Annotated in this window: 52 protein-coding genes, 1 tRNA gene and 2 pseudogenes; 31 read left to right on the forward strand and 24 right to left on the reverse strand. The window is 71.7% G+C overall.

Annotated features, from left to right (window positions below; translation table 11 throughout):
* Positions 1-312: 312 nt before the first annotated feature.
* The gene (locus ABD987_RS41765) at positions 313-1,044 is read left to right on the forward strand and encodes a dienelactone hydrolase family protein (protein WP_345408040.1); all 732 of its coding nucleotides are present in this window, start codon (positions 313-315) and stop codon (positions 1,042-1,044) included.
* Between the two features lie 11 nt (positions 1,045-1,055).
* Here the strand turns inward: ABD987_RS41765 and ABD987_RS41770 are convergent, their stop codons facing one another.
* The 3 genes from ABD987_RS41770 to ABD987_RS41780 form a co-directional block, all read right to left on the reverse strand.
* A complete protein-coding gene (locus tag ABD987_RS41770; RefSeq protein ID WP_345408042.1) occupies positions 1,056-2,156 on the reverse strand; it encodes an NAD(P)/FAD-dependent oxidoreductase in 1,101 nt (366 codons plus the stop codon).
* 87 nt (positions 2,157-2,243) lie between these two features.
* On the reverse strand, positions 2,244-2,699 hold the full coding sequence (locus ABD987_RS41775) for a MarR family winged helix-turn-helix transcriptional regulator (RefSeq protein ID WP_378214256.1): 456 nt from the start codon (positions 2,697-2,699) through the stop codon (positions 2,244-2,246).
* A gap of 116 nt (positions 2,700-2,815) precedes the next feature.
* The gene (locus ABD987_RS41780; protein ID WP_345408046.1) at positions 2,816-3,703 is read right to left on the reverse strand and encodes a lysozyme; all 888 of its coding nucleotides are present in this window, start codon (positions 3,701-3,703) and stop codon (positions 2,816-2,818) included.
* A 201-nt stretch (positions 3,704-3,904) separates the two neighbouring features.
* Between ABD987_RS41780 and ABD987_RS41785 the strand changes: the two genes are divergently transcribed.
* The 3 genes from ABD987_RS41785 to ABD987_RS41795 all read left to right on the forward strand — a co-directional run bounded on the left by ABD987_RS41785 (position 3,905) and on the right by ABD987_RS41795 (position 7,648).
* Positions 3,905-4,564, forward strand: coding sequence for an SMI1/KNR4 family protein (locus ABD987_RS41785; protein ID WP_345408048.1), 660 nt, complete (start codon positions 3,905-3,907; stop codon positions 4,562-4,564).
* Positions 4,565-4,674: 110 nt separating this feature from the next.
* Positions 4,675-5,868 (forward strand): LppP/LprE family lipoprotein, encoded by a 1,194-nt coding sequence (locus tag ABD987_RS41790; RefSeq protein WP_345408050.1) that lies wholly within the window; start codon positions 4,675-4,677, stop codon positions 5,866-5,868.
* A gap of 49 nt (positions 5,869-5,917) precedes the next feature.
* Complete coding sequence (locus tag ABD987_RS41795) at positions 5,918-7,648, forward strand: serine/threonine-protein kinase (protein WP_345408052.1); 1,731 nt, start codon at positions 5,918-5,920, stop codon at positions 7,646-7,648.
* A gap of 12 nt (positions 7,649-7,660) precedes the next feature.
* Here the strand turns inward: ABD987_RS41795 and ABD987_RS41800 are convergent, their stop codons facing one another.
* Complete coding sequence (locus ABD987_RS41800; RefSeq protein ID WP_345408054.1) at positions 7,661-8,095, reverse strand: ATP-binding protein; 435 nt, start codon at positions 8,093-8,095, stop codon at positions 7,661-7,663.
* Between the two features lie 418 nt (positions 8,096-8,513).
* On the opposite strand from ABD987_RS41800, the gene ABD987_RS41805 reads away from it, so the two are divergent.
* Positions 8,514-8,927 carry a histone-like nucleoid-structuring protein Lsr2 gene (locus ABD987_RS41805; protein ID WP_345408056.1) on the forward strand — a complete coding sequence of 138 codons (414 nt, stop codon included), beginning with the start codon at positions 8,514-8,516 and terminating at the stop codon, positions 8,925-8,927.
* Positions 8,928-9,122: 195 nt separating this feature from the next.
* Here the strand turns inward: ABD987_RS41805 and ABD987_RS41810 are convergent, their stop codons facing one another.
* Positions 9,123-10,334 (reverse strand): alginate lyase family protein, encoded by a 1,212-nt coding sequence (locus tag ABD987_RS41810; RefSeq protein WP_345408058.1) that lies wholly within the window; start codon positions 10,332-10,334, stop codon positions 9,123-9,125.
* A 280-nt stretch (positions 10,335-10,614) separates the two neighbouring features.
* On the opposite strand from ABD987_RS41810, the gene ABD987_RS41815 reads away from it, so the two are divergent.
* Both ABD987_RS41815 and ABD987_RS41820 read left to right on the forward strand, forming a co-directional pair.
* A tRNA-Ile gene (locus tag ABD987_RS41815) sits at positions 10,615-10,688 on the forward strand.
* 300 nt (positions 10,689-10,988) lie between these two features.
* Positions 10,989-11,561 (forward strand): sigma-70 family RNA polymerase sigma factor, encoded by a 573-nt coding sequence (locus ABD987_RS41820; protein ID WP_345408060.1) that lies wholly within the window; start codon positions 10,989-10,991, stop codon positions 11,559-11,561.
* A gap of 9 nt (positions 11,562-11,570) precedes the next feature.
* Here ABD987_RS41820 and ABD987_RS41825 read toward each other — a convergent pair whose 3' ends face one another.
* Entirely contained in the window at positions 11,571-13,979 is a 2,409-nt protein-coding gene (locus ABD987_RS41825) for a helix-turn-helix domain-containing protein (RefSeq protein WP_345408062.1), read from the reverse strand.
* 175 nt (positions 13,980-14,154) lie between these two features.
* Positions 14,155-17,451: a right-handed parallel beta-helix repeat-containing protein gene (locus ABD987_RS41830; protein WP_345408064.1), complete on the reverse strand. Its 3,297-nt coding sequence runs from the start codon at positions 17,449-17,451 to the stop codon at positions 14,155-14,157.
* A gap of 145 nt (positions 17,452-17,596) precedes the next feature.
* On the opposite strand from ABD987_RS41830, the gene ABD987_RS41835 reads away from it, so the two are divergent.
* The gene (locus ABD987_RS41835; RefSeq protein ID WP_345408066.1) at positions 17,597-18,739 is read left to right on the forward strand and encodes a S8 family serine peptidase; all 1,143 of its coding nucleotides are present in this window, start codon (positions 17,597-17,599) and stop codon (positions 18,737-18,739) included.
* A gap of 530 nt (positions 18,740-19,269) precedes the next feature.
* On the opposite strand, the gene eccCa is transcribed toward ABD987_RS41835, so the two are convergent.
* Complete coding sequence (gene eccCa / locus ABD987_RS41840) at positions 19,270-23,262, reverse strand: type VII secretion protein EccCa (protein WP_345408068.1); 3,993 nt, start codon at positions 23,260-23,262, stop codon at positions 19,270-19,272.
* 120 nt (positions 23,263-23,382) lie between these two features.
* Here eccCa and eccD point away from each other — a divergent pair, with 120 nt between their 5' ends.
* The 13 genes from eccD to ABD987_RS41905 all read left to right on the forward strand — a co-directional run bounded on the left by eccD (position 23,383) and on the right by ABD987_RS41905 (position 71,826).
* Entirely contained in the window at positions 23,383-24,756 is a 1,374-nt protein-coding gene (gene eccD / locus ABD987_RS41845; protein ID WP_345408070.1) for a type VII secretion integral membrane protein EccD, read from the forward strand.
* A gap of 2 nt (positions 24,757-24,758) precedes the next feature.
* Entirely contained in the window at positions 24,759-26,168 is a 1,410-nt protein-coding gene (gene eccB / locus ABD987_RS41850; RefSeq protein ID WP_345408072.1) for a type VII secretion protein EccB, read from the forward strand.
* Between the two features lie 127 nt (positions 26,169-26,295).
* Complete coding sequence (locus tag ABD987_RS41855) at positions 26,296-26,640, forward strand: WXG100 family type VII secretion target (protein ID WP_345408074.1); 345 nt, start codon at positions 26,296-26,298, stop codon at positions 26,638-26,640.
* Between the two features lie 34 nt (positions 26,641-26,674).
* Positions 26,675-26,971 (forward strand): WXG100 family type VII secretion target, encoded by a 297-nt coding sequence (locus tag ABD987_RS41860; protein ID WP_345408076.1) that lies wholly within the window; start codon positions 26,675-26,677, stop codon positions 26,969-26,971.
* Positions 26,972-26,993: 22 nt separating this feature from the next.
* Positions 26,994-27,488 carry a hypothetical protein gene (locus ABD987_RS41865; RefSeq protein WP_345408078.1) on the forward strand — a complete coding sequence of 165 codons (495 nt, stop codon included), beginning with the start codon at positions 26,994-26,996 and terminating at the stop codon, positions 27,486-27,488.
* Positions 27,489-27,492: 4 nt separating this feature from the next.
* Positions 27,493-29,691, forward strand: coding sequence for a hypothetical protein (locus ABD987_RS41870; RefSeq protein ID WP_345408080.1), 2,199 nt, complete (start codon positions 27,493-27,495; stop codon positions 29,689-29,691).
* A complete protein-coding gene (locus tag ABD987_RS41875; protein WP_345408082.1) occupies positions 29,672-30,040 on the forward strand; it encodes a YbaB/EbfC family nucleoid-associated protein in 369 nt (122 codons plus the stop codon). The genes ABD987_RS41870 and ABD987_RS41875 overlap by 20 nt, the downstream gene beginning before the upstream one ends.
* Positions 30,041-30,045: 5 nt before the next feature.
* Positions 30,046-32,022 (forward strand): hypothetical protein, encoded by a 1,977-nt coding sequence (locus ABD987_RS41880; RefSeq protein ID WP_345408084.1) that lies wholly within the window; start codon positions 30,046-30,048, stop codon positions 32,020-32,022.
* 13 nt (positions 32,023-32,035) lie between these two features.
* Positions 32,036-32,365 carry a hypothetical protein gene (locus ABD987_RS41885; RefSeq protein ID WP_345408086.1) on the forward strand — a complete coding sequence of 110 codons (330 nt, stop codon included), beginning with the start codon at positions 32,036-32,038 and terminating at the stop codon, positions 32,363-32,365.
* A gap of 37 nt (positions 32,366-32,402) precedes the next feature.
* Positions 32,403-33,512, forward strand: coding sequence for a hypothetical protein (locus ABD987_RS41890; protein WP_345408088.1), 1,110 nt, complete (start codon positions 32,403-32,405; stop codon positions 33,510-33,512).
* Between the two features lie 94 nt (positions 33,513-33,606).
* The gene (locus ABD987_RS41895; protein ID WP_345408090.1) at positions 33,607-70,887 is read left to right on the forward strand and encodes a preprotein translocase subunit SecA; all 37,281 of its coding nucleotides are present in this window, start codon (positions 33,607-33,609) and stop codon (positions 70,885-70,887) included.
* A gap of 134 nt (positions 70,888-71,021) precedes the next feature.
* Positions 71,022-71,447 (forward strand): hypothetical protein, encoded by a 426-nt coding sequence (locus ABD987_RS41900; RefSeq protein WP_345408092.1) that lies wholly within the window; start codon positions 71,022-71,024, stop codon positions 71,445-71,447.
* A gap of 121 nt (positions 71,448-71,568) precedes the next feature.
* The gene (locus tag ABD987_RS41905) at positions 71,569-71,826 is read left to right on the forward strand and encodes a hypothetical protein (RefSeq protein WP_345408094.1); all 258 of its coding nucleotides are present in this window, start codon (positions 71,569-71,571) and stop codon (positions 71,824-71,826) included.
* A gap of 8 nt (positions 71,827-71,834) precedes the next feature.
* On the opposite strand, the gene ABD987_RS41910 is transcribed toward ABD987_RS41905, so the two are convergent.
* Together ABD987_RS41910 and ABD987_RS41915 are read right to left on the reverse strand one after the other, a co-directional pair.
* Positions 71,835-74,270: an ATP-binding protein gene (locus ABD987_RS41910; RefSeq protein WP_345408096.1), complete on the reverse strand. Its 2,436-nt coding sequence runs from the start codon at positions 74,268-74,270 to the stop codon at positions 71,835-71,837.
* A 70-nt stretch (positions 74,271-74,340) separates the two neighbouring features.
* A complete protein-coding gene (locus tag ABD987_RS41915) occupies positions 74,341-75,528 on the reverse strand; it encodes an MFS transporter (RefSeq protein WP_345408098.1) in 1,188 nt (395 codons plus the stop codon).
* A gap of 90 nt (positions 75,529-75,618) precedes the next feature.
* Between ABD987_RS41915 and ABD987_RS41920 the strand changes: the two genes are divergently transcribed.
* Positions 75,619-76,509 (forward strand): LysR family transcriptional regulator, encoded by an 891-nt coding sequence (locus ABD987_RS41920; protein ID WP_345408100.1) that lies wholly within the window; start codon positions 75,619-75,621, stop codon positions 76,507-76,509.
* A 24-nt stretch (positions 76,510-76,533) separates the two neighbouring features.
* Here the strand turns inward: ABD987_RS41920 and ABD987_RS41925 are convergent, their stop codons facing one another.
* Genes ABD987_RS41925 through ABD987_RS41940 form a run of 4 tightly spaced genes read right to left on the reverse strand, consistent with a single transcriptional unit; the run spans position 76,534 to position 80,443 of the window.
* Entirely contained in the window at positions 76,534-77,100 is a 567-nt protein-coding gene (locus tag ABD987_RS41925; RefSeq protein ID WP_345408102.1) for a hypothetical protein, read from the reverse strand.
* 16 nt (positions 77,101-77,116) lie between these two features.
* Positions 77,117-78,700, reverse strand: a complete 1,584-nt coding sequence (locus ABD987_RS41930; RefSeq protein ID WP_345408104.1) for a deaminase domain-containing protein — start codon at positions 78,698-78,700, stop codon at positions 77,117-77,119.
* 4 nt (positions 78,701-78,704) lie between these two features.
* The gene (locus tag ABD987_RS41935) at positions 78,705-79,406 is read right to left on the reverse strand and encodes a sensor domain-containing protein (protein ID WP_345408106.1); all 702 of its coding nucleotides are present in this window, start codon (positions 79,404-79,406) and stop codon (positions 78,705-78,707) included.
* Positions 79,407-79,462: 56 nt separating this feature from the next.
* Complete coding sequence (locus ABD987_RS41940; protein ID WP_345408108.1) at positions 79,463-80,443, reverse strand: alpha/beta hydrolase; 981 nt, start codon at positions 80,441-80,443, stop codon at positions 79,463-79,465.
* 149 nt (positions 80,444-80,592) lie between these two features.
* On the opposite strand from ABD987_RS41940, the gene ABD987_RS41945 reads away from it, so the two are divergent.
* The gene (locus ABD987_RS41945; protein ID WP_345408110.1) at positions 80,593-81,051 is read left to right on the forward strand and encodes a MarR family winged helix-turn-helix transcriptional regulator; all 459 of its coding nucleotides are present in this window, start codon (positions 80,593-80,595) and stop codon (positions 81,049-81,051) included.
* A 68-nt stretch (positions 81,052-81,119) separates the two neighbouring features.
* On the opposite strand, the gene ABD987_RS41950 is transcribed toward ABD987_RS41945, so the two are convergent.
* Complete coding sequence (locus ABD987_RS41950; RefSeq protein ID WP_345408112.1) at positions 81,120-82,154, reverse strand: bile acid:sodium symporter family protein; 1,035 nt, start codon at positions 82,152-82,154, stop codon at positions 81,120-81,122.
* 97 nt (positions 82,155-82,251) lie between these two features.
* On the opposite strand from ABD987_RS41950, the gene ABD987_RS41955 reads away from it, so the two are divergent.
* On the forward strand, positions 82,252-83,115 hold the full coding sequence (locus ABD987_RS41955; RefSeq protein ID WP_345408114.1) for a LysR substrate-binding domain-containing protein: 864 nt from the start codon (positions 82,252-82,254) through the stop codon (positions 83,113-83,115).
* A gap of 1 nt (position 83,116) precedes the next feature.
* Here the strand turns inward: ABD987_RS41955 and ABD987_RS41960 are convergent, their stop codons facing one another.
* Together ABD987_RS41960 and ABD987_RS41965 are read right to left on the reverse strand one after the other, a co-directional pair.
* On the reverse strand, positions 83,117-83,677 hold the full coding sequence (locus ABD987_RS41960) for a sigma-70 family RNA polymerase sigma factor (protein ID WP_345408142.1): 561 nt from the start codon (positions 83,675-83,677) through the stop codon (positions 83,117-83,119).
* A 196-nt stretch (positions 83,678-83,873) separates the two neighbouring features.
* Positions 83,874-84,365, reverse strand: a complete 492-nt coding sequence (locus ABD987_RS41965) for an RNA polymerase sigma factor (RefSeq protein ID WP_345408116.1) — start codon at positions 84,363-84,365, stop codon at positions 83,874-83,876.
* Positions 84,366-84,827: 462 nt separating this feature from the next.
* Here ABD987_RS41965 and ABD987_RS41970 point away from each other — a divergent pair, with 462 nt between their 5' ends.
* Positions 84,828-85,094 (forward strand): WhiB family transcriptional regulator, encoded by a 267-nt coding sequence (locus tag ABD987_RS41970; RefSeq protein WP_345408118.1) that lies wholly within the window; start codon positions 84,828-84,830, stop codon positions 85,092-85,094.
* Positions 85,095-85,205: 111 nt separating this feature from the next.
* Here ABD987_RS41970 and ABD987_RS41975 read toward each other — a convergent pair whose 3' ends face one another.
* Both ABD987_RS41975 and ABD987_RS41980 read right to left on the reverse strand, forming a co-directional pair.
* Positions 85,206-86,426, reverse strand: coding sequence for a glycoside hydrolase family 64 protein (locus ABD987_RS41975; protein WP_345408120.1), 1,221 nt, complete (start codon positions 86,424-86,426; stop codon positions 85,206-85,208).
* A 13-nt stretch (positions 86,427-86,439) separates the two neighbouring features.
* Positions 86,440-87,825, reverse strand: a complete 1,386-nt coding sequence (locus ABD987_RS41980) for a carbohydrate-binding protein (RefSeq protein ID WP_345408122.1) — start codon at positions 87,823-87,825, stop codon at positions 86,440-86,442.
* 255 nt (positions 87,826-88,080) lie between these two features.
* Here ABD987_RS41980 and dprE2 point away from each other — a divergent pair, with 255 nt between their 5' ends.
* The 4 genes and pseudogenes from dprE2 to ABD987_RS42000 form a co-directional block, all read left to right on the forward strand.
* The gene (gene dprE2 / locus ABD987_RS41985; protein ID WP_345408124.1) at positions 88,081-88,824 is read left to right on the forward strand and encodes a decaprenylphospho-beta-D-erythro-pentofuranosid-2-ulose 2-reductase; all 744 of its coding nucleotides are present in this window, start codon (positions 88,081-88,083) and stop codon (positions 88,822-88,824) included.
* 177 nt (positions 88,825-89,001) lie between these two features.
* Entirely contained in the window at positions 89,002-90,228 is a 1,227-nt protein-coding gene (locus ABD987_RS41990) for an LCP family protein (protein WP_345408126.1), read from the forward strand.
* A gap of 150 nt (positions 90,229-90,378) precedes the next feature.
* Positions 90,379-90,822 (forward strand): DUF6924 domain-containing protein, encoded by a 444-nt coding sequence (locus ABD987_RS41995; RefSeq protein ID WP_378214255.1) that lies wholly within the window; start codon positions 90,379-90,381, stop codon positions 90,820-90,822.
* A gap of 66 nt (positions 90,823-90,888) precedes the next feature.
* Positions 90,889-91,485: pseudogene (locus ABD987_RS42000) on the forward strand (class I SAM-dependent methyltransferase); the annotation flags it as partial.
* A 14-nt stretch (positions 91,486-91,499) separates the two neighbouring features.
* Here ABD987_RS42000 and ABD987_RS42005 read toward each other — a convergent pair.
* From ABD987_RS42005 to ABD987_RS42015, 3 genes are all read right to left on the reverse strand, one after another.
* The gene (locus tag ABD987_RS42005) at positions 91,500-92,927 is read right to left on the reverse strand and encodes an HNH endonuclease signature motif containing protein (RefSeq protein ID WP_378214249.1); all 1,428 of its coding nucleotides are present in this window, start codon (positions 92,925-92,927) and stop codon (positions 91,500-91,502) included.
* 278 nt (positions 92,928-93,205) lie between these two features.
* Positions 93,206-93,391, reverse strand: a complete 186-nt coding sequence (locus ABD987_RS42010; protein ID WP_345408132.1) for a hypothetical protein — start codon at positions 93,389-93,391, stop codon at positions 93,206-93,208.
* Positions 93,392-93,542: 151 nt separating this feature from the next.
* Complete coding sequence (locus ABD987_RS42015; RefSeq protein ID WP_345408134.1) at positions 93,543-94,142, reverse strand: TetR/AcrR family transcriptional regulator; 600 nt, start codon at positions 94,140-94,142, stop codon at positions 93,543-93,545.
* Between the two features lie 87 nt (positions 94,143-94,229).
* Here ABD987_RS42015 and ABD987_RS42020 point away from each other — a divergent pair, with 87 nt between their 5' ends.
* Complete coding sequence (locus tag ABD987_RS42020; RefSeq protein ID WP_345408136.1) at positions 94,230-95,645, forward strand: MFS transporter; 1,416 nt, start codon at positions 94,230-94,232, stop codon at positions 95,643-95,645.
* A 560-nt stretch (positions 95,646-96,205) separates the two neighbouring features.
* Here ABD987_RS42020 and ABD987_RS42025 read toward each other — a convergent pair.
* A complete protein-coding gene (locus ABD987_RS42025) occupies positions 96,206-96,781 on the reverse strand; it encodes a hypothetical protein (protein ID WP_345408138.1) in 576 nt (191 codons plus the stop codon).
* A 644-nt stretch (positions 96,782-97,425) separates the two neighbouring features.
* A complete protein-coding gene (locus tag ABD987_RS42030) occupies positions 97,426-97,905 on the reverse strand; it encodes an ArsI/CadI family heavy metal resistance metalloenzyme (protein ID WP_345408140.1) in 480 nt (159 codons plus the stop codon).
* Positions 97,906-97,987: 82 nt separating this feature from the next.
* On the opposite strand from ABD987_RS42030, the pseudogene ABD987_RS42035 reads away from it, so the two are divergent.
* Positions 97,988-98,073: pseudogene (locus ABD987_RS42035) on the forward strand (transcriptional regulator); the annotation flags it as partial.

Raw genomic sequence — 98,073 nt, forward strand, 5'->3', positions numbered from 1 at the left:
ATTGGGTGCTCCGCCCTTGCCCCCACCGCCACCCTCAACGGAGACGCTCCGCGTCCGGCCCCGATTCCACGCACCCAATGTGGCGTTCGGTGCGTTGGACGCACCGAACGCCACATTGGGGCGCATGACCCGGCCTCGCGAAACCCGTTTGGCCGAGCACGGCGGTCACTGCTACATTTCCGTCGGCCGTGCGAGAGACCGAGGAGGTGGTACCCGTGAACCTGACTACATGGGTGCTCCCCTCAGGGGTCACGGTCGGGCGATAGGTCGTCCGGGAGCGCCGTTTCACGAGCACTCCCGAAAGGCACGACCATGCACTTCACTTCCGAACAACGCCTCGACGACGGTGTCCTCGAGCGCGAATTCACCCTCGGTGAGGTCCCCGGCATCCTGTGGACGTCCGGATCCGCGTCCGAGCCGGCCCCGCTGCTTCTGCTCGGGCACCCCGGCGGCACGCGCCGGATGTATCCGAGGCTGGTGGCCAGGGCCCGACACGCGGTGGCGGAGGGCTTCGCCGCGGCCACCATCGAGCTCCCGTGGACCGGTGACCGGCCCCGGTCCGCCGCCGTCGAACAGGCCCGCGCCGACCTGCGCCGGGCGGTGGAGGCCGGTGTGCCGGTCGACGACGAGATCGTGCGCCGGCTCATCCTCCCGCTGGTCGAAAAGTCGGTCCCGGAATGGCAGGCGGTCCTGGACGCCCTCCTGCCACTGCCCGGGCTCGGCGGGCCGGTCGGGTACGCGGGCGGGGTGATCGCCGTCGGCATCCGGCTGGCGGTGGTCGAACCACGCGTCGCGGCCGCCCTGCTGTTCGCCGGGAGTTACGTGCCCCGCAGCATGTTCGAGGAGGCCCGGCAGGTCACCATTCCGCTGCACGTCCTGTTGCAGTGGGACGACGAGGGGAACGACCGGCAGCTGGCCCTCGACCTGTTCGACGCCTTCGGTGCCAAGGAGAAGACGTTGCACGCCAACATGGGCGGGCACACCGGTGTCCCGTCGTTCGAGGGGGAACCCGGGAGCCGGTTCTTCGCCCGGCACCTGAAGTGAGGCCGCCCGCCTCATCCGGAACGGACGGTGCCGAACTGCTCGGCGAAGCGGCCGGTGAACAGGTCGGCGCCCTTGTACTCGGCGACCGTCGCGGCCGGGACGGCCGCGGGGCCGTCCGGGGTGAGCATCTGGCCGACACCGCCCCGCGAGCCGATCGGGAGGAGGATCATGGGCTCGGCTGAGGGCCGGTAGGTGGCCGTCGGCCGTTCGCCCCGCAGCCGCGCGGCGATGTTCCCCGCGACGACCTCGGCGTGCCGCATCGCGTGCGCGGCCATCTTGGCCTCGGGCAGGGCGGTGAGGTCGCCGACCGCGTAGACGTGGTCGTGTCCCCGGACGTTCAGCGTTTCGGTGACGGGAACCTCGCCGCGCGGTGTGCGGGTGGTGAGGCGGCCGTCGGCGAGGTAGCCGCTGTCGATCCGCACACCGTGGGCGCGGAACCAGATGTCGGCGGTGATCTCCTCGCCGCCGGTGGTGGCGACGGTGAAACTCCCGGCCCGGCCGGGGTCCGTCGCCGGCGGCGCGGCCAGCCCGGTGCCCAGCCGCAGCCCGATGCGTGCCGCGTCGAGCTGGCGGTGCAGGTCCTGGCGTACCTCCGGCAGGAAACCGGGCAACAGCCGCGCCGCCGGGTCGACGACGGTCAGGTCCTTGCCGGGCCAGACCGCCCTGATCTCCCCGGCCAGTTCGAGCCCGACCGGTCCGGCGCCGGCGATCAGCACCCGCTCGGCGTCCGCCAGTTCCTTGTGGGTCCGGCGAAGATGCTCCAGCGCCGCCTCCGCGGTCTCGGCCTCGGGCTTGGCCGGATACGGGTACGCGGAGCCGGTGGCGAGAACGAGGAAGTCCGCGTCGACGCGTCCGCCCGAGGCCAGCGTGACGCCGCCGGGATCCACCGAACTCGCGCGGTCGCGGAGCACCCTGCCCCTGGCGAGCAGCCGGTCGTAGGGAAAGAACATGGCGGGTGCCCAGTCGGGCCGGGCCAGCGCCCGCAGCGACGCCGCCGCGTTGACGAACGCGTCGCGTGGCTCGACGAGGACGACGTCCGCGTCGGCGTCCAACGCCTTGGCGACCGCCGAACCCCCGTAACCGCCGCCGATGACGACGACCGTACGACTCATGACACAGCCTCCCAGAGAATTGAAGTTCGTGTAGCGAACCATAATAGTTCGCTACACGAACTGCAAGTACTCTCGAAAGGCGCGTGGTCAGTGGCTCCGGCCACTCGCTCCCGTGGCCGGTTCCAGGAAGACGACCGGAACCTCGTTGTCCAGCACGACGTGGCCGAGCAGCGCGGCGAGCGTTTCGCGGTCGGTCTCGCCGAGTCCCGCGGGCAGTTCGGCGACCCGGCGGCAGGTCTCGGCGTAGAACTCGGCAGCGAGCTGCCTGCCTTCGCCGGTAAGGGCGACCCGGACCGCGCGGGAGTCCGCCGGGTCCGGTTCGCGCCGGACCAGTCCGTTGCGCGTGGTCCGGTCCACCAGGCCGGTGAGGCTCGACTTGGCCAGTCCCAGGGTGGTGCCCAGCTCGCCCATGCCGTACGGCCGGGCCATCAACACGCACAGCAGCTGCCCCTGCTGGGGGGTGAGACCGTGTTCCCGGCTCGATTCGGCATACACGGCGTTCACCAGGAACGCGGACCGCACCAGCGCGGTCACCACTCCCATCCGGCCTTCGGTGTTTTCGCCCATGTGCGCAGCCTAACATTTTCGCGCCTTACAGTTCGCAGGACGAACTTCCGGGTTCGTTCCCGGTCCGCGGTCCGGGAACGAACCCGTGCCGCTCAGCCGAGGGCGAGCGCGACCAGCCGGTCGTAGGCGCCGTTGAACACGTCCTGGTCGATCGGGCTGTCGCTGTACTGCCAGAAGGTCCACACGTCCCAGTCGAAGGGCAGCGGGCCGGGATCGCCCGCGTACCGCGCCACCCAGAGCGGGTTGGTGGTCCTGAACCCGGCCAGGTCGCCGGTGCACTGTGACCACCACGAGGTGGCCGTGTAGATCACCGGCCAGACCCCGGTGCGGTTGTGGTACTGGTCGCTGAAGTCCTTGACCCAGCCGATCATGTCCCACTGCCCGTAGCCGTAGCACGCGGCGCCGTTGGGGTTCCATTCGATGTCGAGGGTGCCCGGGAGCGTCTTGCCGTCCCGCGACCAGCCGCCGCCGTGGTCGACGAAGTAGTCCGCCTGTGCCGCGCCACCGGACACGTCCGGCCGGGCGAAGTGGTAGGCGCCGCGGATCATGCCGACGTCGTAGGAGCCGTTGTACTGCTGCGCGAAGTACGGGCTCGTGTAGTCCGTGCCCTCGGTGGCCTTGACGTAGGCGAAGCGCTTTCCCTGCCCCCACTGGGAGTTCCAGTCCACATTGCCCTGCCAGCCGCTGACGTCGATACCGGACACGGTGTCCTGGACGCCGGGCACGGCCGCGGTGTCGCGCCGGGGTGTGGCGCCGGCGCGCTCGTGGGCGCGGATCTGGGAGCCCATCGGGTGATCGGCGCGCCGGATCAGTTCGGCGAGCGCGGGGGACACGCTCGGGTCCAGCGGTGTCCCGGTGGCGTGCGGTGCCTCGCCGGGCGGCGCCGCGTACGCCGTGGTCGCCGGTGCGGTCACGCCGACCGCCATCAGCGCGGCCGCGCCGAGCAGGGCCCGCCATCTCCGTGGGTGTGCGAATGTCATGATCGTCCCTTCGGTCCGCTCGCGGCGGCCTGGTCCCGGCCACCGGCGCATCCGTTGCCGAACGACGCATTGTGACTACGTCAGGTGATTTCATTACCGGCGTTTCGGCGGATTGCCCGTTTCCTGGCCGGAACCGGCCAGGAATACCGTCGAACGGCCTCACTCACCCGAGGGAGCTTCGGGTTCCAGCACAATGGCGAGGTGAAGATCGCGACCCTGGCGGCCAAGCTGGATCGGCTGCGTGTGCTCGAAGACGGCCGAGCCAAGGCTCTGGGGCAGGCGCGAGGACGGCGTGAAGCCTTCGCCGTCTTCGGCGCCGACGGGCACGGCTACCGCAGCCGCCCGTTGTCCGGGACCGAGATCGCCGCGGTGGAGGCGGCGCTCGGTGTCGCGCTGCCGCCCGGCTACCGCGACTTCCTGTGCCGGGTCGGCGCGGGCGCGGGTCCCTACTACGGGCTGCTTGGCATGGCCGACCTGGTGACCGAGCCCGAAGATCGTGACCCGGCCGGTGATTTCCCGTTCACCCGTGCCGACGCGGACCGTCTTCACCGGGAATGGCGGGACTGGCTGCGCGAGCCGGACTCCGGCGGCGGTCCGGCCGCGGCGGCGGCGATGGAGTCGCCCGGCTGTATCGCCATCGGCAGGCAGGGCTGCGCCGGGCAGTCGATGCTGGTCACCACGGGCGAACTGGCCGGAAGCGTGTGGGACAACTGGGAAGACACCTGGCGCCCGGCGAGGAATCCGACCGGGGTGTCCGGCCTTCCGCTCGCCCCGGTGTACCTGGGCCCGGTACCGGATTTCCTTGCCTGGTACGACGGCTGGCTCACCGGGGCGCTGGCGCAGCTCGGCGCCCGGTCCTGACTTCGTTCGGGCCCGAACGCCAGGTCGCGCGGCCCGCGCCGGGAGTCCTGGCCCGTAACACCCTCGCGGATTCGGGCGACTGCGTGGCGGACGACGAAGGGGAGGCCGCCATGATCGGTTCCCGGCAAGGGTTTTCGGGTGCGCTCCCGGTGTGCCCGTCGTGTGTGCGGGCGCTGCCGCCCGGCGCGGTCGCCTGTCCGTGGTGCGGCCACCCGCCGCCACCCGCCGCGGCGGAGGGCGGGGCGTTCCGCCGCGGCGCGACCGGCGCCGGGCTGCTCGCCGGGGGAGTGCTGGTGGCCTTGTCCCCGGTGCTGCCCTGGTTGCGGGGCACCTCGGCGGGCACCGTGCGCCTGGTCGGCCCGCCGCTGCCCGGCGCGGCGCTGCCGGTCGTCCTGGCGCCGGTCGCCGTCCTGGTGATCGGCGTGGTGGCCATGGTGTCGGGGCCGTTGCTGCCCAGGGGGACCGCCGCCCGCGTGACGGCGGGGCTGCTGGGTGGGAGCACGCTGCTCGTCGGCACGCTGGCGCTGGTGGCGATGTCCGAGGCGGTGCCGACCGGCTGGGTCGGCGCCGGCCCGTGGCTGGCGCTGGCGGGCGCGGCGGTGCTCACCGGCGCGGCGGTGCTGCCGGTGCCCGGCGCCGGTCCGCCCGCCGGGTCCGCGCTGCGCCGTCAGTCGGTCCCGCTGGTGGGCACGGCCGTGGTGGCGGTGTTCGCGGTGCTGGGACTCGTCGCGCTGTTCGGCGCCGCCGCGCGGGCGCGCGTCGAGCCGCCCTCGCCCGCCGCCGCGTCCGGTCCGCCCGCCGGTCGCGAGCCGGTGGTCCCGGTCCCGTCCACGGCGAGCCCGGTCCCGCCACCGACGTCGACGGTCACCGTCCCGCCCCCGCCGACGGTGACCACCACCGCGCCGGCGGAGCCGGTCAGCGCGTCCGACACGGCCGAGGAACTGGTGCGGGGCAAGGGATATCGGCCCGCACCGAACACGAGCTGGCAGCCGGTGCACGGCCTGCACGTGATCGTGGGGGTACGCGCGGACACCGCCGACGGCCAGGATCAGCGGGCGTTCTTCTTCCACGACGCGCGGGGCTACCTGGGTACCGACACCTCCGGCGCCAGCGCGGGGATCACCGAGATGTGGTCGACGGACGACACGGTCGCGTTGTCCTACGTCCTCTTTCACGTCGGCGATCCGCGGTGCTGCCCGACCGCGGGCGCGGCGACGGTCCGCTACCTCTGGGACGGGACCCGGCTGGTGCCGCTGGACCCGATCCCGTCCGACGACCCGCGCGCGGTGGTGAGCAGACGATGAACGGGCGCGTGTCATCGGGATGTCATCGGCCGCGGCCTACTGTCGGCGGGTGGTGAAGGCGGAGGAAACCGGGCCGGGCCGGGTGATCGGCGGCCGGTACCGGCTCGTCGGGACGCTGGACTTCGGCGGGATGGGACGGGTGTGGCGGGCGCACGACGAGACGCTGCGCCTCGACGTCGCGGTCAAGGAGGTCTGGCTCTCGCCCGCGATGCCCGCGCACGAACGGGAAGAACGGCTGGCCAGGGCGGAGCGGGAGGCCCGCAACGCCGCCGCGCTGCGGGATCATCCGCACGTGGTGGCCGTGCACGACGTCGTGGTCGAGGACGGGGTCCCGTGGATCGTGATGCGGCTGGTGACCGGGCAGTCGCTGGAAAAGCGGCTCGCCGACGGGCCGTTGCCCGCCGAGGACGCGGTCCGGGTCGCCGGGCAGCTGCTCGACGCGCTCGAAGCGGCGCACGGGGCCGGGATCGTGCACCGCGACGTCAAACCGGCGAACGTGCTGCTGGCCGAGGACGGGACCGCGCTGCTGGCCGACTTCGGCATCGCCGTCCACCACGCCGACACCACCATCACCGGCACCGGGACGCTCATCGGCTCGGTCGAGTACATGGCCCCGGAGCGGCTGAACGGCGAGGACGGACTCGCCGAAAGCGACCTCTACTCCCTCGGGGTGACGTTGTACCAGGCGGTGGAGGGACTTTCCCCGTTCCGCCGCGGCACCCCCACCGCCACCCTGACCGCGGTCCTGCTGGAGGACGCGCCGGCGCCGGAACACGCCGGGGCGCTCGCCACGCTGATCACCCGGCTGCTGGACAAGGATCCGGGCCGGCGCCCGGACCTCACCGAGGCGCGGGCGCTGCTGACGGCGTCGTCGACGAAGAAGCTGGACGACCCCGCCGAGCGGACCGGAAAGCTTGACCGGACGGCCAAGGAGACCAAGAAGTTCGAAGAGATCACCGAGCCGCCCAAGCCGCCCAAGCCGCCGGAGCGGCCGGGCGGACCGGCGAAGGGTGTTTCCGCCGGACGGACGGCGGGCGTGGTGGCCGTGCTCGTCGTCGTGGGCCTGGTGACCCTGCTCGTCACCCGTGGCGCCGTCGGCCACCTCGCGTCCCAGCTCTTCGACCGGTCCTCGGCCACCTCCTCGGCGACCGCCACCCCGTCCACCACCGAGCGGAGCACGCCGCGTACCACCCCCACGCGCACCACCCCGACCCGTACGCGGGCCACCACTCCCTCCGCCCGGCCCGCGGACCTCGACCGCGAGGCGGGCGACACCACCCCGTTGACGACCTCGGCGCTGCTCGCGGATTCGTTCACCGACGACAAGAACGTGCACTACACCCGGAAGAGCGCGGGCGTCCGCGACTGTGTCACCCAGTACCTGAGCCAGCGGGTCCGGGACCTGCTGCGCCGTTCGGGCTGTGACAAGGCCGTCGGCGCGACGTACGTGGACGACTCCGGCCGGATACTGGCGATGGTGTGGGTCGTGCCGATGAAGGACGAGCAGACCGCCAAAACCGCTTACGAGGCCTACGATTCCGGCTCCTGGGGCGTCATGTGCCCCGGTAAGGGACCCGGTGCCGAGATCTGTGACGAGGACAAGGACACCAGCCGCGCGACCCGCAGTGGCTACACCCGCCGGACCCACCGCTACCTGATCGAATCGAACGCGCTGTACATCAATCTGACGACTGCGAGCAGCGCCAAACCGGCGTTGACGGCCGCCGCGAGCGCCGCCGCCGATTCGGCGGGGCCGCTGAACCACCCCGGGAACCGGTGAGGGCGTGCCCGTTCAGGACCTCGGCGCGCAGCGGCCGTTCCCGTAGCAGGGCACGTGCGCCCACACGGTCTTGCCCGCCCGTCGCGGGTCCTGCCGCACGCCCCACGAGGCGGCGAGCCGGTCCACCAGCAGTAACCCGCGCCCGCGCGGGTCGGCGGCCGCGGACAGCGCCATCATCGGCTGCCGGAAGGTGAGGTCGGCGACCTCGATCCGCACGCCGCACGGCCGCACCGACCGCCACAGCTGGATGTGCCGGGGTCCGCCGCCGTGCTCGAAGGCGTTGGCCACCAGTTCGGTGGCGACCAGCAGGACGTCACCGCGGTGGACCGCGCCTAGGCCGGTCAGCTGCCGGGTGGCCCACGCGCGCATCTCGGCCAGTGTGCGTGCCGACGCGTCCCGCAGGTCCATCACCCAGGTGCCCGGAAGGACGTCTTCGGCCAGGGTCATGGCGGTACTCCTCTCCGGCGACGCGTGCCCTCGGCTGGAGAGGCACCATGGGGGATATACCCAGAACGGCGAAAATCAATCCGGCCCCGGCCGCGCGGCCCCCGCGCCGGGTGGGGTGACGGCCCCGCCGGCGCGTTCCCTTTCCGCGACGGCGAAGCGGTGGTGCGGCTCCCTCACCGGCGCGAAGGCCGCTCCGGAGCGATTCGACCATCTACAGTGGACAGAAGAATTCCGTGCTCGCGAAATCCGTTCTGGATCGGTTCGGTGCGCCCCGCGCAACCGCCGACCGTCCACACCGGACGCGCCGGACGCGCCGAACCGGCGGAGCCTGCGCCCTCCCGCCGGGGGAAGGACTAGGCTGCGCGGCGTGTCCCGGGTGGTACGTGCCCGGGCGGGTTCGAGCTCGAAGGAAGAAACAATGGCGCAGAAGGTCGTTGTCCAGATGACGGACGACATCGACGGTGGCGAAGCCAGCCAGACCGTTCCGTTCAGTTTGGACGGTGTGAACTACGAGATCGACCTGTCGGAGGACAACGCCGAAGGTCTGCGGGAGGGGCTGGCCCCGTTCCTCGCGGCCTCGCGGCGGGTGGGCGGCCGCAAGGTCCGCCTGGCCGTCGGCCAGTCGGCCGCGGGCCCGGCCCCGGTCTCGCAGGCCGACCGGGAGCGGTCCCGCGCGGTCCGGGCGTGGGCGTTGGACAACGGCTACGAGGTGTCCGAGCGCGGGCGGATCCCGCGTGAGGTCGTCGAGGCGTTCGAGCGGGCCGAGGCCCAGCCCGAGCCGGTGAAGGCGCCGCGCAAGCGGGCCTCCCGGAAGAAGGCCGCCTCGGCGTGAGGTGTGCGCGGAACGGGCCCCGGACCCTCGGTCCGGGGCCCGTTCCGCGCGCGCCCGAAGTCGATGGTGGTACCCCGGCCAGTCGGGGGGCTGCCTGGCCGGGGTACCACCACGGCAACAGAGAGGGGCCGGGCCACGCGCGCATGACGCGTGGGATGTCGATTCACCCGTTAGCGTGAATGGCCGCCGTCCGGCTCAGGCCCGCGGGTTGTCCCCGTGGGTCAGCGTTTCCCAGGCCAGGAAGTGATTGTCGGTACCGGCGGGCCGGGTGCGGGCCAGCAGCGCGGCCGTCTTCGGCATCGGGACGCCGAGCTGGTTGTGGTAGCGGTTGTAGGCGGTTTCGAGCACCGGCCCCACGCCCTTGTTCACCTTGCCGCCGCACAGCCAGGAGGGCACCGCGGCACCGAGGTCGTACTGGGCGTGGAACTCCAGCGCCGCCACCACGCGGTCGCGCATCTCGCCGAACAGATCGGGCCCGCCCTGCAGTTTCGCCGTCTCGGCGACGTGGCTCGCGGCCACCAGTCCCCAGCCGGTGTGCCCGAAGTCGCGGCAGGTCTCCTGGGCGAGGCCGTCGACGAACTTCGTCTGGCCGTACCAGTACTTGATCAGCTTGTCCCGGTCGTCGGGCATACCGGGGGCCGCCTTCGGGAGCGGGCCGTCCGAGCCGAGGTAGACGTAGGCGGGGACGCGGCCCCGCCAGGTCTTCACGGCGGTGTCGTAGGAGGCGCGGTCGTCGAGGAACACCGAGATCCCGGCGGCCGCGTCGGTCATGATCAGTTCCCAGTTCCCGTTGGCGTGCGAGCCTTTCAGCAGCGTGGGGAGATACACCTCGCGCAGCATGGTGGCGAACCGCGCCTGCTTCGCCGCGGGCCACGACTTCGAGGTGGCGCGGACGAGTTCGCCCGCGCGGGCCCAGGACACCCCGGCCCAGCCGGTCTGCAGGGGCGCGTTGCTCAGCGAGTGCTTCGTGATGGTGGTGGCCCAGGCGTCCATGATCCCGGCGGCCTTGACCGCGTAGGCGTCGTTGCCGGTGAGGTAGGCCATCAGCGCGTCCGAGTAGGCGGCGAGCGCGTCGGTCCGTTCGTCGGTGCAGCCGATGTCCGGCTTCGACCGGGATCCGCACTGGACGTCCGCCCTCGGTTTCGGCGTGCGGTCCAGCGAGGCCAGCGGGCTCGCCTTCAGCTGCGCGAAAGCGGACTTCCACGGCTCCGCGCCCGCGTCGATCCGCTGCCGGACGAAGTCGAGACTCTGCCTGGTGTCGGACACTCCGGGGTGCGTGAAGGCCGCGGCGCGCGCGATCGCCGCCGGACGTGTCGCGACGACGCAGCCGGTGACGATCAGCGCGAGCACCGCCGCCCACAGGAGGATGTGCCCGCGGTGGAACCGGTGCGGGCGTGGCTGCCCCATGGTTTCTCCCTTGTCGTGAGGTGGTGCGGCGCGGACCGCCAAAATACATCGGACTAATGGGGGAGATCTAGTGATCGGTGGCGTCTCACGTGCGAAAACGTCGATAATAGGTCAGATGTCTGGCCTGTCCTGCTGTGCGCGCCTTGTCCGGCTGCCGTGGCCCGCCGTCGGGCTCGGGCCTGTTTCGCCGGTCGCGCCGGGAGGGGTCCCGCGCTGTGATAACTTGGAACGAACTGGGGCATCTGTGCGAAAGCGAATGGCGCCGTGATGTCCCGTCGAGGGGCCGGTAGCTCAGTTGGTTAGAGCAGGGGACTCATAATCCCTTGGCCGTCGGTTCGAGCCCGACCCGGCCCACCCGATCGGCTCGATCCTGCTCGTCGCTGCGCGACTTCGCCGGGATCGGGTGGCGATTCCACCCGGGGGATAACCCCCGGACCCCCAGCACGCAACGCGGGTCGCCTGCGGTGGTTCTCACGTCTTCGTTCTGGTTGTCCCTAACGCTTGGCGGTTTCCGCGCTACGTGTGGCCGTGAATCGGGTGGGCGGACCGGAAGAACGTCTCGATGTCCACTTCTGCCGGTCCTTCCTCATGGCCGCGAGGCACTCCGGCCGCTGAAATTGAGGCCAAGGACGCCAACTAGGCAGGGAGGTCGGCGTGGCAGGCCATCGCGGCACTCAGGTGACTTCGCTGGCGGACAGGGCACCGTCAGCCGAGGGCAACGCCTTCTTGGCGACGTTGCACGCCGAGCACCGGGAACACCTGTTGCGGTTCACCCGCCGCCTGCTCCCCGCCGACCCGCACCGCGCCGAGGACGTCGTGCAGGAGTGCCTCTTCCGGGCATGGCGCAACAGTGAAACCCTTGCCGGTAAAGGAAAATCGGTGCGCCCGTGGCTGTTCACGGTCGCCCGCAACCTCATCGTCGACTGGGCCCGCCGGGACAACGCCCGGCCGGTGGTGTTCGGCGACGACGACTTCGACCTCCTGCCCGGCGGATCCGACTTCGCCGACGAGGTCGTCGAACGGTGCGTCGTCGAGGAGGGCCTGGCCCGGTTGACGCCGATGCAGCGCGAAGCCCTCGAACAGGTCTACCGGCTCGACAACACCCGGCAGCGCGCGGCCGTGGCCATCGGGGTGCCGGTGGGGACGGTCAAGTCCCGGGTGCACCACGCGAGGATCGCCATGGCCGAGGCACTGGCCTGCCACGGCGTCACCGCGGCGGGGTGGTGATCGGCGGGCTCAGGCCGATTCCGGGACCGCCACACCGAGTTCGGCGGCCAGCTCGTGGCCCATCTTCCTGGCGAGCGGCGTCTCGTACCGGGCGCATTCGGCGAGCGCGCGCACCCGGTGCTGCCTCGCGTCGTCGGGCCTGCCCGCGGCCTCGGTCAGCCGGGCCAGGTCGATCATGATCTCGATCTTGGTTTCGGACCAGCGCGCCTCGGCCAGCGCCGACAGCAGCTGTTCCTCGGCTTCGCCCAAGCGGTCCGCCTTGACCAGGATCCGGCCGCGCAGGTGCTGGGTCTTCGCCACCGCGAACGTCGCGCTGTGCTTGCGGAACAGTGACTCGGCCTCGTCCAGCAGGCGCAGCGCGGAGGGGGTATCCCCGCCCGCCGCGACGCCCTCGGCGAGCCGGGTCAGCACCATCGACAGCAGTTCGTCGTTGCCGGGCCCGCTGCCCCAGCCCCGGTAGTAGGCCTCGCTCCGCCGTTGCGCGGCCACGGCTTCGCCGAACTCGCCGAGGGTGTACAGCATGGAGCCCAGCAGGGACAGTGCCAGGTACTGGCCGTTCGGGTACCCCGCCCGCTCGAACAGGTCCACGGCACGCCTGCACTGGAGCGCGGCCTCGCGCGGGGAACCGAGCCGCCGGGTGATGGCCGCGCCGTAGTACCACGCCCAGGCCTCCGCCACCAGGTCGCCCGCCTCGGTCGCGGCCGCCACCGCGCGCGTGTGCGCCTCGAGCGCGGTGTGCGGATCCCCGCAGAGCGCGTAGTGCGCCCACGACACGTAGTTCAGCTGTTCCGCCGCCGACCGGACGTCGCCGAGCGCCTCGGCCGCCGCCGCGCCCGCGCCGAACACCTCGCACCAGAGCGGGCCGGTGCCGCGCAGATCCGAGTACCAGTGCATCGCCTTGGCCAGGTCGAGTACCTGTTCGTGCGCTCCGAGCGCCGCGGCCGAGCGCAGCGCCGCGCGCCAGTGGGACTGCTCCCGTGCCAGCCACTGTCCCGACGATTCCCGGTCATGCACCGGATCCGGCCCGTCGACCGTGATCGTCACCTCCGCCCGGTCGTGGTCGAAGAACTGGGCCGCCTTCGTCGCCACCGTGAGCAGCCAGTCGCGGACCCGGTCGCCCGCCGCCCGCACGTCCTCGGCTGGCTCGGCGGTCTCCAGTCGTTCCTTGGCGAACACGCGCAGCAGATCGGGCGTCGTGTACCGCCCCGGCGTCCCGCCGAAACCGAGGAGACTGGCCTCGGCCAGTTTTTCCAGTGCCGCTTCGACCTCGTCCACCGGACGGCCGGCGGCGACCGCGGCGAGTTCGGCGGAGACCTCCTGGCCGTGCACGAGCGCCAGCCGCCGGAACACCCCGGCGGTGCCGGGTGCCAGATGGTGGTAGGACAGCTCGAAGGCGGTGCGGATCTGGAGATCGCCCGCGGTGAGCACGGACAGCCGCCGCCGCTCGTTCTCCAGCTGGTCCGCCAGGTGCGCGATCGTCCACCGGAACCGGCTGGCCAGCCGGTTGCCCGCGATCAGCAGCGCGAGCGGGACACCGCCGCACAGCTTCGCGACCCGGCGCGCCGCGTCCGGTTCCGCGTGTACCCGTCGTTCCCCGGCGACGACGCCGAGCAGGTCCACCGCCGCGTCCTCGGAGAGCACCTCCAGTGCGAGCCGGTGCCGCGCGTTCAACCCGGCCAGAGTGTTCCTGCTGGTCACCAGCACCATGGAGCCGGGGCTCGTGGTGAGCAGCGGACGTACCTGCGCTTCGTTGGCGGCGTTGTCGAGGATCAGCAGCACTTCGCGGTCGTGCACCAGGGAGCGGTAGAGGGCGAGCCGGTCGTCGGGATCGGCGGGGAACTGGCGTTCGTCGAGCCCGAACCCGCGCAGCAGGCGGTGGACCGCCCGGTCCGGGGTGAGCGGCTCGGGATCCATGCCCCGCAGGTCGAGGAACAGGCAGCCGTGGGCGAAGCGGTGGGCGTGCCGGTGCCCGGCGTCCACGGCCAGCGCGGTCTTGCCGGCACCCGGCAGCCCGTGCAGCACCGCGACCTGCAGCCGGGACGACGAAGCCGCGGCCGCCACGACGTCGTCGAGAGCCTGGCGTTCGGCCTGCCGCCCGGTCAGTTCGGTGAGATGGGGTGGCAGGCCGGCGGGGACGACGGGACGAGGGGCCTCGGCGGGGGCGGGTTCCTCCGGTGTGCCCGCCGGGCGTCGTCCGGCGCGGGCGGCGCCGGTGAAGTCGGCGGCCTCCCTTCCGGTCAGGCCCAGTCCCTGGACCAGCAGCTCCGCGGTGCGTCGTTGCGGGGTGCGGACCCGGCCGCGCTCCATGTCGCTGATGCTGCGCACGCTGATCCCGGTCCGCTCGGCCAGTTCCTCCTGGGTGATCGGGATACGCAGCCGGTAGAAGCGGAGGAAGTCTCCGAACGCGGTCCTGTCCACGCTGTCAAGAGCTCCTCTCGGCGACGGCTGCGCGGCGACGGCCGTGCGGGCCCGGCGCCGGGCCAATCCTGCCATGCCGGTGCTGAACACCCGATGGCGGAATGTCACCGACTTGCTTGCGCGGCAATGAATCCCCTGCCCCGGGATGGGCGGAGCAGGGGATTCGCCGCCGGTGTCAGGGGAGATCGGCGGGCGAGAGCAGGCGCAGGTCCGCGACGGTGGGCGCGCCCGCCGTGCTCAGCCGTCCGGCCTGCCGCGTCATCATGATCTCCAGCACCTGGCGGGCGTAGCGGGCGTTGCCGAAGGCCGCGTCGCGCTCCACGGACCCGAAGTGCGCGCGCAGCGCGACGACCGTCTCCGGGGCGCATTCGTAGCCGTTCGAGGAGGCCATCCGGTGCACGATGGTGACCAGGTCGTCGGTGGTGTAGTTCTCGAACTCGATGTGCCGGGAGAACCGCGAGGCGAGACCGGCGTTCGAGGCGAGGAACGCCCGCATCTCGGCGGTGTAGCCGGCGACGATCACCACCGTGTCGTCGCGGTGGTCCTCCATCAGTTTCACCAGGGTGTCGACGGCTTCCTGGCCGAAGTCGGCACCGGTGGCGCCCGCCGGGGTCAGCGCGTACGCCTCGTCGATGAACAGCACGCCGCCGCGCGCGGATTCGAACGCCTCCCTGGTCAGGTGGGCGGTGTGCCCGACGTAGCGGCCGACCAGGTCGGCGCGCGCGACCTCGACCAGATGGCCCTTGCGCAGCACGCCCAGCGCGGCGAGCAGTTCCCCGTAGAGCCTCGCCACCGTCGTCTTGCCCGTACCGGGCGCGCCGGCGAAGACCAGGTGGTTGCTGATCGCCGGGACCGGCAGCCCGGCCCGCCGCCGCTGCCGGGCGGTGGCGATCAGGTTCACCAGGTCGTTGATCGCGTCCTTCACCCCGGTCAGGCCGATCATCGTGTCGAGTTTCGTCCGCAGCGCGGTCAGCGTGTCCTCGTCGCCCTCCGGGGTGCTCGCCGCCGCGTCGCCGGGGACGTCGGCGGGCAGCAGGAGCGACAGGCTCTGCTCGTCGGCGTCCGGTTCGTTCGCGAGGCGGAACGCCTGCCGGTCCACCATCTCCTCGAACACCTTGCGCGCGGTCCGCCCGTTGCCGAAGTCCTCGCCGCGCTCCATCTGTCCGAAGTGGACGGACAGGGTGTTCCTGGTGTCCTCGGGCACCTGGTACTGGTGGGCGGTGCACATCCGCTCGACGATCGTCACCAGCTCGTCGGTGTCGTAGTTCTCGAACTCGATGGTCCTGGTGAACCGGGACGCCAGCCCGGGATTGGACTGCAGGAACGAGGACATCTCCTGCGAATAGCCCGCGGCGACCACCACGAGTTCGTCCCGGTGGTCCTCCATCAGCTTGACCAGCGTGTCGATGGCCTCGCGGCCGAAGTCCGGCCCGCTGCCCTTGCCCTGCGCGCTCAGGGTGTACGCCTCGTCGATGAACAGCACGCCACCGAGGGCCTTGGTGAACGTCTCGGTGGTCTTGATCGCCGTGCCGCCGACGATCTGGGCGACCAGATCGGCGCGCGCGACCTCGACCAGGTGACCCTCGCGCAGCACGCCCAGTTCGGCGAGGATGCTGCCGTAGAGCCGGGCGACGGTCGTCTTGCCGGTGCCGGGCGGGCCGGCGAAGATCAGGTGCCTGCTGGTCGGCGGCGCGACCAGGCCGGCCTGTTCCCGCCTGCGGGCCATCTTGTTGAGGTTCACCAGCGTCTTCACCTGGTGCTTGACGCCGCTGAGGCCGACGAGTTCCTCCAGCCTGGCCAGTGGTCCGCCGTCCGCTTCGGCCTGCTGGGCCGCCTCGCCCGGTTCGGCGATCGCGGCGACCTCCTCGACGGCCGCGGTGGTGCCGTCGGTGTCCGGGGCGCCGTTGGCCCTGCTGGTCAGGTTCTCCACCGACAACCGGGCGCCGGGCACAGTGACCCGGAGCCCGCTCGCGGTGTTGTCGGAGGCGGCGCAGTCCACCACGCTCACCGCCTCGGCCGACTCGATCCGGACGCCGTCCCGGCGATTGCCGCTGACCTCGTCGGCGGTCAGCTTCGCCCGCGCGCCGGCCTCCACGAGCACGCCGTGCCCGCGGGAACGCCGGACGGTGGACCGGGACAGCATCAGCTCCCCACCGTCCCGCACGAGCACGCCGTCCTCCCCGGCTTCGGCGATTTCGCAGTCGCGCAGGGAACCGACGCCGCCGGGCCCGACGAGCACCCCGGACCGGCCCGCCTGGAAGACCCGAAGTGTGCTGACGTAAGGACTTCCGCCTTCGGAGACGCTGAGCCCGGCACTGCCGGCGTCGCGTACCTCGCAGTCTTCCACCCGGCCGCGGCCGTTCCCGGTGACCTCGATGCCGTTGCCCCGGCAGCCGTTGAGCGACGCCCGGCGCAGCAACGGATTGGCCGCGGCCCGCACCAGCACCCCATGGCCAGCCACGTCCCGGATCTCCAGCCGATCGAACTCGGCCGTCGCGCCGTCGGTCACCACCAGGCCCTCCGCCGCGCCGCCGCGCACGGTCGTCCGGTTGAAGGCCGGGCCGCTCGCCTCGTCCACGTGGATGCCGGTGCCGTTCGCGTCGGACACTTCGCAGTCCTCGAAGGTACCGCGAGAACGTCCGGTGACCCGGACGCCGACGCCGCCGGTCCGTGCCGTGCGGCAGCGGCGCAGCACCGGGTCGGCGCCGTCGGCCACGGTGATCCCGTCGCCGGTGGTGTTGGTGGTCCGGCACTCCTCCAGCACGGGGGAGGAGTGGGTGCTGATGAACACGCCGCTGGAGGTGTCGCGCACGGTGGTGTCGAGCACCTTCGTCGCGCTGTCCTCTTCCAGCGCGATGCCGGGCCGGTCGGTCGAGGAGATGTCGCAGTGCTGGACGGTGCCCTGTGCCTGGCCGTTCGCGCACACGCCGTTTCCCTTGGCGTGGCGCAGGGTGCAGTCCCGCACCATCGGGTTGCCGCGTTCGGCGATCACCACGGCCGAGGTGAGCACGTGCTCCACGACGCAGTCCTCGATCGTGCTCGGCGCGGGCGAGGTGACCACGATGCCCGCGCCACCGGGATTGCTCACCCGGCAGCCCCGCATCGCCAGCGAACCCGAGTGGTGGGCGAGCACCGCGGTCCATGAGGACCCGACGATCTCGCAGTCCTCGACCGCGGCCTGACCGCGTGCCACGTCCACCGCGGGCAGGTCCTCATGCTGGCCCCGCAACACCAGGCCGGTGAGCTTGACGGCTTCGGCGGCGAGCCGGACCGCGCTGCCCTCCCGCGCCACCACCTCCACGGTTCCGCGCGCTTCGCTGGCCGCGATGGTGACCACCTTGGTCACCACCAGCGATTCGTCGTAGCGTCCCGGCAGCACGGAGATCACCGTGCCGTTGCGCGCGTCCTGCAACGCGGCCGAAATGGTGCGATACCCCTGATCACGGTCCACCGTGAGCACGTGCCGTGACACGAGCGCTCCCCTCGTCGTTCGTGGGTGTGGAGCCCACGGCTCCACACCGGACAACGCGGCGCGTACCCGATACGGTTCACTCGGCGGCCGATCCTGCCGGTGGTTCTTCGTGGCCGGGCCCACCGCGGCGTGCTGGACTGGGACGATGAGGCGACAGCTGGCCGTGGCGTGCGCGGCGTTCACGCTCCTGCTTCCCGGCGGCGTGGCCGCCGCGCAGGAGACCGAGCTCCCGCGGATCCCGCAGGCGCTGCGGGCCGGGCAGCCGTGTACGCCCTCCTCGGGCCGGAAGGTCGCGCAGGTGCCGTGGCAGCTGCCGTATCTCGGCGCGGATCGGGTGTGGCCACTGGCCACCGGTGCCGGGGTCACCGTCGCGGTGGTGGACACCGGGGCGGACACCTCGGCGGTACCCGCCGGGGTCCTCGGCGACGCCGGGACGGACTGCGTCGGACACGGGACGGTCCTCGCCGGCCTGGTCGCCGCACCGGCCACAAAGGACGGTGGGCCCGCCGGTCTCGCGCCCGGTGCGCGGGTGCTCGCGGCCCGCGGCACGGACAGGTTCGGCGTCGCGACGGCGGCGAGCATCGCCGGGGGACTCGACGCGGCGGTGGCGGCGGGCGCGCGGATCATCTGCGTCGGTCCGGTGACGACGGACGCGGACCCGGTGCTGCGGCAGGCGGTCGACCGTGCCGTGGCGGCGGGCGCGCTCGTCGTGGCGGCGGCCGGTCCGGACGGCGCGCCGAGGCAGGACACCGCGCCGGGGCCGTACTATCCGGCCGCGTTCCCCGGCGTGCTGGCGGTGACCGCCGTCGGGCCGGACGGGAAACCGGACGCGAAGTCCTCGCCGAAGGCCGTCGCCGGATCGCTCGCGGCGCCGGGGAACCTGGTGGTGGGCACGGGACCCGGCGGGGGTCAGGTGGCCGGGGCCGGGCCGGCGTTCGCCGCCGCGCAGGTCGCGGCCGCGGCGGCGCTGATCCGCTCGTACCGGCCGGAGGTGACCTCCGCCGAGATTCTCCGGCGGTTGCGGGAAACCGCGTACCCGCAGTCCGGGGTCGCCGTGGTCGATCCGCTCGCCGCCGTGACGGGCGCCGGAGCGGCGGACGGTGCCGTGAGCGCGCGGCAGCCGGTGATGGTGCGGGCCGCCCCGGATCCCGCCCCGGCCCGCGAAGCGGCGGGAGCGGTCGTGTCGGCCGTGGTGCTCGCCGTCGGCCTGCTCGCCGCGGCGGCCGTCGTCGTGCCGCTGGGGCGCCGTCGTGGCTGGCGCGCCGGGCGGCAGGAACCTCGTGGATGACCGGCGGAAGCCGCGGCCCGGCGAGGTCTTCCCGGTAGGGGCACGGCGAGTGCCCGAGGGACGCCCCGGGTGCGTTGGACGCGCCAAGGGCGTCCCTCGCTGCGTTGGACGCACTTAAGGCGTCCCTCGGCACAACCGGGCACAGCCCCAGGGCACCGGAGCTCGCGGTCCCGGTTTTCCCCTGCCCGCACCGATTCGCCGCTGTGCCGGGTGAATGGATGACCGGCGCCTGGTTTCCCGGGGCAGGGGGACTCCGGGAAACCAGGCGCCGGTCGGCCCGCTCCCCGTCCCCGGTGAGCTCGGGGGGCGCTGCCGGGAGTGCGGGGGAACGGGCTGGCCTGTCGGGCGGAGCCGGGGCGGCCGGGGGTATCGGTCACCGCCTGCTCCTCGCCGCCAGGGGGGCGACAAGTCGAAAGTAGACAATCGGGCCGCCCGGGACCACGCAGTCTCACCGGCAGAAATGCCCGCCACCGTTCTGCCGGTGGGGCGCGGACTGTTTGCGTCCACAAAGGACTCGCGAACGGCACCGCTCATTTCGTGGTCAGCGCGGCTTCGTGGGCGGAGAGCGCGGTCTGGACGAGGGTCGTCGCGCGCCGGGTGACGTACTGCGCGCGGCCGGGGATCAGCGTGCGCGGCTTGACACCGCCGAACACCATGCCCTCCGACATCGGGCAGGACAACAGCAGCACGGGCGTGTTGACCTCCACCAGGCGGCGCAGCAGCGGATCGTTGGAGCCGCGCCCGATCCCGTTCGCCCCCCGCGTCACGATCACGTGCAGGCCGAGCGCGGTGCCCTGCGCCAGCGCGTCGAACAGCTGCTGGAACAGGTTGTTCGACGAGGACGCCACCATGTCGTAGTCGTCGATCACCACGAACACCCGCGGCCCGGACCACCAGTCGCGCCGCCGCAGCCGGTCCGGCGTGATGTCCGGGCCCGGCAGCCGGGTCTGCACGGCGCGCGCGACGCCGTCGATCAGCTCCTGCACGGAGTCCGCGGAGACCGCGTAGCCCAGCTGGTACTCCTTGGGCACCGCGTCGTAGAGACCGCGGCGGTAGTCCACGGTGATGACGCGGGCCTCCTGTGGGCTGTAACGGCCGGTGATGCCGTCGATCAGCAGCCGCAGCACGTTCGTCTTGCCGGTTTCCACGTCGCCGACCACCAGCAGGTGCGGGTTGTCCTCGAAGTCGTGCCACAACGGTTCCAGGCGCTGGTCGTCCAGCCCCAGCGGGAGCCGCACGTCCCCGTCGGGGGCGGGCAGCTCGGCCCGGTCCAGTACCGGCGGGAGCATGCGGACCGGGGGAGCGGACGGACCGGACCACGCCGAGGCGATCCGCTCGACCAGCGCCGCCACGTGTTCGGTGACCTCGCCCGCCGCGCCGTCGATCGAGGGAAGCGCGGTGAGGAAGTGCAGCTCCTTGTCGGTCAGGCCGCGGCCGGGGATCTTCGGCACGTTCGCCGCCGCGCGCATGTTGATCACCGAGTCGACCGGATCGCCCAGCCGGAGTTCGAGCTGGGTGCCCGCGAGGTCGCGCACGGCGTTGGTGATCTCGCTCCACCGGCCCGAGGCGATCATCAGGTGGATGCCGTAGTTGAGGCCGCGCGCGGCCAGCTCGGCGAAGGTCGGGAGCAGGTCCATGAAGTCCTGGCGGATGGTGGACCAGCCGTCCACCACCAGGAAGACGTCGCCGTGCCGTTCCCCGGCGAACTCGCCCGCCGCCCGTTTGCGGCGATAGGTGGCGATCGAGTCGACGCCGTGGTCGGTGAAGAACCGCTCCCGCCGGGCCAGCAGGGCGGTGACCTCGCCGATCGTGCGGTGGATGCGTTCGAGGTCGAGGCGTCCGGTGACCCCGCCCACATGGGGCAGGTCGCGCAGGCCGGTCAGCGTGCCACCACCGAAGTCGAGGCAGTAGAACTGGACCTCGGCCGGGCTGTGGGTGAGCGCCAGCGCGGCGATGAGGGTGCGGAGCGTGGTGCTCTTGCCGCTCTGCGGCCCGCCGACGACGGCGACGTGCCCGTCGCTGCCGGACAGGTCGACCACGAGCGGGTCCCTCGTCTGCTCGAACGGACGGTCCACCAGGCCGATCGGCACGGTCAGCCTGCCGCGGCCGGGCCACTCCCCGGCGGAGAGGCCGTGCTCGGGGGTGATCCGCAGCGGTGGCAGCAGTTCGTCGAGGGAACTCGGCGCGTCCAGCGGCGGCAGCCACACCTGGTGCGCGGCCGGACCGCTGCCGCGCAGCCGTTCGACGGCCAGCTCCAGCAGGCTCGGCACGGATCCCGCCGGCTCCGGCTCCGGCGTCTGCTCCGGGACGACCTCGGGTTCCGGGTCCTGGCGGACGGTGAACTTCGCGGTGAACGGCACGATCTGCCGGGCCACCACCGCCTGTTCGACGTTCCGCCGCGCGACCCGGTGCGGCCCGGAGACGTAAGCGGCCTTGAACCGGTCCAGCGCGCCGATGCCGCTCTTGAGGAACCCGTTCCCCGGATCGGAGGGCAGCTGGTAGGCGTCGGGCACGCCCAGCACGCCGCGGCTTTCCATCGCGGAGAACGTACGCAGGCCGATCCGGTACGACAGATGTGATTCCAGCTGGTGGATGCGGCCCTCGTCGAGCCGCTGCGAGGCCAGCAGCAGGTGCACGCCGAGGCTGCGGCCCAGCCTGCCGATCATGATGAACAGGTCCATGAAGTCGCGGTGGGCCGAGAGCAGTTCGCTGAACTCGTCCACCACCAGGAACAACGTCGGCAGCGGCGCGAGCGGCGCGCCGTTCGCGCGGGCCCGCTCGTAGTCGAGCGCCGAGCTGTAGTTGCCCGCCTTGCGCAGCAGTTCCTGCCTGCGCACCAGTTCGCCGTTGAGCGCCTCGCGCATGCGGCCGACGAGCGCGGCCTCGTCGGCGAGGTTGGTGATCACCGCCGAGGTGTGCGGCAGCCCGTCCAGCCCGAGGAAGGTGGCGCCACCCTTGAAGTCCACCAGGACGAAGTTCAGGATCTCCGAGGAATGCGTGAGTGCGAGCGACAGCACGAGGGTGCGCAGCAGCTCCGACTTGCCGGAACCGGTCGCGCCGATCAGCATGCCGTGCGGGCCCATCCCGGACTGCGCGGACTCCTTGATGTCGAGCTCGACCGGCGCGCCGGTGGGGCCGACGCCGAGCGGCACCCGGAGCCTGCCGCCGGGACGTTTCGCCGCCCAGCCCGCCGCCACGTCGTGGGTCTGGATGTCCTGGATGCCCAGCAACGCGGTCAGGTCGAAGTTGGCCGCCATCGGTTCGGCGGACCGTTGCCGGGCGCCCACCCGGTAGGGCGCGAGCCGCATCGCCAGCGCGGCCGCGGTGTTGACGCCGATTCCGTCCGGCCGCCCGAGATCGCCCAGCACCTCCTTGTTGTGCTGGTCGACCGTGATCAGCTTCAGCGTCCCGTCCTCGAAGCGCAGCCGCAGCGTCTGCGGATCGTCCTGTTCGGACAGTGCGGAGGACAGGTCGAGCACCGTCGTGTTGCGGTAGCCGTCGGTGGCCAGCCGCGAGGTGGGCGGCACGGTGACCCCGTCCACGAACAGCATCACGCACGGTTCGTGGCTGTCGGGCATGGCGTCGGGGTCGAACGAGGGCCTGCTCGCGAACTCCTCGCCCAGCGCCCGTTCCAGCTCCGTCATCGACTCGAGCACCAGCCGGGCCTCGCCCGCGCCGTCGGTCTCGTTCGGGTGCAGGGTGTGGGGCAGCCACTTCACCCACTCCCACGCCGTCCGCCGCTCGGGTGAGGCGAGCACGACGATCCGCAGTTCCGCGGGCGAGTGGAAGGTCGCCAGGTGGGCGATGACCGACCGGGCCAGCGCGCGGACGCGTGCCCCGTCGCGCGCGGAGTCCCGCGACGCGGCGGTCCGCACCAGTATTCGCGCGAACGAGGGCAGGAACACCGCCACCGGCTGGTCGGGCACGGTGCCGTAGGCGTGGATGAACCGGCGCAGCGCGTGCGCGGAAAGCGGTTCCAGATCGTCCACCGGCTTGGTGGACAGCGGATTCAGCCGCCAGGCGAGCCGCTGCGGGCCCAGCGCGATCCGCACCTCGCCGAAGTCGTCGTCCTGCGCCTCCCGCTCCCACATCCGCGACGTGCCCGGCAGCGACCACAGCGACGCCGGATCCGGATGCCGCCAGGCCAGCGCCTCGCGCTGGTGCTCGATCACCTCGCGGACCTTGCGGCGGGACTGGGCAAGATAACGGAGGTAGTCGCGGCGGGCGTCGTTGAGCTTCTGCCTGCGTTCCCCCGCGCTGCGGCCGAGCTGGCCGATCAGCATGGCCATCGAGGACACCGTCATCAGCCCGGCGGCCAGATAGCTGAAGGCGCCGCTTTCGCCGGGACGCACGAACAGCATGACCGTCGCCGTCGAGGACAGCGCCATCGGCAGGTACATCATGATCGCGCCGGCACTGCGCTGGAGTTCCGGCAGTGTGGGCGGTTCCTGGATGCTCAGCTCGCCCTCGGGCATCTCCGGTCCGGTCCGGCGCGCCCCCTTGCGGAACAGTATTACACTCAACCCCGGATTCCTTCCCTTTCGGACGCGCTGTGGTGGCAGCTCCGTAAGAGGTGACGAAATCCGACCACGCAACGGTTCACTGCGGTGCCGTGCGTCGGTCGCCGACCGAAGGCGTGTGCCATGGCGACCACTTCCGGACTGTGCAAGCTCGCGGTCCGTGCCCCTTCCACCCGGTTCGAACTGGCCGTACCGGCCGACATCCCCCTGATCGACTTGATGCCGACGATCCTCGGCTACGCGGGCCAGGACCTGGCCGAGGCGGGCGTCGACCACGACGGCTGGATCCTGCAGCGGCTCGGGGAACCCCCGCTGGACCAGGAATCCAGCGTCGACTCGCTGAACCTGCGCGACGGCGAGACCCTGCACCTGCGGCCCCGCCGCGAGCAACTGCCGACCGTCCACTTCGACGACATCATCGACGGCCTGTCCACCGAGGCGCGGGCCCGCCCGGACTCCTGGAACCAGGAGGCGACCCGCCGGGTGCTGCTCGGTGGTGTCCTCGCCGTCGTCGCGCTGGGTTTCGGGCTGCTGGTGGGTGCGCCCCCGACCTGGCCGACCCTGCTCGCCGCCGCGCTCGCGGCACTCTTCCTGCTGGTGTGCTCGGCGACCGCGGCCCGCGCGCTCGGTGATCCCGCCGCGGCGCTCGCGCTGGCGCTGGCCGCGATCCCGTTCGTCGGGCTGGCCGGGTTCCTCGTCCCGCACGGACCGCCGGGCGAGGTGCTGACCGGCGCGCGGACACTGGCGGCGTGCGTGGCGGGCGCGGGAGCCGCCGCGCTCGGCCTCGCCGCGGTGGCGGGGGCCGCCCCGGTCTTCGTGTCGGTCGCGACCTTCGGGCTGCTGTGCGCCTCCGGCGGGGCGGTGATGATGATCGGCGGCGCGAGCGCCGCCGGCTCCGCGACGATCGTCGCGGTGCTCGCCGTGCTGATCGGCGCCTTCGTGCCGCGGATCGCCTTCCGGCTGGCCGGCCTGCGGCTGCCCGCGCTGCCCACCAACGCCCAGGAACTGCAGGAGGATCTGGAGCCGCACGCGGGCGACGAGGTCGTCGGCAAGGGCCGGATCGCCGACGCGTACGTGACGGCGCTGTTCACCGCGATCGGGGCCGCCTGCGCGGTGGTGCTCGAGTTCGTGGTGCGCGACCCGTCCTGGCAGGCCACCACGTTCGGCGCGGTGCTCAGCGCGTTGCTGCTGGTGCACGGCCGGGCGCTGGGCAGCGTCTGGCAACGGCTGTCGGTCCTCGTGCCGGGCGGGTACGGCGTCCTGCGGCTGCTGCTGGCCGCGGAACGGGACACGGCGCGGCCGCTGGTGTTCGGCGCCGGTCTGTTCGTGCTCGCCGTGGTGCTGATCGTGGCGCGCTGGACACTGCCCGGCCGCAGGCTGCTGCCGCAGTGGGGCAGGCTCGCCGACATCCTGGAGAGCCTGGCGACGCTGTCGCTGCTGCCGCTGGCGCTGTGGCTGCTCGGAGCGTTCGCCTTCCTGCGCGGTATCGGGGGCTGAACGTGAACTCCAAGACCGATCAGGTCCAGGCGCACCGGTTCATGATGGGCCGGCTGTCCTCGGCGTTGCTGCGCGTCGACCCGGACGCGCCGGAAAGCCCGCTGCACCGGACCTACCGGGGCAGCACCATCGGCGGGCTGATCGCCACCCTCGCCGCAGTCGGCCTGCTGGTGTTCGGCCTGATCTCCCCGGGCGGCAACACCGCGTGGAAGCGCGAGGGCGCGCTGGTCGTCGGCGACGGGTCCGGGGCGAGATTCCTGTACGCGGGCGGAAAACTGCTGCCGGTGCTGAACTTCGCCTCGGCGAAGCTGGTGGCGGGCACCCAGCTCGCGGTGAAGCACGTCGCGGAGGCGTCGCTGGCGGACGTCCCCCGCGGCGACCCGCTGGGCATCATCGGCGCGCCCGACGCCCTGCCCGCGCTCGCCGCCGACCCGTGGGAGGTGTGTTCCGCCGCGGGCCGCGACCAGGCCGGGCTGACCACGCTGCGCGTTGGTGCCACCAGCGCCACCCGGCCGCTGACCGCGGACGAGGCGGTGGTGGTCGGCACCCCGGACGGGGTGACTTCCCTGCTGTGGCAAGGCAGGCGGCATCGGGTGGCGACCGACCGGGGCGCGCTCGACGCACTGGACGGCGTGCTCCAGCCGGTGAAGGCGCCGACGGCGTTGCTGGACGCGCTGCCGCCCGGCCCGGATTTCGGTCCGCCGCCGATCGCCGGGCTCGGTACCCCGGGGCCCGCGCTCGGCGCGGCGGACTCGCGGATCGGCCGCCTGTACACGGTTTCCGGCGAGCCCGCCCAGCGGTACGTGCTCACCGGCGCCGGGCTCACCCCGGTCTCCGAACTGGACGCGCGGCTGCTGACCGCGGACCCGGAGATCCGCCGCGCCGCGTACGGCGGCGGCGAGGTCACCGTCGCCCCGCTGCCGGGGCGGGTGGTCAGCGAGCACCTGTCGAAGGCCGAACCGCCGCCGCCGGCGAAGCCGCCCAAGGCGGTGACGCTCCACAACGGACAGGGACTGTGCGCGGTGGTGACGCCGGCCGGTGCCACGCCGCGCACCCACCTCGTGGTGGCCGACCGGCTGACCGAGGACGGTACCCAGCCCGCCCGCCAGCCCGGTATCGCCGCGCCGTGCACGCGGGTCGACCGGATCGCGGTGCGGCCGGGCTCGGGCGCGCTGGTCACCCCGGCCACCGCGGCGGGCCGCGTCGGCGACGCCCGGTACCTGGTGACCGACACCGGGGTGAAGTATCCCGTGCCGCCCGAGGGGGTCAAGGCACTCGGCTACGGATCCGCCGTCCCGGTCGGACTGCCGACGACGCTGCTGGCGTTGCTGCCGACCGGTGCCCCGCTGGATCCGTCGTCACTGCGTGACGGGGGCGCGGTGCTGCCGCCCTCGGCCGCGTGCGGTGGCTGACCGGAGGAACCGTGGGCCAGTTCTGCCGGTGGTTCCGCATGGTTCCCGTGGCCGGGAGTTGGTGTGATGGACGCCGCACCAGTCCGACGGCGGCGTTTTCCCCGCCGGTCACCGGGAAGGACGATCGATGAACGCACCGAAGTTCCAGAAGACCGACTCCGGGATGAAAGGTGGCTATCAGGCCATCCAGGAGTGTCTCGACACCTGCAAGGGAATCGGGGTCAACGTCGAGGGGATCGCCGGCGAACTGCACGGTGAGTGGCAGGGCGTCGCCGCGCAGACGTTCCTGACCAACCTGCGGGAATGGATGAGCGACTACCACCGCATCGTCAACTCGCTCGACGAGATCGGCGAGCTGGTCGGCATCAGCGACCAGCAGATGAACTCCGTCGAGCACGACATCGAACTGCTTTCGAAAAACGCTTTCACCGGCGGTGAAAGCGACCGGGTCTTCAACGCGATCGTTTCCTGACCAGCGCACCATTCACACCAGCGGAGGACGAATCATGACATTCGAGGGTTTCTCGGTCGGCGCCGCCATCCCGCACATGGCCGACCAGATGGCCAAGCAGACCAGCGCGATCGTGGAGGCGCTGAACGACCTGCGCGTCCAGATCAAGCCGATGGCCGACACCTGGACCGGTGCCGGTGCCGACGCCTGGCAGCAGGTGCAGGACGTCTGGGACAAGGCGATCCAGGACATGGAGGGACGTTTCGGCAAGGCCCACAAGACGTTGAACCTCTCCTACGACAACTACCGGGGCACGGACCTCAACATCAAGGCCAAGTTCGGCGGCGTGTGATCCGGGAAGAGGGAGGAAGAACGTGCCGGACAAGCCGGACGGCGGTGACATCAGGATCACCGTCAGTTTCCTGAGGGACTTTCGCGTGCAGGTCGTGCAGCCGATGCTCACCGAGCTGACGAGCAACACGAGCATCCTCGAACTCTCCTACACCAAGGGCGGTACCGCCAAGGGCGCCCGCAGGCTGCTCGCCGGTTCCGAAGCCTTCGAGCCCGCCCTGCGCCTCATCCAGAACTACGAGTCCGCCACCGGTACGGCCCCCACGCTCTACGCGCAGCTCGACACGATGAGGACCACTCTCGACCGGCTGAACTCGGCGATCGACCAGGTGGTGAAGATCGCGGAGAACGGCGAGGACGAGAACATCAAGCTGTCCACGGAGCTCTCGACGAGCCAGCTCGGCGTGATCTTCGGCAGCGGTTCCCCGCCGGGCAGCGGCAACACGGGTGGGAACCCGGGCGGTAACACGGGCGGCAACGGGAACACCGGTGGCAATCCCGGCGGCGGGGGAGGCTGAGCCGATGACGGATCCGGTGTCCATCGAACTATCCGGATACGCGAACTGGAAGTGGGAAGAGGCGCTCTCCGTATTCGCCGACGACGGCTACTACGAGAAAACGCCTTCCCGTACCACGGTCACGGGCGTGAGCTGGATCAAGTGGGACGTCTGGACCGACGCGGTCGGCCGCGGCAACGGCCGTGCCTCCGGCCACGGGTGGAACTGGTACTACGAGGACATCTGGGCGCGGTACTGGGCGGTCGCGGACGCCAACGAGGAAGCGCTCAAGGAGCCGATGACGAAGTTCTACCAGCCCATGAAGCGCATCATGAACGCGATCGCGAACGCGTTGGGCGGCGGCGAGTTCTCGGTGGACGGAGAGTCGAACAAGGCGGTCCAGCCGTGGACGTTCGACCGGGCGTCCACCGCGCTGAGCGGTGCGGAGACCTTCCTGACCGGCCACCGGAAGACGCTGGGCGACTGGAAGAAGAACGTCGGCCACAAGGGTGACGACTTCCAGGGGAGCGGCGCCGCGGCCTTCGGCTCCGTCCTGGACGGGCTGATCTTCCGCTGTGACGACGTACTGGGACAGCTGAAGACCGGGTCGGTCTCCCCCTCGGCGGCGCTGACCGACGATCCGGCGACCGGCGGGACCATGGAGGGCAAGGCGGGCCTCACCCAGGCCATGCGTGATCTGCTCGCCGCGTACCGCAGCTGGATGTTCTCCGAGGGAGAGGTCACCTACGACACCGGCCTCTTCGGCAGGATCAGCGCGCCGGCGAGCCGGCTGGCGTGGCCCGCCGGCGCGCTGCAGGCGACCTGGTACAGCACGGCGTTCTGCGACGATCTGAAGAACTGCAAACCGGGATATCTTTCCAATGCGGGACAGCACTTCCCCAAGAGCGGCCTGCTGGGCGCGGACGCCAGGTCCGGTCAGTTCTGGGACGGGCTGCAGCGGATCGCGCAGAACCTGTGGCTCGATCACCTGAAGGCGACGCTGGACACGGTGTCGGGCACGGCCATCAGCACGCTCGCGAAGAACTATGTCGCGACGGCGAAGTACCTGCACAACATCACCCCGCACCAGAAGCTCGACTTCCACCCCGGCGGGAACGGCCCGAAGCCGCCACCGGGGCCCGGCGACGGCGGGGACCACAACGGCAAGGACGGGAACGGCAAAGACGGGAACGGGAAGGACGGCACTGGAAAGGACGGCCCGAAACCGCCGCCCTTTTCCCACGACGGCACGTCGAAGAACGACTCGAACAAGAAAGGTCCGGGTGGCCCCGGCGGGCCGGACGGACCCAAGGGGCCGAAGGCACCGGACAAACTGCCAGACAAGAACGGTAGCTCGAATCCCGGCGGCCCGAATCCGAACGGTGCGGACCCGAACGCGCTGCTGAAGGTGCCGACCGGGTCGACCGTGGGCAACGACGGCGTAGTGCGGGACGCGAACGGCAAGCCGGTGCTCGACAGGCTCGGCAGGCAGATCATCGTGCCACCCGGTTCCCGGGTGAACCACGACGGCGAGATCGTCGGCAAGGACGGCAAGAAACTCGCCGAAAAGGACCGGGTCTCCCGGTCGGGCCAGGACAAGCGCGACACCGGCGACGAGTCCGAACTGGACAGGTACCTGAAGTCGTTGCGGGGCGAAAGTGGCGGCCTGGCACCGCCGCCGTTGCTGCTCCCGAACACGAACTCGTCGCTGCCTGGCCTGTCGTACGGCGGTGCCACGGTGCCTTCGCTCGACGGGCTTCCCGCGCTCCACAGTGGACAGACGGACGGGAAACCGTCCTTCGCCACCACGGGCGGCGGCCCGCAGTTCCCGACGGCGGGTGGCGGGCCGGAAACGCCGGTGCCGCCGAAGACCGTGTCCGGCGACAGCGGCCCCTCGCTGATCAAGAACGAGCCGGGGAACGGCATCCCGGGCAACGGCAACGGCGGGGTGCCGTTCTACCCGCCCAGCGCGGGCGCCGGGGCAGCGGGCGCGGGGGACAAGAAGGGCGAGCGCGACCGGACGACCTGGCTCGCCGAGGACGAGGAGACCTGGGGCACCGACCCCAAGCTCGCGCCCGCCGTGCTGGGTGCGCGCAGGCGGCGCGCGCGTCCCGCCCAGCGTGGCGGCAGCGGGGTACGCGATCACGGACAGGGAGGAAGCGATGGCCGATTTGCTGGAGGAACGACTGCACCAGGCTATGGTCATGCTGAGGGAACAGCGTGAGCGCATCGAGTCGGCGAAGGCCGAACTCGCCGCGCGCACCGCGTCGGTGACCTCGCCCGATCATCTGGTCACGGTGACGATGGACTCCCGGAACGCCGTGGTGGACCTGAAGTTCCACACCGCCAAGTACCGCACCATGCCACCGGAACAGCTGGCCAGGACACTGCTCGACGTGCTCGGCAAGGCCAGGGAGCAGATGGCGGAGGAAGTGGTCGAGACCTTCGGCCCGCTCCTGGACCAGCGTGAGCACCTGCGCGCGGCCATGGCGGGCCACACCGAGGTGGACTCCGCGTTCGCGGCGATCTGGGGCGAACGTCCCTCGGAAGCCCTCCGGACCCGGAGGGACTGACCGGAATGGCGAACGACCCGGCGGCCGACGCGCCCGTGGGCGGGAACGATACGAGGAACTGGTGGTGGCACCAGACACTCAACATCTTCAGCGCCGCCCCCGGGGTGCCGTCGCGGACCACGGTCACCGCCCCGGCGTGGCTGAAATCGGACTGCTTCCGGCACGCGCGCGGGCCGGGCAACCACGTTCCCGGCAACCTGGTGCACGTCGAGACCATGACGTTGTACACGTCGTACTACGGCGTCGCCGACCTCACTTCGGAAGCGTCGGCGGCGCTGACGGCGTTCGAGAGCGGCAGCACGACCGTCCTGAAGTCCCTGGCCGCGGACACCAACGCACTGGCACAGCAGGCCACGTTCGAGAAGGCCGCGCTGGCGCTGAACGGAACCGCGTCGTGGCTGACCGCACAGGTGAAGCCGCTGCACACCTGGCGCGACAAGGCCGGGCATCGCGGTGACGACTTCCAGGGCAACGGCGCGGGCGCGTTCTGGGACCTGCTGAACGGCCTCGCCTTCAAGTGCGAGGACCTGGTGGCGCAGATCAGCAAGGTGCGGACCTCGTGGGACGCGCTCCGCGACGCCAAGGGGTTCCTGCACGACGCCGGCGTCTCGCTCGACGAGGGCTACCAGCGGTGGCGGGGCGGGGAAAGCTTCACCTACGACACCGGGCTGGGTTTTTCGGTCACCGGCACCGGATCGGCGCTGGCCTCGCCGGGCGGAGCGGTCACCGCGGTCTGGACCGCGCCCCCGCTCGTCGCGGACTTCGCCGCGCACGGCCCGAAGGACTACTACCGGGACGAGGAGAGCTACCCGACCAGCACGATACTGGGTGGCAAGGTGACCGACAGCGCCATGTGGCAGAAGCTGGAAGAGGCGGCGAAGCGCGTCTGGGTCGAGCATCAGTCCATCTTGGACAGTTACGCGGCCAGCATGGCCGGGATGCTGAGCGCGGCCTACCTGGTGGCCGCCGGTCACCTGCCCACCGTGACCACCCCGGTCCCGCTCGTGTTTCCCGGCTCCGGCCCCGGTCCCGGCGACGGGCCCGGTCCGGGCAGCGGCGACGGCGGGTCCGGCACCACGGGCGGGAACGGCGACCAGGACGGGAACTACGGCACCACCGACGTCCACGGCCCGCCCCCGCCGGTACCGCCGCCGGGGGTGTCCCGTTCGGGCAGTACGCACGGACCGGGCGGACCGGCGGGCTGGACCGGCGGCGGCGACACCGCGCTGAAGGTCCCCACCGGGTCGCATGTGGACACCGACGGCCACGTGGTGGGGCCCGACGGCAAGTACGTGCTGGGCTCCGACGGCAGGCCGGTCATCGTTCCCCCGGGCTCCTGGGTGAACGCGAACGGCGAGATCGTCGGGCGGAACGGCGGCAGGCTCGACCAGAAGGACCGGCTCCGCAAGGTCTACGAGTCCACCAGCGGCTGGACCCGGGGCAACGGCGGCGAATCGGCGGTGGAGCGCTACCTCAAGTCGCTGGGACGGTCCTCGCCGCCGGTGCCGCCGCCGCGGCTGTCGGGCGGCACGCTGCCGCTGACGATGTCCAGATCCGACCCGCTCAGCGGATTCCACAGTGGACCCGGTGCGATGGGCGGGGGCCGGGTCGGCGCGTCGGCCCCTGGCCCCGTGCTGCCGGGCGGCGGCAAGCCACCGGTGCCGACCGCGGGCGGTCCGGTGTCCGCCGAGGGGCCCCCTGGCGCGATCGGCAGGGGGAACGGTGGAGTGCCGTTCTATCCGCCGACGGCGGGCGGTCCCGGCGGTGCGGGCGGGGGCAAGGGCGAACGGGACCGGGCGACGTGGCTGGCCGAGGACGAGCGGACCTGGGGCACCGACGCCGTGGTGGCGCCGGGCGTACTGGGCCGTCGCCGTCGCGGGCGCCGCCGCGCGCCGGAGCCGCGAACGGCTTCGAAACCGGGGCAGGACTACACGATGGGGCTCGGCGACCACAACACCGAGCACGGCATCTCGACGGGATGAGGGACGGAAGGTCATGGGCCAGAACAACGGCGGGATGAGCGCCGATCCGGAGATGATCGCGTACGTCGGTCAGCAGTTCAAACCGATCGCGCGCTACCTGTACGAAATCGGCCAGGGTGGGTCGGAGCGGCTGGAACTGCTGCTGGCCGCGTGCGGCGACGACGCTATGGGCAAGCAGATCGAGGGGCAGCTGCGGCCGACGATGAAGATCATCGAGGACGCCGTCGGATCGGTCGGCGCGGCGGTCGAGAACACCAGCCACGTGATGGCGGCGCTGGCCGTGAAGCTGCACACGATGGAGCACAACAACGTCGCGAACGTCCAGCACGGGTTCAAGCGCTGACCGTTTCGCCCGGCACAGCAGAGAAAGCGGGAGCACCATGTCGACAGATACCCAGCAGGCGACCGGCGTCGCGGTCCTCGCCGCCGAGGAACCGCCCGACACCGCCGCGGCGGCACCGAAGGCCGCCGAAACCGAGCAGGCGGCCGACACGGCCGGCGCGGCCGGCACGGTCGCCGCGGCCGGCGCCGTGCCCCCGGTCGTGGACGCCGCCACCGCGACCGGTACCCCCACGCCCGGTCGCCTGCCGAAGCCGATGATCGCCGCGGCGGCGATCGCGGGCGTCGTGCTGGTCGCCGTCCCGGTGGCGCTCAGCGGAGTGCTGGACGGCGGCGGGCCCGGCGAACGGCCGGGTACGCCCGGGTACGCCCAGAACCTCCCGCCGGGGGCCGGTTTCGTGCCGGGCATGGCCGCGCAGCAGGCCGGCCAGGTCCCCGGCGAACCGGCCGCGGTGCCACCGGGCGGTCAGGCCCCGCTGCCGCCGGGCGCCGAGGTGCCCGCGGAGCAGGCGGGTGTCCCGGCGGTCCCCGGTGCCCCGGTCGGAGCCGGCGCGGCTCCGGCTGGGGCACCGGGCCCGGCCGGACCGGCGCCCCAGGGGCAGCAGCCGCCGCAGGCGCAGAAGCAGGTGATGGCGGCCAACGTGGCGACCTACGAGGGCATGGCCGGGCCGGGTTGTGGTGGCGGCACGGGCTTCGCGGGTGTCGGGTCCTATCGCGACGGCAAGGCGGGCTGGACGGACAACGGCGGTGGCTGTGGCAACGCGTACGTCTCCATCCCGATGTCCGGTGACGCGGGCAAGGACGACTCCAGCGCCTATGGGCTGTGGACGTTCAACACCGGCGCGGTGACCGCGGGTTCGTGCGCGGTCTCGGTGTTCGTCCCCGACGGCAACCTGACCCAGGTCGGCGGGAACCCCACCTACTACCGCGTCTTCGACCGGTTCGACGTGAGCAAGGCGGCGCCGACCGGCACGTTCTCGGTCCGGCAGGTCGCCGAGCGCGGGCACTGGGTGCAGGTCGGCACCTTCCGGGTGAACGGGGCCAAGATCGCCGTCCAGCTGCTCACCAGGGGCCAGGACTGGAACGGCTCGACCAAGACCTACGCGCACCACGCCGCGGCCGCGATGAAGGCCAGCTGCCGTCAGGGGTGACGCAGGCGACTCCGGGTGGCCGGACGGGCGGTGAACCGTCCGGCCACCGCGGTGCGTTGCCTGTGGTGACAGCGAAGAAGGCGAGGGAGGTGCGGTGCCGGACGGTGATTCCGGGGATTTCGGCGATCTCCCCGAGTGGGCTCGCGTACTCCTCGCCATCCTGGGCATGTCGTGGCCCGCGGCCAACCAGCACCGGTTCCGCCGGCTGTCGCACGACTACGACGACGTCTCGAAGCGGCTGACCGAGCTGCCGTCGGAGATCGCCAAGGTCGAGCGGAAGATCCGCGAGAACTTCTCGATGAGCGCGGCGGACCAGTTCCGCGCCAGCATGAAGCCGCTCACCGACGGCTCGCCGAACATGCTGGACGACCTGTCCGGCGGGGCGAGGGAGATCGCCAAGGGCTGCGACGAGATCGCGCTGAACATCGAGTACTCGAAGTACTCCGCGATCGGGCAGCTGTTCGTGCTGGCCTGGCAGATCGCGATCGACTACGCGCTGGCGTCGGTCACCGGCGGGGCGTCGCTGGCGAACCTCACCTGGGAGTACGCGGCGACCCGCGAGTTCCTGGTCGCCCTGTTCTCCCAGCTGGCGCGATCGATCACGCTGCAGATCGGCATCGGCGTGACCGGCGGGCTGATCGTGGACGCCGTGGTGCAGCGGCTGCAGCGGGAACGCACCGAGTGGAACACCGAAGCCACGATGGAGGTGCTGCTCTCCGGTGTCATCGGCGGTGCGATCGGGGGTACCTTCAGCCAGCTCGGTCACTACCTCGGCAGCAAGCTCGGCGGCAAGCTGGGCAAGGACTTCACCAAGTTCACCACCGACGACCTGCTGAAGTCGGTCAAGGACCTCAAACTGCCGGTGGCCGGCGATCTGGCCGACAGCTGGCTCCGCGATCTCGGGACCACCCTGTCCGGCCGGGCGGGCAAGGAACTCGGCAACCCGGCGACGGCCTTCACGAAGCAGGCGGTACACGGGTTCGCCGACGAGATGTCCGAGCACTTCGCCACCGCGTTCGGCAAGACCATGGGCGAGGACGCCGCGCGCGTGCTCGGCCGCGACTACGCGCGTGCCTTCGTGGACAACTGGGTCAAGCACGGGACGGACGGGACCACCGCGTTCAAGGAGAGCCTGCGCTCGGTGCTGTCCCCGCACGGCGCCGCGCTCGGCAAGGACGCCACCCGCCTGCTCGCCGAGATCGCGCCGGACGTGCTCACCCGCAACGTCGCCGAGCACCTGGGCGGCGATCTGCTGGCGAAGGCCGCGACCCGCGCCACCATGTACCTGTTCGACGGCGCGACCGGCGTGGCGACCATGGGGGCCATCGGCGCCATCACCGGCCACCAGCCGACCGCCGGCGACTACGCGATGGGCTTCGTGGGCGGGACCGTCATGAGCGGTATCGGTCAGGGGATCCAGCACGTCGGGGTCAAGGGGCTCGGCGACATGGTCAGCGCGACCAAGGACAAGCTCGGTTCCCTGTTCGGCGGCTCCGAACCGCCCGGTGGAGCGGGGCCGAAGGTGCCCGGCGTCAAGGCGGCGATGGACTCCGCGGCCCGGTCCGGGGTCACCACCGGACCGGCAGGCACGGGCACGCCGAACACGACGGCGCCGGACACCAGGACCGAGACGAAAACCGTTTCGGGCGGCGATTCCAGGCCCGCCCCGGCCACCCCGGACGTCAAGTCCACAATGGACTCCAAGGCGTCCGTGCGGGACACCGGGAACAGCTCCGCGTCCACCAGGACCACCTCGAACAGCACCGTGTCCGACGGTGGGGCGGGGTCGAGCGAGAAGCCCGCTCCGGGGACCAGGACGGGGTCGGAGGTCCGGACGAGCTCGAACGACAAGGCACCCCCGAACGACAAGACCGCCTCCGACACCAAGACGGCTTCGGACACCAAGACGGCCGCGAACGACAAGACAGCGTCGAACGAGAAGACGGTCGCGAACGAGAAGACGGCTTCGGATAAGAAGACGACGGACTCGAAGACGGCGTCCTCCCGGGTCCGGACCAGCTCGGCGACGAACACCGGCGACTCGGCGGGGACCTCGCCCGGCAAGGACACGGCCGTCAAGAGCGTCGCCGAAACGACCTCCGGCGGCACCCGGCACGACGAGAAGCAGCCGCCGCCGTTGCCTCCGCGCCGGAAGGACGTTTCGGGGGAGGAGCCGCCGCCGTTGCCGCCACGGCGGGGTGACGGCCCGGGGGAGCAGGCGCCGCCGTTGCCGCCGCGGCGAGGCGAGGACTCGGCGGAACAGCCGCCGCCGTTGCCGCCACGGCGGAGCGACGTTTCGGGGGAGCAGGCGCCGCCGTTGCCGCCGCGACAGCACGAGGTCCCGGTCGGGGCGGGCTCGCCCGCGCCACACCACGAAACCCCGCCGTACCACGGTCCCGGAGCGGCGCCCGCGAAACCGGCGTCGCTGGAAGCGGCCGGGACCCAGTGGGCGCACGACGGCGGCGGGTGGTACTCCGCGCGGCACGACGGGTCCCTCGACCGGGGACCCGGCCACGAACCGGTCCCGCTGCCCGAGGGGTCCCGGGCGATCGTGGACGGCGACGGCGAACTGGTCCAGGTCGTGCTGGCCGACGGCGTCAGCTACGAGCGCGGCCTCGACGGCGCGTGGTCGCGGGGCCGTCGCGAGAGCGGCGAACTGATCGCCACCAAGACCGACGACGAGGTGCACCTGATCCTGGACGACGGTTCGGTGGTCACGCTCCCGCGCGAAAGCGAGGCCGTGCGGGACCAGCTCACCGACGAGGTCGTGGCCTACCGGCGGATCAAGGACGACGACGGCAAGTGGCTCAAGCAGCCGCGTACGTTCCTGCCCACGCGCGAAGGCGGCTGGGCCGAGACACGCGATCCGGTCCAGCCGGTGACCTACGAGGCCTGGCTGGCCGCGGCGAACAAGGCACACGACGCGGCGAGGACGTTGCACGACATCGCGTCCCGGAAGTTCGGTGCCGACCCGGACCTGGCGGACCTGAAGGACCTGCTGCGCGGTGGTCCCGACGACGCGATGGCCGCGATCTACGAAGCGGCGCGGCGCAAGGAAGGCGTGTCGCTGCGGTGGACGCAGCTGTCCGCGTCGAACGCGCTGCACGACGGCAAGATCGTCAACATGGCCGCCGGGGAGGGCAAGTCGTGGCTGTTCCTGGTCGACGCCGCGCGCAAGGCCGTGACCGAGGGGATCGACGCCTCGCTCGCGATCAGCACCCGGGGGAACCTGGCCGACCGCGAGTTCGAGCACTACCGCGACCTGCTGGGCGCGCTGGGCATCGACGTGCACCGGATGAACCCGGACGATCCGCCGCCCCCGCCGGTGCCCGGCACGCCCACCGTCTACGTCGGCACGAACCAGGAAGTCTCGTTCACCTACCTCAAGCACGACCTGATACCGGGGCAGCGCGCCGACGGCCAGGGCACCATCAGCGCCAGCGTCGACGAGATCGACGAAGCCTTCCACTACGCGAACACCACCTGCATCCTCGCCGAGGGCGCGCGCGGACTCGCGCCCGAAGCGGTCGCCGCGTCCGTCCGCCGGGCCAGGGACCTCTTCGCCGGGACCCTCGGCGACGGCACCCTCACCGAGGCCGACTTCGGCCGCGTGCCCGGTCAGCGCGGCGGGCCGGCCGCGCTGACCGAAACCGGTGCGGCCAAGCTGGAAAAGCACTTCGGCAGGCCGTTGTCCGGGGAGGAGCGGCTCCGGATCGACATGGCCGCCACCGCGCACTGGGAGTACGCGGACAAGATCCACTACATCCGGCGCGGCGACAAGATCTACATCATCGACCAGACCACCCACGAAGTCCTCTACGACCCGGAGACCTCCTCGGAGAGCCGGTGGAACGGCGGGCTCGCGCAGGCCATCGAGGCCAAGCACGACCTGCCGATCCGTGACGACCCCGACACCAGCAAGAGCGTCACCGCCAAGGACCTCTACCAGAAGCCCGTCTTCAAGAACGTCTCCGGCGCGTCCGGCACGGCGAACGGCAAGAACGACGTCTTCGGTGGCATGGGGCTCTCGGACGAGATCGTCGACGTCCCGCGCTACTACAACTCCCGGCTGAAGGTCGGCGAGGACCACGTCAGCGCGAACCTGGACGCGAAGCTCGACGGTCTCGCGGAGCTCACCCGGCAGGTACAGTCGGCGGAGGGCACCCAGCAGCCGCAGCTGATCCTGGCCCACCGCAACGACCTCGTCGCCGAGTTGTCCGCCCGGCTCACCGAACTCGGGGTGCGGCACACCGCGATCGACGCCGACACGTTCCTGGACTGGGGACCGAACCGCGAAGCCAAGTTCAAGGAACACGTCGCCAAGGCCGGCGCCCGCGGCGAGATCCTCATCACCAACATGCAGGGTGCCCGCGGCGTCGACATCCCGATCACCGAGGAGGCCAAGGCGCTCGGCGGTCTGCTCGTGCACGTCACCGCCCACTCGGAGATCTCGCGGGACATCGACATCCAGGCCGAGAACCGCGCGGCCCGCAGCGGGGATCCCGGCGGGGTCCGCTACCACATCTCGCTGGACGACGATCTGTTCCGGTTGTCCCCCAACGAAAACGTCCAGCTCGCCGTCGTCAGGTACACGAACGCGCGCGCCGAGCACGAGAACACGCCCACCCCCGAGTCGCACGAAGCGCTCAACGAGGCCGAGCAGGGCCTGCGCGACCTGGTCCCGGAGCTGCAGAGCGACGCCGAGCGGCGGCAGGGCGTCCACACGCCGGGTGACGCGCGGCCCAACGCCCCGCCCGTCCACCCGGCCGCCGTGCCCGAGGAGCACACCACCGGGCACGAGCGTCCACCGGACGAAAGATCCACAGTGGACGACACGATTCCTCACGACGACGAGGAGCGTTCCGAAGACGAGGAGCGGCCGCGCACCCGCCCCGCGCCGCGGCGCGCCCCCGTCGCCGAGGGATCGAACACGACTCCGGCACCCACGGTCGGGCTGGATCTCGGCCCGTCGTTCGTGGAGAACCTCTTCGACGGCCTGGACCAGGACGTGACCCCGGCGCCGCGGCCGACGGCGCTGCGTGAGCAGCAGTGGACCTCGCCGCATCCGGCCGGTGGTGCGCCGTTGACGCCCCAGCGGCTGGTCGAGGAGTTCGGGTTCCCGCTGGTGAACCAGCAGCGGTTCCAACGGCTGGCGGACTGGTCGAACGTGGTGTTCGACGTCCGGCCGACCAACCCGGACTCGGTGCGCTGGCTCGAACAGGGCGCGGTGCCGAAGCCGAAGGACATCAAGGCCAAGACGATCAGCGAGATCGACGTGTACCTTGGCGCGTCGCGGGACACCGTCGGCCTGGTCGGCTACTTCGCACCGCGGCTGCCGGACGACCTCGCCGACCTCCCGCCCGAGACGCGGCAGAAGGTCGAGGCCAGGTTCGCCAACCGGAGCAAGGAGTTCTCCGCGCTCGCGGACGAGATGGCCGAGCTGGCCGAGCAGGGCCGCTACCGGGTGGTGGAGGGCGTCGTCCACGCGCGGACCGGGAACGGCGAGTTCCGCCCGATCACCGGCGATCACGACGTCTACCACATCCGGCGCGTCGACGACGGCGCGTCGCTGTCCACATCGGACTACAACGACGTCGTCGACCTGCTGACCAAGCGGAACATGGGCGTGCAGCACGGCGCGCACATGTACTGGACGCCGCAGGGCGAGTTCCAGGAAAAGATCTTCACCGACATCGTCGAGTGGCACCAGGAAGGCGCACGGGACGCGGAACCGCTGATCCGCTTCGATCCCGGTCAGCCGCCCCGGCTCGTCTACGCCGACCCGCTCTCGGCCCGTGTCCCGACCGAGTCCACAACGGACAAGTCCACAACGGACAAGTCCACAACGGACAAGTCTACAACGGACAGGTCGGTGAAGGCGGAGTCCGTGAAGGACAAGACCTCCGTCGAGGAGGACCAGGAACTGACACTCGCGGACCTGCCGCCGTTCCTCGCCACCGGCCAGGCCCTCGGCTCGGCGCCGGTGCTCGCCGTGGCGGGGATCGACGCGCTCCGCGAGGAGCTCGCGCGGCTGTTGCCCGGTGTCCGGCCGGATCGGCTCGACGCGATCGGCGACGCCGTCCGCGACGACTTCGAGTCCGCGCTGGGCGGCCTGTACTTCCCGCTCCGTACGGCGAAGGGCAGGCGGGAGGTCCGGATCCGGGCCACCCTCGGCGGCGACGTGGTGAGCGAGCCGCGGGAGAAGACCAAGGCGGACCTCACCGTCCAGGGCGGCACCGCGAACGCGGAGAACCTCGCCGTCCTTCGCGGCGGCGACCTCGGGACCACCGCCACGGTGCAGGCGCCGGTCGGCCCGTACCTCACCCTGGGCGGCAAGGTCGCGCTGGCCACGCCCGGCGCGGCGCAGACCGTCGCCATGTCCACTTCGGACCAACGGGCGATCCGGTCCGGCGAGGGTTCCCGGCGGGTGACCCGGAGCGTCGAGTTCACCATCAGCGTCCACGACGAATCCGGCGCCGAGGTGGGCCCGCCCGCCGGGCAGGAGCGGGCGAAGCCGGTGCCCGGCCGGGTCACCGTGCGCCTCCCGGACGACCTGCTCCGGATCACCGCACCGGCCGGGCTCGCCGCGAAGAAGCTGACCGAGGACGTCGGGCGCGGGCTCCAGGACCCGGTTCCCGAAGCGGTCACCGAGCTGGGCGACGCGTTCACCGGCACCGCCGCGCTGCTGCCGAGGTCGGTCACCGCGTTCGGTGCCCCCGGCCGGGACGCGTTGCGCGCGTTCCTCGGGACCGCGAGCCTCCGGGAGAACTTCGGCGCCATGCTGACGGGCTGGGTGAGTTCGCCCGCCCTGCTCGACGCGAAGGGCGGCAAGGTCGCGGCGGTGCGGATGCGGGCACTGCTGACCAAGGCCGAACTCGTCGGCCCGACGACCGGGACCCAGCTGCGGCTGCACGAGTCCGCGACCACCAGTTCCACCGCTTCGGCCTTCACCAAGCGCGGGTTCGACGCGTCCGTCGCGCTCGGCGGCGGAGGCGGTGTCAAGGGCGCGCGGCTCGCCGGCGGGATCGGGGCGGGGTACTCCGCGCGGACGGTGGACACCGCGGTGTCCGGCCGGACCTCGACCGCGAAGTCGGGTGTCCAGCTCAAGGGCGACGTCGGTCTCTACCGGTTCGAGGCCACGATCGTGGTGCAGGCACTGGACGGCCGGGAAACCACCACCACGGCGACGGTCTACGCCAGGGTGGGGATGGCCGAGGCCGCGGCGCGGGGACTGCCGGTCCCGGAGGGCACCGGCACCGGGGTCACCCCGCCGTCGGTGAAGAAGTTCCCGCCGGCGCACCTGTCGGCGGGCCTCGCGGCGGGCAACGTGCGGGTCGGCGAGTTCGACGGCGCCGAGAACGTGCTGACGGAGATCCGCGGCAAGCTCCTGGCGGACAGCCGGTACACGGATCTGCTGCCCGGCTGGGACCGGAAGAAGAAACGCGCGGGCGCCGCGCGGACGCTGGAGACGCTGGCCAACGAGCACCGGCTGCAGGCGGCGCTGTCGCCGCTGGCCCTGCGCAACCGCATGGACGCGCTGCTGGGCGCCGGGGTGTCGGTGACCCTCAAGCGGCAGGGCGTCCTCCGGCAGGACCACGTCACCATCACGGTGCGGCTGGAGTCGGAACGCGTCGAGCACGTCGGGCGGGCGACCGGGCGGCTGGTCCGCAACGCCACGACCACCGGTCCGGCGCTGGGCACGTCCTCCGCGACGAGCAAGGGCTGGACGGCGGGGCCCGAGTTCAAGGCGACCTTCGGGGCCACCGGGACGTTGGCGGCGAAGTACGGCCGAGGTCGCGGCACCCGCACCGGGGCGGGCCCGGTGGCCGAATCGACCTACCTCACCATCGGCAGCGCCGACTCGGAGGGATTCGAGCACCACGGCCGGTTCGTCGTGTCCATCACCGCCTTCTCCCGTGCGCAGCCGATAGTCCGGCAGACACTGCCCGGGTTGCCGGGGACCGGCGTGCCGGAGGTCCGGACCATCTGGAAGACCCCCGACGAACAGGCCGAAGGCGCCTTCGGACTCCCGGCGAACTTCACCGTGTGGATGTCGGACAGCCTCACGCTGCCCGCCGATCCGGCGCGGTTCGCGCCCGGCGACCCCCGGGTGCGCAGGCTGGACCCGCCGCGGTCGATCACCGGCCACTTCCAGGCGCTCGCCCCGCCCGCCGTCGCCGAGTGGGTCGCGGTGGAGAGCATCGCCAACACCGGGCACGTCAGCGCGGCGGCGATGGCCGCGCTGGTGGAGGCCTCCGACGGCGACCTCGCACTCACCCTGCCCGGCAGCGACGCGTGGACCACCGTTCAGGCGATGCTGAGCGCCGACAACATCAAGGCGGCGCTGCGGTCGTTCACCCGCGGCGTGGTGAGCACCGACCTCGTGCACACCCGGCGGGTGGCCGACCGGGTGGGCCGGATCGGGGTGGTCGCCCGGCTGACCAACCCCACCTTCGTCCGCGCGGCCGACGACGCGGCGTCGGAACGGTCCACCTCGGGCGGCTACCGGTTCGACGGCGGCGAGAACAAGAGCAAGGGCACCACGGTCACCGCCGGGGTGTCGGTGACCGGCGCGGTGAACGACGATCCCACCGGTTCGGCCACCGGCGGCCTGTCCGGCAAGCCGTGGGGGAAGACGACGACGAAGGCCGCCGGCCTCGACATCTCCGCGACCGTCGATCGCAACGTGACCACGGCGGCGGGGACGCCGAGGGTGCTGGCCCGGTTCGACATCGCGTTCACCGTGTTCGCCGAGGCCCGGCAACAGACCGCGCTGCTGCGCCCGGACGCGAAGGGCGCGGCCCGCTTCGTCGATCTTCGCGGCGGGGTCCAGGTGTGGCTCACCGAGGAACAGGCTCGCGAATACGGCCTCCTGCCCGCCGAACCGGCGGGCCCGCGCGAGCGGCCCGAACGGCTCAAGCCCCCCTCGACGCTGCCGCCGGGGAAGCCGGGCGCGCTGGGCCTCGGCGCGGTGGAGCGGCTGCCCGACCTGTCCGACCTCGTGCCGAAGCTGTCCGCGAAACTGGCCGAGGCCAAGGTGCCGCTGCTGCCCGGCGTGTCGCTGGACGACGCGATGTACAACTGGGCCAGGCTGACCGACCTCGTCTCGCCGGACGGTGTGCAGGGGCTGGTGGACAGCGCGCTGGACGGCGGCGTCCCGCTGCACGCGCACCTGCCCAAGCTGTTCACCGACAGCGGCTACCAGGTCCTGCTGACCGCGCATACGCGCGGCGCCGCGAAGTTCCGCGAGGTCGTCAACGACGGCCGGAACGTCGAGCACAGCACCGTGCGCGCGGTCCGGACCGTCGGGGCGGACGGCACGGCGACCTCGTGGTCGGCCGCGCTGCGCGCGGGCGGACAGGAGAAGTACCAGGACGGCGACACGAAGACCTCGGTCGGTGGCGCGGTCACCAAGGGCGTCGGCGCCGTCAAGATGACCACCACCACCGAGGTCGTCACCACCCAGGAAACCCACCTGCGGACCGGGACCGGACCGGCCGCGTTGTTCGACGTCCCGGTCGAGTTCGTCATCGAAGTGCGGCGGGGCGGCAGGACCGTCGCGGCCGCGGGCACCGGCGAGCGGATGCTCGGCATCCGGGTGCCCGCCGACAACCTGAGCGTCGAAAGACCGCTCGTGCCGGAAGACCTGGTCGCCGTCGCGACGCGGCGGAAGAAAGGCACCAGGACCGCCGCCCTCGACGACGCCGCCGCCCAGCTCGCCGACTTCGAGGCCACCGCCGAAATCGCCGCGGCCGAACGGCTCGCGCCGACCCTGCTCTCCGAACAGGACGTGACCCCGGCCGCGCTGGAGAAGTGGCGGCGGGGCACCGTGACCAGGCTGCCGGACATGGCTTCGGTGGAAGCCGTGCGGGCCGCCGCGCGGCTGCGCGAGCTCGTGCGGGACACCCTCACCAAGGCCGGGGCGGACGACGGGATCACCGGCCACGGCACCGGCCCGGTCAACGCGCTCTGGTCGGCGTTGAGTCCTCAGGTGCTGCAGGCGTTCCTGCCCGCCATGACGAGGGAAAGCCTGCCCGTGCCCGCGCTGCGCGAGGCGGCCGTGCTGCGGGGCAGGCGCGCGGACGTCCAGGTGCACGCCCGGCTCGGCAAACCGCGCACGGTGGCGCTGAGCGACGGCGTCAACCTGGAGAACCCGACGAACTCGACGGCGGCCCGATCGGCGGAGCGGAAGGTCGTCGAGGTCGGCGAGACGAGTCTCGCGGGGCCGGCGGTCACGCCGGTCAACGAATCGGCCAACGTCGGCGGCCTGGTCACCGGCGCGGACGCGCGCTGGGTCAGTGAACCCGCGGACGCCACGGTCGACGGCACGACCGTGTCCGCCGTGGCGAACCTCAAGCCGGTCGGGCGGACCGCGCTGGTGCGGTTCGACGTGGACTACCGGGTCGTGGTCAAGGTCGACGGCCGGACCGAGGTCGTGGAGCTCTCGCTGCCCGCTTCGGCGGACGTGCGGATGCCGATCGAGGAGCTGGCCGAGGTCACCGGCCACAAGATCCCGCGCATCCTGAAGGCACGTCAGGCAAGGGTCACCCGGACCGCGAAGGCGTGGCGGGACGCCGAGGTCGGCGCGGAGCGCCACCGCCACCAGGCCGAGCAGCTGGTCAAGCAGCTCGGTGTCGCCCTCGACTGGGGGGCCACGGTCGACGCGGCACGCGTGCGGCGCGGCGGCACCCCGGCCGAGCGACAGCACAAGTACGCCCGCGAGACCGAGAAAGCCTTGCGGGAGGCGGAAACCCTCGCCGAGGCCGCGCGGCTCCACTTCGACCGGGTGACCGCGGCCGCGGATGCCGCCGAGCTGGTGCTGGCCGATCTGGAGACCACGACGGGCGATCTCGACGACCTCGCCGGCGGCGCGGCCGACGCGCTACTGGCGTGGCGGAGGGTTTCCTCCGCGCTGGCGGGGGCCCGGGTGCGGGCGGAACTCGCCGAAGACGACCAGGCCCGTCTCGAAGCACAGCACGACGTCGCGCGGCTGATCGGGGAACTGGCCGACGCGAAGGCCCGCCGTGACCTGTTCCGCGAGGTGCTGGCGGAGAAGCGGGAATCACTGGCCGCCGCCCGCGCGGCGGCCGGGGAGGCGCGGGAACAACGGGCCATCGCGACCGATCAGCTGATCCGTACCCAGGCGGTGGTGCGGGCCGCGTGGCTGGACTTCGTGGATACCAAGCAGGACGCCTGGTGGCTGGCGAAGGACGCGCTGGACGCCGAGCTCGCCCGGTCCGCGCTGCGGCCGGACGGTCCCGACGACGAGCGGTGGCGGCACAGCAGGGCCACCGACGCGCCCTGGTTCACGGTGGCGAAGCCGCTCGACCCGGCGCGGTGGGAACCGTTGCGGGCGACCACCCCGAGGCGGGCGGTGGCCACCGAGACCGCCGACGTGCTGACCACCTTGCTGACCGGGAAGGACAAGCGCTACGACGGCGTCATCCGCTACGGCGTCAGCCGGTTCGTGGTCGACGGGCGCGGGGTCACCGAGTTCACCGTGCCGATCAACCTCGTGCCCGGCCCCGGCGTCACCGGCGAACAGCTCGCGCGGCTGCGGGAGCGGGCCGTCGCCGGCCTGGAAAAGCTGGTCAACAAACGCCACGGCCTGCCGAACGGCGACCAGCTGCACGTCCGGGTGGAGTTCACCGGCGACCGGCTGACCGACCAGGACGGGAACCCCCGGTACCGCGCGTACGACGTCGTCGTCGACGACGACACGCGCACCACCCAGACCACCTGGCGGACGGAGGCGACGCCGGAGGAGCTCGCCCACGAGCTGCTGCACTACCTCGGCGCGGCCGACGAGGAGCACGACCGGGATCGGGTGTTCCTCAGCCGCGAGGACGACGGCACCACCGGGGTCGTCACCGGTGACGAGAGCATCATGGGCCAGGCCGTGGTCAAGCCCGGCGTGACGCCAAAGCTGTTGCCCCGCCACACCTGGATGATCCAGCACGTCCTGCGGAACCAGCTGGGACCGGGCGGCCGCCTCGCCGACCCCGGCCAGGACGCCTTGCCGGGCACGCCGCCCCCGGTGCGGGCACCGGCCGCGGGCAGCGGGCTCACGGACGCGCAGCGGGACGCACTGGCCAGGGAACGCCGGGAGGTCGTCCCGGCCGGTGGTGACACCGTGGCCTCGAACCTGATCGAGGCGATCGCGCGGACGCTGGCGCCGGACTCCCCGGCGCGCCGGGCGGAACTGCGGGCGCGGGGCGCGTCCCTGCGGCAGGCCACCCCGAAGGAGGTCGCGTTCGCGCTCGACGTCCGGCTGCGGATGCTGACCGAGCGGGGAACGACCGTCACACTCGGTCCCGCGCACGGCGAGCCGGCGCGGGTGGTCCTGTCGCCCTCCGGAGACTTCCTGGCCACGCGGCGGGTCGCGGCGTCCGTTCCGGTGATCCGCGGGATCACCGGCGCGCAGCGGGAAACCCTGGCCCGGCTGGGCATGACCGCCGTGCCGGTCGGCGGGAAGCCGGTGACCGGGAACCTGGTGGCCGCGATCGCCGCCACCATCGCGCCGGACTCCCCGGCGCGCCGGGCGGAACTGCGGGCGCGGGGCGCGCGGCTGCGGGACACGACCGCGGCGAAGATCGCCGAGGCCTTCGGGGTCCGGCTGCACGTCGTGACCGAGAACGGTGAGGACCTCGGGTACGGCCCCGCCGGGCGGCGGCCGGTCCGGATCGTCCGGACCTCCGCCGGGGAGTTCCTGGCGACACGCGAACTCGAGCCGAGGACGCCGACCAGGCCCGCGCCGGACCAGCCGGTGACGGGCCCGGTCGCCGAGACCGCCGAGATCACCGAAATCGTGGAGACCGAGCAGCCGAGGGAACTCGTCGCCTACGGCCTCACCGGCCGGACGACCTTCCAGCTCGGCACCGTCGAAACCGCGGAGATGACCGGAGCCGCCGGCCGCGTCGTCGGCACCGCCTTCCCCAGCAAGGCGGGCGACGCCCGGATCGCCGTCGCGTGGGCGAACTCGACCGTCCGCCGTCCGGTCGTCGAGTACAGCGTCCTGGGCAAGGTCGCCCCGAAGACCGAGGAGGAAAAGGCCGATCCGGCGAAGGTGAAGGCGCCTCCGTCGGTCAACCGGCCCGCTCCCTGGACGTCCAGGAACGTCGCCAAGCAGCCGATCTTTCTGTTCCTCCACTCCGGCCCCGACATGTTCCGGATCAAGGTGCGCGGGCGGATGCTGGCGGTGCGGGTCACCGGCGACGTCCTCGCCGAGGTGCTGCTCGCCGACCCGCGGTTCCGGGAGGCACTGAGGACGCGGCCGGAAGCGCCGATCGTGTTGCTGGCCTGCGAATCCGGCAAGCACAACCGGCCGGGTGGCGGCGGCTACGAGTTCCGCCGGGCGTTGCGGGACCAGGGCCACGAGCGGACGGTCTACGCGCCGACCGAGACGATCAACCTCGTCCAGTTCCTCGGCGCCGTCAACGTGAACGACGAAGGCGAGTTCGTCGAGATCGCCGAACACCCCGGCGCGGTGGACGAAACGGTCACCGAGGCGAACGTCCCGCCGGTCGGCGCCGTGGTCGCCTTCGCCAAGGGATCACGGGTCTTGGACGAGGACGCCCGCGCCGCGGCCGGGCGGTTCGCGACCTGGGTCCCGGCGGCGGCCGAGGCGATGTCGGCGCGGAATCCGGGGCAGCCCTCGCCCTGGATCCAGGTCACGGGTTACGGCAACGCGGTGGCCGGGCGGACCGGCACCGCGCTCGCCAGGGCGAACGCCGTCGCGTCCGCGCTGCGGCCGCTGCTGCCCGAACCGGCGGACGGCCAGGCACCCCTGGTGATCAAGTCCTCGGCCGCGGACCGGACCAGCCTGCCGCCGCTGGTCTCGGCCGACCCCGCGACGCGGCGGCGCTCGGTGACACTGGCGCTCGTCCAGCGGGACGACGACGTCCGCGCGGAACTCGGTCTCCTGCCGGAGGAGACGGTGACGTCCTGGTTGTCCCGCACCGCGGCGCGGCTCGGGGAGGACCCGGGGCTCTGGGCCACCTCGCCACTGGTCGCCCACCTCGACCAGTACCTGCCGCTGGGCACCTCGTCGCTCACCACGATCGTGATGCGGCTTTCGGTGGATCCCGGGACCCCGGCGCCCCGGCTGTCCCAGCTCGTCGGCGCGCGAGGCCACGTCTGGGTCGAGTTCGAGCTGCCGAGCGGGGTCAAGGAGTCGATCGGGTTCCACCGGCCGGCCGGCGAAGGCCCGGCCGTGCTTTTCGGCGACCCCGGCCACACCCCGGCCGTGAGCTACGAGGTGTGGATCTCGGCCGAAGGCGCGTTGCGTGCCCTGGACCACGCGCTGCGGAACCTGCGCACCCCGTTCCAGCCGCTGTCCTTCAACTCCCTGCATTTCGCCGCCGGGCTGTTCGAACGCGTCACCGGTACGCCCGCCCCGTCGGCGGGCTGGCTGGTGCGCGGGCCGGAGGAGTTCGGCAGGCGGCTGCGGGAGGCGGTCGGCGGCGTCGAAGAGCAGCCCGAGGTCCACCTTCTGGACGTCTACGCCACGCTGGGTTTCGCCAAGGGTTCGGACCTCGTCGACCAGAACGTCCACGGTGGGCTGGCCGGGTTCGTCCGTTCACTGGCCGAGGAACTGCGTACGCGGCCGCCCGCCGGACGGCGGATCGAGATCTTCGTGAAGCACGGGCAGGACACCGAGCTGGCGCGACGCCGGGGCGAGGCGCTGGAAGCCGCGCTGCGCGCCGCCTTCGCGACCGCGCCTGCCGACCACGGCATCTCCCTCGAACTCCTGCCGATCGTCGTCACCCACCAGCGGGACGACATGAACGCCGACGCGGTGACGATCGGGTACGCGCAGGAGGTGCCGGCGGAGACCGGGATCCCGTCCGGGCAGTCGGTCCAGCACTGGCTGAACGAGCGTGCGCGGCAGTCGCTGGTGGCCCAGCAGAGCAGCGTCGCCCAGCATCTTCGGACCTCCGGTCTGCCCGTGGCCCTGGACCGGATGCGGGTGCTGGGCGCGGACCGGCCGGTGTTTCGGTTCCAGGTGAAGACCCGGTCGCGGGAGGTGGCCGCCCAGTACACCGGCCACGCCTGGATCGAGATCGAGGACCCCTTCGGCAACGAAACGGTGATCGACTTCGCGCCGGACGTGACCCCCTCGCCGCCGTGGGCGCCGGTACCGGGCCGGGTCCATGTGGGACCGGTGCGGGACAAGCCCGTCACCTACAGCGCGCAGTACCTGGTGAGCGCGAAGGACGTCATCAGGGGACTGGAGCGGGTGCTCGCCATCGCCGGTGGCGAGTACCGGTTGACGAGCCAGAACTGCACGACCTTCGTGCGGGACGTGTACGAAGCGGTCTTCGGGGCGCCCGCCCCCAACGCGGGCCGCTGGGTCCAGGGACCGACCGACCTCGGACGCGCGCTCCGGGCGGGCGCGTCGCACATCACCGTCCGGCCGTCCGACGCGGCCTTCCCGTCCGGGCCCGCCCCGGCGGCCCCGGCGCGCCGTACCGATCCGGTGCCCGCCGCCGACATCGTCGCCGGATACCGGGCGGCCACCGCGGACCTCCCGCGTCTCCGCCTGTCCGGCGAGGACTTCGAGACCGCGCTCGCCGAGTTCTCCCGGCTGGCCGGCACCGGCACGCTCAAGCCGGGGCCCGCGCTGGACGACTCGCTGGACCGGCTGGACGCCGCGCTCGGTGACCTGGAGACCTGGGCGAAGGCCGCGGAATCGGCCGATGAGCGGTCCCGGCTCGGGCTGCTGTCGCGGCGGGTGCGGGCACTGGTCAACGACGCGGTGTTGCTGACCGCGCTGGCGCCGACGCGGGACACGACCCTGGAAGTTCTCACGCCGCAACGGTTGCGCGGCATGCTGACCCAGGTCGCCACGATCCTCCACAATAGACAGGACCCGTTCGCCGCCGCCGGTTCGCCGTGGCACGGCCTCGACTACGACCGGAACGCGCCGTTGCCGCGCAGGCTGGTCGAACTCGTGCTGATGGACACGCCGCCCGCGGTGGTCGCGGCCCTGCGCGGGGATCCGCTGTTCCAGGATCTGCTGCGCCGGCCGGAGGCACTGGCCGACGCGCTGTTCGCCGCCTCCGCCGGTTTCGGGCAGGCCTTCGCCGCCGCGGCGCTGGACGCGACCGCGGTCCCGCCGTCGGCCACCCTGACCAGGGTGGGCCGCGCGGTCGCCGAACGGCTGGGCGCGGCGCCGGACGTACTGGCCGAACTGGTGGCGATCGGGGCTCGCGGCCAGGAGCACACCGGCGCGTCCCGCGCGGAACTGCTGGCGCTGGCCGGTCGCTGGGGCACCGCGATGCGGACGCTCACCGGCTCCGGCGGCGGGCTGACGGCACTGGCGTTGCTGCTCGCCGCGCCGGTGCCCGCCGACCCGGAGGTTCGCCTCGTCGTCGGCGGCACGCCGCGTTCGGTGACCCGCCCGGCGGGCACACCGTGGACGCGCGAAGGCGCGACGCGGGATTGGTGGCAGACCGCGGATCCGGCGGTGACCGTCGACCATCGGATCGCGGATCCGGTGGCCCGCGAGGACATCGGCGCGCCGGAGCGGGCGACGGCCCCGGTGACCGTGCGGTCCGAGGACGGCGGGTTCAGCCGTTCGGGGCGGCCGTGGCGGGCGACGATCGGCTACGACCTGCGCCGGTTCACCGTCGAGCGCGCGGGCCGGGAACCCGTGCGGGTGCGGCTGCACACCGTCCGGCTGCGGCTGGACACCGCCGGCCAGTCCGAAGTGGACATCGCGAGCTTCAAGGCGCGCGTCGTGTCCGCAGTGGACACCTACTACAACCGGGGTTACCGGCTGCCCGGTGGCGAGCAACTGCTGGTGGAGGTCGAGTTCACCGACCGGGACGACGCGCACGGCCCGGTCTTCGTCACCGCCCCCGGCACGCCCGCCGACCAGCGGCACTGGCCCTCGGACGGGACCGGGGTCCAGTTCGCGCACGAGCTCGGGCACTTCCTCGGCCTGTACGACGAGTACTTCGCCGGCGAGAAGGGCGACGACGCGCCCGTCTTCCAGCACGTCGACGGCGCGGGCCGGGTCGCGACCGGGCTGGGGCTGATGACCGCGGCGGCGGTCACCGGCGACGTCGTCCTCGAACCACGCAACCTCCGGCTGCTGGCGGACCGGGCCCGCGCGCTCGTCGGCGACGATCCCCGGCCGGCGTACCGGCCGCCCCGGGGCACCGAGCGGGAGCCGGGCTACCTCGCTTCCGTGGCGGACGAACGGGAATTCCGCGCCCAGCCGGAAATGGAACCCTACCTGGCGCAGGTTTCCGGGCTCCTGAAGGAAAATCCGCATCTGGCGTCGACGGGCGAGGCGGAGCTGGCGGCCATCCGCGCGTACTCGCACACGCACTCCTCGGCCATCGACGACTACCTGGCGGGCCGGGAAAGCCCGGCACACGCGGCGTCGCTGACCCGGCTGCTGGCGTCGGCGGTGACCCGCTTCCCCGCTCGCCACACCGGGGTGGTGACCCGGGTCATGAGCCTGTCGGTGGCGGCGGGCAAGGAGCTGTTCAAGGCGGGGGAGCGGTACACCGACCGGGGCTTCTTCCGTGCCATGCAGGGCGAACGCAGGCTGTACGACAAGAAGGTGGTCGTCACCGCGCTGGTCCACGACGGCGCCTGCGTCGCCTCGGCGTCCAACCGCGTCAGCGAACGTGAGGTGCTGCTTCCGCCGGGGACCGAATTCGAGGTGCTCGCGGTCGAGGAGATCGGCGGCGAGCTGCACGTGAAGCTGCGGCAGACCGGGGTCACCCCCACCCGGATCGGCGCGCCGTTCACCGGTTTCCCCGGAGCGGGCCCCGCCGAGAACTATGTGGAGGACCTGCTCGCCCTGCGGCGGGTGGTCAGGAGCGCGGGAGAGCTGGCACCGGACTTGGCCGGCGGCGACACCCGTGCCCACCGCGACGAGATCGTGCGCGCCGGGAGACGGGCCGCGGCCACGGCCGTGCCCGCGGGCCGGATCACGGTGCACGCGTGGCGTTCGGCCGCCGAACTGGACGGGTACCGGAAGGGCCGGATCGTCACCGAACCGGGCGTGCTGCGCACCGGGGACGCTCCGGGCAACGTCGTGTTCGTCATCGGCGAAGCCCTCGTCGTGCTGGAGAACAACGAATCCGGCCGCCGGGTGCGGGCACTGCCGCCGGGTTCGGCCTTCGAGGTCGTCGAGGTCACCAGGGCGGCCGAGTGGTACCTGCCGACGGTGGTCCACCTCCGGCAGGCCGCCCCGGCCGCGGTGAACGCCCCGGCGGCGGTGCCCGCGCGGACGCGGACCGTGGCCGAACAGGCCGGAAAGGTCGTCGAAGTCCTCGCCAGGGGGCTGCGCGAGCGGAACGGCGATCTGCACCTGAACGCCGTCGAGGCCCTCGTCGAGCAGCACCCGGACCCCGGCTTGGTGTGGCACGCGGCGCTGAAGGCCCTCGCCGACGATCCGGAGCTGGCCGGGCAGGTCCGGACGATCACCTACCAGCGGCGAGAGGGCGACGGAGTCCGCTCGGTCGTGCTGCCGGACTCGGTGTGGGACCTGCTGGCGGTGCCGGGCGGGGCACTGGAGATCTCCGGGACCGAGATCACCGAGCCGGTCCGGATCGTGCCGCCCCCGTCGGCAGGCGCCTCCCTCACCGAAGCCTGGCGGCGGGACGCCGCGCGCTGGAACGAGATCCTCGACGAGGACGCGGACGGCCACCCCGGACCGGATCCGGCACGGCCGGCCCGGCCGGGGTTCCCCGCCACGAGGGGCGACGCGTGGGCGAACCTCCTCCGCGCGCGCCAGGAGCTGGACCGGGCGGAGGCGGCGCGCACCGCCCTGCTCTCGCGTTTCGCGCCGGGCGGCGCGGGAAGCGTCCAGGACGCCGGGCGCCTCGCGGACGTCGAAGCCACGCTCGACGCGGCGCAGGACCGGGTGGCCGTGGCGACGGCCGATCTGCACGCCTGGGGCAACGATGCGCGCCGGCTGGACCGGGCGTTCCGGCAGTGGCGCGCGGCCGCGTCGCTCGAACGCCCCCAGCTGCCCGGCGGCACCGACCGTCCACAAGGGAAGGACGGGAACGACGCCCTCGACCTCCGGCGCATCGAGTTCGACGCCGGGTCCGCGGCGCTGACCCCGGCGATGGAACGACGCCTCCGCGAGCTGGCCGACGCGATGGCGGAGCGGGCGCGGCTCGGCGGGGTGCTGGAGATCCAGGTCGTCGGCCGGGTCGGGAACAACCCGTCCTCCCCGGCGGCGGAACGTCGCGGGCGGGAAAGGCTCGCCACGGTCGAGCGCCGGATCAGGGAACTGCTGGCGGAACGCTCGGCGGGCGACGCCGTGACATTCGCCTCTTCGCTGACCGGTGCACCGCGCGGGCTGCTGGAGCGCCGCGGCACCCCGGCCTTCCGGACCCGCCGGACGGTGGACGTGACCGCACGGGCACACGATCCCCTCGACGAGGCCGACGGCACCGATCTCGACTCCGTCGACATCGTCGTTTCCGAGAACCACGACCTCGCCGACACCGACCGCGACAGCCACGTTGTGACGACCGGGCTCGACGAAGACGAGGACTACGCGTCGCCGGACGAGCTGGTCGCGGACCTGACCGGCGCGGCGCTGGCGGGGCCGGACCTCTTCGGACTGCTGAACCCTTCGGCGGCCCCGGAGTTCCTGGCGGGCCACGACTTCTCCGCGCTGGACACCGCCCGGTCGTTCGCCTTCTTCGACCGGCTGGACCTGGCCTCGGCCGAGGCGCCGACGGCGGCGAGGATGGATCCGGCGCTGCTGCCGGCCGACGCGGCCAGGGTGACCACGACCGAGCGGCCGGACGACGAGCTCGGGGAGTGGGCGCCCGGCGCCGTCGCGCCGTTGCCGAAGGTGACGGAGATGCCCTCGTCCCTGCACGCGGTCTGGCTGGGCGGACCGCTGAAACCGACCGGGGCGACCAAGGACTTCTGGGACAACTTCGGCGAGGCGGGCCGTGCGCACGGCCGGGACCGCCAGGTCGTGCTGTGGACCGATGTGCCGCGCGAGCGCTTCGACCGGGCGCGCACCACCCCGGTGCCCGCCGACGGCGTCGCCGATCCGCTCGCCGACGTCCGCGCGATGCTGGAATGGGCCCGTGCCAACGGTATCCGGCTGATCAATGTGGACGAGGTGTTCAACGCCGAGTCCCCGATGGACGCGCACGAGTTCTACCGGGCCGAGACGATCAAGCAGGCCGGTGCCGGATACCGCGCGGCGAGCGGCATCCTCCGGATGGAGATCCTCCGGCGGTTCGGCGGTGTCTACACCGACGGTGACAGCGAGGTCGGCGCGCACTGGGAGTTCGCGGCGCCCGCCGCGTCCCCGTCGGCGTTCGGCGTCCTCGGGGACTCGGCCTTCGCGCTGCCGAAGGGACACCCGTTCGCACGGCTCTATCTGGACGAGATCCGCGCCCACCACGAGAAGTCCGCCGAGGACCTGCTCTCGTCCCAGCTTTCCGCCGCGATCGGGGCCGCGGGCAACGGGGCGACCTCGGTCTCGCTCCGTACCGGAACCGGGGTGCTCGCCGGGCTCGCCGCGAAACTGGGCTACCCGAACGGAATCGCGGACTATCCGCCGATTTCCGGTATCACCGCGAAGAGCGGATCCGCGCCGCGCCCGCCCGCCGGGGACACCACGCCGAAGCCGCACGGCAGGGCGGCCACCGCCGAGCTGGCCAAGAAGGTCGTGCAGACCCTGGTGCGGGAGCTGCGCGACCGTGCCGGTGACCTGCACCTGACGCTGGTCGAGGAGGCGGTGCGCCGTCATTCGCGCCCGGACCTGGTCTGGACCGCCGTGCTGCGCTTCCTCGCCGCCCGCCCCGAACTCGCGTCGCGGGTCCGTACCCTCACCGACGGCTGGGAAGCCTCCGGGACACGGCACGACGTCGTCCTGCCCGCCGACGCCCGCGCCCTGCTCACGGTCACCACCGGCACGGAACGTTCCGTGCTGGGCGAGTACCAGCGTGTGGCCACCCTCTCGGCCACGACGGGATTCCGCGCGGCGACGGTGTCCGGTGGTGACGGCCGGTACCTGGTGCGGACCGACTTCGTCGTCGCCGTCACCGACCTCGAGGCACGGCTCGCCGAGCTGACGGCACAGCTGGCCGGGCAGATGTTCGAGCATCCCGTCCCGCCGCCCCCGGACGAGACGGTCCAGGACGTTCAGGACGACATCGCCCGGCTCACCGGCGAAATCGACGCCCTCCGCGCGGAGACCGGAACGCTGCGGGCGTCGCTGTCCGGCAGCGACGTGGCGCTCCGGGCGGCGGCGCTGGCGCGGGCGGCGGGCGCGGCGACCGCGCGGGTGCCCGGCCCCGACATCGGTTACCTGCTGGCGAAGGCCGAGTGGGACCACGACGACGCCGCGGCCATGCGAACCGTGACGGCGGACTTGCTCACCACGGCCGAGGAACGGCTGGTTTCCGCGCTGCGGAGCCGGATCGAGCGGCGTGCCCGGCTCTTCGAGCTCGAATCCCGGCAGCGGCGGGTCACCTGGGCGGCCAGGGAAGGCAAGCTGGTGCTCCCGGAGGCGATCGCCGGCCCGGCTCCGGTGGCGAACGCGAAGGCGGCCGCGCTCGCGGACGAGTTCGTGCGGCTGCGCGGCAGGCTGGCCGCCCTGCGGGCCGAGCTCGCCGACCTGGACGCCTGGACCTACGGCGTTTTCGACCACCGGCCGGATCCGCGGCTCCGGACCGATGACCCCTTGCCGTGGCAGCGAGACTTCGTACCGGCCGAAAGCGTGCACCCGGCCGGCACGGGGGACCCGTCCCGGCTGCTGGCTCGCAGGCGGTGGCAGGTGGCGCGCGAGGCGCTGCTCGCCCAGGGCCACTCGCTCCCGGACGTGGAGCGGTTCGCGACCGAGCTGCACACGCTCACCCTGGGCGAACGGGCCGCCCAGGGCCCGGAGGTGCTGGGCTCCGGCGTCGACGTCCGGCGGATCCGGGTTCCGCTGTACGACGTGTCCGCCGGTACCCCGGTGCACCAGGGCGACCGGGAGATCACCGAAGTCACCGTGAAGCTCTCGGTGATCCCGCTGTTCGGTGTGCTGCCCGCCGAGGCCGCTCGCGCCTGGGAACTGCTCACCGAGGCGCAGGACCTGATCAACGCGGGCTACCTGCTGCCGGACGGATCGCGGTTCCGGCTGGAGATCGACGACCTGACACCCCCGCCGGCGTTCACCTTCACCGTGGGCGACGCCGTCGATCCCGGCCGGCTGGACCGGCATCTCACCAGCACGCTGACGGCCGACGACGTCGCCAGGCAGCTGCTCGGCCTGCTCGGGGTGACGGTCGAGGGGCAGGGCCGCTTCGAGCTGGACGCCGCGCACACCGCCCGGCTCGGCCAGTCGCTGCCCCTGCCGAGGAAGGCGCCCGCGCCGACGTTCCTGTCCGGTAAGCCACGGCGGACCGAGCGCACGGCGGAGATCGTCCACCACGTGAACCCGGCCGATCCGGGTCAGCAGCACCAGCAGCGGACCGAGCTCGCCGACTTCGCGAGTGAACTGGCCCGTCAGGTCAGGAGACTGCGCACGCTGAACCGGGCGATGCCCGTCGTCCGGATCGTGGTGGGCAGCGGTGATCCGGCGGAACAGGCCCTGCTGGGCCAATTGCTGCGGGACGAGGTCCGGCGCAGGCTGGCCGACCCCGTCGGCGCCGAGCCGTTCACCCTCGCCGATCCCGACGATCCCGCGATGCGCCCGGTGAAGGATCACTACCAGTTCTTCGTCGACTGGGATCCGGACGGCGCGCCCGCCCCCGCCGAGCGGATCCCTTCCGGCACCAGGGAAGAGGAGCCCGACGAGTCTTCCGCCGTCCCGGTGGGGCAGCCGGTGAAACCGGTGAAGCCCGGCTGGATCACCCGTGAGCGCATGCGGGTGCTGGACGACGAGACCTGGGCCCACAGCACGGCCACCGCCGCGGACGACGAAGCCGCCTGGTCCACTTTGGACGATCCGGTGCGCCCGTGGGAGTGGGCACACCTGCGGGCGAACGCGCACGTCGTGACGGTGGACGGGGAGACGCGGAGCCCGGGGATGCGGACGCACGGGAACGCCGGCCCGTCCGCGTCGTTGCCGTGGGTCGGCGGTCCGGTGGCCTACGACCTGCGGCGGATGCGGGTGCGGGGCCGGTGGGTGCAGGAGTACACCATCCGCCTGCGGCTCTCCGGTGGTACACCGGAGGACCACGACCGGCTCGCCCGCCGCACCCGGCGCGGCGTGGACGCGCTGTTCAACCACCGGCATCGCCTGCCCAGCGGCGACCAGCTGCACGTGCGGGTCGAGTTCGTGGCGCCCGGCGCGGACGCGCACGCCACCATCACGGTGGTCGGCACCGGCCGGGCCAACCAGCTCACCTGGCCGCTGGACTCCAGCCAGCGATCGCTCGCGCACGAGACCGGCCACTTCCTGGGCATCGACGACCAGTACCGCGCGGTCCACACCGAGGTGGTTTCCTGGGCGCACCGGGACCGTGATCCGGCGCTGCGTCCGCATCGGGTGGTCCGGCCGGTGGAACCCGGGACGACGAAGGCGCGGGATACCGCGCCGCTGCTCAACCACCTGCACGACGACCACGGTCTGTACGCGGAGAAGGAACACGATCCGGGTGTGCTGGTTCCGCCCCGCGACCTCTGGCGGATCGAGCGGGTGGCGCGCGGCTACGCCGCCGTCCGGGACTCCGGCGAACCGAACGACCTGGTATCCGACGACACCGCACCGGTCGACACGGACACGGACACGGATTCGGACACGGACACGGACGCGGGCTCGGTCACCGGTCCCGCGCCGCTGACCCCGGGCGAGCTGGACCGGCTGGTCGACTCGATGCTGGACGTCGCGGTGCACCTGGACGGGAACTCGGGGATCTGGCTCGCCGACCCCGCGACGGACGTGACCACGCTGGAACTGCAGGAGAACATCGTCCTGGGCCTTCCGGCGGACGGCGCGTTCTTCTCCGTGATCGCGCACGTCGGGGCCGGCGGCGTCCCGGAGTTCCTCGGCCACCCGATCACCCCGCAGGTGATGACCGCGCTGCTGGCGCGCCTGCACGCCGAGGGCAGGTGGGCGGGGGACCGGCCGCTGCGATTCGTGTCCTGCGGTCTCGGCGCTCTCGCTCCCGGTGAGTACGTGCCCGAGGTGCTGCGCCAGGTCTCCTTCGCGACCGGGATCGTGACCGAGGCGTACGCGCCCAACACCCTGGTGTGGGGCACGCCGAACCGGAGTGGTCCGGGCGCCTCGCATCACCTCGTGGTGGCGAGCCGGCTCGGTTTCGGTCTCGACGGCAGGCCGATCATCAGCGACGACGGCCGCTGGCTGCGCTTCACGCTCGACGGGCACACGGGAGACGTCACCGGGCCGGAGGAGTTCGACGGCTACACGGCCGTCGAACACGACGGCACGGTGACCTTCGGCCCGTCGCCCGCCGGGTACCGCGTCATGGACGCGGAGGCGGGCAAACGCGCTATCAGGCGGCTCGACCCCGACTCCGTGCCGTTCGGTGTGCCGACGTCGTTCCGCGCGGCGGCGGTGTCCGGCGGGGACGGCCGCCCGCTGACCGAGACCGATCTGAAGGTGGCCATCACCGACACCGCGGCCCGGCTGGACGGTGTGGCGCAGGCGCTGGCGGGCCGGTCGTTCGCGATCCCCCGGCAGCAGGTGACGCGCCAGGCGATCGACGACGTGCGCGACGACCTCGACCAGGTCACCGGCGAAATCGACGACACGCGGGTGTACCTCGCCTCCCTCGCCGACGAGCTGGCCATCCGGAAGCGAGCTCTGGTCAAGGCCGAGCGCGCCGGACTCGCGGCCGCCGCGGCCGAACGGATCGACGGGAACACGCCCACCCGATTCCGGGAAACGAGCGAAGCGGACCGCGAGAACGCCGCCAGGGCCCACGCCGAGCTGGCCCGCGAAATCGCCGACGTGGAGGACGCGCTCGCCGGCCTGATCCGGCGCCGGATCGACCTGCGGACGAAGTTGTCCGGTCTCGAAACCGAGCAGCGGCGGGACGCCACCGCGTCGCTGGAACAGCTGTACCAGCCGCCGTCCGGCGTGGGAGCCGACGACGTGACACCGCCGACCGGATCGGCCACGGAACTCGAACTCGCCGCCGAGCTCGTGCGGCTGCGCGGCAGGCTCGACGCCCTGCGGGCCGAACTCGCCGAGGTGACCGCGTCTTCCTCGCCCGGCCAGGAAACCTGGCACCGGCCGCTTCCGCGTCCCGCCGGGACGGCGCCCGCGCTGCCGGATCCCGCGCGGCGGGACGTCGCGCGCGTGGAGACCGTGCGCCTTTCCGGCGGCGTGGACTCGGTGCGGTCGCGGGCGGCGAAGCGCTGGCAGGCCACCCATGACGAACTGACGGCACGGGGAGTCCCGGACGCCGATGCCCGCGCCGAGGCCACCAGGGTGTACCGGTTCACCATGACCGAGGCCGCGGCCGGGCACGTCGAGGTCCTGGGACCGAAGGCCGACGTGCGGCGGATGCGCGTGCCGGTGTCCCGGCGGGCCGCGGGGTACGACGATCCGGACCGGCACTGGGTCACCGAGGTCACCCTCCACATCGGACTGACGGAGCTGCCGGGCGCGGCACCGTCCGGGCTCGAAGGGCTCCGGCGGCGGGTCGGGGCCGCCCTGGACCTGATCAACCGCGGTTACCGGCTGCGGAACCGGTCGCGGTTCGTCCTGCGGGTCGTCGAGGACGACGAGTCCCCGGAGTTCACCTTCACCGTGGGTGACCCGGTGACCGAGTGGGAACCGGACCGGCACCTGACCACCACGGCGACGGCGGACGAGATCGCCGGGCAGCTGCTCGGCCTGCTCGGGGTGACGGTCACCGACGTGGCGGGCGCCGGGCTCGACGCCGGGCACTGCGACCGGCTCGACACCCTGCTGAACGCACCGGTGAAGTCCGTGGCGCCGACGTTCTTCTCCGGGACACCGCGGCGGGTCGCGGCCCGGCCCGAACTCGTCCACGACCTCGCCTCGGACACCGTCGGCCAGGCGCGACGGGAACAGGCCCGCCTCGAAGAGTTCGTGCACGAGCTGGCGCGGCACGCCCGGTCGCGGCACGCGGCGAACCGAGCGATGCCGGTCGTCACCCTGGTGGTCGCCGGTGATCGCGAGCACCTGGAAGAAACGCTGCTGGCGGCCGTGCGCGGCGAGCTGACGGACCTCGACGTCCCCGCACCGCTGACCTTCGCCGAGCCCGACCCCACACTGGTCGCCCCGGAGAACCATGTCCAGTTCTTCGTCGACTGGGTTCCGGACGGCCCGGCGGCGCCGGTCGAGCGGACCCCGCCCGGCCGCCCGGAGGAGGACTTCGAGGAGGATCCCGGGAAGAACCCGGTGCCCGCCGGGACGGCGGCGGCCTTCGTCCCCGGCGCCCTTACGCGGCAAGGCGCGCGGGTGCTGGACGACGAGACCTGGGCGCACAGCCAGGCCACGCACTCCGGCCAGGACGCCGGATGGACGAAGCTGACCGCGCCGGTGCCGCCGTGGCAGTGGCAGAACCTGCGCCGGGGCGCGCATTTCGTGACGGTGGACCAGGAAGTCCGCTACCCCGCCATGCGGATCGCGGAAAGCGTGCGGGTCCACGGCCCGGTCGAGTACATCAGCGGTCAGATTTCCTATGAGCTGCGCCGGATCAAGGTGCGGGGCCGGTGGGTGCAGGAGTACACGGTCCGGCTGCGCCTCGCGAGCGACTCGGTGGACGAGACCGCCCTCGCCCGGCTCCGGCGTCGTGCCCGGCTCGGCGTGGCTTCGCTGTTCAACAACCGGTACCGGCTGCCCAGCGGCGACCAGTTGCACGTGCGGCTCGAATTCCCCGGCGCGATGGCGGACGTGCACGCCGTCATCGACGTGCTGCCGACGGACCGGGAAAACCAGCTGGAGTGGTCGGCGGACTCCGACCTGCGCAGGCTCGCGCACGAGGTCGGGCACTTCCTCGGCATCGCGGACCAGTACCGGATGGTGCGGGACGAGGCCGGGTCCTTCGCGCACCAGGACCGCGATCCGGTGCTGCGGCCGCACCGGGTGACCCGGCCCACCGAACCGGGGCAGACCGGGAAGAAGGAAACCGAGCCGCTGCGCAACCGGGTGCGCGAAGACCGTGGTCTCTACGCCGAGCAGGCGGACGAATCCGGCGTGTTCGTTCCGCCGCGCGACCTGTGGAAGATCGAGCGGACGGCGCGCGGCTACGCCGCGGTGCGGGACTCCGGCGAGCCGAACGATCCCCAGCCGTCCGGCTCCGACGCGGCGGTTCCGGAGGAGACCGCGATCGCCGGGCAGGACCGGTCCCCGCACGAGCGCACGGCGTTCCTCGCCTCGATCCTGGAGGTCGCCGTCCCCCTCCCCGGCAACTCCGGGATCTGGCTCGCCGATCCCGGAACCGACGTGACCACGTTGGAGCTTCAGGAAAAGATCGTGCACGGGCTGCCGTCCGACAACCACTTCTTCACCGTGGTCGCGCACGTCGGCCCCTCCGGGATGCCGGAGTTCCTCGGCAGGCCCATCACCCCGGAGGTGATGGCGGACCTGCTGACCCACCTGCACGCCGACAACGTGTGGTCGTCGACGAGCCGGGCACTGCGCTTCGTCTCCTGTGGCCTCGGCGCGGACTTCGGCGAGTACGTCCCCGATGTGCTGCGGGACCTCGAAGTGGAGGACGTCTGCTCCGCCTACGCGGCGAACACCAGGGTCTGGGGAGTGCCGAACCTGAGTGGCCGGGGCGAAAACACCTACGACCTCGTCGTGGCCGGTCAGGTCGGCTACGACGCCCAGGGCAGGCCGGTCGTCACCGGCGACGGGCAGTGGGTGCAGATCGTCCTCGACGAAGACGGCGACGCCCTGCCGGTGGAATACGGTAACCACCTGGCGGTCGGGGAGGACGGCAGGCTGACCACGCCGGATCTCCGGGGCTACGAGATCGTGGACGACGAGCAGGAGATCGTACGGCTCCTGCCCGGCTCCCTGCCCTTCGGCACGGACACCCGTCCTCCCGAGGCGGACGCGTTCGCCCGGCGATACCGCGAAGTCTTCGAAAGGTTTCCGAACCTGGCGTCCGGTGAGCTCGGCGCGGTTCTGGACCAGCTGTCGCGGCTGGCCGAGGGAGGCCGCCTGGAAAGCCACCTCGGCGCGGTGCTCGGCACGACCGAGATCCCGGCCGAGGTCGCGGACGCGCTGGAGCGGATCGACCGGAACCTGGAAAACCTCGCCGACCCGGAAACCCGGGCGAAGGTGCGGGCGCTGGTGAACGACGCGGTGCTGGCGGCGTCGCTGGTGCCGACGCGGGAGCACGACGTCCCGGACAACTCCCGGCTCCGCTGGAAGACGGTGCGCGATCGCCGGGTCGTCCAGCCGCTGACCGTCGACCGTCTCCGGCAGGTGCTCGGCGACCTCGCCGTGAACCTCGAGGCGGGCCGCGATCCGTTCACCCACGGCCAGTCGGCCGTACAGGGGATCGACTACCCGCCCGGCCAGGCGCTTCCGAGGCGTCTGGCACTGCTGGGGCTGACGAACCTCACCGTCGCCGGTCGTTCCACCCTGCAGAACGACACGCTGTTCCGGACCCTGCTGGACAGTCCCGCCGCGCTGACCGAATCCCTGTTCGCGGCCACCGGCCACGACGAACAGCACTTCATGAACACCTGCGGGGCGGCGGCCACCAACACCGACGTGCGCTCCCTCGTGCCGACCGTGGCGGGACTGCTGATGGTCGGGCGCGGCGTGGTCGAACGGGTCGAGAGCCAGCTGGCGGCGGCATCGCCGGAGCAGCTGGCCAGGCGCGATCGCCGGTGGGGCAGGTCGGTCGGTGACCTGGCGCGCAAACGTGTCGCCGACGCCAAGGAACTCTTCGCGGCCATCGAGGCGCGGGCGACGCGGCTCGCGGCGCAGGAAGCCCCCGGCGGGCCCAGCCATCGCGCGGCGTGGGCGGAACTCACCACCCGGTGGGGCCGCACCATGCAGAAACTCGCCGCGGTGATCTGGCTCAACCGTGGCGACGGATCGTCGGTCCCGGTGCTGACCAGGAAGATCGTGCCGGGGGCCTGGGAACTGAGCGTTCCGTTGCTGCTCCCGGTGGCGCTGGACCGGCCGGACCGGCGCACGGCCGGGATGGAGGACATCCCGTTCCGCGACAGCGCGTTCCAGACCATCACGTCCATGCCGCGAGAGCGATACCGCGGCGAGCAGTGGTCGGAGCCCGAGACGGAGATTTCGGGCCACCTCGCGACGTCCGTCGGCGAGTTCTGGGAGCGGATCCGGTCCGGCACCGGCATCCGGGTCAGCACGACCGGGCACGAGATGGTCCTCAAGGCGGTCGAGTACGGCGGCGAGCGGATGTTCGTGGTCGGCGACCCGAAGAAGTCCTCCTTCGACTATCTGACCGCCGACCAGTTCGTCCGCTGGGCGGCGCGCCTCGGTCTCCTGGCCGGAAAGCACGCGCGGGAGGACCGGCCGATCCGGGTGCCCTCCGTGCCCGGCCCCGCGACGGCACCGGCCGAAACGGCGGTCGTCGAAAACGAGTCCGTGGCCGAGGAGGCTCCCGCCGAACCGGTCACGGAGGTGGCCGACGCCGTGCTGGCCGGCGCGACCCGGTTCGGGAACGGCTCCGGGATCTGGCTCGACGACCCGGCGGCCGACGCGACCGTGCGGGCTCGGCAACGGAACGTCGTCGAAAGCCTCCACGAGGATCAGCGGTTCTACACGGTGGTCGCGCACACCGGGCCCGACGGGACGCCGTGGTTCCAGGGCCGGGCGGTCACGCCCGAGGTGATGATCGCGCTCCTGGCCCGCCTCGCCGGCGAAGGGGCGTGGACGAACGGCAGGCCCCTGCGGTTCGTCGCGTGTGGACTGGGTACGCCGGGGATCCAGGGCTACGTGTCCACGGTGCTGCACGGGCTCGCGGACCGGGGGATCATCGCCGAGGCCTACGCGGGGGACACGGCGGTCTGGGCCACTCCCGGCCGAAGTGGCCGGACCGGGCCGCACGAACTGGTGGTGGCGAGCCGGATCGGCTTCGACAGGGGCGGCCTGCCCGCCGTCGTCGACGACGGCCGATGGCTGCGGTTCCGGTTCACCGGGGGCGGGCACACCGAGCTCGAGGTGACCGAGCACGGCGCGTACCTCGTCGTCGGGACGGACGATCCGCCGCTGTTCCGGCAGGCGCCGGGCGGCTTCGAGGTCGTGCCGACGGCCGGGGGGTTGCAGGTCGACCTGCTCATTCCCGACTCGATGCCGTTCGGGCCAGGAGAGGAGACCGGCGTCGGCCTACCGGAAACCGCGCAGGCGAACCTGGACACCTTCGCGGGGATGGTCACCGCCGAGCCGGCACCGCCACCGGTGGAGGTGCGTGGCCGGAGCGGTGATGCGCGGCTGGCGGCGATCGTCGGGTACCTGCGGTCGCTGTTCTCCCGGCACGGCGCGCGCGACGAGGTCCGGGTCCGGGTGATGGCCACCGGCGCGGAACCGGGCGTCCTGGTGTCCACGACCGTCCCCGCGACCGTTTCCGAGGACGGCGAAACGACGCGGCGGCCCCCAACGCCGCGCGCGCCCCGGGAATCCGGCGAGCGGCCGTCGGCGGGGGACGGGCCGCGCAAGTCCCGCCCGACCAGATCGCGGGCGGATTCGGTGTTCGACGTGCTGGTGCCGACGGCGAACGCGACGGCCGCGAAAACGGTGCTCACGGTCGCGCTCGGCGGGAACCGCGGGATCAGGCCGGACGATCCGCGCCTGGCCGGGATCGTCGGCGGTTTCCCTGCGGACGACCGGTTCTTCACCTTCCTCGCGCACGGTGACGTGCACGGCTCGCCCGTACACGGCGATTCCGGGAGCACGCCGCTGAGCCCGTCCGAGGTGGCCGGGATGCTGGTGCGGGCCAAGGACGACGGCCTGTGGGACGGCGTGAAGCCGGTGATGTTCGCGTCCTGCAACGCCGGGAGAGGCGGTCCGAAGTCGTTCGCGGCCCAGGTGCTGGCCGAGTTGCGGGCACGGGGCATCGACGTGGCGGCCGTCGCCCCGGACGGCCCGGTGTACCTCGTGCCCGACGCGGCCGATCCGGACCGGCCCGGCAGGCTCGTGGTGACCGGGCAGCTGGGGGTCGACGCGGCGGGCAGGCCGGTCGTGGCACCGAACGGGAACTGGGTGCACCTCACCGGTTCCCGGGGCGGCGCGCGTCCGATCGGCGCGCACATCGTGGTGGAGGACCGGGAGGACTGGCGCACGGACGACCGCACCGAAAACCTCGTGGCCGGTCTGGACCGGGCCGCGCGGCTCGCCGCCGAGGATTCCTCCGTGGTGCGGGACGAAGTCCACTTCGACGAGGGCAGCAAGGAACTTTCCGCGAACGCCGAGTCCACAGTGGAGCGTCTGGCACGGCGCGTGGTGGCGGCCGCGGCGCGGCGGCGTGCCCGCGGGCTACCGGCTCCGGTGGTGACCGTCGAGGGGTTCGGCAACGGGTCCCTGACGGGAATCGGGCAGGCCGCGCGGTCGGGGAAGGCACGCGCCGAAGCGACCGCGGCGGCGATGCGCGCGGCCGTCGCCCGCGAACTGACCCGGCTGGGGGCCGACGCCGGAGTGCTGCCCCCGGCCAACATCCGGGTCGTCCCCCAGCCGGTGGACGCGGGTCTTCGCCGGGTGCCGGACGGAATGACCGCGCGGCAGGCCCGTCGCCGCGCGGTGCTCACGGTGGATCTCAACCCGGCGTGGACCTCGCCGGAGCCGCCGGTGATCGCCCTGGAACCGATCGCCGAGGACCACCTCGATCCCGGGCGCGCGGCGCGGGCACCGGGCCTGGCCGGCCGGGACGTGGAGCCGGACACCGAAGTGGTGCCGGTCCCGGCGGTGATCGTCACGGCGGAGGAGGACGACGATCTGGCTTCGGAGTCGTCGTCGGTGCCGAAGATGATCATCACGACGGCGGAGAACTCCTCGCCGGACGGATCCCTGGCGCTGGAAGCCGATCCGGCGGACGCGGGGGAGCTGGTGTTCCTGGCGACCCCGGGCGTCGTGGCCGCGGCGAACGCCCGGCTGGCCCTGCTGGGCAGTGGCGTCCGGCTGGAGGCGGGCCCGGTGGGGCCGGACGGGCGGCAGCGGGTGCGTGTGCTCCGCACCGACGGCACTCCGCTGTCCCGGGGCGTGGTGGGGCCCGCGGACGTCGCGAAGGCGGTCATCGGGGGACAACCGCGGCAGACGGTGTTACGCGGTGCGAACGGTGGTTTCGCGACGATGCCGGGTTTTGTCTCCGAACGCGTCGACGGCAGTCGCGCGCTGGCGAAGGCCCTGGTGACTGCGGCGACCGAAGGCGACGTCCGGCTTTCGCCGTCGAAGGCCGTCGCGCACATCTCCCAGGCCGAGCTGACGAACGACGAGGCGTTTCCCGAGTACCGCGAGAACCGGCACAAGCCGGTCGTCGCGAACCTGATGGACGAGGCGGCGAAGCGGCTGGGCGTGGCCGAACACGCCGTCGCCAAGGTCGGCGAAACGTATGTACTGGCGCCCATCGGAGAAAAGCGCCGCGGCGTCAACCTCAACCAGTACTTCGGACCCGTGGTCGCGGAGAGCGCGGACGGCCGGAGCAGACTGATCGTCGAGGTCGACCCGGCCGACGCGGGCGTGCTGCGGTTGCGGCTGCTCGGGGACGGCGCGGGCGAGAGCTTCCACGAGATCTACACGACCGGCGACGAACCCGTCTTCACCGACGCGCTGACGATGGTGATGACCGGGCACGAGGTCATCGGCCGGTTCACCGTCGAGTTCGACCAGGGCTCGGCGCGACCGGGGCAGGTGACGACCGGGGCCGGCAAGCTGCGGACGCTCGAAGTCGACGGGGAACCGGTGGTGGCGCGGCGGTTGCTGGAGCCGGACTACTACGCCAAGGTGCTGAACAGCCTGGACGAGAACGACGCCCGCGCGGGCGAGCTCGATCGGCTCGGCAGTGTCGTCGCCGCGGACGGGCAGCTCGAATCCCTCGTCAGACGAGCCGTCGCGCTCGCGCGGTGGCGGGCCGCCGAGGGAATCGCGCCGCCGGTGCTGCGGGTGACGAGCCGTCCGGGGAACAGTCCGTTCGCCCGCGCGGCGGAGGTGGGCGCACGCCGCGGCGACGCGGTCGCCGACCGGCTGCGTGAGCTGATCGGGAAGCGCCTCGCCGAGCTGGGCGAGACACGGCTGTCGGTGCGGGACTTCGTGATCGTGACCGAGACGGCGGCCGATTCCGGCCGCCGGGGACTGTTCGAGTTCCCGGTCGGCGAGACCGCGGCCCGGGCGCGCCGCAGGGTCACCGTCACCCTGGACGCCGGCACCCACCCTCCACTGTCCACTGTGGAGACCAAGAGGGGACGCGAGAGGACACCGGACACCGTCACCACACCGGCGGTCACCGGCGGTCCGGGGACGTATTCGACGCTGCGGCCGCTCGCGATCCGCCGGAACCAGTCCGAACTGTCGTCGAAATCGTCGATCAGCGTCAACTCCGTCGAGGTCACCTACCCGTACCCGGGCAAGGTGCTGAACCGCGACGTCCTGTACTTCGACCAGCGCAGGATGCTGGCCTTCCACGGCCTGGAAGCGGTGCTGGTCGAGGGGAACACCCCGCACGACGCGTTCCGCGAGGCGATCCTGGCCAGCCTGCCGGACCGGGCGCTGCGCGAGCAGGCCCGGATCGCCGCGCGGCTCGAGGAGTTCACGCGGACCCACCCCGGCAGCACCGACCTGGAAGAGATCGCGAGGGGCGCGGGCGTGCGGGTGCACGTGCTCAACCAGGACGGCACCTGGACCAGTTACGGCCCCGAGACGGGTCGGCCGGTGCACATCCTGCGGGCGGACGGGGAAGGGGCCGGCACCTACCTCGGCACCAAGGAGAACGTCCACATCGGACGCCCGAAGGTGAGCTACCCCGGCTCCACGGTGCTGCGGAGCGGCACCGAACGCAAGGTGGTGCACCGAGGGGAGTTCGAGATCGAGTCGGTCAAGGGGCGGCACTACGTCCGGCTCTACACCGCGGTCCTGTCGCCCGCCGAACGCGGCAAGGAGTTCAAGGACGTGCACCAGGACGCCGACGGCGGGGTCGTGCCCTTCAGCGGCCAGGGCCGGGAGGGGGCGAAGGTCTTCTGGGTCGGCGGGGGACGGCCGCTGCGGGCGGTGCAGTGGCTGTCGAAGTACGAGACCGACGTCAACCTCAAGCCCGGGATCCCGCCGGTGCTGCGGTCGTTCCTGGTGCCGCTCGAAACGTTCCTGCGCGCGAGTACCCAAGCCACCGTCGAGACCGAGGCCGAGGGCAACAGCCTTTCGATGAACGTCGACCAGAACGGGGACACCAACCAGTTCGGCGTGCGGGGAATCGACTTCGAGGCGCTGCAGAAGACCGCGCTCGCGGGTTCGCTGGTCACCTACACCAAGGCCGGGCACGAGGACACGATGCCGGAGGTCGCGGGCCGCCAGGAGTACCTCAGCGATCTCTACGCCCGGCTCGGCCTGCGCCCGGACTTCGACTCCGCCGCGCTGGGCCGCGAATTCGACCCGTGGTTCACCTGGTCCGCCGACGACCGCAAGTACTTCCGCAACGACCCGGCCGGGCTGCGGAGCATGGCGAGGAAGCTCGGCAACCACTACCACACCTGGAAGAAGTCGCCCGACGCGTTCTTCGCCCCGGTCGCCGACAGCATCCCCAAGGACGGGGACGGCGCGGAGGACACGACACCGGACACCCCGCTGCGGCGCGCCGAGGACATGAACGTCTTCCTCAACACCTACGGCCCTGGCAGCGGGCCCGTCCAGCAGCTCGCCGACGGGATCGGCGCGGCGGTCGACCAGGCGGCCAGGACGCACGGAGGCAACGGGATCCGGGTCAGCCCGAAGGAGTTCAAGGAAGCCGTGCTGCAGCCGATCAAGGACTGCCTGAACCCGCCGCAGACGGTGCTGGGCGAGATACTCAAGGGGTTCGGCCCGGCCGGCGCGATGCGGACCGACAACCTCGAGAACCTCCGTCTGGCGTTGAGGGCGCATCCGCGGATCGCGGAAAGGATGGCGGACATCGTCACCGAGGCGGTGTCCGGCAGTCTGGTGAACCAGCTCGGCGCCGCCATGCCCGCCGGAGTGGCCGGGAGACAGATCCTCGATACCCTGCGCCGGTCGGTGCGGGGCCGGGTCGAGAGCCTGGCCGAGGAGTACCCGGATCGCGAAGCCTGGGGAGACGTGCTGAACAAGCTGGCGAAGGCGAAGCGCGGTTATCTCAGTGGTCCGCGCGGGGACGCCTTCGTCAAGGGCATCATCGACGACTTCTGCGCCGACGCCGAAATCAAGAAGCTGTTCGCCAAGCCGCAGGTGACGATCGCGCCGGAGACCTTCGCCGAGCAGATCAGGACCAAGGTGGTGCCGAAGGCGCTGCGGGTGATCGCGAAGCGGGAACTCATCGGTGTCGACGCCGGAACCCTGCGCGAAATCTTCACGAAGGCGCAGGACGAGGTCGCCGAAGCGCTGGTCAAGGAACTGGCACGCAAGAACGTCGGAAAACTCGCCGATCCGGAATTCCGCAAGAAGTTCTCGGCCGAGGTCGGCGTGGCGGCGCGGAAGCCGGAGCTGCTCGCGACGGCCACCTTCACCAAGGTGAGCGAGGAAGAGGCCGACAGGTTCATGGACCTCGTGCCGGAGTACGCGACGCAGGCCGAGATCGGGGCGACCATCGCCATCGACGAACGCCGGATCAAGGTCGACTTCAACACCCGTGAATCCGTGCTCGTCGACGACGCCATCGAAGGCGAACCGTTCGAGAACGAGTTCGGGAACTGGCGCGAGAAGCACGTCTTCGGCTACACACAGAAACACGATCCGGACACCCTCGCGTGGCACCGGACCGTCGGCGAAGGTCTGGTGCGGACGATCGCGACGCAGCTGGCGGCGCCGCATGATCGGTCCGCGAAGACGATTCTCGCCGAGCTGGTGTCCAGAGTGGACGAAAAGGTCGCCGACCCGCACGAGCGGCTGGCCAGGAAGTTCGCGGAGACGGTCAAGAAACAACAGGACGGCCGTCCCGGCCGGGCGCCGGGCGTGACGGGCCAGAACACCTTCGGCGAGCATGCCCAGATGGTGCTCAACCAGTACCTGAAGATCACCGCGGGGCACGAGGAGGCGTCCCGTTTCGTGTCGAGGGAAGCGATCGTGAAGGCGATTCTCTTCCACGACATGGAGAAGGTGAACTCCAAGAACCAGTACGGAGACGCGCAGGTCACGCACGACAACGAGCCGGAGCACCGCGGCGCCGTCCAGCAGATGCGACGGCACGAGGGCCTGTGGTCGAACAGCCGGGACTTCATGCTGGCCCGCCGGATCGTCGACTCGGATCCGTTCGGCTACTACTTCCGCGAAATCGGCATGGACAAGAAGAGCGAGGGCAAGAAGGGCGCCGCCAGGAAAGGCGCGGGAAAGGTGCCCGCGGAGACGGAGGCCACCGAAAAGCGAGGGCTGGACAAGAAGGGCGTCTACGACTTCGTCCGCGGGTTGGCCTTCGCGGCGAAACTGCCGGACGGCAGCCCGCCGAGTGCCGCCGACGTGCGGAACCTGTTCCGCGACTTCCACCAGTACTACCAGGCGGACTTCTCCTCCTACAGCGAGCAGGCGAAGTTCGTCGACGACGAAACCGGGAACGTGGAGAAGGGCTTCGACAAACTGACCGGGATGGAGGTCGTGGACGGCGAGCACGTGCTGCTGCCCGAGGAACACCGTCTCGCCTATTCGTCCGCCGCCAGTGGAGACGCGAAGTCGTACGAAAAGAAGTACCGGGAGCTCGCCCAGCTGTTCGATGACGCGGTCGAGGCCGAGCGGCAGCTGTACACCGACGACGAGTACTCGACCGACCGCGGCTCCCTGCTGTCGAGCCGGTCGACGACGAACTCGGCCGGCGACTCCACGGAGGAACGGAACGACGGCAAGGACAAGGGCAAGGGCAAGGCCACCGGATCGGTCGCGGCCTCCGGGGTGGACACCCGGGACGGACTGGACGACCTCCGGGAGATCGTGGAGGAGTTCGTCGACCCGTGGCACTCCCGGCCGCTGGACGTCTCCGGACTGCTCCGGCTTCTCGAAGCCGACGCACACGACCGCACCGAGCCGATCCCCGAACCGGTCGTGGACCACGAGACGTTCCCGGGGACCAGGAGCCAGGCGCTGACGGCCCTGCTCCGGGCACGCCATGACCTGAGCGAGGCCGAAAGGGAGCTGCGGGCCCAGCGGAACCGGCAGACCGCCCGCCAGGGAGGTTCCCGCGCCACCGAAGGGCTGACCGGCGCGCAGGCCAGGGTGGCCGAAGCCCGGCGGAGGGCCGCGCGGGCGGCGGCCGGCTTCCTGGCCTGGGGTAACGATCCGGATCGGCTGGACGCGTACTTCGCCGAGTGGCTCATGGACACCTAGCGGCCGCCGCCGGCGCGCCGTGCGGGGAGGTGACCGGAACTGCGGGTGGTTCTGCCACCTGTCCTGCGTGGTGCGCGGCGTCCGGATCCGGTCTGCTGGAGTGGCAAGCCCACGCCGTCGCGCAGGAGGTACCGGTGACCACCACGGAAGAGTTCACCCTGGCCAGGGTGTTCGACGTCGTCGACCCCGTGACCGGCCCGGGGTTCGCGCCCGAGCACCCGCGGATCGAGGACCCGGAGGAACTGCGGGCACTGCTGGCGTACCTGGCCAGTGGCACCCCGATCCTGGTCACCCCGTCCCTGCTGGACGACGTCCTCGATCCGGACCGGACCGCGGTCGTGCCGACGAACTTCGTCACCGACGGGTCGTGGATCTGGACCGACACCGTCACCTACTACCTGGAGAACCACGGCCTGGCACCGGATCCGGACCTGCTCGGCCACATCAGGGCACAGGGCGCGGTGGCCGCCCCGGTGGCGGCGGACGTCGTCGGCCGGGCGGTCGGATTCGTGCTGGAGCCCCCCGCCGCGGGCCGCTCGCCGGTGTGGAGCGCGGGCTGATCCGCGTTTCCGGCGGGACTTTCCTTCCGGTTTTCTGCCGGTGGTTGTTCCTGGTGACGGGGACACCGATCCCGTTTACTGGACCCAGAGTCGCAGAACCGCTCAACACCAAGGAGTTGACGTGTCGCTACGAATCGAAGGCATCCCCGGCCGTCCCGCCCGGTCCGAAAAGGACATGGTGGCCGTCTACGTCTCCCGCGACGACATCCGCGACCTGGACGCGGGCGAACTCGGCGGGCGGATCGCCGCGGCCGCCGGGGTGTCGCGGACCGGCGGGCCCGCCACGATCGCCGAGTTCGAGCCCACGCCCCGCTACACCATCCAGGACGTCCTGCTCGGGCACATCACCTGGGAGGAGCTGACCCGTACCTCCGCCTGACCGGTGGGCTACGAGGCGGTGAGGTGCCGGGTCAGTTTTTCCCGGAGTTTCGTGCCCTCGGCGCGGCCCAGCCGGTCGCAGAGGGACAGCGCGTGTTCCCGGTCCTCCCGTGCCGAGGCCGGGTCGCCCAGCTCTTCGGACAGCGCCGCCCGGTCGCAGAGGATGTCGATCTGGGCCTGGGTCAGCCCGATCCGCCCGAACAACGCCAGGGCCTCGGTCAGGCGGCGGCGCGCGTCCGGATGATCTCCCCGGTCGCGCAGGAACCTTCCGGTGGCGTGGAGGGCACGGGCCTGGCCCATCACCGCGCCGTGGCGGCGGAACAGTTCGAGCGCCGTTTCGCACTGGGCGAGCGCGGGATCGGGCGAGCCGAGGGCGGTCAGGTTCTCGGCCGAGCGCAGCAGCAGGTACGCGTGGGTGGTGTCGTCCACCGGGGTGCGCGAGCCGCCGTGCCCCCGCTCGAAGTAGCGGACACAGCTGCCGAACTCCGCGGCGGCTTCGTCGAACCGGCCGCTCCGGTGCCAGAAGGTGGCCCGGATCGCCCGTGCCACATGGAGTCCGAGCGCGTAACCCGCCTCTTCGAACAGGCGCACGGCTTCGTCGATCGGCGTGGGAGACGCCGGGGGATCGCCGTCGCGGAGCTGGACGCTCGACAGGTACACCCGCGCCCAGCCCTGTTCGCGGAGGTCGCCGGCGGCCACCGCGGCGTCCCAGGCCAGCCGGGCCATCTCGGTGGCCTCGGCGGGCTGGCCGCGCAGCGTGGCCAGCACCCAGGCCAGATAGTTCCGGTGGACGGCTTCGTCCCGGCGGCTGCCGATCGCGATGGCCGAGTTCACGGCGAGCTCGAACACCTCGTGCCAGGTGCTCGCGGTCCCGCCGATCTCCGAATACCAGTGCATGGACTCGGCCAGGTCGAGGACCGGCCGGTGGTCGCCGCGGGCGGCGGCGTCCTTGACCGCGGCGAGCCAGTTCCGCGCCTCGGCCTCGAGCCACCGACCCGCGCTGGCGTGATCGTCGAACGACGGTGTCGCGACCGGGAGCGGGCTCACCCCGTCGGACGGGTGGAAGTAGCGGCCCGCCGCGGTCGCGGTACGCACCAGCCAGCCGGTGAGCCGGTGCTCCGCGGCCTCGACGGCTTCGGGGGTTTCCTCCTGGGTGAGCCGTTCCGTCGCGAACACCCGGAGAAGATCGTGGAACTGGTACCTGCCGTTCTGCGGGGATGTCTGCAGCAGGCTCGCGTCGGCCAGTTCCTCCAGGAAGATGGCGGCGTCGTCCTCTTCGGTGGCCTCGATGAGGGTCATCGCGGCCTCCACGGAGAAGTCGGCGGCCGGGACGAGGGCGAGCCGCCGGAACACCCTGGCCGCGGTCGGCGTGAGCTGGCGGTACGACAGCTCGAACACGCTGCGGACGTTGAGATCCCCTGCGGTCAGCGTCGTCAGCCGCCTGCTGCGGTCCCGGAGCTGGTCCACGAGGCGGGTCAGCGGCCAGGTGGGGCGGCTCGCCAGCCGGTTCCCCGCGATACGCAGCGCGAGGGGCAGCCGCCCGACCAGCCCGGCCAGCTCGACCGCCGCCGCCCGCTCCCGCGCGACCCGGCCCGGCCCGGCGATGGCCGACAGCAGCGCGACGGCGTCGTCCTCCCCGAGCACGTCGAGGTTGTGCCGGCCGGCCCCTTCGAGCCCCACCAGCATCTGACGGCTGGTGATCAGGGTGAGACACCGCGGCCCGCCGACCAGGAGCGGGCGTACCTGGGTCTCGTCCGCCGCGTCGTCGAGGACGATCAGGGCGGCCCGTTCCCGCAGCAGGGACCGGCACAGGTTGACCCGGTCCTCCGTCTCGGCCGGGATGTGGACCGCGTCGATGCCCAGGGAGCGCAGGATCAGGTGCAGCACGTCCGCCGGGTCGGTCGGTTCGGCCGACATCCCGCGGAGCTTCAGGAAGAGCCTGCCGTCGGGGAAGCCCGCCGCCAGGTCGTGCGCCGTCCGCACCGCGAGGGTCGTCTTGCCGGTGCCGGGAGGTCCGCTCAGCACCGCGACCCGGCCCGACCGGCGGCCCGCGCCCAGGCCGTTCGCGAGGGCGCGCAACGCGTCGAGGTCGGTTTCGCGTCCGGTGAGATCGTCGACGTCGGGCGGCAGGGCGTCGACCGGGGGCGGATCGTAGATCCCGGCGGGCGCGGGCACCGGGGCGGCGACCGGCTGGGCACGGCCCTGCTTCGCGACCTTCTGCAGTGCGGTCAGTTCTTCGTCGGTCAAGGCCAGCGGGGCGCCGAGTGACTCGATCGTCCGGCGCTGCGGGCTCTTGGTGATCCCGCGCTCCATGTCGCTGATGGCGCGGGCGCTGACGCCGGACCGCTCGGCGAGTTCCTCCTGCGTGAGATCGGCGCGAACGCGATATCCCTTCAACAGCGCCATGAAAGTCGCGGCGGTCGCACCCGGGGCGGCGTTCGTCATGGGCCGAATTATCCATACCCGCCCACCCCGCTCAACCCGCCCTTGGTGCCGGGACGCGGGGTTCGCTGCGCTATGGCCGGTCACCGGCCGGGGACACCGGCCGCAGCAGCAGGGGTACCGCGGCGAGCACCGCCAGCGCGCCGCCGGTCCACAGCGCACCGGACAGCGTGACCGCGTCGGCGATCCGGCCGCCGAGCAGCGCGCCGAGCGCGATGGCCAGGTTGAACGCGGAGACGAAGATCGCCGATCCGGCCTCCGGCGCGGCGTGGCCCGCGGTCAGGAACCAGGTCTGGACGCTGACCGACACCCCGCCGTAGGCCAGCCCCCAGACCACCAGCAGGGCGATGGCGAGCGCCGGGACGACGGGGATGAGCAGCACCGCCGTGCCGAGCACGAGGGCGAGCGCGATCAGGGTCCGGCGGACGTCGCGGCTCGCGGCCGTCCCGGCGGCGAAGTTGCCGAGCACCCCGGCGGCGCCGTAGACCAGCAGCAGCGTGCCGACCAGTCCGGACGGGATCCCGCCGAGCTGTTCCAGTACCGGCCGGAGGTAGGTGTTCGCGGCGAAGTGGCCGGTCACCAGCAGCAGGGTGACCAGCAGCCCGATCCGGACCCGCCGGTCCCGCACCAGCGCGGGCACCGCGTCGAGCCGGACGGCGCCGGTGGCGGGCAGCGGTGGCACGAGCAGCAGGAGACCGGCGAGCACGGCCAGCGCGAGCACGCCCATGGCGGTGAACGCGAGCCGCCAGCCGGCGAGGTCGCCGAGGTAGGTGGCGGCCGGGACGCCGAGCACCGACGCGACCGCGATGCCGCCGAAGATCGTCGAGGTGGCGGCGCCGACCGAGCGTCCTGGGACCAGCCGGACCGCGAGACCCGCGGCGACGGCCCAGAAACCGCCGATCCCGACGCCCGCCACGAGCCTGCCGATCAGCAGCACGCCGAACACCGGCGCGACCGCGCACAGGACGTTGGCCACGATCAGCAGGGCCAGCAGCGCGCACAACACGAGCCGCCGGTCCAGCCGGGCGGTGGTGAGGGTCAGCGCCGGCGCGGCGACGGCCGCGACCAGGCCGGGCAGGGTCATGGTCAGGCCCGCCACGCCCTCGGAGACCTCGAGTGCCGGGGCGAACCGGGTGAGCAGCCCGACCGGGAGCATCTCGGTGGTGACGACGGTGAAGGTGCCTGCCGCGACGGCGAGCACCGCGAGCCAGGCCCGTGGTGCCGTCCGGGCGGGTGCCCCGGCGGGGGACGGTGTGGTCATGATCCCAGGCTCGGCCGGTGTCCCGCCCGGAACAAACCCGAAGATCGCATCCTTCTATTAGCCGGATTCATCGATCGGAGGGGAGTGGGCGTGGGCGGCCTCGATCTGCGCGAACTGGAGTGTTTCCTCGTGCTGGGCGAGGAACTGCACTTCGGGCGGACCGCGCAGCGGCTGTATGTGTCCCAGGGCAGGGTGAGCCAGCTCGTCCGCGCGCTGGAGCGGCGGATCGGCGGGCGGTTGTTCGAGCGGACCAGCCGCCGGGTCCGGCCGACCCCGCTGGGCGAACGGCTGCTGGCCGAACTGCGTCCCGGCTACGACGCCGTGCACGCCGCGGTCGACTCGGCACGGGCCGCCGCCCGCGGGGTCGAGGGCACGCTGCGGCTCGGGTTCCTCGCCGGTACCGGGCACGGGGAACTGGTCGACGCGATCCGGACGTTCCAGCGGCGGCACACCGGCTCCGAGGTCGTGCTCACCGAGGTCCCGCTGGCCGACCCGTTCGGCGACCTCCGGCGCGGGGAGATCGACGCCGCCGTCGTGATGCTGCCGGTCGCCGAGCCGGATCTGGTGGTGGGCCCGTCGTTTTCCCGGCAGCCGCAGACGCTGGCGGTGTCCGCGCGGCACCCACTGGCCCGGCGTGCCTCGGTCACGGCCGAGGACCTGGCGGCCTGCCCGATGCTCGACATCGGCGGCAGCGCGCCGGGCTACTGGCGGGAGATCTCCGCGCCCGCGACCACGCCCGGCGGCCGGGCGATCCCGCGCGGGCCCGCGGTGCGCACCATGCAGGAGGCGCTGACCACGATCGCGGCCGATCGCGGCGGCATGTTGTTCTGCGCGCCGACCGCGCGGAGCCAGAACCGGCCGGACGTCGTCTTCGTGCCGGTCACCGGCCTGCCCGATTCGGTACTCGGGCTGGTGTGGCACCGGGAACGGGAGACCGCCCGGCTGCGCGCGTTCGGCCGGGCCCTCGCCGAGGGCGCCTGAGCCGCGTCACCGGTCCTTTGTGGACTACCGGCGTTCGAAGTACCCGGCCCAGCCGGGATCCGGCCGGTCGTGGGCGCGCGCGTCGGCGAGTTCGTCCGCCAGCTGCCCGACCTCCGCGCACAGGCCCGCGAACCAGTCGGTCACCGCCGCCCACTGCCGCCGCAGCGTGCCGTCCTCCTCCAGCAGCCACACGGGCGGGTCGGCGGCGGTCAGGTCCGCGCCGTCGACCACGCAGGTCAGGTAGCCGCCGTGGTAGAGCAGGACCAGCATGTCCTCCGGGTCCCGGAACCCGGCGGGCGGGGCGGTCGCCTCGTCGAAGAACTCCAGTGCCTTCTGCTTCGCGCGTTCGCGGAGCCCGTCGACACCGAAATAGCCTCCACCGCCGGCGAACGGCCCCTTGTCCTTCCCGACGAGCCGGAGCACCTCCCGCGCCGCCACGGGAACGGCCGGGGACTCCTGCGCGGCGGCCATGTCGTCGATCTCCGCGTCCGTGGCACCGGCGACGGTGCCGGGACGCAGGCCGCGCGCGACGACGCCCCGGAAGAGCTCCCCGACGCGGTCGATGGTCGCGAAGTGGTCGGCTTCCGCCACCGGTGTGCACCCACTCTCAGTCGTTGTTGGCAAGGTACAGCAGGCGCCCGTTCATGTCGCGAACCTCCACGCGGACTCCCGGGTGCTCGTCGGCGAAGTCCTTCAGGACACCCTGGCAGGAGGGACACACCACCTTGTCCGGCGGGAGCTTGTCCCCGGCGGGGTAGTCGACCACCATGGTGAGTTTCCCCTTCGCGTCACGGGGAATCCGCCGGTTGAGGTCCTCGAGGATCTTCGCCTCCGCGTCGACGTCGCGCGGGACCCCGTTCACCTCCTTGGTCTTGTAGTGCGGGTTGTCCGGCAGCCGGGAGCCGCCCTCGATCTTGACCCCCTTCTGGTCGAGGTAGGCGTCCTTGCCGCTGACCGCGCGGAGGTTCGCGTTCGTGCCGTCGTCGCCGGTGTACTTCGCCGCCCCGATCGTCCGGTCCTCCGCCGCGCTGACCTTCGGGAACCGCTTACCGGCCCGCTCGACCTCGCGGCGCAGCGGATCCATGCCGTCGTTGCTGGGTGTCCACTGTGGAGCGCGCCGCCCGCCCAGCGGGACGGGGGTGATCTCGTCGACCACGACCTTCCTGCCCCCGATGACGGCGTCGGCCGTGCCGCCCTGCTCGATGCTGTTGCGGAAGGCGCGCTCGCTGGAGGACAGCCGTCGTCCCACCGGCGAGACGTCCAGCACCCGGTAGTTCCCGTTCGGCTTCAGGACGGCGCCGTCGAAGTCGAGGGCCGGATCGGTCAGCTTCGCGGCCACCTTGGGCGGCAGCCCCGCTCGCGTTTTCGGCGACAGTTCCGCGGTGACCGGCTCCCGGATCACCGGGGTCTTGTTGTCCTTCTCGTACTGGTCCAGCGCGGCGTTCTTGGCGCTCCTCGACGCCTGGTCGCCCCCGTTTTCCCTGGCACCGCCCCGATTCGGTGGTGCCTGACGGACCGGATCGCCGCCCGGCGCCTGCCGCGCCGCCGGCGGCCGGGGCTTGAGCCGCGCCTGCCGGGCGGCCTCGATGCGCTGGCGCAGCTGCTTGCCCTGTGCGGCCAGCTGCTGAGCTGTCGTCTTCAGCGACTGGGACTGCGCCTCCAGCCTGCTCAGTTCCGCGCGCAGCGCGCCTTGCTCGGCCTCGCCCTGGCTCTTTTCCGCGTTGAGCTGGTTCTTCTGCGCGTTGAGCTGGGCGGCCTCGGCGTCGTAGGCCTGTTTCTGACCCGCCTGCCGCGGCAGCTCGAAGACGTGCGGCGCGGAGTTGTGCGCGTCGATCCTGGCCTGGAGCGCGGACACCTTCTGGTTGTGGGAGTCCTTCGCGGCCTTGAGCGCGGAGGCCTTCTGCTCGGCCGCCCGCTGTTCCCCGGCCAGCGCGTCCGTGCGTTGCCGCAGGGACGCCACGCTCGCGTCGTAGGCGTCGATCAGCGCTTCGAGTTCGGGAAGACCGGCTTCCTCGGGATCCAGCGGTCCCGGGGGTTCGTCGCCGCCCTGCGCGGCCGCCGCCGGGGTGACCGGGGCACCGGCCGCACTGACCCCGGTCAGGCCGAGCACCACGATGAGCACGAGGCAGAGGGCGCGTCCCGCGGCGGTCAGCACCCGGGCGAGTTTTTCGCGCGACGGCACGGTATCCATCGCCTCACGCGCCCACTCGGCCGGCGACCTGGTCGGCGATCTTCGCGGCGGCGGGGCGGCCGTCGCCCGCCTGGCAGACCACCACCTGCAGCACGGTGTTCCCCTTGAGCCGTGCCTGGCGGTGACAGGCCCAGCCGTCCCCCGACTCCTGGGTGGCGGACCAGGCCATGGCGTCGGCAGCGGCCGAGGTGACCTGGTAGTTCCAGCTCGACGTGTCCTGGTCGCCGTCGGTCCGGACGGCCGAGCTACAGCTCTTCACGCCGTCGGCGAGGACGCGGAACACGGCGCGCGCCTTCTCCCCGTCCGGGTAGACGCCGAGGACCTGGGTCACCGTGTGCTGGGAAACCGTTTCGGAGTCCTGGTAGGACCTGGACAGGAACGACGTCCACTCCCGCCCGTAGACCGCCTGGGTCGCCGGGCCGACGGCCACCGCGCAGTTCGGCGGATCGGCCGCCAGCGCGGGCGGCGGCTCGGCGGCGCCGGTTTCCGACGCCAGGGTGACGCCGGTGAGTTCGCTCGCCTCGGTCAGCGTGAGCACACCCGCCTGGACCGTGCCCGGCACCGGGCCGCGGGCCGACGGCCAGACGAGCCACGTCACCCCGGCCACGACGAGACAGGCCGCCACGACGGCGATCACGATCGGCCGCTTGCGCCGGGGACGCCGGGCCACCGCCGGCGCCCCCGGGACATACCCTTGCTCGCTCATGTCCCGAACAATGCGCGGGGGACATGAGATCCCGATGACAACGGGCTGAAACGGGCCTACTCCGCGCTGGGCTCTTCCCGCGCGAAGGCGTCCTTCAGCACCGCGATCGCCTGGGCGATGGCGGCACCGGCGGCGTGGGTTTCGCGCAGCGCGTTGAGCATCACGAAGTCGTGGATGACTCCCTGGTACCGCACGGCGGTCACCGGCACGCCCGCCCGGCGCAGCTTCGCCGCGTAGGCCTCACCCTCGTCGCGGAGGACGTCCGCCTCGGCCGTGATCACCAGGGCGGGCGGCAGGTCCGCGAGCTCTTCGACGCTCGCGCGCAGCGGCGACGCGGTGCTTTCCGCGCGCTGCGCCGGATCGGTGGTGTACTGGTCCCAGAACCACTTCATGCCTTCGTGGCTGAGGAAGTAGCCGTCGGCGAACCTCCGGTACGACTCGGTGTCCATGCCCGCGTCGGTGACCGGGTAGAACAGCACCTGCTGCCGGAAGCGGACGTCGCCGCGGCGCTTGGCCAGCAGCGTGAGCGCCGCGGTCATGTTGCCACCGACGGAGTCCCCGGCGATCGCGACGCGGGTGGCGTCCAGTCCCCGCTCGGAACCGTGCTCGGCGACCCACTTCGCGACGGCGTAGTTCTCCTCGATCGCGACGGGGTAGCGCGCCTCCGGCGAACGGCTGTACTCCGGGAACACCACCGCCGCGCCGGTGCCCGCCGCGAGCTCGCGCACCAGCCGCTCGTGGGTGTGGAAGTCGCCGAACACCCAGCCGGCGCCGTGCAGGTAGACGAGCACCGGCAGGGGACCGGTGGCGCCCGCCGGGCGGACGATCCGGGTCTCGACGGTGCCGTGCGGGCCGCCCGGCACGGCGATGGTCTCGACGTCCGCTTCGGGCAGGGCGACGTCGCCGTCCTGCACTCCGTCGACGGCCTTGCGGCCTTCGGCGGGCGGGAGCTGGAACAGGTACGGCGGCTGGTCGGTGGCCTCGGCGAACGCCTGTGCGGCGGGTTCCAGCGCGAGGTCGTGCGGGTTGGCGGTCATGGCTGTCTCCTTCGGAAGCGGACTGACACCAGAGAAGGTAGCCCACAATTAAGTTGTGCACAACTAAGTTGGACGCGATGAGATTTGAAGCACTTGAGTTGCGAGGTGTATGGCGAGTGGGGCACCATGAGGGGTTCGAGGAGGACGTGATGACCGAACCCCTGTCGCTGCGGCTGGACGATCAGCTCTGCTTCGGGCTGTACGCGGCTTCGCGCGCGGTGACCTCGCTCTATCGCGTCGTCCTGGCCGACCTGGACCTCACCTACCCGCAGTACCTGGTGATGCTGGCGCTCTGGGAGCGCGACGACCGGCCGGTCAAGGAACTCGGTGCCGAACTCAACCTCGATTCCGGTACGCTGTCGCCGCTCCTGAAGCGTTTGCAGGCGGCCGGTCTGGTGTGCCGCACCCGCCGGTCGGACGACGAGCGTTCGGTCCGGATCGGGCTCACCGAGTCCGGAAAAGCGCTGCGCGAGAAGGCCGCCGGGATTCCGGACGTGATCGGCGAGGCGATGGGGCTGGACGAAGCCGCGCTCGGCCGGATGCGGGCCGAACTCGACCGATTGGCGGAATCGGTGAACGCCTATCGGGAAGCGCTCTCTCCTTCCTGAGCCGGCGACCGCCGGGTAGTCCGTTCTTCGCGTGTCGCGGGACGCGCGGGGACAGTCCCGATGAGCGCTCAGGCCGCTCGCACCAGGTCGCCGTCCGGCGCGGGCAGGGCCTGCCGCGCGTAGCGCCGGGCGAGCGCCGCGCAGACGATCAGCTGGATCTGGTGGAACAGCATCAGCGGCAGCACGATCAGCCCGACCCTGTCGTGTCCGAAGAGGACGGTCGCCATCGGGAGCCCGCTGGCGAGGCTCTTCTTCGAGCCGCAGAACAGGATCGTGATCCGGTCCGCGCGGCCGAAGCCGAGCAGTTTCGAGCCGGCGCCGGTGATCGACAGCACCAGGCCAAGGATCGCCGCGCACACCGCGGCCAGCACCAGGAGGCTCACCAGGTCGATCCGGTGCCAGATGCCCTCGGTCATCCCGGCGCTGAACGCGGTGTACACCACCAGCAGGATCGAGCCGCGGTCGAAGATCTTCAGCGGCGCGGAGTGCCGGGTGATCCAGTCGCCGATCCACCGCCGCGCCAGCTGCCCTGCCACGAACGGCACCAGCAGCTGCAGCACGATGTCGAGCACCGCCGAGCCGTTGATCCCGCCCCCGTCGGTGGCCAGCAGCAGCGCCACCAGCAACGGGGTGAACACGATGCCGAGCATGTTCGACAGCGACGCGCTGCAGATCGCCGCCGCGACGTTGCCGCGCGCGATCGAGGTGAACGCGATCGAGGACTGCACCGTGGACGGCAGGACACACAGGAACAGCACCCCGGTGTAGAGCTGCGGCGACAGCAGGCCGGAGGGAAGCACCGCGGTGGCGAGGCCGAGCAGCGGGAAGAGCACGAACGTGGCGCACAGCACCACGACGTGCAGCCGCCAATGCCGCAGCCCGTCCACCGTCTCCTGGGTGGACAGCCGCGCGCCGTAGAGGAAGAACAGCAGCCCGACCGCGATGTTCGTGGCCACCCCGAAACCGTGCGCGATCGCGCCGGAGGCGGGCAGCAGGGACGCGACGCCCACCGTGGCGAGGATCCCCGCGATGAACGGGTCGATGCGGAGTTTGGCGAGGACGGCGGTGAGTGGTTTCGTCAGCGTCGTGAGCACGGTGGTCATGGATCTCCCTTCCTCCGCCATTCTCGGCGCGTAGCTGATCATTGTGAACCCCGATGACCGCACTGACTGTTATCAGGAAATGCGATAAACTCGGCCCGTGCTCGATCCCCGCCTGTGCCGGTCGTTCCTCGCGGTCGCCGAGACCCGCAGCTTCACCGCGGCCGCGCGGCGGCTCGGGGTGGGCCAGCCCACGGTGAGCCAGCACATCCGGCGGCTGGAGGACGCGGCCGGTGGGCTGCTGTTCGCGCGCGACACGCACGCCGTGGACCTCACCGCGCGCGGGCAGGCGATGCTCGGTTTCGCGCAGACCATCGTGGACACCGAGGACCGTGCCGCGCGGCACTTCCGCGGCGCCGAGATCCGCGGGCGGGTCCGGTTCGGGGTGTCGGAGGACTTCGCGCTCGGCGAACTGCCCGACGTGCTCCACCGGCTCCGGCGCAGTCACCCGCTCGTCGACGTCGAGCTCACCGTGGAGCTGTCGGACACCCTGGCCCAGCGGCTGCGGGCGGGACAGCTCGACGTGGTGCTCGGCAAGCGCAGGCCGGGCGCCACGCGGGGACGGCTGCTGTGGCGGGAACCGCTCGTGTGGATCGGCTCGGCGGCCACGGTGCTCGAACCCGGTCAGCCGGTGCCGCTCGTGCAGTACCCGATGCCCTCGATCACCCGGCAGGTCGCGGTGGAATGCCTCGAACGCGCCGGGACGGAGTGGCGGGCCGCCTGCCAGACCTCGAGCCTGACCGGCCTGCGCGCCGCCGCCACCGCCGGGCTCGGCGTGAGCCTGCACGCGCGCAGCCTGATCCCGGCCGACCTCGTCGAACTGCCCGCCGAACTCGGGCTCCCGGATCCCGGCGACATCGAGTTCATGCTGCTGGCAAGGGATTCGGCCGAGGAACCCGCAGTGGCGCTCGCCGAGTTCATCATGGACCGGGTGAGCGGGCTCCATCCCACCGGGCGCCCCTGACTCAGTCCGGCGCGTCGGTCCCCTCGGTGAGGACGCGGCGCAGCCGCCCCAGCGCCCGGTGCTGGGCGACCCGGACCGCGCCGGGCGTCGAGCCCACCGCGTCCGCGGTCTCGTCCGCGGTCAGCCCGACGACCACGCGCAGCACCACGATCTCCCGCTGCCGGTCGGGCAGCACGCTCAGCAGCCGGGCCATGCGCTCGTTCAGCTCGGTCTGCAGCGCGCGCTGTTCCGGCCCGACCCCGGTTTCGGCCTCCTCGGGCAGATCCGCGACGGGGTCGGCGCGGTTGCGGGCCACCGCCCGGTGCGCGTCGGCCACCTTGTGCTGGGCGATGCCGTAGACGAAACCGAGGAACGGACGGCCCTGGTCGCGATAGGCGGGCAGGGCCGTGAGCACCGCGAGGCACACCTCCTGCGCGACGTCGTCTGCGGAGGCGTACGACCGCTCCTGCCTGCCGATCCTGGCCCGGCAGTACCGCACGACCAGCGGCCGGATCGCGGCCAGCAGCCGGTCGATCGCCGACGGGTCACCGTCGACCGCGTCGGCGACCGGCGCGTCGAGCAGGCGCCAGTGCGACGGGAAGGGGTCGGCGGACCGGTCCGCCGAGGACAGTTCCCGCACCAGCGCGCGGTTCTTCAGCCGGAGCAGGGCGCCCTCGACGTCGATGCCGGTGTGGAGCGTGTCGGTCAGCGCGGCGTCGGCCGTCCGCAGGGTTTCGGTGATCGCCTGATCGCTGTAGGTGGTTTCCGGCATCGCTGCCTCACCTCTTGTCGTGTGTTCGCCGGGTGGCGGGGAACCGCTGTCTCAACCGTTCCCGCGCGTGCCGGCGGTGGGAGCGGACCGTCGCGGGGCTGATCTTCAGCGCCTCCGCGGTTTCGGCGGGTGTGAACCCGTCGAGCAGCCACACCAGCACGGTCCGTTGCTGGGGTGGGAGCACGGAGAGCAGTTCGATGATCTCGGCGTTCTGGGCGACGAGCGCCGTCAGCTTGTCGTCGGCGGGTTCGGGCAGCGGGATCCAGCCCGCCCGCGGGCCGACGTCGAAACTCGAGCGTTCGGCGGCGAGTCTGCCCGCCACCCCGCGCACCCAGGCCCGGGGGTGCTCGATCGACGGCCAGGACTCGGAGGCGAGCAGCATCGCGTCGGCGGCCACGTCATAGGCCATCTCCACCTCGGTTCCCAGCTTGCACAGAAAGCCCACCAGCTGCGGGAAATCGGCACGGAAGTACGTGTCGAAGTCGTCGTCAGCACGCACGCGTTCCCTCACCGTCCCCTCGCAGCGCGTGTTGCCCTTCTTGGGACAGGAGCACTGAGCGGGCCGCCAGGTGTAACGATTTGGTCAAGGCTGCCGATGTGGTACCGAAGTGATCACGCGGGGTGACCGTGGCGCGAAGTCAAGGCGGGGCGGGACACGCGGGGCCGGGGACCGTCCGAGGACGTCACGGGCCGGCCGCCGGGAGAGCATCCGCCCGGTTGGCGTCCTCGCTCGCGCGGGTCAGACTGGGCGGGAGGGGCTCGCGCGAAACGTGACGGAGCCGACACGTCCGGGGGAAGCAAAAGCGGGCCCCGGCGCGTTGGCACTCTGGCCGCCCCTTCGGCGGCTCTCTTCCTCCTCACCCCCGGCGAAAGCAGCTTCGCCGCGGTGGTCGGGGGGACCCGTGTTTCGAGAAGTCGGTTGACGGGAAACGACAATGGAAGTGAGGAGGTGAACGAAGAAATGGATGCCATGACGGCCGATTGGCAGGAGGAAGCGGCCTGCCGCAACGAGGACCCGGAACTGTTCTTCCCGATCTCCGAGGTCGGGCCCGGCGCCCGCCAGACCCGGCACGCCCAGGCCGTGTGCGCCCGCTGCCCGGTCCGCGCGGAATGTCTTTCCCACGCGCTGCGCAACGGGCTCGACCACGGCGTGTTCGGCGGCACCACCGCGGCCGAACGCCGCGCACTGACCCGCCGCGACGTCCTGGCGCGGCGTGAGGTCGCCTGACGCCGCCGTTGTTCACTGGTGGTAATTCGTATTCGTCCCGGGCGTTTTCGCCGGGAATTCCCGCGCGCCGGGGTGAGATCCGGATATCCGGACGCCACCCCGGCGCGCGTCCTACCAGCCGACGCTGAGCGTGAGCGCGCTCGGCGGCTTGCTGTTGTTCAGGATCTTCACCGAGCTCTGGTCGTTGATGTCGTCGTAGGGGAACCCGTACGCGCGGTGATCGATGCCGACGGAGTGGAAGAACTTCGCGAAGTCGTTCTGCGCCTTGCCGGAGTAATACGCCGAGGGTGTGTACCACTTCGCCGTGTCATCGGCGACGCCGCGGTTGAACGCGGCGCAGAACTCCGCGCCGAGTTCGAGTTCGAGCGAACTCATCCCCGGTGCGGCGAGCGCGCCGGAGCACTCCACGACGTCCTTGGTGGTCGGTTTCCTGAGCTTCTGCGGGGCGGAACCGTCCTTGGTGAAGGTGAGCGTGTCGCCGGAGACCTTCCCGGTGAACGTCTGGCCGAGCCGGGTCAGCGTGAAGCCGCCCGCGTACCTGCCCCACGCCTGGTCGATGGCGGCCTGGAAGTAGCCCTGCTGCGCGCCGCCGGGGGAGAACAGCGGGGACGAGCGCGGCGCGAGGATCCGGTAGGTGCCGGCGAGCGGTTCGAACGCTTCGCCGACCGCGCCCGGATACTGCGAGAACACCTCCGCCCGGCTCTTGGTGATGCCGACGGTCTGGTCGTAACCGGTCGAGGACTGTTCGAGACGCGCGGTCATCGGGAACCCGAACATGTCGACCTGCGTGGTGTTCCCGCCGAAGTTGGCCTTGCCGTCGGCGAAGGTGTACTCGTACCAGTCGAAGTAGACGTCGGCGTTCGGGTCCTTCGGGTCGCCGAGGTCCGGTCCGCCCCAGCCGCCGTCGTCCGCGGCGATCGGCAGGTACATCGGCGAGCCGAGGGAGAGGAACACCCGCCCGCCGTACACACTCGACGGCATCGCGACCGTTTTGGCCTGCGCCAGGGTGAACGACATGTTGGCGTAGTCCCGGCCGTTCTTGGTCAGGTGCCCCGGCGCGGTGGCGTCGTTGTGGTCGATCGGCGTGAACGTGCCGTCGGGCTTGAGGTAGTGCCACCTGCCACCCGGCTCGGGCATGCCCAGCACGGTGACATGGACCTGGGCGTCGGTCCACTTGCCGCCGGTGTCGTTCTTGACCGTCAATGGGAACTGCCCGGCCGCCGCCTGTGCCTGGCCCGGGGCGGCGGTGCCCGCCGCGGCGAGCAGGACCAGCGCGGCGAGCGCGGTGCGGAGCCGCCGTCCGGTGCGGTGTGGACTGTGCTTTGTGGACATCGTGCTCCTTCCGTCAGTGCCCGAAGGTGAACCAGTTGAGGCTGACGAACGGGGCGGGCTGGCCGCTGGTGAACGTCAGGTACACGTCGTGCTTGCCGGCGACCCCGGCGATGTTGGCCGGTACGGTCTTCCAGCTCTGCCACCCGCCGGTGCCGGCGATGGCGAAGCTACCGATCGGCGCGGCCGTGGCGTGGTCGAGGCGGACCTCGACGAGCCCGCTGACCCCGCCCGTGGCGCCGCTGGCGACCCGTCCGGTGAACTGCCGGGCCGCGGTGGCGCCGAAGTCGACGTTCCGGTAGAGCGCCCACTGTCCGTTCTTCGCCTTGGCGAGGTTCTGCCCGCCGCCCGCGTCCGCGGACGGCTCGGTGGCCAGCCCGGTGAGTGTGTCGGCCGTCTCCGCCTCGATCCGCCCGTAGGCGTCCCGCTTCCCGGAGTTCGGCGGGGTGGTCGGAGTGGTGGGTGGCGTGCCGCCGCCGCGGGAAAGGACGTGCACGTAGTCGACGACCATCGGGACGCCGGGTTGGGTCGCCGCGGTCGGCCCGCCGCCGAACGCGTCGGGGAACCCACCGCCCATCGCGACGTTGAGGATCACGAAGAAGCCGTGGTCGGTGGCGTTCTTCCAGGTCGTAGCGTCGACCTGGTCCTGGCGCACGGTGTGGTAGGTGACGTTGTCGACGGAGAAGCGCAGCTGGTTGGGACTGACGCCGCGGTCCCATTCGAGCGCGTAGGTGTGGAAACCGGCCTGGCAGGCGGTGTCCGGGCACGCCCGCTGGCCGCCGATGCCGGTGGTCTCGTTGCACGGCCCGCCCGGCGAGGTTCCACAGTGGACGGTGGACCACACGTTGTTGAGGCCCTGGACGTTCTCCATGATGTCGAGCTCGCCGATTCCCGGCCAGTTCCACCAGTTCCCGCGGAACGGCGCGCCGAGCGCCCAGAACGCGGGCCAGTAGCCCTTCGCAGCCTCGCCGGTCACGTTCGGCATCTGGATCCGCGATTCGACGCGCAGGGTGCCGTTCGCGGGCGGCTGGAAGTCGGTGCGGACCGTCTCGATCCGGCCGGAGGTCCACTGCCCGCCCGCGTCGCGCTGCGGGGTGATCCTGAGGTGTCCGGAACCGTCCAGCGCGACGTTGCGCGTGCTGTCGGTCATCGTCTCGATCTCGCCGGTGCCGAAGCGCGCGGGGCCACCGGGATAGCTGGTTCCGGTGGTGTACTGCCATTTCGCCGGGTCGACCCTGCTGCCCGCGCCGCCGTCGAAGTCGTCGGCGAAGACCTGCGTCCAGCCCGCCGCCGGTGCCTGCGGGGTGGCCTGTGCCCGCATCGTCACCGGGAGCGTGACCAGCGCGGCCGCCGCCAGCGCGCCGGTGACCAGGACTCCGGTTGTCAGGACTCCATTTGTCAAGAAAGGGCGCCGTCTGCCCGGCCGGGCGTGGGCGGTGCTCGTGCGGGGCATCGGGGACCTCCTTGCCGGGCGTGCTCCAGGACGAGGTTTGTTGTGGTTCACAACAAACCTCGGGCCTCTATGAGAACGCGGCGACCGGCCGGTGTCAGTCCGCCGTTCGGAGGAACTTGGCCGTCGCGCGGCGAACGGTTCGCGAGAAGGTCTGGACCACGGCCCGGCCGGTGGGCGGGCCGGGGGAGTGGCAGACTGCCGGGCGTGAGCGGAACGGTCCTCGTCCTTGGCGGACGCAGTGAAATCGGCCTCGCCGTGGCGCGGCGGCTGGTGTCCGGCGGCGCGCGGCGCGTCGTGCTGGCCGCGCGGCGCAGCGCCGAACTGACGGCGGAAAGCGCGCTGCTGCGCGAGGCGGGCGCCGAGGTGGTGGACCGCGTCGAGTTCGACGCCGACGACCTCGCCGGGCACGGTGCCCTCCTCGCGAAGGTGGCGGCCGCGCACGGCCCGCTCGACGTCGTCGTGCTCGCCTTCGGCATCCTCGGTGACCAGGCGCGGGCGGAGGCCGACGCGGCGCACGCCGCGGCCATCGTGCACACCGACTACGTCGCGCAGGTCGGCGTGCTCACCCACGCGGCGAACCTGCTGCGGGAGCAGCGGGACGGCACCCTCGTGGTGTTCTCCTCGGTCGCCGGGGTGCGGGTGCGGCGGGCCAACTACGTCTACGGCTCGGCGAAGGCCGGGCTCGACGGCTTCGCGAGCGGGCTCGGTGACGCGCTGCACGGCAGCGGCGCGCGGCTGCTGCTGGTGCGGCCCGGTTTCGTGATCGGCAGGATGACCGAGGGCATGGCACCCGCGCCGTTCTCCAGTACCCCGGACCAGGTCGCCGACGCGACCGTCGCCGCGCTTCGCCGCGGACGTGCCACGGTCTGGGTGCCCGGGATTCTCCGGCCGGTGTTCGCGGTCATGCGGCTTGTGCCGCGGGCGATCTGGCGGCGCCTGCCGCGCTGATCGGGGTGAGTCCCGGGCGCGGTGTGCCGTGCCGGCTACGCGGCGTTGTGTGATATTGGGCCGGGCGGGCGGTCCACACGGGTTTGCGACAGGTTTCTCAGGTTCTTCCCAGCTAACGCGGTGATCCTCGATGTCGGGGTCAGGAATCCGCGCCAGGGAAGGCAAGGGGAGTTCGTCGTGCTGCTCACGTCTCGGGGCCGTCGTGTCGGCGGCCGCGTCGCGCTGGGAGTGGTGTCGACACTCGTCCTCGGCGCCACCGGTTACGCGTGGTCACAACTGCACCGGCTCGACGCGTCGCTGGTGACCGCGGATGTCATCTCCTCGTCCGGAAAGGTGCCGAGCGAGCAGCTCGGCACGCCCCTGCGGACCGCGCAGAACATCCTGCTGGTCGGGCTGGACTCGCGCACCGACGCGAACGGTGAGCCGCTGCCGCAGCACGTGCTCGACGCGTTGCACGCCGGCGACACCAGCGATGGCGGGGACACCACCGACACCATGATCGTGGTGCACATCCCGGCGGGCGGTGCGGCCGCGACGGCGATCTCGATCCCGCGTGACTCCTATGTGGACCTCGCGGGCGGGCTGGGCAAGCACAAGATCAACTCGGCCTACAGCAGGGCCAAGGCCGCCAAGAAGTCGGAGCTGAGCGCGCAGGGGCTGTCCGGTGCGCGGCTGGAGGTCCAGGCCAACGAGGCCGGTGCCAAGAGCACGATCCAGACCGTCGAACAGTTCACCGGGCTCACCATCAACCACTACGCCGCGGTGAACCTCGCCGGGTTCTACGCGCTGAGCAACGCCGTCGGCGGGGTGCAGGTCTGCCTGAACGCGCCGGTGCACGAGAGTCACTCCGGCGCGGACTTCGCGGCCGGGCCGCAGACCCTGTCCGGCGCCCAGGCGCTCGCCTTCGTCCGGCAGCGGTACGACCTGCCCAACGGCGACCTCGACCGGATCGCGCGGCAGCAGGCCTTCCTGTCCAGCATGGCCAAGAACGTCCTCGGCGCGGGAACGCTGACCAGCCCGGCGAAACTGGACGCGTTGATGTCGGCCGTCCAGGGAGCCGTCGTGCTCGACCAGGGCTGGGACGTGCTGAGCTTCGCCCAGCAACTGCGCGGGCTCAGCTCGGGCTCGATCGGCTTCGTCACCGTCCCGGTGGAGAGCCTTTCGCTGGCCACCCCGTACGACGGCGACGCCGTGCGGGTCGATCCGGCCCGGGTGCGCGACTTCGTGCGGACCGTGCTGGCCACCCCGTCGGTCACCGCGTCCTCGGACACCCCGGGCCAGGGCGGCGTCCGGCCGGTGGCGAACACCGGCACACCCAGCGCCCCCGCCACGCCCGGCACCTCGCCCGAACCGCCGACCCTTTCCTCGCCGCGGGTCGGCTCCGCGGCGGGCTGTGTGAACTGAGGCGCCGGGCGGGGCCGCGTCCGTCCGTGTGAGCGGGAACGGAAGCCGAACCTGCCCAAAGGTCACTGGATCGGCGATTTCCGCGTCACGCGGGTTTAGGCTCGCGGCCGACCACCGCAGGAGCCACCAGGAGGGCGGAGGCCAGTGAAGATGCTCCCCGAGGGGGACGGCGCGCTCGTGATCCGCACCGACTTCACCCATCCGCGGGCGTGGGAAGAGCTGTCCGACCTGCTTCGCGGACTGACTTCCGAAGGGCTGCTCACCGAGGTGCGGGTAGTGGACGATTCCCGCTACGAGGGCATGACGACCCAGCAGCTGCTCACGCTCGTCCCGGACGGTGGCGAGTACGCCTACCTGGCCGTGGCGGACGGGCTCACCACCGCGTCGGCGGAGAAACGCCCGCAGGACCGCAGTGTGCTCATCGTCGATCTGGACGACGAGGAAGAGCCGGGAAGCACGTTCCGCGCCCTGGTCTCGGAACTCGCGTCGATCGACGCCAATCTCTCGCTGGCGAATCTGGATTTCGCCGAGTACGCCGACGCGGTCGGCGAGGATGGCGTGTATCGGGGCTTCGAGGTCGTCGAACACTCGTGACCGGCGCCCGCGCGTCCGCCGCGGAAATGGTTTGCCGGTTCTTCGCGGTCCCGGCCACCATGCGTTATGACGCCTCTCGCCCGCCACTATGCCACTGAAACCGAGCACGACCGCCTGACCCGGACACCGCACGGCAGGCTGGAGTTCCTTCGCACCCAGGAACTCCTCCGGCGATTTCTCACCACTCCGGCGAAAATCCTCGACGTGGGCGGCGGGACCGGCGTGCATGCCGGCTGGCTCGCCCGCGACGGGCACACGGTGCACCTGGTCGACGTGGTTCCCGCACACGTCGACGCCGCGGCGGCGTTGCCGGGTGTCACCGCCGAGGTGGGCGACGCCCGCCGACTGCCCGCCGCCGACGACAGCGTGGATGTCGTCCTGGTGATGGGCCCGCTCTACCACCTCGTCGACCCGGCCGACCGCGCGCGGGCACTGGCGGAGGCGCGGCGGGTACTCCGGCCGGGCGGCGTCCTCGCCGCGGCGGCGATCAGCCGCTATCTCTCCACTGTGGAGACAGGCACCACCGGCGCACTCACCGAAAACCTGCTGCCCTCGGTCGAAACGGTCGTGGCGACGGGCGAGTACGACGGGCACGTCGGATTCGTGCCGACCCACTGGCACACGGCCGACGAACTCCGGGCCGAGATCCGGCAGGCCGGGCTGGTGGATGTCGAGATCTACGGTGTGGAAGGACCGGCATGGCCCGCGCTCGACGTCGCCGGCGCGCACGAGTTCGCCGCTCGCGCCGAAGCGGCCCTGCGCTGTGCCCGCCTGGTGGAGCGGGACCCATTGCTGATCAACGCCAGCGCACATTTCCTGGCGGTCGCACGCTCGCCGGAACGCCCGGTAGTTGATCGTGCGGGGTGATGGAGGAGGTTTCTTCTGGGGCTGCGTAAGGGATCCACGTAGTCGGGCGGGACAAAGGTGGGCAGTCCGTCTTCGGCGATGTGGACTGTCCATGGTGAACTGTGCAGTAGTCGATGATGGGCAGTACAGAGCAACACGAGATTCCGGAGCACTGTCAGTCCGCCGTGTGCCCAGGCGATCGGGTGGTGGGCGTCGCAGTGTCTCGGTTTTCGGTGGCAGCCGGGGAAAGCGCAGCCGCCGTCTCGGATGATCAGTGCTTTGCGTAGTGCCGGGGTGACGAGTCGTTTGGTTCTGCCGAGGTCGAGTGGTTCGCCTTTCGATCCGAGCACCGCGGGGATGATCTGGCAGTCGCAGGCGAGCATGCGTGTCTCAGTGGCGGTCAGTTCGCTGACCATGTCCAGGCAGGCGGTGCCGAGCTTGGTCTTGAGGTCGTTCAGGCTGACGGTGACCACCATCTGGGCGCGGTCGCCGCCGGGCACGTCCGGCACGTTGGCCAGCATCGCGATGGCCTCACCGAACGCTTCCCCGTACCGCTGGGACGTGGTCCGTAGGTCCGGCCACTTGTCTTCCCCTGCAGGCCGAGGAGTTGCCAGCGGGTCGAGGATCGTGCTCAGCCGGGTCCCGGTGATCGGGTCGAGCTGGCCGTCAATGTCGAACCAGCCGTCCTTGCGTTGCCGCATCCGCAGTTCCGGCTTCCGCTCGGCTGGGTCCGGGTCCTTCGGTTCCTTTCCGTCCTGGTCCATGCGGGCCAGGATCTCGTCGGCGGCCTTGTCGACCTCTTGTGGTGTCGCCTGGCGCGCCAGCTCCACCAGAATCTTCTCCGCACTCGTTCTGTCCTCTTCGGACACACCCGCTGGAATCTTCTTCAGGAACAACAAGATCCGGCTGGTGTGGTGTGGTCCGATCTCTCCGGCGAGTGCGGCTGCTCCGGTCGCTGGCGCGGCGGCGGGTGTTTCGGTACCGTCGACGTGACGACCAGGATTCAGCCCACGCGCATGATCAAGGCACTTTTTGGCTTCACCGCGCGACATTCGCCCCATGTGTGCGAACCACGCCGCGGTGGATCCGTAGCCGTACAGCTCGGACACCCCGCGAGAATCGACCTCCATCAGTAGCTGGCCGAGTTCCGCGTCCAGACGCCACAAGGCTTCCAGCCGCGTACGCACCTCATCGGCGAGTTCGCGACCGGACAACCGCCACAGCGGTGGCGGTTCCTGGGTGGACAGGTTCCTGGACACGCCTCCATCCTACCGCAGGCACTCGCACAGATGTTCGACACGATCGAGTGAAATTAGGGTCGGTAAGACCTGGCTCGGCTGATCGTGACCGCGGCCCCTGGCCGTTGGTTTTCCTTCTGACGGAAGAAAGTTTCGTGCCAAGGTCGCAACGATCGAGTGCATGGCCGCGGGCGCGTGACGGTGGCCGCGGTCGAGTTCGACCGTAGTTCGAGTATCGGGCCACGAGGCCGATCCTGGTGGGTTCCGGCGGCGTGCGCGGCCGATGCCTGGTCGAGGGGTCAGCCGGCCTCGATGCCGGGCGGATATCCCTGATCCGCGCGCCACATGTCCGGGCGCCTGCCCGCGAACTCGTGCACATAGCCACACGAATCGCAGATGAGCGTGAGTGCCGACTGGTTCGCCCAGCCCAGGCCGAGGAACTGTGCCGGGTCGCGATAGCTGTCACCGGGCGAGCCGCTGACCACGCTGTGCCTGCCGTCTTGGTCGCGACAGTTCTCACTCGCTGGTCACGCTAGTTGTCACCCGGGTCGGCTGCCTGGTCTGTTGCCCGGCTTGTCGCGTGGTGTCAAACACTGCTGTATTCCGGGCTGGTTCGGCGTGGGACGTCGCCGGCGTTCAGGGGAAGAGCTGGTTGAGGTGGTAGTTCACGATTTCGGTTGCCGCGTCGACAGTTCGCTGGCCGACCAGGACGCTGGTGCCGAGACCGTGACTGAGGCTGATCAACCGTGCCGCTTCGATGGTGACATCGAGTCCGGGGGCGAGTTTCCCGTCGGCTTGGGCGCGTTTGAGGGCGTCGGCGAGTTGGCGGTCGAGGTCGTCGATGCCGAGGGTGAACGGTTCGGTGGCGAGGTCGGGGTCGGTCATGGCCAGTGCGGCGTAGGAGGTGCCGACGAGGTGGAAGACGCGGCTTTGGTCGTCGGTGGGCAGCGCTTCGGCCAGGAACGCTTCGAGGAACGCCCGCGGTGGCACGGGGTCGGGCAGTTCGGCGAGGCGGTCGGCCCAGCGTTGGCGGCTGCGGGTTTCGAGGTGGCGTAGAGCACCGAGCATGAGCTGGGCTTTGGTGTCGAAGTAGTACTGCACCAGGCGCAGGGACACGCCGGCCTCCTCTGCGACGGCGCGCATGGTGACCGCGTGCAGGCCGTCGCGGGCGGCGACGCGGACGAGTGCGTCGGCGAGCTGCGCGCGGCGTTCGGCGTGATCGACGGTTCGCGGCACGATGTGGTCCTTTCCGGAGAGCAACGACGTATTATGATACAGCTGTATATGGTACGTGTGTATCACGAAGTCGGGAGGCGTCGATCGATGAGCCGGCGGGGTGTATCCGTCGCGCCGCATGTACGAGACAGCGCGGCGTCGCGGGTCGTGGTGGCTGTGGTGTGTGCGGCGCAGTTCATGCTGGTGTTGGACATCTCGGTGGTGAACGTCGCGCTGCCCTCGATTCAGCGGACGCTGGGGTTCGACGCGGCGGGGCTGCAGTGGGTGGTCAACGCCTACGCGCTGGTCTTCGCCGGGCTGCTGCTGCTCGGTGGGCGGCTGGCGGACCTGGTCGGCCGTAAGCGGGTGTTCGTCGCCGGGCTGGTGGTGTTCACCGCGGCGAGCCTGGTCGGCGGTCTGGCGAACTCGGCAGGACTGCTGATCGCGGCCCGCGCGGGGCAGGGGCTCGGTGCGGCGGTGCTGGCTCCGGCGACGCTGACGATCCTGACCACGACCTTCCCCGAAGGCGCCGGGCGCACGCGGGCGCTCGCCACGTGGACCGCGGTTGGTGTCGCGGGTGGGACGGCGGGGAATCTGCTCGGCGGTGTGCTGACCGAGTTCCTGTCGTGGCGGTCGACGTTGTTGATCAATGTGCCGATCGGAGTGCTCGCGATCGTGTTGGCCGCCCGGTTGGTAAGCCGCGACCGCGGCGAGACCCGGCGGCGGACTGTCGATGTTCCCGGCGCGGTGCTGGCCACGATCGGGTTGGTGGCGCTGGCCTACGGGATCGCCCAGGTGAGTGGCCGTGGCTGGGCTGCTCCGTCCACTGCGGCCGGTCTCGTCGTCAGCGTGGTCGCGCTGGGGTTGTTCGTTCTGGTCGAGGCGCGGTTCGCAGTCACTCCGCTGATTCCGTTGCGGTTGTTCCGGATCCGGGCGATCTCCGGCGGGAATGTCGTGATGCTGCTGGCGGGCGCGTGCCTGAATCCGATGTGGTACTTCCTCACCCTGTCCATGCAGAACGTGCTGCGCTACTCGCCGTTGCAGACCGGGTTCGCGTTCCTCCCGCACACCGTGGTGACCATCCTCGTCGGGGCGCGTCTCACCCCGTGGCTGATGCGCTATGTCGACGGGCGGGTGCTGGTCGCGACGGGTGCACTGATCGGCGCGGCCGGGTTCGTCTGGCAGAGCCGCCTGTCTCCCGAGAGTGGCTATCTCGCCGGGATTCTCGGCCCCGCCATCGTGTTCTCGATCGGCGGCGGGCTGCTCAACACCCCGATCACGACCGCGGTCACCTCCGGAGTCGGCACGTCCGATGCCGGTGCGGCTTCAGGACTGATGAACACCACCAAGCAGGTCGGCGGAGCGCTCGGTCTCGCCGTGCTGGTCACGGTCACCGCGTCCCCCGCTCCAGAGGCCCTTGCGGATGGCTACGGGCACGCGTTCCTGATCGTTGCCGCGCTCATGGCGCTTGTCGGCCCGCTCGCGTTCCTGTTGCCCGCACAACGCGACGAGCAGGACCAGTAGCCGTCGCGCCGAGTGCGTTACGGTGGCGGCAGTCGCGGGAAGGGAACGGGTGGCGTGCAGGAATCCAGGCACCGGTGGTGCGTCGCTCGATCCGATGGAGCGACGCGCGCGGTTCCATGGAGGAATGGACGAGCTTGAGCAGCTCGGCCGTCCCGCCGAGCATGGCATCGATCGACCGCGCTGTGGTCACACACCTGCGCATGGCCCGAACTCGTGACCGGTCACCCGATACCCATGTGTCTCCGCGAGGAACTCACGCGACCGGACGGCTGGGCACGGCGGTGGACGACGACTTGCCGGTACACCGGCGCGGAGATCACGTCCCCGGCGCGGGATCTGGCCCCCAGCCGATCACAGGCCGCGTGCCGGTGCGGACCTTCTCGTGGCATCCCCGGCAACGGCACCGCGCTGGGCTGCATTTCCTCGCCGGCACTGGGCGCCACCACGGATACGAGTCACTGGCCGAGGCCCGGCTGCTGACCGTGCTCGACTTCGCCGGCGAAGTCAACACCGTGCTCTCCCAGCCCCTGCAGTTGCGGTTCACCGCCGCCGACGGGAGGTCAGCCGAATGCGGTAACCAGGAGCGGGATGCGGCGCAGGTCGCTCAAAGTGCACGTGAGTCCTGCCAAGGCGCAAACGGCGCGCATGAGAACGGCATCGTCGTGCTTACCAGGTTCGGCATCGTCCTCGGGCCCGAAGATGCCCGCCGCGTCAAATGCTGCGCGCAGGTCGGCGGGCATGCCGGGGAGATCCGCTTCGAGATCGTCGTGGATGTCGATCCAAGCGAGCTGTTCGGAGTTGACGACGTAAGTGAGACTGGCATCGGCGTGTATGGAGAACATGCTTGTCGCCGCTGATCGACCGTTGGCGGAGAGCGACGGCGTGTTCTCGTGGTCGGTGGCCATGGAGTCGTCGTAGACGAACGTCCACTTACTGATGCGTCCCGCCAACAAGGCGGCCCCCGATTCGATACCAAGAGCCGCAGCGGGCAGGGACGTCCACCTGTCTGGCTTTCTGTCAGGTAACTTACAGGGCTGGAACAACCGTGGTTTGGCACCCAGCGTTTCCAGCGCTTCTGCCGGCTCGAGGCCATTCACGACGTGCAGGGTATGGTTCGGGTCTTCGTCGCTGGTCAACTCGGTGATCCAGATTGGATCTCCCCTGGAGTCAAGCGTGTGCGGGGGAAAACCAGGCGTTGGCATGGTTGCTGACCTCGGCATAGAAGGTAGTGGCACGCAACGCGGCCCGTAGCTCTGTTCCTCTGCCACATGACGATGCCCACCGTAGCCCGTCTCTCCACGCCGTTTCGCCACGTCCGGCGAAAACTGCCCTAACGGCCAAGACAGGCTGCTGGAATGACGTAATAACGCCAGAACTCAAAACGTAATGAACGACAAAATGACATGAGACAGCCCGTCGTAAGATAAACGGTCGCGAAGTCTCGCTATAAATTACATCTTCCCTGGTCAACGCCCCCTCTCCGGCAAGATCTCATGAGAAGGGACAGGGTCGGACCTGGATATCGAGTTGCCGCTGGTCTCGCTCTGCGTTGTTGAGGTCGTCGAGTAGCCGCTGTGCCCGCGACGCGCCCTTGCTGCTGGTGCAGCTCAAGTGCTTCGCGCCAGACCGTGCCGGCCTGATGACGATCAGCTGCTCACACAGGTAGCAGGAATCAGGCGGCTCCAACTGTCACCTGGGCGCGGCCGAAGTCCGAGGCTTCCGTGGTGAGGTGCTGGTTCGGGCGGTCAGGTGCGACCGCCTGAACCGGGGTCGTGGTTGTTCAGGCGCAGCAGCCTTCAGGCTGGCTGGCCTTGTCGGTTTCGCCGGTGGCGGGGTCGGGCTGGCAGCAGGTGGCCGGCGTGGCGAGTGCGCCGCTGTCGGTGCCGTAGGCCGGGGAGTCGGCTTTGACGGTGTAGACCTCCCAGGGTTCCTGGCCGGGGCCGTGTATCCAGACCTTGTCCTGCACGGCGTAGCAGCAGGTGGTGTTGTCCTCCGTCAGCGTTTCGAGCCCTTCGCCGGTGAGTCGCCGGGTGGCGGTGTCGACCTGCTCGGTGGACTCGACCTCGACGCCGAGGTGGTCCATGACGGTGGCTTGGCCGGGCTCACCTTCCAGGAGCACGAGCTTCAGCGGTGGTTCGGCGATGGCGAAGTTCGCGTAGCCGGGGCGGCGTTTCGCGGGTTCGGTGTCGAACAGCTTGGTGTAGAAGGCGATCGAGCCTTCCAGGTCGCCGACACGCAGTGCGAGCTGGACTCGGGACATCCCATCCTCCTTGGATAGATGTTTGTCGAAACAGGATGCGGCTTAGATTGCCGTCTATGTAGATGTCTGTCAACATAGAGGGATGTCGAAGCAACTGCCGATCATCGCGATGGACGCCTGCTGCTCCCCGCTGGCCCGGGAACCGTTGTCCGAGGAGCAGTCGGTGGA

The sequence above is a fragment of the Amycolatopsis samaneae genome, assembly GCF_039541975.1.
GTDB lineage: Bacteria > Actinomycetota > Actinomycetes > Mycobacteriales > Pseudonocardiaceae > Amycolatopsis > Amycolatopsis samaneae.

Excerpts from the sequence above, each read along its gene's own strand:
- ABD987_RS41885 (WP_345408086.1), top strand. The coding sequence starts at position 32,036 with ATGGGCCAGAACAACGGCGGGATGAGCGCCGATCCGGAGATGATCGCG.
- ABD987_RS41970 (WP_345408118.1), top strand. The coding sequence starts at position 84,828 with ATGGATGCCATGACGGCCGATTGGCAGGAGGAAGCGGCCTGCCGCAAC.
- ABD987_RS41770 (WP_345408042.1), bottom strand. The coding sequence starts at position 2,156 with ATGAGTCGTACGGTCGTCGTCATCGGCGGCGGTTACGGGGGTTCGGCG.
- ABD987_RS41790 (WP_345408050.1), top strand. The coding sequence starts at position 4,675 with ATGATCGGTTCCCGGCAAGGGTTTTCGGGTGCGCTCCCGGTGTGCCCG.
- ABD987_RS41765 (WP_345408040.1), top strand. The coding sequence starts at position 313 with ATGCACTTCACTTCCGAACAACGCCTCGACGACGGTGTCCTCGAGCGC.
- ABD987_RS41880 (WP_345408084.1), top strand. The coding sequence starts at position 30,046 with ATGGCGAACGACCCGGCGGCCGACGCGCCCGTGGGCGGGAACGATACG.
- ABD987_RS41805 (WP_345408056.1), top strand. The coding sequence starts at position 8,514 with ATGGCGCAGAAGGTCGTTGTCCAGATGACGGACGACATCGACGGTGGC.
- ABD987_RS41810 (WP_345408058.1), bottom strand. The coding sequence starts at position 10,334 with ATGGGGCAGCCACGCCCGCACCGGTTCCACCGCGGGCACATCCTCCTG.
- ABD987_RS41995 (WP_378214255.1), top strand. The coding sequence starts at position 90,379 with ATGCTCCCCGAGGGGGACGGCGCGCTCGTGATCCGCACCGACTTCACC.
- ABD987_RS41975 (WP_345408120.1), bottom strand. The coding sequence starts at position 86,426 with ATGTCCACAAAGCACAGTCCACACCGCACCGGACGGCGGCTCCGCACC.
- eccD (WP_345408070.1), top strand. The coding sequence starts at position 23,383 with ATGGCGACCACTTCCGGACTGTGCAAGCTCGCGGTCCGTGCCCCTTCC.
- ABD987_RS41780 (WP_345408046.1), bottom strand. The coding sequence starts at position 3,703 with ATGACATTCGCACACCCACGGAGATGGCGGGCCCTGCTCGGCGCGGCC.
- ABD987_RS41870 (WP_345408080.1), top strand. The coding sequence starts at position 27,493 with ATGACGGATCCGGTGTCCATCGAACTATCCGGATACGCGAACTGGAAG.
- ABD987_RS41950 (WP_345408112.1), bottom strand. The coding sequence starts at position 82,154 with ATGACCACCGTGCTCACGACGCTGACGAAACCACTCACCGCCGTCCTC.
- ABD987_RS41890 (WP_345408088.1), top strand. The coding sequence starts at position 32,403 with ATGTCGACAGATACCCAGCAGGCGACCGGCGTCGCGGTCCTCGCCGCC.
- ABD987_RS41930 (WP_345408104.1), bottom strand. The coding sequence starts at position 78,700 with ATGGATACCGTGCCGTCGCGCGAAAAACTCGCCCGGGTGCTGACCGCC.
- ABD987_RS41800 (WP_345408054.1), bottom strand. The coding sequence starts at position 8,095 with ATGACCCTGGCCGAAGACGTCCTTCCGGGCACCTGGGTGATGGACCTG.
- ABD987_RS41945 (WP_345408110.1), top strand. The coding sequence starts at position 80,593 with ATGACCGAACCCCTGTCGCTGCGGCTGGACGATCAGCTCTGCTTCGGG.
- ABD987_RS41915 (WP_345408098.1), bottom strand. The coding sequence starts at position 75,528 with ATGACCACACCGTCCCCCGCCGGGGCACCCGCCCGGACGGCACCACGG.
- ABD987_RS41910 (WP_345408096.1), bottom strand. The coding sequence starts at position 74,270 with ATGACGAACGCCGCCCCGGGTGCGACCGCCGCGACTTTCATGGCGCTG.
- ABD987_RS41775 (WP_378214256.1), bottom strand. The coding sequence starts at position 2,699 with ATGGGAGTGGTGACCGCGCTGGTGCGGTCCGCGTTCCTGGTGAACGCC.
- ABD987_RS41940 (WP_345408108.1), bottom strand. The coding sequence starts at position 80,443 with ATGACCGCCAACCCGCACGACCTCGCGCTGGAACCCGCCGCACAGGCG.
- ABD987_RS41860 (WP_345408076.1), top strand. The coding sequence starts at position 26,675 with ATGACATTCGAGGGTTTCTCGGTCGGCGCCGCCATCCCGCACATGGCC.
- ABD987_RS42030 (WP_345408140.1), bottom strand. The coding sequence starts at position 97,905 with ATGTCCCGAGTCCAGCTCGCACTGCGTGTCGGCGACCTGGAAGGCTCG.
- ABD987_RS41875 (WP_345408082.1), top strand. The coding sequence starts at position 29,672 with ATGCTGAGGGAACAGCGTGAGCGCATCGAGTCGGCGAAGGCCGAACTC.
- ABD987_RS41855 (WP_345408074.1), top strand. The coding sequence starts at position 26,296 with ATGAACGCACCGAAGTTCCAGAAGACCGACTCCGGGATGAAAGGTGGC.
- ABD987_RS42020 (WP_345408136.1), top strand. The coding sequence starts at position 94,230 with ATGAGCCGGCGGGGTGTATCCGTCGCGCCGCATGTACGAGACAGCGCG.
- ABD987_RS41935 (WP_345408106.1), bottom strand. The coding sequence starts at position 79,406 with ATGAGCGAGCAAGGGTATGTCCCGGGGGCGCCGGCGGTGGCCCGGCGT.
- ABD987_RS41835 (WP_345408066.1), top strand. The coding sequence starts at position 17,597 with ATGAGGCGACAGCTGGCCGTGGCGTGCGCGGCGTTCACGCTCCTGCTT.